The sequence below is a fragment of the Burkholderia sp. B21-005 genome, assembly GCF_020843965.1.
Taxonomy (GTDB): Bacteria; Pseudomonadota; Gammaproteobacteria; order Burkholderiales; family Burkholderiaceae; genus Burkholderia; species Burkholderia ambifaria.
The window spans coordinates 1,587,518-1,701,701 of the sequence record NZ_CP086301.1; the positions used below are offsets into that span (position 1 = coordinate 1,587,518).

The 114,184-nt window shown below is 65.8% G+C and carries 105 protein-coding genes, 5 tRNA genes and 1 pseudogene (2 of these 111 cut by a window edge); 70 read left to right on the forward strand and 41 right to left on the reverse strand.

Going from position 1 to position 114,184, the window contains the following annotated elements; translation table 11 throughout:
• Positions 1-232, reverse strand: the 5' end (the start) of a protein-coding gene (locus LMA02_RS07530) for a MarR family winged helix-turn-helix transcriptional regulator (RefSeq protein ID WP_228907485.1). The gene continues 263 nt to the left of window position 1, outside the view; 232 of the gene's 495 nt are visible here — the first part of the coding sequence; it begins with the start codon at positions 230-232; its stop codon lies off the left edge, out of view.
• A 322-nt stretch (positions 233-554) separates the two neighbouring features.
• Between LMA02_RS07530 and typA the strand changes: the two genes are divergently transcribed.
• The 6 genes from typA (at position 555) to LMA02_RS07560 (ending at position 10,240) form a co-directional block, all read left to right on the forward strand.
• Positions 555-2,381 carry a translational GTPase TypA gene (gene typA / locus LMA02_RS07535; protein WP_228907486.1) on the forward strand — a complete coding sequence of 609 codons (1,827 nt, stop codon included), beginning with the start codon at positions 555-557 and terminating at the stop codon, positions 2,379-2,381.
• Between the two features lie 317 nt (positions 2,382-2,698).
• The gene (locus LMA02_RS07540) at positions 2,699-5,563 is read left to right on the forward strand and encodes a 2-oxoglutarate dehydrogenase E1 component (RefSeq protein WP_228907487.1); all 2,865 of its coding nucleotides are present in this window, start codon (positions 2,699-2,701) and stop codon (positions 5,561-5,563) included.
• Positions 5,564-5,698: 135 nt separating this feature from the next.
• The gene (gene odhB / locus LMA02_RS07545; protein WP_228907488.1) at positions 5,699-6,976 is read left to right on the forward strand and encodes a 2-oxoglutarate dehydrogenase complex dihydrolipoyllysine-residue succinyltransferase; all 1,278 of its coding nucleotides are present in this window, start codon (positions 5,699-5,701) and stop codon (positions 6,974-6,976) included.
• Positions 6,977-7,057: 81 nt separating this feature from the next.
• Entirely contained in the window at positions 7,058-8,488 is a 1,431-nt protein-coding gene (lpdA, locus tag LMA02_RS07550) for a dihydrolipoyl dehydrogenase (protein WP_166721503.1), read from the forward strand.
• Between the two features lie 99 nt (positions 8,489-8,587).
• Positions 8,588-9,685, forward strand: coding sequence for a cell division protein ZapE (zapE, locus tag LMA02_RS07555; RefSeq protein WP_166721504.1), 1,098 nt, complete (start codon positions 8,588-8,590; stop codon positions 9,683-9,685).
• A 114-nt stretch (positions 9,686-9,799) separates the two neighbouring features.
• Positions 9,800-10,240: a transposase gene (locus LMA02_RS07560; protein ID WP_228907489.1), complete on the forward strand. Its 441-nt coding sequence runs from the start codon at positions 9,800-9,802 to the stop codon at positions 10,238-10,240.
• A gap of 103 nt (positions 10,241-10,343) precedes the next feature.
• Here the strand turns inward: LMA02_RS07560 and LMA02_RS07565 are convergent, their stop codons facing one another.
• The 4 genes from LMA02_RS07565 to LMA02_RS07580 form a co-directional block, all read right to left on the reverse strand.
• Positions 10,344-10,805 (reverse strand): DUF2147 domain-containing protein, encoded by a 462-nt coding sequence (locus LMA02_RS07565; protein WP_228907490.1) that lies wholly within the window; start codon positions 10,803-10,805, stop codon positions 10,344-10,346.
• Positions 10,806-10,970: 165 nt separating this feature from the next.
• Entirely contained in the window at positions 10,971-12,656 is a 1,686-nt protein-coding gene (locus LMA02_RS07570; protein ID WP_228907491.1) for a ShlB/FhaC/HecB family hemolysin secretion/activation protein, read from the reverse strand.
• A 144-nt stretch (positions 12,657-12,800) separates the two neighbouring features.
• Complete coding sequence (locus LMA02_RS07575; protein ID WP_228907492.1) at positions 12,801-14,150, reverse strand: collagen-like triple helix repeat-containing protein; 1,350 nt, start codon at positions 14,148-14,150, stop codon at positions 12,801-12,803.
• 40 nt (positions 14,151-14,190) lie between these two features.
• Positions 14,191-15,774, reverse strand: a complete 1,584-nt coding sequence (locus LMA02_RS07580; protein ID WP_228907493.1) for a collagen-like triple helix repeat-containing protein — start codon at positions 15,772-15,774, stop codon at positions 14,191-14,193.
• A 665-nt stretch (positions 15,775-16,439) separates the two neighbouring features.
• Here LMA02_RS07580 and LMA02_RS07585 point away from each other — a divergent pair.
• The 14 genes from LMA02_RS07585 (at position 16,440) to LMA02_RS07650 (ending at position 30,037) form a co-directional block, all read left to right on the forward strand.
• Positions 16,440-16,604 (forward strand): Flp family type IVb pilin, encoded by a 165-nt coding sequence (locus tag LMA02_RS07585; RefSeq protein WP_011656702.1) that lies wholly within the window; start codon positions 16,440-16,442, stop codon positions 16,602-16,604.
• 80 nt (positions 16,605-16,684) lie between these two features.
• Positions 16,685-17,185 carry an A24 family peptidase gene (locus LMA02_RS07590; protein WP_043174773.1) on the forward strand — a complete coding sequence of 167 codons (501 nt, stop codon included), beginning with the start codon at positions 16,685-16,687 and terminating at the stop codon, positions 17,183-17,185.
• A complete protein-coding gene (locus tag LMA02_RS07595; RefSeq protein ID WP_228907494.1) occupies positions 17,182-17,652 on the forward strand; it encodes a TadE/TadG family type IV pilus assembly protein in 471 nt (156 codons plus the stop codon). The genes LMA02_RS07590 and LMA02_RS07595 overlap by 4 nt, the downstream gene beginning before the upstream one ends.
• A gap of 88 nt (positions 17,653-17,740) precedes the next feature.
• On the forward strand, positions 17,741-18,646 hold the full coding sequence (gene cpaB / locus LMA02_RS07600; protein WP_228907495.1) for a Flp pilus assembly protein CpaB: 906 nt from the start codon (positions 17,741-17,743) through the stop codon (positions 18,644-18,646).
• 64 nt (positions 18,647-18,710) lie between these two features.
• Positions 18,711-20,045 carry a type II and III secretion system protein family protein gene (locus LMA02_RS07605; protein ID WP_228907496.1) on the forward strand — a complete coding sequence of 445 codons (1,335 nt, stop codon included), beginning with the start codon at positions 18,711-18,713 and terminating at the stop codon, positions 20,043-20,045.
• A gap of 45 nt (positions 20,046-20,090) precedes the next feature.
• Entirely contained in the window at positions 20,091-21,371 is a 1,281-nt protein-coding gene (locus LMA02_RS07610; protein WP_228907497.1) for a fimbrial protein, read from the forward strand.
• A gap of 3 nt (positions 21,372-21,374) precedes the next feature.
• Positions 21,375-22,727, forward strand: a complete 1,353-nt coding sequence (locus tag LMA02_RS07615) for a CpaF family protein (protein ID WP_228907498.1) — start codon at positions 21,375-21,377, stop codon at positions 22,725-22,727.
• Positions 22,720-23,703 carry a type II secretion system F family protein gene (locus LMA02_RS07620; RefSeq protein ID WP_228907499.1) on the forward strand — a complete coding sequence of 328 codons (984 nt, stop codon included), beginning with the start codon at positions 22,720-22,722 and terminating at the stop codon, positions 23,701-23,703. The genes LMA02_RS07615 and LMA02_RS07620 overlap by 8 nt, the downstream gene beginning before the upstream one ends.
• Positions 23,704-23,707: 4 nt before the next feature.
• Positions 23,708-24,721 carry a type II secretion system F family protein gene (locus LMA02_RS07625; protein WP_228907500.1) on the forward strand — a complete coding sequence of 338 codons (1,014 nt, stop codon included), beginning with the start codon at positions 23,708-23,710 and terminating at the stop codon, positions 24,719-24,721.
• 24 nt (positions 24,722-24,745) lie between these two features.
• Entirely contained in the window at positions 24,746-25,633 is an 888-nt protein-coding gene (locus tag LMA02_RS07630; RefSeq protein ID WP_228907501.1) for a pilus assembly protein, read from the forward strand.
• Between the two features lie 23 nt (positions 25,634-25,656).
• Positions 25,657-25,989, forward strand: a complete 333-nt coding sequence (locus LMA02_RS07635; RefSeq protein WP_228907502.1) for a DUF3613 domain-containing protein — start codon at positions 25,657-25,659, stop codon at positions 25,987-25,989.
• Between the two features lie 95 nt (positions 25,990-26,084).
• The gene (locus tag LMA02_RS07640) at positions 26,085-27,866 is read left to right on the forward strand and encodes a TadG family pilus assembly protein (RefSeq protein WP_228907503.1); all 1,782 of its coding nucleotides are present in this window, start codon (positions 26,085-26,087) and stop codon (positions 27,864-27,866) included.
• A 17-nt stretch (positions 27,867-27,883) separates the two neighbouring features.
• Positions 27,884-29,275 carry a sigma 54-interacting transcriptional regulator gene (locus LMA02_RS07645; protein ID WP_166721519.1) on the forward strand — a complete coding sequence of 464 codons (1,392 nt, stop codon included), beginning with the start codon at positions 27,884-27,886 and terminating at the stop codon, positions 29,273-29,275.
• Between the two features lie 54 nt (positions 29,276-29,329).
• Complete coding sequence (locus LMA02_RS07650) at positions 29,330-30,037, forward strand: DUF2968 domain-containing protein (RefSeq protein WP_228907504.1); 708 nt, start codon at positions 29,330-29,332, stop codon at positions 30,035-30,037.
• 83 nt (positions 30,038-30,120) lie between these two features.
• Here LMA02_RS07650 and hfq read toward each other — a convergent pair whose 3' ends face one another.
• Positions 30,121-30,711, reverse strand: a complete 591-nt coding sequence (gene hfq / locus LMA02_RS07655) for an RNA chaperone Hfq (protein ID WP_166721569.1) — start codon at positions 30,709-30,711, stop codon at positions 30,121-30,123.
• 295 nt (positions 30,712-31,006) lie between these two features.
• Here hfq and LMA02_RS07660 point away from each other — a divergent pair, with 295 nt between their 5' ends.
• Entirely contained in the window at positions 31,007-31,288 is a 282-nt protein-coding gene (locus LMA02_RS07660; protein ID WP_228907505.1) for a hypothetical protein, read from the forward strand.
• A gap of 27 nt (positions 31,289-31,315) precedes the next feature.
• On the opposite strand, the gene LMA02_RS07665 is transcribed toward LMA02_RS07660, so the two are convergent.
• The 4 genes from LMA02_RS07665 to LMA02_RS07680 all read right to left on the reverse strand — a co-directional run bounded on the left by LMA02_RS07665 (position 31,316) and on the right by LMA02_RS07680 (position 36,552).
• Positions 31,316-32,230, reverse strand: a complete 915-nt coding sequence (locus LMA02_RS07665) for a DUF1571 domain-containing protein (protein ID WP_228907506.1) — start codon at positions 32,228-32,230, stop codon at positions 31,316-31,318.
• A 29-nt stretch (positions 32,231-32,259) separates the two neighbouring features.
• A complete protein-coding gene (locus tag LMA02_RS07670; RefSeq protein WP_228907507.1) occupies positions 32,260-34,014 on the reverse strand; it encodes an AMP-binding protein in 1,755 nt (584 codons plus the stop codon).
• A gap of 282 nt (positions 34,015-34,296) precedes the next feature.
• A complete protein-coding gene (locus LMA02_RS07675) occupies positions 34,297-35,115 on the reverse strand; it encodes a TetR/AcrR family transcriptional regulator (protein ID WP_228907508.1) in 819 nt (272 codons plus the stop codon).
• Positions 35,116-35,331: 216 nt separating this feature from the next.
• Positions 35,332-36,552 carry an MFS transporter gene (locus LMA02_RS07680; RefSeq protein ID WP_228907509.1) on the reverse strand — a complete coding sequence of 407 codons (1,221 nt, stop codon included), beginning with the start codon at positions 36,550-36,552 and terminating at the stop codon, positions 35,332-35,334.
• A gap of 286 nt (positions 36,553-36,838) precedes the next feature.
• Between LMA02_RS07680 and LMA02_RS07685 the strand changes: the two genes are divergently transcribed.
• From LMA02_RS07685 to LMA02_RS07695, 3 genes are all read left to right on the forward strand, one after another.
• Positions 36,839-37,381 carry a GNAT family N-acetyltransferase gene (locus LMA02_RS07685; RefSeq protein WP_228907510.1) on the forward strand — a complete coding sequence of 181 codons (543 nt, stop codon included), beginning with the start codon at positions 36,839-36,841 and terminating at the stop codon, positions 37,379-37,381.
• Between the two features lie 148 nt (positions 37,382-37,529).
• Positions 37,530-38,156 carry a ParB-like protein gene (locus tag LMA02_RS07690; RefSeq protein ID WP_228907511.1) on the forward strand — a complete coding sequence of 209 codons (627 nt, stop codon included), beginning with the start codon at positions 37,530-37,532 and terminating at the stop codon, positions 38,154-38,156.
• A 24-nt stretch (positions 38,157-38,180) separates the two neighbouring features.
• Entirely contained in the window at positions 38,181-39,899 is a 1,719-nt protein-coding gene (locus LMA02_RS07695; RefSeq protein ID WP_228907512.1) for a SulP family inorganic anion transporter, read from the forward strand.
• 38 nt (positions 39,900-39,937) lie between these two features.
• Here the strand turns inward: LMA02_RS07695 and LMA02_RS07700 are convergent, their stop codons facing one another.
• From LMA02_RS07700 to LMA02_RS07740, 9 genes and pseudogenes are all read right to left on the reverse strand, one after another.
• Positions 39,938-40,888, reverse strand: coding sequence for a carbohydrate kinase family protein (locus LMA02_RS07700; protein WP_228907513.1), 951 nt, complete (start codon positions 40,886-40,888; stop codon positions 39,938-39,940).
• 127 nt (positions 40,889-41,015) lie between these two features.
• Positions 41,016-41,960, reverse strand: a complete 945-nt coding sequence (locus LMA02_RS07705; protein WP_166721530.1) for an ABC transporter substrate-binding protein — start codon at positions 41,958-41,960, stop codon at positions 41,016-41,018.
• Positions 41,961-42,046: 86 nt separating this feature from the next.
• Complete coding sequence (locus LMA02_RS07710; RefSeq protein WP_166721531.1) at positions 42,047-43,084, reverse strand: ABC transporter permease subunit; 1,038 nt, start codon at positions 43,082-43,084, stop codon at positions 42,047-42,049.
• Positions 43,085-43,124: 40 nt separating this feature from the next.
• Positions 43,125-44,678: a sugar ABC transporter ATP-binding protein gene (locus tag LMA02_RS07715; RefSeq protein WP_228907514.1), complete on the reverse strand. Its 1,554-nt coding sequence runs from the start codon at positions 44,676-44,678 to the stop codon at positions 43,125-43,127.
• Positions 44,665-45,912: an ROK family protein gene (locus LMA02_RS07720; RefSeq protein WP_228907515.1), complete on the reverse strand. Its 1,248-nt coding sequence runs from the start codon at positions 45,910-45,912 to the stop codon at positions 44,665-44,667. Before LMA02_RS07720 ends, LMA02_RS07715 begins: the two co-directional genes overlap by 14 nt.
• 459 nt (positions 45,913-46,371) lie before the next feature.
• Positions 46,372-46,458 (reverse strand) — tRNA-Leu (locus LMA02_RS07725).
• 246 nt (positions 46,459-46,704) lie between these two features.
• Positions 46,705-46,791, reverse strand: a tRNA-Leu gene (locus LMA02_RS07730).
• 110 nt (positions 46,792-46,901) lie between these two features.
• A pseudogene (locus LMA02_RS07735) lies at positions 46,902-47,890 on the reverse strand (aliphatic sulfonate ABC transporter substrate-binding protein).
• 183 nt (positions 47,891-48,073) lie between these two features.
• A tRNA-Leu gene (locus tag LMA02_RS07740) sits at positions 48,074-48,160 on the reverse strand.
• A 250-nt stretch (positions 48,161-48,410) separates the two neighbouring features.
• On the opposite strand from LMA02_RS07740, the gene rnr reads away from it, so the two are divergent.
• The 6 genes from rnr to LMA02_RS07770 all read left to right on the forward strand — a co-directional run bounded on the left by rnr (position 48,411) and on the right by LMA02_RS07770 (position 55,641).
• Entirely contained in the window at positions 48,411-50,864 is a 2,454-nt protein-coding gene (rnr, locus tag LMA02_RS07745; RefSeq protein WP_228907516.1) for a ribonuclease R, read from the forward strand.
• A 151-nt stretch (positions 50,865-51,015) separates the two neighbouring features.
• Positions 51,016-51,759 (forward strand): 23S rRNA (guanosine(2251)-2'-O)-methyltransferase RlmB, encoded by a 744-nt coding sequence (rlmB, locus tag LMA02_RS07750; protein WP_011656749.1) that lies wholly within the window; start codon positions 51,016-51,018, stop codon positions 51,757-51,759.
• A 128-nt stretch (positions 51,760-51,887) separates the two neighbouring features.
• Positions 51,888-52,757: an N-acetylmuramoyl-L-alanine amidase gene (locus tag LMA02_RS07755; protein ID WP_228907517.1), complete on the forward strand. Its 870-nt coding sequence runs from the start codon at positions 51,888-51,890 to the stop codon at positions 52,755-52,757.
• Between the two features lie 103 nt (positions 52,758-52,860).
• Positions 52,861-53,553: a ribose-5-phosphate isomerase RpiA gene (gene rpiA, locus LMA02_RS07760; protein WP_166721537.1), complete on the forward strand. Its 693-nt coding sequence runs from the start codon at positions 52,861-52,863 to the stop codon at positions 53,551-53,553.
• 283 nt (positions 53,554-53,836) lie between these two features.
• Positions 53,837-54,553 carry a FadR/GntR family transcriptional regulator gene (locus tag LMA02_RS07765; protein WP_166721538.1) on the forward strand — a complete coding sequence of 239 codons (717 nt, stop codon included), beginning with the start codon at positions 53,837-53,839 and terminating at the stop codon, positions 54,551-54,553.
• A 101-nt stretch (positions 54,554-54,654) separates the two neighbouring features.
• Positions 54,655-55,641, forward strand: coding sequence for a Gfo/Idh/MocA family protein (locus tag LMA02_RS07770; protein ID WP_228907518.1), 987 nt, complete (start codon positions 54,655-54,657; stop codon positions 55,639-55,641).
• Positions 55,642-55,708: 67 nt separating this feature from the next.
• On the opposite strand, the gene LMA02_RS07775 is transcribed toward LMA02_RS07770, so the two are convergent.
• The 7 genes from LMA02_RS07775 to LMA02_RS07805 form a co-directional block, all read right to left on the reverse strand.
• Positions 55,709-56,401 (reverse strand): amino acid ABC transporter permease, encoded by a 693-nt coding sequence (locus LMA02_RS07775; RefSeq protein WP_006758016.1) that lies wholly within the window; start codon positions 56,399-56,401, stop codon positions 55,709-55,711.
• Positions 56,402-56,523: 122 nt separating this feature from the next.
• Complete coding sequence (locus tag LMA02_RS07780; RefSeq protein ID WP_228907519.1) at positions 56,524-57,318, reverse strand: cystine ABC transporter substrate-binding protein; 795 nt, start codon at positions 57,316-57,318, stop codon at positions 56,524-56,526.
• 102 nt (positions 57,319-57,420) lie between these two features.
• Positions 57,421-58,458, reverse strand: a complete 1,038-nt coding sequence (locus LMA02_RS07785; RefSeq protein WP_006751029.1) for a quinone-dependent dihydroorotate dehydrogenase — start codon at positions 58,456-58,458, stop codon at positions 57,421-57,423.
• Positions 58,459-58,637: 179 nt separating this feature from the next.
• Positions 58,638-59,468, reverse strand: coding sequence for an arginyltransferase (locus LMA02_RS07790; protein WP_166721541.1), 831 nt, complete (start codon positions 59,466-59,468; stop codon positions 58,638-58,640).
• A gap of 33 nt (positions 59,469-59,501) precedes the next feature.
• Complete coding sequence (gene aat, locus LMA02_RS07795; RefSeq protein ID WP_166721542.1) at positions 59,502-60,266, reverse strand: leucyl/phenylalanyl-tRNA--protein transferase; 765 nt, start codon at positions 60,264-60,266, stop codon at positions 59,502-59,504.
• A gap of 9 nt (positions 60,267-60,275) precedes the next feature.
• Positions 60,276-60,821, reverse strand: a complete 546-nt coding sequence (locus LMA02_RS07800; RefSeq protein ID WP_166721543.1) for an NUDIX hydrolase — start codon at positions 60,819-60,821, stop codon at positions 60,276-60,278.
• Positions 60,822-60,993: 172 nt separating this feature from the next.
• Positions 60,994-61,070 (reverse strand) — tRNA-Met (locus LMA02_RS07805).
• A gap of 221 nt (positions 61,071-61,291) precedes the next feature.
• Between LMA02_RS07805 and LMA02_RS07810 the strand changes: the two genes are divergently transcribed.
• The 3 genes from LMA02_RS07810 to LMA02_RS07820 are packed head-to-tail and all read left to right on the forward strand — an operon-like array spanning position 61,292 to position 63,323.
• Positions 61,292-61,789: a heme-degrading domain-containing protein gene (locus LMA02_RS07810; RefSeq protein ID WP_228907520.1), complete on the forward strand. Its 498-nt coding sequence runs from the start codon at positions 61,292-61,294 to the stop codon at positions 61,787-61,789.
• 3 nt (positions 61,790-61,792) lie between these two features.
• Entirely contained in the window at positions 61,793-62,131 is a 339-nt protein-coding gene (locus LMA02_RS07815; RefSeq protein WP_228907521.1) for a DMT family transporter, read from the forward strand.
• A 31-nt stretch (positions 62,132-62,162) separates the two neighbouring features.
• Positions 62,163-63,323: an enoyl-CoA hydratase/isomerase family protein gene (locus LMA02_RS07820; RefSeq protein WP_228907522.1), complete on the forward strand. Its 1,161-nt coding sequence runs from the start codon at positions 62,163-62,165 to the stop codon at positions 63,321-63,323.
• 121 nt (positions 63,324-63,444) lie between these two features.
• Here the strand turns inward: LMA02_RS07820 and LMA02_RS07825 are convergent, their stop codons facing one another.
• A complete protein-coding gene (locus LMA02_RS07825; RefSeq protein WP_228907523.1) occupies positions 63,445-63,873 on the reverse strand; it encodes a hypothetical protein in 429 nt (142 codons plus the stop codon).
• A gap of 341 nt (positions 63,874-64,214) precedes the next feature.
• Between LMA02_RS07825 and ssuD the strand changes: the two genes are divergently transcribed.
• The 8 genes from ssuD (at position 64,215) to LMA02_RS07865 (ending at position 69,333) form a co-directional block, all read left to right on the forward strand.
• A complete protein-coding gene (gene ssuD, locus LMA02_RS07830; protein WP_228907524.1) occupies positions 64,215-65,372 on the forward strand; it encodes an FMNH2-dependent alkanesulfonate monooxygenase in 1,158 nt (385 codons plus the stop codon).
• A gap of 16 nt (positions 65,373-65,388) precedes the next feature.
• Positions 65,389-66,201, forward strand: a complete 813-nt coding sequence (gene ssuC / locus LMA02_RS07835; RefSeq protein ID WP_228907525.1) for an aliphatic sulfonate ABC transporter permease SsuC — start codon at positions 65,389-65,391, stop codon at positions 66,199-66,201.
• Entirely contained in the window at positions 66,198-67,157 is a 960-nt protein-coding gene (locus LMA02_RS07840; protein ID WP_228907526.1) for an ATP-binding cassette domain-containing protein, read from the forward strand. The genes ssuC and LMA02_RS07840 overlap by 4 nt, the downstream gene beginning before the upstream one ends.
• Before the next feature lie 57 nt (positions 67,158-67,214).
• Positions 67,215-67,430 carry a TOBE domain-containing protein gene (locus tag LMA02_RS07845; protein WP_006400187.1) on the forward strand — a complete coding sequence of 72 codons (216 nt, stop codon included), beginning with the start codon at positions 67,215-67,217 and terminating at the stop codon, positions 67,428-67,430.
• Between the two features lie 138 nt (positions 67,431-67,568).
• Positions 67,569-67,766 carry a hypothetical protein gene (locus tag LMA02_RS07850; RefSeq protein WP_006751018.1) on the forward strand — a complete coding sequence of 66 codons (198 nt, stop codon included), beginning with the start codon at positions 67,569-67,571 and terminating at the stop codon, positions 67,764-67,766.
• Between the two features lie 55 nt (positions 67,767-67,821).
• A complete protein-coding gene (locus LMA02_RS07855) occupies positions 67,822-68,076 on the forward strand; it encodes a hypothetical protein (RefSeq protein WP_124610691.1) in 255 nt (84 codons plus the stop codon).
• A 131-nt stretch (positions 68,077-68,207) separates the two neighbouring features.
• Complete coding sequence (dusA, locus tag LMA02_RS07860; protein ID WP_228907527.1) at positions 68,208-69,194, forward strand: tRNA dihydrouridine(20/20a) synthase DusA; 987 nt, start codon at positions 68,208-68,210, stop codon at positions 69,192-69,194.
• Between the two features lie 63 nt (positions 69,195-69,257).
• A tRNA-His gene (locus tag LMA02_RS07865) sits at positions 69,258-69,333 on the forward strand.
• A 218-nt stretch (positions 69,334-69,551) separates the two neighbouring features.
• On the opposite strand, the gene LMA02_RS07870 is transcribed toward LMA02_RS07865, so the two are convergent.
• Positions 69,552-70,586 (reverse strand): SAM-dependent methyltransferase, encoded by a 1,035-nt coding sequence (locus tag LMA02_RS07870; protein ID WP_228907528.1) that lies wholly within the window; start codon positions 70,584-70,586, stop codon positions 69,552-69,554.
• 675 nt (positions 70,587-71,261) lie between these two features.
• On the opposite strand from LMA02_RS07870, the gene LMA02_RS07875 reads away from it, so the two are divergent.
• A complete protein-coding gene (locus tag LMA02_RS07875; protein ID WP_284892796.1) occupies positions 71,262-71,780 on the forward strand; it encodes a GNAT family N-acetyltransferase in 519 nt (172 codons plus the stop codon).
• Positions 71,781-71,852: 72 nt separating this feature from the next.
• Here the strand turns inward: LMA02_RS07875 and LMA02_RS07880 are convergent, their stop codons facing one another.
• Together LMA02_RS07880 and LMA02_RS07885 are read right to left on the reverse strand one after the other, a co-directional pair.
• Complete coding sequence (locus LMA02_RS07880) at positions 71,853-72,317, reverse strand: plasmid fertility inhibition factor family protein (protein ID WP_228907530.1); 465 nt, start codon at positions 72,315-72,317, stop codon at positions 71,853-71,855.
• A gap of 686 nt (positions 72,318-73,003) precedes the next feature.
• A complete protein-coding gene (locus LMA02_RS07885; protein ID WP_166721552.1) occupies positions 73,004-73,747 on the reverse strand; it encodes a DUF695 domain-containing protein in 744 nt (247 codons plus the stop codon).
• Positions 73,748-73,946: 199 nt separating this feature from the next.
• Between LMA02_RS07885 and LMA02_RS07890 the strand changes: the two genes are divergently transcribed.
• From LMA02_RS07890 to LMA02_RS07905, 5 genes are all read left to right on the forward strand, one after another.
• Positions 73,947-74,255 carry a phosphatidylserine/phosphatidylglycerophosphate/cardiolipin synthase gene (locus LMA02_RS07890; RefSeq protein WP_228907531.1) on the forward strand — a complete coding sequence of 103 codons (309 nt, stop codon included), beginning with the start codon at positions 73,947-73,949 and terminating at the stop codon, positions 74,253-74,255.
• A 64-nt stretch (positions 74,256-74,319) separates the two neighbouring features.
• The gene (locus LMA02_RS35385; protein WP_324251289.1) at positions 74,320-74,547 is read left to right on the forward strand and encodes a hypothetical protein; all 228 of its coding nucleotides are present in this window, start codon (positions 74,320-74,322) and stop codon (positions 74,545-74,547) included.
• Complete coding sequence (locus tag LMA02_RS07895; RefSeq protein WP_228907624.1) at positions 74,511-75,104, forward strand: aspartyl-tRNA synthetase; 594 nt, start codon at positions 74,511-74,513, stop codon at positions 75,102-75,104. The genes LMA02_RS35385 and LMA02_RS07895 overlap by 37 nt, the downstream gene beginning before the upstream one ends.
• A gap of 163 nt (positions 75,105-75,267) precedes the next feature.
• A complete protein-coding gene (locus LMA02_RS07900) occupies positions 75,268-75,741 on the forward strand; it encodes a VOC family protein (RefSeq protein WP_228907532.1) in 474 nt (157 codons plus the stop codon).
• A 612-nt stretch (positions 75,742-76,353) separates the two neighbouring features.
• Positions 76,354-76,572 (forward strand): hypothetical protein, encoded by a 219-nt coding sequence (locus LMA02_RS07905; protein ID WP_228907533.1) that lies wholly within the window; start codon positions 76,354-76,356, stop codon positions 76,570-76,572.
• 171 nt (positions 76,573-76,743) lie between these two features.
• Here the strand turns inward: LMA02_RS07905 and LMA02_RS07910 are convergent, their stop codons facing one another.
• Positions 76,744-77,367 carry a phospholipase D family protein gene (locus tag LMA02_RS07910; protein ID WP_350227427.1) on the reverse strand — a complete coding sequence of 208 codons (624 nt, stop codon included), beginning with the start codon at positions 77,365-77,367 and terminating at the stop codon, positions 76,744-76,746.
• 428 nt (positions 77,368-77,795) lie between these two features.
• Entirely contained in the window at positions 77,796-78,278 is a 483-nt protein-coding gene (locus tag LMA02_RS07915; protein WP_228907535.1) for a winged helix-turn-helix transcriptional regulator, read from the reverse strand.
• Between the two features lie 168 nt (positions 78,279-78,446).
• Between LMA02_RS07915 and LMA02_RS07920 the strand changes: the two genes are divergently transcribed.
• Entirely contained in the window at positions 78,447-78,884 is a 438-nt protein-coding gene (locus tag LMA02_RS07920; protein WP_006751003.1) for a PaaI family thioesterase, read from the forward strand.
• Between the two features lie 194 nt (positions 78,885-79,078).
• On the forward strand, positions 79,079-80,131 hold the full coding sequence (locus LMA02_RS07925) for an NADP(H)-dependent aldo-keto reductase (RefSeq protein ID WP_228907536.1): 1,053 nt from the start codon (positions 79,079-79,081) through the stop codon (positions 80,129-80,131).
• Between the two features lie 84 nt (positions 80,132-80,215).
• On the opposite strand, the gene LMA02_RS07930 is transcribed toward LMA02_RS07925, so the two are convergent.
• Positions 80,216-81,502: an MFS transporter gene (locus tag LMA02_RS07930; protein ID WP_011656781.1), complete on the reverse strand. Its 1,287-nt coding sequence runs from the start codon at positions 81,500-81,502 to the stop codon at positions 80,216-80,218.
• Positions 81,503-81,536: 34 nt separating this feature from the next.
• Positions 81,537-82,958, reverse strand: a complete 1,422-nt coding sequence (locus tag LMA02_RS07935; protein WP_228907537.1) for a M20 family metallopeptidase — start codon at positions 82,956-82,958, stop codon at positions 81,537-81,539.
• A gap of 164 nt (positions 82,959-83,122) precedes the next feature.
• Here LMA02_RS07935 and LMA02_RS07940 point away from each other — a divergent pair, with 164 nt between their 5' ends.
• From LMA02_RS07940 to LMA02_RS07955, 4 genes are all read left to right on the forward strand, one after another.
• A complete protein-coding gene (locus LMA02_RS07940) occupies positions 83,123-84,076 on the forward strand; it encodes a LysR family transcriptional regulator (RefSeq protein WP_228907538.1) in 954 nt (317 codons plus the stop codon).
• Positions 84,077-84,140: 64 nt separating this feature from the next.
• Positions 84,141-85,268, forward strand: coding sequence for a tRNA 2-selenouridine(34) synthase MnmH (gene mnmH, locus LMA02_RS07945; RefSeq protein WP_228907539.1), 1,128 nt, complete (start codon positions 84,141-84,143; stop codon positions 85,266-85,268).
• Positions 85,265-86,323, forward strand: a complete 1,059-nt coding sequence (locus LMA02_RS07950) for a permease (protein WP_228907540.1) — start codon at positions 85,265-85,267, stop codon at positions 86,321-86,323. The genes mnmH and LMA02_RS07950 overlap by 4 nt, the downstream gene beginning before the upstream one ends.
• 172 nt (positions 86,324-86,495) lie before the next feature.
• Positions 86,496-86,918 carry a hypothetical protein gene (locus tag LMA02_RS07955; protein WP_006759454.1) on the forward strand — a complete coding sequence of 141 codons (423 nt, stop codon included), beginning with the start codon at positions 86,496-86,498 and terminating at the stop codon, positions 86,916-86,918.
• Positions 86,919-86,966: 48 nt separating this feature from the next.
• Here the strand turns inward: LMA02_RS07955 and LMA02_RS07960 are convergent, their stop codons facing one another.
• The 3 genes from LMA02_RS07960 to LMA02_RS07970 all read right to left on the reverse strand — a co-directional run bounded on the left by LMA02_RS07960 (position 86,967) and on the right by LMA02_RS07970 (position 89,050).
• Positions 86,967-87,800 carry an ABC transporter permease gene (locus LMA02_RS07960; protein ID WP_228907541.1) on the reverse strand — a complete coding sequence of 278 codons (834 nt, stop codon included), beginning with the start codon at positions 87,798-87,800 and terminating at the stop codon, positions 86,967-86,969.
• A 6-nt stretch (positions 87,801-87,806) separates the two neighbouring features.
• Entirely contained in the window at positions 87,807-88,721 is a 915-nt protein-coding gene (gene nodI, locus LMA02_RS07965) for a nodulation factor ABC transporter ATP-binding protein NodI (RefSeq protein WP_006759456.1), read from the reverse strand.
• A 164-nt stretch (positions 88,722-88,885) separates the two neighbouring features.
• Positions 88,886-89,050, reverse strand: coding sequence for a hypothetical protein (locus LMA02_RS07970; RefSeq protein WP_228907542.1), 165 nt, complete (start codon positions 89,048-89,050; stop codon positions 88,886-88,888).
• Here LMA02_RS07970 and LMA02_RS07975 point away from each other — a divergent pair.
• The gene (locus tag LMA02_RS07975) at positions 89,049-89,546 is read left to right on the forward strand and encodes a universal stress protein (protein WP_006754652.1); all 498 of its coding nucleotides are present in this window, start codon (positions 89,049-89,051) and stop codon (positions 89,544-89,546) included. The genes LMA02_RS07970 and LMA02_RS07975 overlap by 2 nt on opposite strands.
• A gap of 98 nt (positions 89,547-89,644) precedes the next feature.
• Here the strand turns inward: LMA02_RS07975 and LMA02_RS07980 are convergent, their stop codons facing one another.
• Genes LMA02_RS07980 through lexA form a run of 3 tightly spaced genes read right to left on the reverse strand, consistent with a single transcriptional unit; the run spans position 89,645 to position 91,403 of the window.
• A complete protein-coding gene (locus tag LMA02_RS07980; RefSeq protein WP_228907543.1) occupies positions 89,645-90,361 on the reverse strand; it encodes a DUF2939 domain-containing protein in 717 nt (238 codons plus the stop codon).
• Positions 90,362-90,390: 29 nt separating this feature from the next.
• A complete protein-coding gene (locus LMA02_RS07985) occupies positions 90,391-90,729 on the reverse strand; it encodes a hypothetical protein (RefSeq protein ID WP_228907544.1) in 339 nt (112 codons plus the stop codon).
• 26 nt (positions 90,730-90,755) lie between these two features.
• On the reverse strand, positions 90,756-91,403 hold the full coding sequence (gene lexA, locus LMA02_RS07990; protein WP_006754655.1) for a transcriptional repressor LexA: 648 nt from the start codon (positions 91,401-91,403) through the stop codon (positions 90,756-90,758).
• A gap of 264 nt (positions 91,404-91,667) precedes the next feature.
• Here lexA and LMA02_RS07995 point away from each other — a divergent pair, with 264 nt between their 5' ends.
• The 5 genes from LMA02_RS07995 to LMA02_RS08015 all read left to right on the forward strand — a co-directional run bounded on the left by LMA02_RS07995 (position 91,668) and on the right by LMA02_RS08015 (position 96,774).
• Positions 91,668-92,705, forward strand: coding sequence for a sulfate ABC transporter substrate-binding protein (locus tag LMA02_RS07995; RefSeq protein WP_006754656.1), 1,038 nt, complete (start codon positions 91,668-91,670; stop codon positions 92,703-92,705).
• 146 nt (positions 92,706-92,851) lie between these two features.
• The gene (cysT, locus tag LMA02_RS08000; RefSeq protein WP_228907545.1) at positions 92,852-93,751 is read left to right on the forward strand and encodes a sulfate ABC transporter permease subunit CysT; all 900 of its coding nucleotides are present in this window, start codon (positions 92,852-92,854) and stop codon (positions 93,749-93,751) included.
• A complete protein-coding gene (gene cysW / locus LMA02_RS08005) occupies positions 93,748-94,695 on the forward strand; it encodes a sulfate ABC transporter permease subunit CysW (protein ID WP_228907546.1) in 948 nt (315 codons plus the stop codon). Before cysT ends, cysW begins: the two co-directional genes overlap by 4 nt.
• Before the next feature lie 13 nt (positions 94,696-94,708).
• On the forward strand, positions 94,709-95,767 hold the full coding sequence (locus LMA02_RS08010; protein ID WP_228907547.1) for a sulfate/molybdate ABC transporter ATP-binding protein: 1,059 nt from the start codon (positions 94,709-94,711) through the stop codon (positions 95,765-95,767).
• 80 nt (positions 95,768-95,847) lie between these two features.
• Complete coding sequence (locus LMA02_RS08015; protein WP_006755334.1) at positions 95,848-96,774, forward strand: CysB family HTH-type transcriptional regulator; 927 nt, start codon at positions 95,848-95,850, stop codon at positions 96,772-96,774.
• Between the two features lie 81 nt (positions 96,775-96,855).
• On the opposite strand, the gene LMA02_RS08020 is transcribed toward LMA02_RS08015, so the two are convergent.
• Positions 96,856-97,368, reverse strand: a complete 513-nt coding sequence (locus LMA02_RS08020; RefSeq protein ID WP_228907548.1) for a hypothetical protein — start codon at positions 97,366-97,368, stop codon at positions 96,856-96,858.
• Positions 97,369-97,576: 208 nt separating this feature from the next.
• On the opposite strand from LMA02_RS08020, the gene LMA02_RS08025 reads away from it, so the two are divergent.
• The 11 genes from LMA02_RS08025 to LMA02_RS08075 form a co-directional block, all read left to right on the forward strand.
• Positions 97,577-98,527 carry a sugar ABC transporter substrate-binding protein gene (locus LMA02_RS08025; RefSeq protein WP_105788973.1) on the forward strand — a complete coding sequence of 317 codons (951 nt, stop codon included), beginning with the start codon at positions 97,577-97,579 and terminating at the stop codon, positions 98,525-98,527.
• 145 nt (positions 98,528-98,672) lie between these two features.
• On the forward strand, positions 98,673-100,286 hold the full coding sequence (locus LMA02_RS08030; protein WP_228907549.1) for a sugar ABC transporter ATP-binding protein: 1,614 nt from the start codon (positions 98,673-98,675) through the stop codon (positions 100,284-100,286).
• On the forward strand, positions 100,283-101,302 hold the full coding sequence (locus LMA02_RS08035; protein ID WP_166725348.1) for an ABC transporter permease: 1,020 nt from the start codon (positions 100,283-100,285) through the stop codon (positions 101,300-101,302). The genes LMA02_RS08030 and LMA02_RS08035 overlap by 4 nt, the downstream gene beginning before the upstream one ends.
• 36 nt (positions 101,303-101,338) lie before the next feature.
• Positions 101,339-102,370, forward strand: a complete 1,032-nt coding sequence (locus tag LMA02_RS08040) for a LacI family DNA-binding transcriptional regulator (RefSeq protein WP_105834349.1) — start codon at positions 101,339-101,341, stop codon at positions 102,368-102,370.
• Positions 102,367-103,296, forward strand: coding sequence for a ribokinase (gene rbsK, locus LMA02_RS08045; protein ID WP_228907550.1), 930 nt, complete (start codon positions 102,367-102,369; stop codon positions 103,294-103,296). Before LMA02_RS08040 ends, rbsK begins: the two co-directional genes overlap by 4 nt.
• Positions 103,297-103,574: 278 nt before the next feature.
• Positions 103,575-105,338: a methyl-accepting chemotaxis protein gene (locus LMA02_RS08050; RefSeq protein WP_228907625.1), complete on the forward strand. Its 1,764-nt coding sequence runs from the start codon at positions 103,575-103,577 to the stop codon at positions 105,336-105,338.
• Between the two features lie 519 nt (positions 105,339-105,857).
• Positions 105,858-107,780 carry a PrkA family serine protein kinase gene (locus LMA02_RS08055; RefSeq protein WP_006754311.1) on the forward strand — a complete coding sequence of 641 codons (1,923 nt, stop codon included), beginning with the start codon at positions 105,858-105,860 and terminating at the stop codon, positions 107,778-107,780.
• A gap of 125 nt (positions 107,781-107,905) precedes the next feature.
• Complete coding sequence (locus LMA02_RS08060; protein ID WP_228907551.1) at positions 107,906-109,174, forward strand: YeaH/YhbH family protein; 1,269 nt, start codon at positions 107,906-107,908, stop codon at positions 109,172-109,174.
• Positions 109,171-110,850 (forward strand): SpoVR family protein, encoded by a 1,680-nt coding sequence (locus tag LMA02_RS08065; RefSeq protein WP_228907552.1) that lies wholly within the window; start codon positions 109,171-109,173, stop codon positions 110,848-110,850. The genes LMA02_RS08060 and LMA02_RS08065 overlap by 4 nt, the downstream gene beginning before the upstream one ends.
• Positions 110,851-111,080: 230 nt before the next feature.
• The gene (locus LMA02_RS08070) at positions 111,081-112,385 is read left to right on the forward strand and encodes an MFS family transporter (RefSeq protein WP_228907553.1); all 1,305 of its coding nucleotides are present in this window, start codon (positions 111,081-111,083) and stop codon (positions 112,383-112,385) included.
• 359 nt (positions 112,386-112,744) lie between these two features.
• On the forward strand, positions 112,745-114,184 hold the 5' portion of the coding sequence (locus LMA02_RS08075) for a rhomboid family intramembrane serine protease (RefSeq protein ID WP_228907554.1). It continues 483 nt past the right edge of the window; 1,440 of the gene's 1,923 nt are visible here — the first part of the coding sequence; the start codon lies at positions 112,745-112,747; its stop codon lies off the right edge, out of view.

Here is a 114,184-nt window from a genome sequence, read left to right on the forward strand (position 1 = left end):
TCGCGTCGATCCCGTATTCCCGCGCAAGCTCGGCGGCCGTCGAGCATTTGCCGACCGCGATCATGAACAGCATGCTCGCCTGCGTGCCCGTGATGCCGAGCTCCTCCTGCGTGCGCTGGGTGACGAGGTTGGTCATCACTGATTTCACGCGCGACATCAGATAACCGACGCTGTCGTTCATCTGATACGAGGACAGCGGCGAAACAGGCGATTGGGAAGGAGAATCCGACATAAAACCCTGAGGCTGCAATAGTTGACTAGGCAGCAGTATAGGCACAATTGTTTGCCGCGGCAAATGTTAATCGAACGGGCGAGGGCGCGCTCCGTGCCCCAAAATCCCCTTGTCGACGTCAGGGTCTTCGGCGTGCTGGCAGGCGCGATGGCCGGGTTTAGACGACGCAGGGCGGGGCCGTTTGTTGCGCTGCAACGAACAGTCCGGCTCCCGCCACGCTCACGTGCTATAATTTGTGGTTTCCAAGCTGCAACGCGCGCGCACGTGTCCCGGTGACTGACGAGCGTGCGCGTTTGCGCGTTCAACGAATTTCCAGGTTTCTATGACCCGCGCCCTTCGCAATATCGCCATCATCGCCCACGTCGACCACGGCAAGACCACGCTCGTCGACCAACTGCTCCGCCAGTCCGGCACCTTCCGCGAGAACCAGCAGATTGCCGAGCGGGTGATGGACTCGAACGACATCGAAAAAGAGCGCGGGATCACGATTCTCGCGAAGAACTGTGCGGTCGAATATGAAGGCACGCACATCAACATCGTCGACACGCCGGGGCACGCGGACTTCGGCGGCGAAGTGGAGCGCGTGCTGTCGATGGTCGACTCGGTGCTGCTGCTCGTCGACGCGGTCGAAGGCCCGATGCCGCAGACCCGCTTCGTCACGAAGAAGGCGCTCGCGCTCGGCCTGAAGCCGATCGTCATCGTCAACAAGATCGATCGTCCGGGTGCGCGGATCGACTGGGTCATCAACCAGACCTTCGACCTGTTCGACAAGCTGGGCGCGACCGAGGAGCAACTCGACTTCCCGATCGTCTACGCATCGGGCCTGAACGGCTATGCGTCGCTCGACCCGGCGGCGCGCGAAGGCGACATGCGCCCGCTGTTCGAGGCGGTCCTCCAGCACGTGCCGGTCCGTCCGGCCGATCCGGACGCGCCGCTGCAGCTGCAGATCACGTCGCTCGACTATTCGACGTACGTTGGCCGGATCGGCGTCGGCCGCATCACGCGCGGCCGCATCAAGCCGGGTCAGCCGGTCGTGATGCGCTTCGGCCCGGAAGGCGATGTGCTGAACCGCAAGATCAACCAGGTGCTGTCGTTCACGGGCCTCGAGCGCGTGCAGGTCGACTCGGCCGAAGCAGGCGACATCGTGCTGATCAACGGTATTGAAGATGTCGGCATCGGCGCAACGATCTGCGCGGTGGATACGCCGGAAGCACTGCCGATGATCACCGTCGACGAGCCGACGCTGACGATGAACTTCCTCGTCAACTCGTCGCCGCTGGCCGGCCGCGAAGGCAAGTTCGTGACGAGCCGCCAGATCCGCGATCGCCTGATGAAGGAACTGAACCACAACGTCGCGCTGCGCGTGAAGGACACGGGCGACGAAACGGTGTTCGAAGTCTCGGGCCGCGGCGAACTGCACCTGACGATTCTCGTCGAAAACATGCGCCGTGAAGGCTATGAGCTGGCCGTGTCGCGTCCGCGCGTCGTGATGCAGGAAATCGACGGCGTGCGGCACGAGCCGTACGAGCTGCTGACCGTCGACGTCGAGGACGAGCACCAGGGCGGCGTGATGGAAGAGCTCGGCCGCCGCAAGGGCGAAATGCTCGACATGGCGTCGGACGGCCGCGGCCGCACGCGTCTGGAATACAAGATCTCGGCGCGTGGCCTGATCGGCTTCCAGAGCGAATTCCTGACGCTTACGCGCGGCACGGGCCTGATGAGCCACATCTTCGACTCGTACGCACCGGTCAAGGACGGCTCGGTCTTCGAGCGTCGCAACGGCGTGCTGATCTCGCAGGACGACGGCGCGGCAGTGGCGTACGCGCTGTGGAAGCTGCAGGATCGCGGCCGCATGTTCGTGAAGCCGGGCGACGCGCTGTATGAGGGCATGATCATCGGCATCCACAGCCGCGACAACGACCTCGTCGTGAACCCGATCAAGGGCAAGCAGCTGACCAACGTGCGCGCGTCGGGTACCGACGAAGCCGTGCGTCTCGTACCGCCGGTCCAGATGTCGCTCGAATACGCGGTCGAATTCATCGACGACGACGAGCTCGTCGAAGTGACGCCGCAGTCGATCCGCCTGCGCAAGCGCTTCCTGAAGGAGCACGAGCGTCGCCGCGCGAGCCGTGAAGGCGCAGTCGACTAAGCATCGACCGTTCCCATGCATGATGGAAAAGGCTGCCTTCGGGCGGCCTTTTTTGCATCCGCGCGATGCGCAACCGGGGTGGTTGCAAAACACTGTTCCCAAGGGCCGTGGCAATCCGGCAAAACCCCGTCGTGCGGTGCTTTCGGGCACCTGTCGTCGTGAACTTCGGTATCGGTTCTGTGATATGCTGCGCGCACGCAAGTTTTAGGTCCTTCCAAGCAAGACTTGATTCGCAATCCGCTAAACGGTCAGGCCGTGTCGCGGAAGGTTGAGTAACCCGCTATTTCTCGAGAAGCTCGAAGAAAGGTGAGCGTAAAATGTCAGATGTAATGAAGCAGTTTCAGCTGAACTCCTATCTGTTCGGCGGCAATGCTTCGTACGTTGAAGAACTGTACGATGCATACCTCAACAATCCGGCATCGGTGCCGGAGAACTGGCGAGAGTATTTCGACGCGCTGCAGAACGTGCCTGCAACCGACGGCTCGACTGCCAATGACGTCGCTCATTTTCCGATCGTCGAATCCTTTGCCGAGCGTGCGAAGGCCAATGCCTTCATCCCGCGCGAAAGCACCAGCAATCTGGCGACCGCGCGCAAGCAGGTCCACGTCCAGTCCCTCATCAGCGCCTATCGCTTCCTCGGCTCGCAATGGGCCAATCTGGATCCGCTGAAGCGTCGCGAACGTCCCGCCATTCCCGAACTCGAACCCGCTTTCTACGACTTCTCCGAAGGCGACCTCGACCAGACGTACAGCGCAAGCAACCTGTATTTCGGTTTCGACCAGGCTTCGCTGCGCGACATCGTCAAGGGCTTGCGTGACACGTACTGCGGCACGATCGGCGCCGAGTACATGTACATCAGCGATCCGGAGCAGAAGCGCTGGTGGCAGGAGCGCCTGGAATCGACCCGCGCGACGCCTGCCTTCTCGGTAGAGAAGAAGAAGCACATCCTGAATCGCCTGACGGCAGCGGAAGGCCTCGAGCGCTATCTGCACACCAAGTACGTCGGCCAGAAGCGCTTCTCGCTCGAAGGTGGCGAAAGCTTCATCGCGGCGATGGACGAAGTCGTCCAGCACGCAGGCAAGACCGGCGTGCAGGAAATCATCATCGGCATGGCGCACCGCGGCCGCCTGAACGTGCTGGTCAACACGCTGGGCAAGATGCCGGCCGACCTGTTCGCCGAATTCGAAGGCAAGCACGTCGATGACCTGCCGGCCGGCGACGTGAAGTATCACAAGGGCTTCTCGTCGGATGTGTCGACCGAAGGCGGCCCGGTCCACCTGTCGCTCGCGTTCAACCCGTCGCACCTCGAAATCGTGAACCCGGTGGTCGAAGGTTCCGCGAAGGCGCGGATGGACCGTCGCGGCGACGAAGACGGCCTGCAGGTGCTGCCGGTGCAGATCCACGGCGACGCGGCCTTCGCCGGCCAGGGCGTCGTGATGGAAACGCTGAACCTCGCGCAGACGCGCGGTTACGGCACGCACGGCACGCTGCACATCGTCATCAACAACCAGATCGGCTTCACGACGTCCGACCCGCGCGACGCGCGCTCGACGCTGTACTGTACCGACGTGGTCAAGATGATCGAGGCGCCGGTGCTGCACGTGAACGGCGATGATCCGGAAGCCGTCGTGCTCGCGATCCAGATCGCGATCGACTATCGGATGCAGTTCCACAAGGATGTCGTGATCGACATCGTCTGCTTCCGCAAGCTGGGTCACAACGAGCAGGACACGCCGGCGGTCACGCAGCCGCTGATGTACAAGAAGATCGCGCAGCACCCGGGCACCCGTGCGCTGTACGCCGAGAAGCTCGTGCAGCAGGGCGTGATCACCGCGGAAGACGCCGACAACTACGTGAAGGCGTACCGCAAGGCGATGGACGACGGCCACCACACCGTTGATCCGGTCCTGTCGAACTACAAGAGCAAGTACGCGGTCGACTGGGTTCCGTTCCTGAACCGCAAGTGGACGGACGCAGCCGATACGGCCGTGCCGCTCGCCGAACTGAAGCGCCTCGGCGAACGCATCACGACGGTCCCGGAAAACTTCAAGGTTCACCCGCTCGTCGAGCGCGTGATCAACGACCGCCGCAACATGGCGCGCGGCGACCAGCCGCTCGACTGGGGCATGGGCGAACACCTCGCATTCGCGTCGCTCGTCGCATCGGGCTACTCGGTGCGCCTGACGGGCCAGGACTCGGGCCGCGGTACGTTCACGCACCGTCACGCGGTGCTGCACGACCAGAACCGCGAGCGCTGGAACGACGGCACGTACGTGCCGCTGCAGAACATCGCCGAAGGTCAGGCGAAGTTCACGGTGATCGACTCGGTGCTGTCGGAAGAAGCGGTGCTGGGCTTCGAATACGGTTACTCGACCGCCGAGCCGAACACGCTCGTGCTGTGGGAAGCCCAGTTCGGCGACTTCGTCAACGGCGCGCAGGTCGTGATCGACCAGTTCATTTCGTCGGGTGAAGTGAAGTGGGGCCGCGTGTCGGGTCTGACGATGCTGCTGCCGCACGGCTACGAAGGCCAGGGTCCGGAACACTCGTCGACCCGTATCGAGCGTTTCCTGCAACTGTGTGCCGATCACAACATGCAGGTCGTTCAGCCGACGACGCCGGCGCAGATTTTCCACCTGCTGCGTCGCCAGATGATCCGTCTGTTCCGCAAGCCGCTGATCGTCGCAACGCCGAAGTCGCTGCTGCGCCACAAGGAAGCGGTGTCGGATCTGTCGGAACTCGCGAAGGGTTCGTTCCAGCCGGTGCTGGGCGAAACCGACGGCGGCATCGACGCGAAGAAGGTCAAGCGCGTGCTGGCATGCTCGGGTCGCGTGTATTACGACCTCGTCGCACATCGCCGTGAAGCGAAGGCGAACGACGTCGCGATCATCCGTATCGAGCAGCTGTATCCGTTCGCGCACAAGCAGTTCGAAACCGAAATGAAGAAGTACGAGAACGCGACTGAAGTGGTCTGGGTGCAGGACGAGCCGCAGAACCAGGGCCCCTGGTTCTACGTCGAGCACCACCTGAAGGAAGGCATGAAGGAAGGGCAGAAGCTGGCATACAGCGGCCGTCCGGCTTCGGCCTCGCCGGCGGTTGGCTACTACGCGAAGCACTACGAGCAGCAGAAGGCACTGATCGAAGGTGCGTTCGGCCGCCTGAAGAGCGCATCGATCGCGAAATAACCGACGGAAGCGAAACGGGAAGGCGCGCTGCGCTTTCCCGTCTCTTTTGGCCCGCCGGGCGCGTCGCGCGCCGCGCCGGCCGAAGGAATCGCACGAACCTCGTCATTACCCAGATTAAGCATCCAGGAAAATCACATGGCTATCGTAGAAGTCAAAGTCCCCCAGCTTTCGGAGTCGGTTTCGGAAGCCACCATGCTGCAGTGGAAGAAGAAGCCGGGCGAAGCAGTCGCGCAAGACGAAATCCTGATCGAACTCGAGACCGACAAGGTCGTGCTCGAAGTGCCGGCACCGGCCGCGGGCGTGCTCGCGCAAGTGCTGCAGAACGACGGTGACACCGTGGTCGCCGAACAGATCATCGCGACGATCGACACCGAGGCGAAGGCAGGTGCTGCCGAAGCCGCGGCAGGCGCCGCCGAAGTGCAGCCGGCGGCAGCACCGGCCGCAGCCGCACCGGCAGCCCAGCCGGCTGCCGCCGTTGCATCGAGTTCGGCCGCCGCATCGCCGGCCGCGTCGAAGCTGCTGGCCGAGAAGGGCCTGTCGGCAGGCGACGTCGCAGGTTCGGGCCGCGACGGCCGCGTCACGAAGGGCGACGCGCTGGCCGCAGGCAGCGCACCGAAGGCTGCTCCGGCCGCTGCACCGGCGAAGACCGCCGCTGCGAAGCCGGCACTGCCGGAAGTGAAGGTGCCGGCGTCGGCAGCGACGTGGCTGAACGACCGTCCGGAACAGCGTGTGCCGATGTCGCGCCTGCGTGCGCGTATCGCCGAGCGCCTGCTCGAGTCGCAGCAGACCAACGCGATCCTGACGACGTTCAACGAAGTGAACATGGCTCCGGTCATGGAACTGCGTAACAAGTACAAGGACAAGTTCGAGAAGGAACATGGCGTGAAGCTCGGCTTCATGTCGTTCTTCGTGAAGGCGGCCGTGCACGCGCTGAAGAAGTTCCCGCTGGTGAACGCGTCGATCGACGGTAACGACATCGTCTATCACGGCTACTTCGACATCGGTATCGCGGTCGGTTCGCCGCGTGGCCTGGTCGTGCCGATCCTGCGCAATGCGGATCAACTGAGCCTCGCCGAGATCGAGAAGAAGATTGCCGAATTCGGTCAGAAGGCGAAGGACGGCAAGCTGTCGATCGAGGAAATGACGGGCGGTACGTTCTCGATCTCGAACGGCGGCGTGTTCGGCTCGATGCTGTCGACCCCGATCATCAACCCGCCGCAGTCGGCCATCCTCGGCGTGCATGCGACGAAGGAGCGCCCGGTTGTCGAAAACGGCCAGATCGTGATCCGTCCGATCAACTACCTGGCACTGTCGTACGACCACCGGATCATCGACGGCCGCGAAGCCGTGCTGTCGCTCGTCGCGATGAAGGATGCGCTGGAAGATCCGGCACGCCTGCTGCTCGATCTGTAAGCCGAGTCTCACTGCATTGACCCGCTCCGCACGCTCGCGCCACCGCGCGAGCGCGCGGACGTACAAGTAGAAAGGATTGTCATGTCCAAGGAATTTGACGTCGTCGTGATCGGCGCCGGCCCCGGTGGCTACATCGCCGCGATTCGCGCCGCGCAGCTCGGCAAGACCGTTGCCTGTATCGAGAAGTGGAAGAACCCGGCCGGCGCGCTGAAGCTCGGCGGCACCTGCCTGAACGTCGGCTGCATTCCGTCGAAAGCGCTGCTCGCGTCGTCGGAAGAGTTCGAGAACACGTCGCATCACCTGGCCGACCACGGCATCACGGTCGACGGCGTGAAGATCGACGTCGCGAAGATGCTCGGCCGCAAGGACGCGATCGTCGAGAAGATGACGAGCGGGATCGAGTTCCTGTTCAAGAAGAACAAGATCACCTGGCTGAAGGGCCATGGCAAGTTCACCGGCAAGACCGACGCCGGCGTGCAGATCGAAGTGAGCGGCGAAGGTGAAACCGAAGTCGTCACCGCGAAGAACGTGATCATCGCGACGGGCTCGAAGGCGCGTCACCTGCCGAACGTCCCGGTCGACAACAAGATCGTGTCGGACAACGAAGGTGCACTGACGTTCGAGTCGGTACCGAAGAAGCTCGCCGTGATCGGCGCAGGCGTGATCGGCCTCGAGCTCGGCTCGGTGTGGCGTCGCCTGGGTTCCGAAGTGACGGTGCTCGAAGCGCTGCCGGCGTTCCTCGGCGCGGCCGACGAAGCGCTCGCGAAGGAAGCGGCCAAGCTGTTCAAGAAGCAGGGCCTCGACATCCATCTCGGCGTGAAGATCGGTGACGTGAAGACGACCGCAGATGGCGTGTCGATCGCTTACACGGACAAGGACGGCAACGCGCAGACGCTCGACGCCGACCGCCTGATCGTGTCGGTCGGCCGCGTGCCGAACACCGACAACCTCGGCCTCGAGGCAATCGGCCTGAAGGCGAACGAGCGCGGCTTCATCGACGTGGACGACCATTGCCGTACGGCCGTGCCGAACGTCTACGCGATCGGCGACGTGGTGCGCGGCCCGATGCTCGCGCACAAGGCGGAAGACGAAGGCGTGCTGGTCGCGGAAGTGATCGACGGCCAGAAGCCGCACATCGACTACAACTGCATTCCGTGGGTGATCTACACGTACCCGGAAATCGCATGGGTCGGCAAGACCGAGCAGCAGCTGAAGGCCGAAGGCCGCGAGATCAAGTCGGGCAAGTTCCCGTTCTCGATCAACGGTCGCGCGCTCGGCATGAACGCGCCGGACGGTTTCGTGAAGATGATCGCGGACGCGAAGACCGACGAACTGCTCGGCGTGCACGTGATCGCGGCGAACGCGTCGGACCTGATCGCCGAAGCCGTGGTGGCGATGGAGTTCAAGGCGGCGTCGGAAGACATCGCCCGCATCTGCCATCCGCACCCGTCGATGTCGGAAGTGATGCGCGAAGCGGCGCTCGCCGTCGACAAGCGCTCGCTGAACAGCTGAGTGCGGTATAGCGGCGGCCGGCCTTTGGCCGGCGCAGCCGCCTCATGACGAAGGCGGGCGGGAGTTTCCCGCTCGCCTTTGTTTTTTCCGGTTTGCCCGATGAACGTCACCGAATACTACACGCGCGAATTGACCACGCGCGGCTATCAGTCCGATCCCGCGCAGCGCGCGGCCGTCGATCGCTTGCAGCACTGCTTCGACGAGTGGGTCGACTACAAGGCGCGCCGCTCGAACGCGTTCAAGAAGCTCATCAATCATCCGGACCTGCCGCGTGGTGTCTACATGTGGGGCGGCGTCGGCCGCGGCAAGAGCTTCCTGATGGACAGCTTCTACGCGGTGGTGCCCGTGCAGCGCAAGACGCGCCTGCACTTCCACGAATTCATGCGCGAAGTGCACCGCGAACTCGAGGAGCTGAAAGGGCAGGCCGATCCGCTCGACGAACTCGCGCGACGCATCGCGAAGCGCTACCGGTTGATCTGCTTCGACGAATTCCACGTATCGGACATCGCGGACGCGATGATCCTGTACCGGCTGCTCGATCGCCTGTTCAACAACGGCGTGCAGTTCGTGATGACGTCCAACTACGATCCCGACGACCTGTATCCCGATGGCCTGCATCGCGACCGCATGCTGCCGGCGATCGAGCTGATCAAGCAAAAGCTCGACGTGCTGAACGTCGACGCGGGCGTCGACTATCGCCAGCGCACGCTCGCGCAGGTGCGGATGTATCACACGCCGCTCGGCGCGGATGCCGATCGCGAACTGCGTCATGCATTCGCGAAGCTCGCCGCGGTGCCGGACGAAAGCCCGATCCTGCATATCGAGAAGCGCGAACTGAAGGCGTTGCGCAAGGCCGATGGGGTCGTCTGGTTCGATTTCGCGACGCTCTGCGGCGGCCCGCGTTCGCAGAACGACTATCTCGAGCTGGCCAGCCGTTTTCACGCGATCGTGCTGTCCGAAGTGCCGCAGATGTCGCCACGCATGGCATCGGAGGCGCGGCGCTTCACCTGGCTCATCGACGTACTGTACGACCACAAGGTCAAGCTGCTGATGTCCGCGGCGGTGCCTGCGGAGCAACTGTACATCGAGGGGCCGATGGCGAACGAGTTCGCGCGCACGGTATCGCGGATCGTCGAGATGCAGTCGAAGGAATACCTCGAAACGCCGCGCCGCATTGTCGATACGTCGCTGACGTGATCGTAGTTTTCGACAAATGACAGGCTTCAAACGTCAATTCCGGTCAAATTATCGCGATCCCCGGGTATTTTCGGACTTGTCTTATATTCTTCATTGAAGGCGGCCGATATCGTTGTGTCATGGTTCTTAAGGCTGGAGATATCCATGACACCGTATCGCGATTTGACCGACCACGAGTGGCACTGCGTCGTGCCGCTTCTGCCTGAAATGCAGCCCCGCACCGAGTTGCGCGGCCGACCGTTGGCCAATACGCGCGCCGTCCTGAACGGCGTTCTATGGGTCATCTATAGCGGCGCGACCTGGTCAGCGATGCCGCGTCGTTACCCTTCGTACCAGACATGTCATCGCCGCTTCAAGGTCTGGCACGAGACCGGCACGTTGATGCAGGTGATGCGCGAGCTGTATGGCGACGCAGGCGTGAATCTGTGCAACGAACTGTCCACGCGGATGCGCAAGCACCCGCAATCGAAGGCGGCGGAGGTGCGGGGTGCCGCGGCGCCGGTGTATCGTGCACCGGGCAGCTATGCGTCGGATACGCTGAAGCACGCAGCGTGAAGTCGTTCGATTTCATTCACGCCTGCACCAAAACAAAATCGGCCTGACTACATCGCAGGCCGATTTTTCATTGCGTCGCGCGTATCGACGCGCGTCGCGTTAGTTATTGTGCGCGAACCCAGGTCTGCGATCGGCCAAGCAGCGAGACGCCGATGTAGCCGCGCACGACGAGCTTCTGGCCGCCGTCTTCCAGCGACATCTTGCACTTGTAGATCTTGCCGTTTTCCGGGTCGAGAATGTTGCCGCCGTCCCAGTGGTCGCCGTCCTTCTTCATCGCCTTGATGATCGTCATGCCTTTGATGAGCTGATCCTTGCGCTCGTCCGTGCACGCGGTGCAGCGACGATCGGGCGTGTCGTTGGCGCCGAGACCCTTGACGACCTTGCCGGACAGCGAACCGTCGCCGTCGTCGGCGATCTGCACGAGTGCCTTCGGCTGATGCGTGTTGTCGTCGATCGTCTGCCACATGCCGATGGGGTTGTCGGTCTGGGCGTAGGTGGGGGCGGCGCAAGCGAGCAATGCACTTGCGACGGCCAGTGCGCGCAACGGGCGGGTCAGTTGAATCATTGTCTTCCTCCTTGTTTCACGTCGTGTTCGATTCGCCCGCACGACCGCCTGCATGGGGCGTGGCATGTTGCGAGCTTTGTCAGAATACGTGAAACCGCGCGCGGCGTTTGATAGAGGGGACTCTATTCCAAACAGCTCGCGAGACGCGGGCTGTTTGGTGACTGATCAGTTGAGCTGATATGAGAACGCGGCATTCACGCGCGGGCTGCGCGATGCGCTTTCAACCGGTGCATCGCCGACCGGCTTCGCGATATTCAGGTCGAGACTGTAGTAGCGGCTGTCCGTAAACCGTACGCCGATAGCGACCGACGACAAGCGGCTCGGCGACGGCGTGCCCGTATGCAGGTAGACGCGTGCCATGTCATACGCGATATACGGCGTGATCGACTTCATGTACGTCCAGCCCGGCGTGAAGCCGCGATTGACCTCCAGCGACATCCCCCAACCCGAGTCGCCCGACGTTTCGCCGGGCTGGTAGCCGAGCGCATAGCGCGTCGAACCGAACGAGACCTGTTCCGACGTCGGCAGTGAATCGGGGCTGTACTGGCCGGTCAGCGAGACCGATGTGCCGATCTTGAATGGCCATTCGTTGGTCTGCGTGAAGGTCGCGCCGGTGCGCACGAACGTCAGCGAAATCGGGCTGTCCACCGACGTCGTGTCCGAGCCGATCGTGATGTCCTGCGATTTCGACGCGCCGAGAATGTTGAAGCCCTTCGCGACGTTGACGCTGAGTTTCTGGACTTGCTTGGCCGACACGCTCGTATAGTCGAGCTGCATTTGCAGCACGCGGACCTGCGAGCGCGTGTCGATGCTGTTGCCGGTGATCTTGTTCTGGTAGCGGTCTTCATTGTGCGACGCATACCCCGACACGGTGCCGAGCAGACTGCGCTGGTTATTCAGCAGCAATGGATAGGATGCCGAAAGACCGAGCTTCTCGTTCTTGACCGTGCGCTCGACGGTCGACGGCAGGCCCGGGTTGTCGGTCGGCTTGCCGCGATACGTGCTGGCGTCGAGGCGCGTGACCAGGCCGCTGCTGCCGACCGGCACCGCGCCGCTGAATGCGACGTAGGTCTGCTTGTCGCGTCCGGGCGGCACCAGCGCGGAAATGCTCAATTGCTCGCCAAACGACGTGAGGCCATTCTCCGTTGCGGTGATGAGCCCCTGGACGCCCGGGTGATTGAAATCGATGCCGGTGCTGATGTTGAATGCCTTGCGGTCGACGGCGAGTTCGAGCGTCGTCGCACCGTCGGTCGTTTGCGGCGGCGGCACGTTGGCCTTCACCGTGAGGCCGGGCAGGAGGCCGAAGGTGTTCACGTAGCGTTCGAACGTCGCGCGGCGCAGCGGGCGATCGGCCGTGATGTGCGCGGCGATCGCGCGGATCTTCGATTCCATCGCGCCGGGCTTGCCGGTGACCTTGACGTCCGCCACGTAGCCTTCGACGACCGTGACGCGCACGACGCCGTTCTCGAACGTCTGCGCAGGAATGAACGCGAACGACAGCGCATAGCCGCGATCCTGGTACAGCTTGGTCACGCCGTTGGCGGTTTCGATCAGCTCGCCGATCGTGATGTCCTTGCCGACGAGGGGCGTGAAGCGACGCGAGATTTCGTCGAACGGCACCGACTTCACGCCTTCGACCTGGAACGTTGTCGGTGTCACGTGCCGCGACAGCAGCTCCTGCAACTGCGGTGCCTGCGGCGCGACCTGCACGGTGACGGTCGGCCCTTTCTTCGGCGCGTTGATCTGGGGGAGGGAATCGAGCGGGTTGCCTGCTGCGCGCGTCTGTGCCTGTGCCGTGCCTGCTGCCGCGATGGCGAGCAGCATCATCCATGTGTCGAATCTGGATTTCATTGTTCTTCCTCGTAGGCCTTTCTTTTCGTCTTCGTTCTAATGCGGGCGCGCGACATCGAGTGTCGCGCGCCGCGTGCCGCATTGCCGGTTGTGTTTTGTACGGCCGCGCCTCCCGCTCCGGCTGCAAAGGCGCGACTGTCCTCCTTACTTGCCGACGCTACCCAGCGTGCCCAGCAGCCCCGTGACCGGCGCCAGGAGGCCCGTCGAGTTGCCCGACGATGCCGTCCCCGACACGCCGCCGACGAGCGACGTGACCGGCGCGAGCGGATTCGACGAAGCCCCGGATCCCGCCGCACCGCCCACTGCTCCGGTGACAGTATTCAGCAAACCGGTGACGGGCGCGAGAGGGTTTGCCCCGCCTGCGCCACCCGTCGCGCCGCCGAGCGTGCCCGTGACCGTCGACACGAGGCCCGTGACCGGCGCGAGCGGATTGCTGCCCGAGCTGCCCGTTGCGCCGCCGACCGCGCCCGTGAGCGAACCGAGCGGCGTCGAGCCGAGGCCGGACAGCAGGCCGCCGAGCGGGTTCGTCGAGCTGGAACCCGACGACGAGCCGTTCTGGACGGTCGTGGTCGAGCCGCCGACGAGGCTCGTGATCAGGCCGGGGATCGGCGCCGCGCCGTTCGGGCCGTTCGGGTTCACGAGGCCGCCCGCGTTGGTCACGGTGTTGCCGACCGTGGTGACGAGCTGTCCGACATCGCCGACGAGCGGCTGATTCGACGTGCTGGCCACCTGCTTGCCCGCCGAGCTGATTGCGCCGCCCACCTGGCCGAGCAGGCCCGATACCGGTTGCCCAAGGCCCGTGGTCGTGCCGACCTGTTGCGTGACCTGACCCGCGGTGATCACCAGCGGCGTGATTGCCGAGCTGAGCGGTTGCGTCACTTGCTGCACGGCACCCGACGACAGCGTCGAGCCGATCGTCGTGCCGGCGGCCGTCAGACCGTTGGCGACGGTGTCGAGCACGGTGCCGACCGGCGTCGTCACCGGGGCGAGCGGCGAGAGCTGCCCCGTGCCGAGCGCCTTGACCGTCGAGCTCAGCCCGGACACGGTGTTGCTCGTCGCGCCGACGACGTTTCCGAGGCCGGCGACCGTCGTGCCGACGGGGTCCTTGATCGTGCCGGTCTGTCCGAGCCCGTTGCTCAACGCATCGGCAGCCGCGCCGACGATCGTGCCGGTGCTCGAGATGGTGCTGCCGACGCCCTTCGTCACGCCGTCGCCGAGGCCAGGCACGCTGATGTTGCCGACCGTGCTGCCGAGATCGGTCGCGGTCTGGCCGACCGTGCTGACGACGCCCTTGGTGCCGTTCGTCGTACCGCTGGTGCCACTCGTGCCGCTGGTACCGCTCGTGCCGCTGGAGCCGCCGCCGTTGCTGCTGGTCGGCGGCGTGCTGACGCTGTTGCCGCCGCAGGCGGCCAGCAGGCACGCAGCGGCGAGTGCGGTGAGGGGCATGCGCCACTGGCGCAGGGCGACCGTCGTGATGGAACGTTGCTGGGACATGATGGACTCCTCGCTGTCTTGTCGATGAATGGATGTCTGATTACTTGCCGTGCGTGCCGCCGAGCAGGCCGCCGATCAGCGACGTGACAGGTGCGAGCAGATTCGAACCCGAGCCCGAGTTCGTGACGGCGCCCGTGGTGCCGCTCAGTGACGGTGCGCCGGCCGTGCTGGTGACCGCGGGGACCGGAGCGGCGATTGGATTGCCACCGCCCGTTACGCCGCCGAGCGCGCCGGTGACCGTGGAGACGAGGCCCGTGACCGGGCCGAGCGGGCCGCCGCTCGTGCCGCCAGTTGCGCCACCGAGTGCACCGGTGACGGTCGAGACGAGGCCGGTGACCGGAGCGAGCGGGCCGCCGCTCGCGCCGCCGGCTGCGCCGCCGAGTGCGCCGGTGACGGTGGAGACCAGACCCGTGACCGGAGCGAGCGGGCCACCGCTGGTGCCGCCGGCTGCGCCGCCGAGTGTGCCGGTGACGGTGGAGACGAGGCCGGTGATCGGAGCGAGCGGGCCGCCGCTCGTGCCGCCCGTTGCGCCGCCGAGCGGGCCGGCGACAGTCGAGAGGAGGCCCGTGAGCGGTGCGAGCGGGTTGGTCGCGCCGCCGGTGCTGCCCGTGAGCAGGCCGCCGACAGCCTTCACGGTATTGCCGGTCGACGAGACGGTGTTGCCGAGGCCGGTCGTGACGGGGTTGCCGCCCGTCGATGCGATCAGCGCGCCGCCCTGGTTCAGGCCGTTGCCGATCGTGCCGAGCAGCGTGTTGACCGGGGCGCCGAGGCCGGTGGCCGTCCCGATCGTCTGCGTCGTCTGGCCGACCATCGTCGTGATCGGCGTGATGGCCGAGCTGACCGTCTGCGTGACCTGCTGGATCGGGCCGGTCGACAGCGCGTTGGACAGCGTGGTGCCACCGTTCGATACCGCGTTGCCGACTTGCGTCACGAGGCCGCCGACGGCGCCGGTGACAGGGGCGAGCGGCGACAGCGGGCCGCTGCCGAGGCTGGTGACCAGGTTGCCGGTCTGCGTGACCGCGCCGCCGAGCTGGTTGACGACGCCGCCCGTGCTGGCGACCGTGACGCCGACCGGGTCTTTCGCCGCACCGAGCTGGCCGAGGCCGTCGCCCACGCCAGTGCCGAGCGCCGTGACCGCACCGCCGACGTGCTGGATGATGCCGCCTGCGGCCTGCGTCGTGCCCGGATCGACGCCGGGCAGCGACTGGCTCGCGACGGTGCTGCCGAGGTTCGACACGGTTCCGCCGAGACTCGTGATGACGTTGCCGCCCTTTGCGAGGACGCTCCCCACCGGGTTCGCCGACACACCGGAGGTGCCGCTCGTACCGCCGGACGTTCCACTCGTCGTTCCGCTGGTGCTGCCGCTCGTCGAACCGCTCGTGCTGCCGCTGGTCGAGCCGCTGGTGCTACCCGAGGTGCCGCCGCTCGTCGAACCTGACGTGCCGCCCGAAGTGCCGCCGCCGGACGTGGAGATGGAGTCGGCGCCCCCGGAGCTGGAGCCGCCGCTGAGGCCCTTGCTGATGGAACCGGAGCCGCCGCACGCGGAGAGGGAAAGCATGGCTGCCACGGTGGCCGCGATCATAGTCGTCCGGAGCGTGCCATGAGGGATAACCTGAATGTCCATTTCGTCCTCGCATTGCAATTGATGTTGTGTTGAGTGATGCGGGGATTACTCTGCAACTGTCGTGCCATTTCGAGAGCCGTCGGTTCGACGATTGGTTTTAAACGATGCAATTCCTTGTCGGAAAAGGGATTTTGGGAAATTGAAAGATTGTTGAAACTGTTTAAAAGCAGTCAGATGAGAACGGTTTCGGCCGTTTCGTAACGTAACGTCACAACATTGGCGTTACGCGTGCGGCGTAACGTGGGGCCGGTGCAGGGCCCGCGGGCGGTCTGGTGTTTTACTGGTGGATTAGGTGTGCACATCTAACCTATCGTAAATCCTATGTGTAAGTCGTACCGAAACGCCGTACAAATGCGTTGTGCTCCCGGAAAGTTTTTTCGACCCGGTCTTGAAAGAGGTTGGAACTTAAATAGGATCGGATATAGAATCCGGAGCAGATGTAAGGAAATGTACGGGTCGGTACACGACGTTCGAGGAGGGTCACTATCGCGAATGTTAACTTCCATCAAATTGTGATACTTACCCCTCGGGGTGACATATAAAGAAAGCGCACCCGGTTGTCGTTACACAGATAACGAACGGCGCGGGGCAAGGGCCAGATATACGGGGGATGTACAACGTATAAAAGGCCAAAAAACGTACATACAGGCACGAGGAATTTAAAAATGAAAGCACTTATCAAGCGCTTCCTCAAGGAAGAAGACGGGGTTACCGCAATCGAGTATGGGCTGATTGCGGGTCTGATTGCGGCCTTGATCATTACCAGCGTGACGACCATCGGCACGAAGATCGCGGCTCTGTTCTCCACGATTGCCAGTTCGCTGCCCTAACCGTTGCAGTTCGTTGGGGGCGAGCGAGTCGCGGTCGCGGCTCGCTCGCCGTTACATCGGCATGCGCAGTCGTTCGCGATATGGCACATCTCCTCAGCACCAGCATTTTTTTTGCCTGGGCCGCTCTCGTTGCTGCCGGTGATATTCGATTTCGGCTCGTTCGGAATTCGCTTGTCATCTGCGGAGGCACTGCTGCGCTCGTCAGCTCACTGATACACGCAAATCCATTTGGTATTTCAACCGGGCAGGCATTGATCGGCATGCTGGTCGGTTTGGTCAGTTTCTTCCCGCTCTTTGCGATGCGCGTCATGGGTGCGGCGGACGTCAAGGTATTTGCGGTGCTCGGTGCGTGGTGCGGTTTGCCGATATTGCTTTGGCTGTGGGTTATTGCCAGCCTTGCCGCCGGAGTGCACGTCCTTGGATTGATGCTGCTCACTCGCACGCCGCTCGGCGCGTTATGGGTGCGCGGATTGCCGGCAATGGCGCTCGGCGGACGGCGCTCGACACCGTACGCGGCGTGTCTCGTCGTTCCTGCGGCAATTTGGCTGGGCTATCTGGTCGTTACCTGGAGCGGGCGATGAAACGACAGTATCGACCGGCCGCGCGCTCGAGGGAGCGAGGAGCGACTGCCGTCGAATTCGCGCTGGTATTTCCGCTGTTTTTCCTGATTCTGTACGCGATCGTGACGTTCGGGCTGATTTTCGCGGTTCAGCAGGGCCTCACGCTTGCCGCGACCGAGGGGGCGCGTTCGGCACTGAACTATGTGTATGAGGCCAACGGTTCGGGCACGCAGGCGCTGACGGACCGGGCGAGCGCAGCAAAGACGACGGCGGTCGGCCTCACTACATGGCTGGCCCATGTCCAGATCCCGACGCCGGTATCAGGAACCTGCAGCTACGACCCGACGATGTATTGCGTGACAGTCACGGTGACCTATCCGTACCAGGCGCATCCGCTGGTTCCGTCTCTGCCGTTGCTGGGTCTCGTTACGCCGAAGCAGCTTACCGGCACGGCCACCGTCCAGATCAATCCGGCAACCATCCTATGAGCCGGGCAGCATACACGGCGGGTCACATGCACACAGCGGTGTCCACGCTCGAACATAACTACATCAATTTACGGCACCGACATTCACCATGGCCAACAACTTGACGAAGATCATCGCCGGGCTGCTGATCGCAATCGCAGTTCTGCTCGGGATCTATGCATGGACGCTTGGTCGCGCGCCGGCTCATCCGCCGGTTGTGGCAATGCAGACTGTCGCGGCGCAATCGGTGCCGATCGTCGTGGCGGCGCGCGTGCTGCCGGCCGGCCAGCCGATTCCCGCCGATGCGTTGAAGCTCGCACAGGTTCCCATGTTGCCGACTGGCGGGTTCAGCGATCCGACGGCCCTTGTCGGTCGCGTGCCGGCGAACGACATTCTTGCCGCCGCCCCGGTGCTCGAAGGCGGGTTGACCTCCGGACTGGCCGACCAGGTGGCGCTTGGTGAGCGTGCCATCGCCGTGAAGGTCGACGAATCGAACGCGGTCGGCAACCGGTTGCGGCCCGGTAACTTCGTCGACGTGTTCCTGAATCTGCGGCGTGACGGATCCGGCGGCGCCCAGGCGACTTCGGAGATTCCCGGTACGCAGGCGCGTCTGCTGCTGTCGAAGGTCCGGGTGCTGTCGTTTGGCGATGCGACCTCCGATCGGGACGGCGGTGGCGGACCGAGCGGCGCGGTACGGACCGCGGTGCTTGCCGTGCCGACGGCACAGGTCGATGCGCTCACGCTCGCCGAGGCAAGCGGTCGTCTGACGCTCGCGCTGCGCAATCCGCGCGACACCGAAATCGCGACACAGACGGTCGCGGTTCGTACGGGGGGCGGGGACGCGACGCCGTCCGCGCAGGCCGCGAGCGGCGTATGGCTGGACGACCTGTCGGGCGGACGTGCACGCGGTACGCCCCGCGCGCCGGTTGCCCCGCGCGCGCCCATCATCGCCCGGGGGGGCGGCAGCAGCATCGAAGTCATTCGTGGCGGGCGTGCCGAAACGGTTGCCTATTGACATCAACGTACGATCATCGACAGCAGCTACGGAAGAGAGAAGGCCGCGCGACGGCCCCGACACAATGACAAACAAACTGATTGCATACGCGATTGCTATCTGGGCCATGACCTTTGGTGTCCTGACGGAGGCTGCCGGCACGAACGCGTCGATTGACCTTGCGGTCGGCTCGCAACGACAGGTCGCTGCGGGTCGCACGCTGCAACGGATTGCGGTTGGCGATCCCGCAGTAGTCGACGTGCTGGTCATGAAAGGGAGCCATGCCGGATCGGTGCTGCTGGTTGCGAAGGCACCGGGTTCGACGAACGTGTTGTTGTGGGAGCGGGGCCGCGACGAGCCGACGGTGTGGAACGTCAATGTCGTCGATGCGGCCGCTCAGGCGGCACTGGATGGTTCGGGGCCGAAGGTCAAGGCCTACGGTGGAGCCGCGGTCCTGTCCGGCTCCTCGGCGTCACTCGATGCGCATGAACGGGCCGTGGCCGTCGGCAAGCGGATGGGCGGCAAGGACGGCACGGTGATCGATGCGTCGACGGTCGGCAACCGGAGCGTCGTGCAGGTCGACGTGCGCGTCGTCGAATTCAGCCGCTCGGTGCTGAAGGAAGCGGGGCTGAACTTCTTCAAGCAGAGCAACGGATTCGCGTTCGGTGCGTTTTCGCCGGGCGGCCTTCAGTCCGTGACGGGCGGCGCGACGCCGGGCTTCGCGGCGACGGCCGGCATTCCGATCGCGTCGGCGTTCAACCTGGTCGTGAATTCCGCCGGTCGCGGAATTTTCGGCAATATTTCGATTCTCGAAGCGAACAACCTGGCCCGCGTACTTGCGCAGCCGACGCTGGTTGCGCTGTCGGGGCAGAGCGCGAGTTTTCTCGCGGGCGGCGAAATTCCGGTGCCGGTGCCGCAGGCACTGGGCTCGACAGCGATCGACTGGAAGCAGTACGGCGTCGGTCTGACGCTGACGCCGACCGTGCTGAGCCAGCGCCGGATTGCGCTCAAGGTCGCGCCCGAATCGAGCCAGCTCGACTTTCAGCACGGCGTAACGATCAACAGCGTGTCGGTGCCGGCCATCACGACCCGGCGCGCGGATACGACGGTCGAACTGGGCGATGGCGAGAGCTTCGTGATCGGCGGCCTGATCGACCGCGAAACGATGTCGAACATCAGCAAGGTGCCGGTCCTGGGCGATCTGCCGATCATCGGTGCGTTCTTCAAATCGTTGAATTACCAGCAGAACGACAAGGAGCTGGTGATCATCGTGACGCCGCATCTGGTGGCGCCGATCGCGAAGGGCGCACCGCTGCCGGCGACGCCCGGCGAGTTGTCCGAGCAGCGCGACGGGCCTGTCTGGCGCTCGTATCTTGGCGGTATCGCGTCGCCGGATGCCGCACCGGGATTTTCGAAATGACCGCACGGCGCGGCATCGCGCGATATGGATTCGGGGGTATTCAACATGAACGCGAGAACCCATTCATTGGCTGAGCCCGCCGTGACTGATTATTTTGTATGCGCATCCCACCAGGACGAGCATCTCCGCTGGCTGCGGGATACGCTCGTCTCGGCCGGCATGGTGGAAGCGGTGTCGCTGGAGCCCGGCCCGCTGGCCCAGCGCATCGTCGGCCTCAACCCCGCGATCGTCTTCATCGATTTTTCCCGTGCCCAGGCCGAAGCGAGTGCTGCCGCGGCGGCGGTGCGTGTTGCACACCCGAGCCTGCCGGTCGTCGCGCTCGGTACGCTGGCGGAGCCGGAAAGTGCGCTCGCGGCGCTCCGGGCCGGCGTGCGCGATTTCATCGACGTTTCCGGCAGTGCGGAAGACGCATTGCGTATCACGCGCGGACTGCTCGAGCACGCCGGCGCCGAACCGGCCAATCGCCACGGCAAGCTGGTCGCGCTGCTCGGTGCGCGCGCCGGGATGGGCGTGAGTACGCTCGCATCGAATCTGGCCGTATGGCTGCACAAGCGCGGGGCCGCCGGTATCGTCGCCGGCGACGCACCTGCCTTCGGTGTTGCCACGCCGCATGCCCGGCAAACGGCGCTCGTCGATCTGGGTCTGCCGGCGGGCGATAGCGCACTCTTTCTCAACACGCGTTGCGAATTCCATTTCGTCGAGGCCGTGCGCAACCTGCGCCGCATCGACCGGACCTTCGTCAACACGGCCCTCACGCGACACGCGAGCGGCGTCGCGTTGACGACGCTGCCGCCGAACCTCGCCGATTTGCGCGACGTGTCGTATGCGGCCTGCGTCGGCCTGCTGAACCGGCTGCGCGCATTCTTCGATCAACAGATTGTCGATCTCGGCGGCTTTACAAACCTGGAGTTCGTCGCGCAGATCGCGGCGGTTGCCGACGAGGCGTGGCTGGTCTGCGATCAGGGCGTCGCGTCGATCGTCTCCGCGGTCGATCTGCTCGAGGGGCTGCGCGATGCGGGGATGGACCTCGGCAAGATGCGTCTCGTTGTCAATCAGTACGACGCGGCGCTGAGCCTGACGCCGGCCCAGATCGCAGACCGCCTCGGCATCGCGTTGCTGACGACGCTGCCTGCGCGGCGCGTGTCGATCGGGCAGGCGGCCAACCAGGGGCGACTCATCGTCGACATGGCCGAGCGCGATCCGTATGTACGTGCGCTCGAGCCGCTCGCGGAGCGACTGGCAGGCACGGTGGCGCCAGCAAGGAGCGCCGCTTCGGGCCTGTCCGTGCTCAAGCGTTTCATTCAACCTTCGTCCAAGCGTTCGTAAGCGATGGCACACGACATTCAATTTGCCGACGGCGCCGCGCCGTTCTCCCAGTCGCAGCAGTTCCATGACATCAAGAACGCCGCGCACGAACACTTGCTGACGCGCATTGAGGAACTGGGGGCCGAATTCGGTCGTTGGTCGCGCCAGGCAATCAATCAGTTCGTCGACCTGGAAATCGACAGCTTCGTGCGTTTGCGACGCATCCCGCTCAACGAGAACGAGGTCAGGGCGATTGCCGAGGCGCTGACCAAGGAGCTTGCCGGGTTCGGGCCGATCGAGGACTTGCTCGCCGATCCGCATGTCGAGGACATCCTGATCAACGGCTACAACGACATCTACGTGTCGCGCCACGGGATCCTGGTCAAGCTGCCGATTCGCTTTACCGATAACGCGCACCTGCTGCGTATCGTGCGACGCATTCTTGCGCCGATCGGCCGGCGCCTGGACGAATCGAATCCGATGGTCGATGCGCGCCTGCCGGACGGCGGGCGTGTCAATGTGGTGATCGAGCCGCTGTCGATCGACGGGCCGGTCGTGTCGATCCGGAAATTCCGCAAGGATCCGCTCAAGCCGGCCGATCTGCTCGGCAACGGCACGTTCAATGCGGAGATCGGCGCGCTGCTCGAGGCGGCGGTCGAGGCACGCTGCAACATCCTCGTGTCGGGTGGCACGAGCTCAGGCAAGACTTCGCTGCTCAATGCGCTCGCGTTCCACATTCCCGAGCCGGAGCGCGTCGTGACGATCGAGGATACGGCCGAACTGTCGCTCAATCACCCGCATGTCGTGCGCCTCGAAAGCCGGCCCGGCGGCTTCGACGGGACCGGCGTCGTGTCGATTCGCGATTTGCTGCGCAATACGCTGCGGATGCGCCCGGACCGGATCATCGTGGGCGAAGTGCGCGGCGGCGAGGTGCTCGAGATGCTGCAGGCAATGAACACGGGTCACGACGGCTCGATGGGGACCGTGCATGCGAGTTCACCGCGCGAGTGCCTCTATCGTCTCGAGATGCTGGCCGGCTTCGCCGGGTTCCAGGGCACCGAGTCGAGCCTGCGACGGCAAATCGCGAACGCGATCGACTTCATCGTGCAGATTGGCCGTCTGTCTAACGGACGGCGCCGGATCCTGTCGATCACCGAGGTAACCGGCCTGTCGGACAACATCATCGCGACGCAGGAACTGTATCGCTACGAGGCGCGCGTGACGCCCGAAGGCGAAGAAGTCGACAACTGGGAATCGCTCGGCATTCATCCGCACTCGCCGAAGCTCGCCCGCTTCCGTCAGACGCTGCAGGGCGGCTTCGGCGGTAGTGGCGGCGGTGGCGGGTTCGGCCGCGGCGGCGGGGGTTTCAATGTATAGCGTGCTGGCAATGGCGCTTCTGCTCGTGGCCGCCGCGCTGATGCTGTGGCGGCACGGCGAGATGAAGCGCGATCGCGCCGACGTGCAGCGCTTCATCGACAGCCGGATCGAACCCGGCGCGCGAGCGGGCGGTGTGCCTCAGCGGCAAGCGCGGCCGGCGTCTGCCGGGCCGGCAGTGCCCGCCGCGGCACGCGCGTCAGCCGGCGTACCTGCTTCGCAATGGGGACGCTGGCGCGCAGTCGCGGCCGAGTATTTCGCCAACGTAGCAAGTCGCGCGGGAATCGAGGACGCGCGCGGCAAAGCGCTGCTTGCGCTCCTGGCGCTGATCGGGGCGGCGTTTGCTGCCGGCGATCGGGGCGGCTGGCTCGGCGGCATCGCAGCGCTCGTCTGCGGTGCCGCGCTGCTCGTGTTCTGGCTGGTGTCGCGCATCCATCGGCGGCGCCAGATGATCGTTCGTCAGTTGCCGTCGTTTCTGGACGGCATCGTGCGGCTGGTGACGCTGGGCAACAGCGTGCCGGCCGCGTTCCAGGCCGCGCTGCAGACGACCGAGGCGCCGTTGCGCGGATGCCTGGACCATGTGTCGAGGATGCTGCGGACGGGCGTCGAGATCGACCGCGCGATGATGCATATCGCGAACGTGTACCACACGAAGGAGTTCGAACTGGTCGGGTCGGTGCTGCGGCTGTCGGTGCGGTACGGCGGGCGCGCGGACATCATGCTCGACCGGATGTCGACGTTCATGCGCGACCTCGAACAGGCCGAGCGGGAACTGGAGGCGATGTCGTCGGAAACGCGTTTGTCTGCATGGGTGCTCGTCATGCTGCCGATCGCGATCGGCAGCTTCGTCATCGCGACCAATCCGCTCTATCTCCAGTCGATGTGGAACGATTACACCGGTCGCCAGTTGCTGGTCCTCGCTTTCATGCTGCAGGCAGCGGGCGGGATCTGGCTTTATCACATGGCCAAACTCAGGTGACGGCATGACAGCCAATCAACTTGGTTCGCTCGCACTGGTGCTTGGCGCGCTGGGCATCCTGTTGCTGGCGCTGCTCGCGATCCGCAGCGCACACGCGCAATCGCGCAGCGGCCGGACACTGACCGATGCACTCGAGCGGCGGCTTGCAGCGCTGGCGGCCGCCAGCGGGCGGGCAGCCCAGGATGCGGATGAATCGTTGAGGAAGGAGCCGGACGTCCGGCAGGCACCCGGTCAGCCGTCGCGATTCGCGCAAATGCAGGCGCGTCTGTCGGTGTTCGGGATGCGATGGCTGGATACCGGTATCGGTCGGCTGGTCGTGGCCGAAGAGGATCGGCTGCTGCTCGAGCAATGCGGTTTTGTCGATACGCGCACGCGCGGTTTGTTCCTGAGTGCGCGGATCGCCTGCTCGATCGTCATTCCGCTCGCATACATCGGCGTGGTCGGGCCGCATGTGAGTGGCACGCAGTGGTGGCTAGGCGTGGGTATTTCGTTCATCGTCGGATTCATGGTGCCGAAGCTCTACCTGAGGCGCCGTGCCGCGAAGCGTCGACAAGCGGTGATCGACGAGTTGCCGCTGCTGGTCGACATGCTGCGTCTGCTTCAAGGGGTTGGCTTGTCGCTCGATCAGAGTATTCAGGTCGTCACGAACGACTTCAAGGGCATGATGCCCGTGCTCTCGTCGGAAATGGAAATCGCCCAACGGCAGTTCGCGGCGGGGCGAACACGTGAGCAGTCGTTGCAGCGGTTGTCTTCGGGCTTTGAAAACGAGGATCTGCGCGCCATCGTGCGATTGCTGATACAGGTCGACAAGCACGGCGGCGCGGTCCAGGAGCCGCTCAAGCAGTTCGGCGAACGCTTGCGCGAGGCTCGTCGTGCGATGCTGCGCGAGCGCATCGGTCGGTTGACGGTGAAGATGACGGGCGTGATGATCGTGACGCTTCTGCCTGCGCTGCTGATCGTGACGGCCGGGCCGGGGATGATCTCGGTGTTGCGTGCGCTGAGCCAGGCGCAGCGCTGACGCAGGGAAGGGAAAGGACGGAAAATGAAACGCATCGATGAAGTCGCGAAAGTGGCCGGCATGGTGGCGATGGCGAGCCTGCTCTGCGCGTGTTCGGCGTTCAAGGAAAGCGGGTACGGGGTCGGTCCGCAGGCCGAGCGTGCGGCATTGATGGACGCCGCGGCGCAGAAACAGGCGGCACCCGATACGCCCGGCATGTATCTGGGCCTGATCGAGCGGATGCAGTCGCAAGGACTGTATTACGCGTCGCTCGCGCATATCGATGCATACGAGAAGCAGTACGGTGCGTCACCGCAGACCATCCTTCTGCGCGCCGATGCGTTGCGCATGACCGACCAGCCGGCGGCGAGCGCGGCTGTTTATACGCAACTGCTCAACACGCCGCTGGCGTCGCGCGGGTATCGCGGGCTGGGGCTGATCGCCGGTGCTGCGGGCGATTTCCCGCGCGCCGCGCAGGCATTGTCGCAGGCGACGGTGCTGGCACCGACCGATGCCGCGACGCTGTCGGATCTCGCCTACGCAAAATTGCGCGGCGGCGATATCGACGGTGCGCGCATCCCGCTGATGAAGGCGGCTGAACTCGACCAGAACAATCCAAAGATCATCAGCAACCTGGTGCTGTACCTGCTCGCGTCCGGCCGTACGCACGACGCGCAGCGGCTCATGGCACAGCAGAAGCTGTCGGCCGACGTGCGCAACGACATCCGCGGCGACGCGACGAAAATCACGGCGGCAGCGCGCGCGTGGCGCCGCGCGGCACCGCCACCGGCCTCGGTCGCGACGGTGACGCCGGTCGGCTCGGGCAGCGTGGTCGACGTGTCGGGCGCCGATGTCTCACGGCGGCCATCGCCAGTCGCAAACATTCAGGGATTTGATCCCACCGCGCCGCTGCTGCAACGGTTCGCACAATGACAAAGCATTCGGGGGGAAGTGACATGACGAACGACAAACATTTCAATCGCCGCCTTGCAGGGCTGCATCGCGGCATCACAGTGGTTGCATTGTTGGGGGCCGCGACTGCGGCACATTGCGCGGAATCGATGCCGTCGGCGGCGGAAGTCGGCCATTCGACCGACGCGCTGCTCGCGCTGCAGCGGGACAACCGTGCGGCCGGACCGGCGTTGCCGATGTTGGGTGATACCGCGTCGCTCAGCTACCAGCGCTATCTCGATTCGTTCAAGCACAAGATTCCGGAGTCGATGGGGTCGCCGGTCAACGAGAACGGCAGCGGCGGGTCCGGCGGACAGCATTCCATGCAAACGTATTGAGCGAGACGGTAATGATCGCGGCTCGCCATTCATCGAATCGAGTGTCCGGACGGGGGCGCGCCGCGCCGCGGCGACAGCGCGGCGCGGTCGTCGTCATGGCGTCCGTATGGATACTGCTGGCGATGGTCATTCTCGGTTCGGTCGACATCGGCAACGTGTTTCTGGCGCGCCGCGACATGCAGCGCGTCGCCGATCTCGCGGCGCTGGCCGCGGTCCAGCGGCTGGACGATGCGTGTGCGAACGTGACGAGCGTGGCCACGAAAAACGCGTCGACGAACGGCTTTTCCGTCGGCGGCACCACGACCCTGTCGGCCGATTGCGGTTATTGGGCACCGACGGCCACCGGGACGTCGAGCAGTTTCTATTCGTCGAAGACATCGGTTCCCAAGCTCACCCAGCTGAATGCGGTCCGGGTCACGATTTCCAAGTCGATGCCGTATTTCTTCTTCGGACCGACACGCACCGTGACCGCCACGTCGACCGCGAAGGCGACCAACATCGACACGTTTTCGATCGGCGCGACGCTGGCCGCCGTCGGTGGAGTCGGCTGCTCGGGTGTGCCGACCGGCAATCCCGGTCTGGTGAATGCGCTGCTGGGCGCGCTGCTGCAAGGCCAGGGCGGTACGCCGTTGACGCTCAATCTTGCGTCCTATCAGGGGCTTGCCTGCGCGAACGTCAAGCTGGGCGATATCGCCGTCGCGCTGCAGTCGCTGTCGGTGGGCAACGGGACGATGGGCGGGCTGGTCAATGCGCAGGCATCGGTCGGCACGCTGCTCAAGGCGACGGTGGCGGCCGTCGGGAAGACCACCACCCTCGGCACCGCTCTGCAGTCGAGTGCGACCGGCGCACTGAACAACATCATCAACCTGAGCCTGCTCAGCAATACCAGCATCAACGTCGCGCGCCTGACCGGACAGGGTGCCACGTCGCTGCTCACGCTCGGCCTCGCGAATGCGCAGGCGGCGGCCGACGCGACCGTGAACGTGCTCGATCTCGTGATGGCGATGGCGCAGATCTCACAGAGCGGCAAGCCGGGCGTCGTAATCGGCGCCAATGTGCCGCTTGCGCTGCCGAACGGCACTTCCGTATCGATCGCGCAGTTGCAGGTGCAGATCATCAGCCCGCCGACCATCGCGGTGGGCGAAGGCGGGAAGGACGCGACCGGCGCGTGGCGCACGGTCGCGACGAATGCGCAGATCGGCCTCTATCTCCTCGTCAACCTCGGTGTGAATCCGCTGCCGGTCGTGGCGTCCGCGAACGTGTATCTGCCGCTTTACGTGCAGCTCGGCGCGGGCAGCGCAACGCTGTTGTCGACCAATTGCCAGACCTCGCCGAATTCGGCCACGATCAGCGCGCAACCGAGCGTCGCGAATCTATGTATCGGCCAGCCGCCGCTCAGCGGCAACCTGCTCAACCTGCCGGCGACCTACAGCTGCTCGACGCCCGCCAAGGTGCTCGACGTGCTTGTGCTGGCTGGCGCGGTCGAGGTTTCCGCGACCGTTTCCAACGTGTCGGTGAATCTGGCCGGCAACACGGCGACCAATACGTTTTACGGACGGGGCGGAAGCGATCCGTCCTACTACTGGACCACCAACACGAATGCGCTGGGTTCGGCCGTGAGCAATGCATTGGCGGGTCTGAGCTCGGCCACGATCACGCCGAAAGCGGAGCTGCTGTTCGGAATCGTCACCGTCCCGATCACACCGGATTTCATTCCGAAACTGCTGGGGCTCCTGACCGGCGTTTTGAGCCCGCTGTTGAGCGCGCTGGACGGTATCATCAATCCGCTGCTGGATCTGCTTGGCGTCCAGCTCGGTGCCGCCACGGTACATCAGATGTCGCTGACCTGCGGCGCTGCGCAAACTGTCAGTAATTAGAGAAGCAAGACCACCCGATGAGAAACACGCCCGCAATCGCAGAACTCGATCTGTACGTCTGGGAAGGCAAGGCGGACATTGTCGACCGCGTTGCCCGCTGCATGGCGAGCTTCGACGTCGAAGTGATCCGCGCCGACAATGCGGAAATCTCGCCGGAGCGCGCCGCATTGCGGCCATCGCTCGCGATCATCAGCGTGACGATGATTGAAACCGGCGCGGCGTTCCTGCGCGACTGGCAAGCCAACATCGGCATGCCGGTCGTCTGGGTCGGCGCGGCGCGCGACCACGACGCATCGCAGTATCCGCCCGACTATTCGCACATTCTGCCGCTCGACTTCACCTGCGCCGAACTGCGCGGGATGATCGGCAAGCTCGTCACGCAGCTGCGCGCGCACGCGGCCGAAACGCTGCAGCCGTCCGAACTCGTCGCGCACTCGGAGTCGATGCAGGCGCTGCTGCACGAAGTCGACACGTTCGCGGACTGCGACACCAACGTACTGCTGCACGGCGAAACCGGCGTCGGCAAGGAACGGATCGCGCAATTGCTCCACGAAAAGCATTCGCGCTATCGCAACGGCGAATTCGTGCCGGTCAACTGCGGTGCGATCCCTGACGGCCTGTTCGAATCGCTGTTCTTCGGGCATGCGAAAGGTTCGTTCACCGGCGCGGTTGTTGCGCATAAAGGCTATTTCGAACAGGCGGCGGGCGGCACGCTGTTCCTCGACGAAGTCGGTGACCTGCCGTTGTACCAGCAGGTCAAGCTGTTGCGCGTGCTCGAGGACGGCGCCGTGCTGCGGGTCGGCGCGACGACGCCGCTCAAGGTCGATTTTCGTCTCGTCGCGGCCAGCAACAAGAAGCTGCCGCAGCTCGTGAAGGACGGCCTGTTCCGCGCGGATCTTTACTATCGGCTCGCGGTGATCGAGCTGAGCATTCCGTCGCTGGAGGAGCGGGGCGCGGTCGACAAGATCGCGCTGTTCAAGTCGTTCGTCGCGGAAGTGGTGGGCGACGAGCGGCTCGCGCAGCTGTCCGATCTGCCGTACTGGCTCGCGGATGCGGTCGCGGACAGCTATTTCCCCGGCAACGTGCGCGAACTGCGCAACCTCGCGGAGCGCGTCGGCGTGACGGTGCGGCAGACGGGCGGCTGGGATGCGGCGCGGCTGCAGCGGCTGGTCGCGCATGCGCGCAACTCGGCGCAGCCGGTGCCGGCGGAAAGCGCGGCGGAAGTCTTCGTCGACCGAAGCAAGTGGGACATGAACGAGCGCAGCCGCGTGATCGCGGCGCTCGACGCAAACGGTTGGCGGCGCCAGGATACGGCGCTGCAGCTCGGCATCAGCCGTAAGGTGTTGTGGGAAAAGATGCGTAAATATCAGATATTCGACGAAGAGCCCGAGACCCGCGAAAGCGAGTAATTAATGAGATAAAATCGCGCTGAATTACAACGACACGGGCGGGAATAAAAATTCATGAGCCATATGACGGGGTTGGGGCGGGCGTGCGTGTTGCTCGCCATGATGGGAGGCGTGCAGGGCGCGTACGCGCAGGGGTTGGCAGGCAATGGGGCGCCGGCGGTACAGCAGGCGTCGGCCCCGGTGGCGGCGATTCCGGTGCTTGATCAGCAGGTTCAAACGTCAGTGCAGCCGCAGGCGGGTGAGACGACCGGGCCGAGCACGGTTGACGAGCTGCAGCGCCAGATCCAGGCGCATTCGCTGACGGAAATGCGCACCAGCTATAACGGCAGCTACGGCGCGAGCCTGCTGTTCAGCGTGAAGGACGGTGCCTATTTCGTCGCGCTGTTCCAGCAGAAGGCGTTCTGGCGCGTGATCAAGACTTACGACGAAACGCGGGCGGAAGCGGTCTATCGCGATTTCTCGCATCAGGCGGAACGGCTGGCCGTCAACGAATTGCGTGCGACGAAGCTGGAATCGCAGAAGGCACAGACGGACCGGCAGATCGCGCTCACGCAGGAGCGGGCGCGGCGTCTGCAGGCCGACATCTCCATCGCACGCGAGCAGCAGGCTGCGGTCGTGGATCGCCAGAAGAGCGTCCGCAATGAAACGGCGGCGTTGCAGGCGCAGCAGGCGGAGCTTCAGTCGCAACTGCGCGCATTGCAGCAGCAGGTGCGTTCGCTGCAGCGTGAGGCCAATGCAGGCTTGCCGGCGACGGCACACTGAGCGATCACGGTACGGCCGGTGCGGCGACATGCCGCGCCGACCCACCAGGAAAAAGGGCAAGCCGATTGGCTTGCCCTTTTGTTTTACTGGCCGTCCGGCACGATTCGCCGGCGGCGCGTGACGATCACTGGCCCGTTGCCGCCGCGTGTATCGGACTGCGACGTGTTGCCCGATGCATCACCGGCATCGCGCGGCGCGCCGTAGCCTTCACGCGGTTCGCGCGGCGCGCTGTAACCTTCGCGGGGCGCGCCATAACCCTCGCGCGGTTCGCGGGAGCCATAGCCTTCGCGCGGTTCACGGGAGCCGTAACCTTCACGCGGCTCGCGCGAGCCGTAGCCGCCGTCGCCGCGCGATTCGCGGGAGCCGCCGTGCGAGCCGTACGGGCTGTGACCGCCGCCTTCGCGGCCGCCCGGCCGACCGCCGGTACGCGGGCCGCGGGGGCCGCCGCCGCCCGGGCGCGAGCCGCCCGTATCGAGCTGGATCGTGGAAATCGCACGCTTGTAGATGCCTTGCAGACCCACGGGGGTGCGCAGCATCACCAGGTACTGGTCGAACGACTCGATACACCCCGTCAGACGAATGCCGTTGACGAGATAGATTTCAACACGCTTACGTTCCTTGCGCGCCGAATTGATGAAGTCGTTTTGCGGATGGGATTCTGCGGGATTGGCCATTGAGGTGCGGCAGGAGCCTGCGTCAGAGAATATGTTGTGCGTGTGGATGGCGTGGTCGCCCACCAGGTGTTTGGCGGGATTTTACCCTGTTCGTTCCACCCGCGCGCGGTCGTGATTGTGTCGAACCGTAACCCACTATAGACGTTCCAGCGCGTTTTCGCGATTCGGCCAAATGGCTAGCGCCGTTTCGTTACGTCGCGTTACGACTCTCGCAACGGCGTAGCACCTGGCCTGGCGCGGCCGGATTATCTTCATCGCGCGTGCCGGGCAGGCCGGCGGATCAGGGAAGGGAAACATGAGCAAGAGGGGATTGGCGGTATCGATCGGGAGTGTGGCGTTGCTCGCTTCCGCCAGTGCAATGGCGCACGTCGACCTGTCGGTCGGCATTGGCGTGCCGGTCGCACCGGTCTATGTCGAGCCGGCACCGGTCTATGTGGCGCCGCAGCCGGCGGTCGTCGCGTATCCGGGTTACGGATACGGCTACTACGGCGACGAGGACGACGACCGTTACCGGAAATGGCGCAGGCACTATTACAAGCATTGGCACAAGCACCACCACGACGATGACGACGACTGAGCGCGACATGCGGCGCGCCGTTGACGCTCAGAACGCGTAGTCCGGGTTTTTCGGGTCGAACGCGGATTCGTCGAGCGTTGCCGGCGCGATCTTCTCGATGATGATCCGCTCGAAGATCTTGCCGTCGTTGTCATAGGATTCGACGGTCCGGAAGTAGGGCGCGTGCAGGTCGAGCCCGAGCGTTTCCTTCTTCGCGTAAAACTGCGGCCGGCCGGTCGGCGTCTCGTAGGTGAGTGCGACGACGCGTACGCCGCCGATCGTCTTCGCTTCCACCTGCGTTGGCCGCTGCACGCCAGCTTCCTGGTATTTCTTCCCTTCGGTCAGGTACAGGTTCGTGATGAACTCGGTGCCGAGATCCTTCACCTGGTGATTCGACTGCGCGCGTGCGAGTGCGCCGTCGAGCGCCGTCCACAACGGAATCTTGCCAAGCAGGCCGCCAAGATGGCCGTACATCTCGTCCTTGCGCTGGGTCGTGTCGTAGATCGTCTCCTGTCCCGCATGCGCGCCGCCCGGCAGCCATTTCGCATAGACCCGCAGCGGCTCGCGGGTGGTCTTGACGAGCATGCGATCGGGCGTGTCGGACCATTTCCCGCTGATGCGTTCCTGCCGCACCATCGTGAACTGGTACGACGGATAGCCGTTGGGACCATTGCGGATATAGAGCGGCACGGCGAGCGGATCGAGCGCCTTGAACAGCGTCGTCAGCGTCGCATCGTCGAGTTGCGCGAGCGTGCCGCGCTGGGCGGCCGTGCGCAGCCAGCGCGCCTGCTGCGCGAGCGGCTCGTGCGTGACCTTCGCCAGCTCCGCCGGCAGGGCGGCCGCCTGGGTCGCGCTCGCGGCATCGGCCGTTTCCTGCGCATGCAGGCCCGGCTGCGCGAGCAACAGCATGCAGGCGACTGCGGCGGCGGTATGCGTCGCGCGGCGTTTGTTTCCCTCGTTCATCGACAGTGTCTCCCGGAGCGATGCGTCGTTCAGCCTTGTTTCGCGGCCTTGATCCTGGCGAGTTCCTCGTCGCGCAGCGCGCGGCGCAGGATCTTGCCGACGTTGGTCTGCGGCAGCGCGTCGCGGAACTCGACGAACTTCGGCATCTTGTAGCCGGTCAGGTTCTTGCGGCAGTGCGCGAGCACGTCGTCGACCGTCAGCGCCGGGTCGCGGCGCACGACGAAGACCTTGATCCGTTCGCCCTGGACTTCGTCCGGGATACCGATTGCTGCGGCTTCGCTGATGCCCGGATGCATCACCAGCACTTCCTCGATCTCGTTCGGATATACGTTGAAGCCCGAGACGAGGATCATGTCCTTCTTGCGGTCGATGAGGCGGATGAAGCCGCGCTCGTCCATCACGCCGATGTCGCCGGTGGCGAGCCAGCCGTCGGCGTCGATCACCTTCGCGGTCTCGTCGGGCCGCTGCCAGTAGCCGCGCATCACCTGCGGACCGTGCACGCACAGCTCGCCCGGCTCGCCGACGGCGGCCCAAGTGCCGTCCTCGCGGCGAAAGCGCACGAGCGTCGACGGAGCGGGCAGGCCGATGGAGCCGCTGAATTCGGCCATGTCGTTCAGGTTCACCGGATTCATCGTGACGATCGGCGAGCATTCGGTGAGCCCGTAGCCTTCGACGACCGGCCGGCCCGTGACCTCCTGAAAGCGCTCCGCGACTGCGCGCTGCATCGCCATCCCGCCCGCCATCGCGAGCTTGAGCTGCGAGAAGTCGCGCTTGCGGAATTCCTCGTTGTCGAGGAACGCGTTGTACAGCGTGTTGATGCCGGTGATCCCGGTAAACGTTTCGTTGCGGATGATCTTCATCACCATCGTCATGTCGCGCGGGTTAGCGATCAGGATGTTGCGCCCGCCGAGCCCCATGAAGATGAACGCGTTCACCGTCAGCGAATAGATGTGATAGAGCGGCAGCGGCGTCAGCACGGTCTCGACGTCGCCCGACACCTGATCGGCGATCCACGCCTTGGCCTGCAGCAGGTTCGCGATCAGGTTGCCGTGCGTGAGCATCGCGCCTTTCGCGACGCCGGTCGTGCCGCCGGTGTATTGCAGGAACGCGAGATCGTCGCGCGTCGTCGGCACCGGCTGCGGTTTGCCGCGCGCGCCGAGCGCGAGGGCGGAGCGCAGCCGGATCGCCTGCGGCAGGCTGTAGTCAGGCACCAGCTTCTTCACGTGCTTCAGCACGAAGTTGATCAGGCGTCCCTTCGCATTGAAACCGTCGGCGAGCAGGTCGCCGAGCGCGGTGACGACGATGTTCTTCACTTGCGTTTCCGGCAGCGCTTCCTGCAGCGTGCGCGCGAAGTTCTCGAACACGACGATCGTCTGCGCGCCGCTGTCCTTCAGCTGGTGCGCGAGTTCGCGCGCGGTATAGAGCGGGTTGACGTTGACGACGATCGCGCCGGCCTTCAGCGTGCCGAACAGGGCGACCGGGTACTGGAACGTGTTCGGCAGCATGATCGCGACGCGGTCGCCCGGCTTCACGCCGGTGCTTTGCAGATACGACGCGAACGCTTCGACTTTCTGCGCGAGCGTGCGGTAGGTCATCGATGCGCCTGCGCTCACGTAGGCGACCCGCTCGGCGAAGCGCGTCGTGCATTCGTCGAAGAACTGCACGAGCGATGCGTATTGCGTGACGTCGATCTCGTGCGGCACGCCGGGTGGATACGACGCGTACCAGATGCCGTCGCTGTTCGGCGGGAGCTGGGCCGTTGCGGTTGCTGCGGATGAGGACATGATGTGTCTCCAATGTCGACGAGAGTTGGCGCTTTAGCGCCTTACTCTCGTCCCATGCTTCGCGGTCGACGAGAGTTGGCGCTTTAGCGCTTGCTCTCGCCCCATGCTTCGCGGTCGACGAGAGTTGGCGCTTTAGCGCTTACTCTCACCCCATGCTTTTCGTCGACGAAAGCCGGCCAGCCTTGGCTCCCGCCGCATGACATTCGTACGGCCCGGGCCGGCGCATCAACGCCGGTCCGGGCCGCCCAAATCGTGAATCGCCGCCTGCGCGGCGTGACGCAATCAGCTCGCCGAATGTGCGGTCGCCGTATCGGCCGCGGCCGTACCCGGCGGCAGCCCGAAGGCTTCGCTCGCGCCCGCATCGTCGAGCACGGCCGCGAAGATCGACAACTGCGTGCTGTCGGGCATCGGCGCCTTCAGCGCGGCGACGATCAGCGAGGACAGCCGCGCGATCATCTGCACGTCGTTCATCGTGCGGCGTTGCGAGAATTCGTCGATCAGGCTTTCGGTTTCGGCACCGGCCAGCGCGCCGGACAGCGCGCCGATCGCGAAGTGCAGCCGCCAGCCGAGTTCCGTGCGCGGCAGATGCGGCAGCGCGCGCTGGAACGCATCGAAGAAGCGGCCCGCGACGCTCGCATAGTGCGCGGTCAGGAAGTTGCGCACGAACGGCGACGGGTCGGTGTACGCGCGGCCGATCAAGCGAAGGAACGCGGGGCCGCCGCGATCGGGGTCGCGCGACGCCTTCAGCGCCGGAATGAACATCGCGCCGAGCACGTGCTCGCAGGTGATGTGCGCACCGAGTTGCGCATCGAAGCGGTCGAGGATGCCGAGGCGCTCCTGGTTGAGCTGATCGAGCCGACGCGACAGCATCGCGTGGATCAACGCTTCCTTGCTGCCGAAGTGGTAGTTGACCGCGGCGAGGTTTACCGCCGCGCGCGACGTGATCTGCCGCATCGACATCGCTTCGAAGCCATGCTCGATGAACAGGTCCTCGGCCGCATCGAGAATGCGCGCCTTCGTTCCGCCAGCCTGCCGACTGCCGGGTGCCCGCGTCCCGGACGACCGTCCCGCGGACGATCGCCCCTCCTGACTTACTGCCATGTCCCGCCTCCCAATGCCGGTCGCGCGGCCGCGAACAGGTGATTTGATTATGTAATTCAAACAGCCGTTTTTATTAAGATAAAAAAACGCAGGCGGCGCGGGCAAGCAGGGAATCTGGACAAATTCCTCTAGTTCGATGTGCAGATGCGGAATACATCGCGTGCGGCCCCGGCGGGACGGGGCACACGCGATGATGCAATGCGGCAACGCGCGGGTTCAGCCGACGGTGGTACGCGTATTGACCGATTGCGTCATGTCGATGCCGCGCCGTTCGCGGCTGAACACGATCAGCACGGCGATCACGACGGCGACGATGCCGGCGACGAGCGCGAGGGCAAAACTGTAGTTGTTGCCTTGCGAAACCGCGAGCGACGCCTGCATCGTCGCGTTACCCGACGCCAGCAGATTGCCGAGCTGGTAGACGACGCCGGGGAAGGTCGCGCGGATCTCGTCGGGCGAGATCTCGTTCAGGTGGACGGGGATCACGCCCCACGCACCCTGTACCGAGATCTGCATCAGGAACGCGCCGGCGGCGAGCGCGACCGGGCCGCTCGAGAACGCCCACAGCGGCAGCACCGGCAGCGCGATCAGCGCGGCGATGAAGATCGCGCGCCGGCGGCCGATCCGCTCCGAGATCGCGCCGAACGACAGGCCGCCGACGATCGCACCGAGGTTCAGCACGATCGTGATCCACGACACGGTGTGCGGATCGAAGTGATGCTGTTCGCGCAGGAAGGTCGGGTAGAGATCCTGCGTGCCGTGCGAGAAGAAGTTGAACGCGGTCATCAGCACGATCGCGTAGATCGTGAGCTTCCAGTTCTGCTGCAGCGTGGCGCCGAGGCTCGGCCGCGAACGCTTTTCCATCTGCTTCCAGGCCGGCGACTCGGGCACGTGCGCCCGCACGTACAGCACGAGCAGCGCGGGCAGCACGCCGACCATGAACATCCCGCGCCAGCCGATGTATTGGTAGAGCAGGCCGAACACGACGGACGCGAGCAGATAGCCGCTCGGATAACCGGCCTGCAGCAAGCCCGACACGAAGCCGCGCGCATGGGTCGGCACGGTTTCCATCGTCAGCGCGGAGCCGACGCCCCATTCGCCGCCCATCGCGATGCCGAACAGCGCGCGCAGCACCAGCAGCGCGGTCAGGCTCGGCGCGAAGCCCGATGCGAGTTCGAACAGCGAATAGCACGCGATGTTGACCATCAGCGTCGGGCGGCGGCCGAAGCGATCGGCGAGCCGGCCGAAGATCAGCGCACCGATCGGGCGCATCGCGAGCGTCAGCGTGAGCGCGAACGCGACGGCGGGGATCGTCGACGCGAATTCGGCGGCGATGTCCTTCAGCACGAAGACCATCAGGAAAAAGTCGAATGCGTCGAGCGTCCACCCGAGGTAGGCGGCGATCGTGACGTTGCGTTGTTCGCGGGTCCAGCTCATGTCCGAGGTCTCCTCGTTGGCTTGCGCTCACGATCTGAAGGCGGATGCCGGCCCGGCTGGCGCGCGGCGCGGGGGCATGGACCGAGTGTAGGCCGCGACGCCGTCCGATGTGGGGCGCGATAACCGTGAATCGGGAATAATCCCTACGAAATGATCTGTTGAGCAAGCGGAAACAACGGCGTGCGAGACAAGCGTCAGGCGTCTGTATCCTTCCGGAAGGCTTTTTGTAGCAGTTATGTAATGCGTGATGCGCACGATGCGCATCGCCCCCGAATCAGGAGTCCCGATGACCGAACCTTCCGTAGCCGCATTGCCCGTCCTGGAGACCGAGCGGTTGTGGCTGCGCCCGCGCGTGCTGGCCGATCTCGACGCGAGCATCGAGATGGATCGCGATCCGGAGGTCACGCGCTACATCGCGGGCCCGTGGCACGACCCGGACGAACATCGCCGCTTCGTCACGCACCGGATCGCGCGCGACTATCCGCCGGGCCTCGGCTACTGGTCGATCTTCGAGAAGGCCGCGCCCGGCACGTTCATCGGCTGGATCCTGCTGATTCCCGACTATGCGGACGGCGCGCGCGACGTCGAGATCGGCTGGCGGCTGGTGCGCGCGGCGTGGGGGCGCGGCATCGCGTGCGAAGCCGCCGCGGCCGTCGTGCGTCATGCGTTCGACACCGTGCGGCTGCCGCGCGTGATCGCCGATATCGCCGAGGCGAACACGGGCTCGCTGAACGTCGCCCGCAAGCTCGGGATGCGGCGCGTGAGCGTCGTGCACGACGGGATTCCCTACGTGCGTCATCGTCTCGAGCGCGACGACCTGCGAGCCTGACGCGGTGACGTGACGTGACGTGACGTGACGCGGCAGCGACGCCGGTTGTCAGAGAAGGTCAAGCGCATGCCGATCCTGATCGCGAGGTATTAGCAGTTCGCACGATCAGGAGTATCGTTGCCGGAAATTCCCAACATGGGGTACGACCATGGCACTCGGCAACGACGTTCATCTCATTCCCGTCCGGCTCGACGCATTACGTCCGACACAAATGACGGTCGGCTATCGCGAAGTGAAAGCGAAGCGCAGGCACTGGAAAGCGCTCGACAAGCGTGCGCGCAAGGCCGCGATCGACTCTCACTGGTTTCCGGCCGTCCTCGGCCCGGGCGGCCTTTACTACATCACCGATCATCACCATCTCGGCCTCGCGCTGATCGAGGAAGGGCAGACGCGCGTGAACGCGATGCTGCTGAAGGATCTGTCCTGGCTCGAGGACACGATCTTCTGGCGGATGATGGAGCACAACCAGTGGGTGCATCCGTTCGGTTCGGACGGCTCGCGTCGCGACTACGCGAATCTGCCGAAGGTACTGACGGGGCTCGAGGACGATCCGTACCGCAGCCTCGCGGGCGAACTGCGCACGGCGGGCGGCTATGCGAAGGATGCGACGCCGTTCAGCGAATTCCTGTGGGCCGACTACCTGCGCCAGCACGTGACGCTCGACCAGATCCGCAAGAACTTCTCGAAGGCGCTGGACGTCTCGCTGCGCCGCGCACACGACCAGGACGCGCGCTATCTGCCCGGCTGGTCGGGTGTCATCGCTGCCAAACCCTGACATGCGCACGGCGCCTACCGCCTCATGACGACCGCCTCGCCCCGTCCGGATGCCGGCCCGCAGCATCCCGAGCATTTCGCCGCACTCGATGCGGCAACGCCGCCGCCCACGCGGCGCATCGGCCTTGACGCGCTCGCCGGTCTGTCGATCGCCGGGCTGCTGATTCCCGAGGCGGTCGCATATGCGGGGCTCGCCAACCTGCCGCCGCAGGCCGGTCTGATCGCACTGCTGTCGGGGCTCGTGGTGTATGCGCTGACCGGCAGCAGCCGCTTTGCAATTGTGTCGTCGACCTCGTCGTCGGCGGCCGTGCTCGCGGCGACCGTGCTGGCCGAATCGGGGATGGCGCTCGCCGCGCAACTCGCGCTGGCGGCCGCACTCGTCGCGATGACCGGCGTGCTGTTCATCCTGGCGGGCGCGGCACGGCTCGGCGGCATGTCGGATTTCGTCGCGCGGCCAGTGCTGCGCGGGTTCACATTCGGGCTCGCGCTGACGATCGTCCTCAAGCAACTGCCGAAGATCCTCGCGATTTCCGTGCAGCACAGCGATGCGCCGCATGTCGCGCTCGACCTCGTCGCCGGTGCGCCGCATGCGAACCTCGCGAGCGTCGCGCTCGGCGGGAGCGCGCTCGCGCTGCTGTTCCTGCTCGGGCGCAGCAAGCGGGTACCGGCCACGCTCGTCGTGATCGTGCTGTCGATCGCGGCCGGCTATATGGTCGAATGGCAGCGCTACGGGATCGCGATCGTGGGCCACATCGATTTCCAGCACCTCGAATTCGGCCTGCCGCAACTCGACCGCAACGCATGGATGCAGACGGTCGAGCTTGCTTTCGCGCTGATGCTGATCCTGTATGCGGAGTCGTACGGATCGATCCGCAACTTCGCGCTGAAGCACGGCGACAGCGTGTCACCAAACCGCGACCTCGTCGCGATCGGCTGCGCGAACCTCGTGTCGGGGCTGCTGCACGGGATGCCGGTCGGCGCCGGCTATTCGGCGACGTCGGCGAATGAGGCGGCCGGCGCGCAATCGCGTTTCTCGAGCCTGTGGGCGGCCGGCGTGGTCGCGCTGATCGTGTGGCTGCTGCTGCCGCAACTCGCGCGCACGCCGGAGCCCGTGCTCGCGGCGATCGTGATCTTCGCGGTCAGCCATTCGCTGCATCCGTCGGTGTTCCGGCCGTACTGGGTCTGGCATCGCGACCGGCTCGTCGTGGTCGCCGCGATGCTCGCCGTGCTCGTGCTCGGCGTGCTGCACGGGCTGCTCGCGGCCATCGGCGTGAGCCTGCTGCTGACGCTGCGCAAGTTGTCGGAGCCGAACGTCAGCGTGCTCGGCCGGCTGCGCGACGGGCACGACTTCGTCGCCGTCGCGAATCACGCCGATGCGAAGCCGATACCCGGTGTGCTGATCGTGCGGCCCGAGGCGCAGCTGTTCTTCGCGAACGCCGACCGGATGCTCAATCGCGTGCGCGCGCTGATGAAGGCCGCGCCCGATACGCATACCGTGATGCTGAGTCTCGAGGAAACGCCGGACGTCGATGGCACGACGATCGAGTCGTTGCGCACGTTCGCGGCCGAATGCGCGGCACGCGGGCTGCAGTTCGCGATCGTGCGGCTCAAGGAGCACGCGCTGCATGCGCTGAGTCGCGCGACCGACGATACGCTGCGTGACGAAGCGATGTCGGAGCTGAGCGTCGACGAGAGCCTGCAACTGCTGCAGGCGCACGGCAATGCCGGGAAGGCAGGCGCGTGAGCCTGCGGGGCACACGCGCGGGCTAGCTCCGGAGCCGCCTAGTGCGATAGTGCGGTGTCGGCCGGTTCGGCGCTCGCGCGGCTGGCCACGACGTCGGCGACTTCGGCAGCCGTCGGCGCATACGCGCCCGCATGCGCGCAGGCGACCGCCGCGCAGGCTGCCGCGTAGCGCAGATGGTCGGCGGCCGATGCGCCGGGATGCATGAGTTGGCTGGCGAGCCAGCCGCCGATGCTGGCGTCGCCGCAGCCGACGGTGTCGGCGACCTCGGTCGCGAACGCCGGCTGGAACAGCGCGGTGTCGCGGTGCAGGAGCTGCATGCCCGCGGCGCCGCGCGTGACGAGCACGGTCGCATCGGGCGCCCAGGCGCGCAATTGCGCGAGTGCGGCGGCTTCGTCGAGTTCGGGAAACAGGCCGCGCAGATCTTCATCGGATACCTTGATCCAGTCGGCGAGACCGGCCAGCGTGCGCAGCGTGTCGCGATACGACGGCGCGGCCATCGGCGCGCGATAGTTCGGGTCGAACGAGATCCGCTTGCCGGCCGCGCGGGCAGCCCGCACGAGCTCGATCAAGCGCGGCGCGAGCGGCTCGCGCACGACGCCGAGCGAGCCCACGTGCACGATCTCGGCCGCGTCGAGCGTGCCATCGGGCAGGTCGACCGGATCGAACGCGAGGTCGGCGCTGTTCTCGCCGATGAAGAAATAGTCGGGCGGCTGTTTCGACACGACCATCGCGAGCAGCGGCGGGCGATCGACCTGTTGCATGAAGCGCAGGTCGAGCCCGGCATCGGCGCTCCGGCGCATCAGTTCGTCGCCGAAGATATCGCGGCTGACCGTGCCGGCGAATGCGGTCGGCACGCCGAGCCGCGCACCGACGCGCGCGACGTTCCAGCACGAGCCGCCGGCGACGCTGCGCCAGTGCTGCGCATCGTCGCGGATGAAATCGGTCAGCGCTTCGCCGAATACGATCAGGCGGGGGAGCGTCGTCGTCATGTCGAAATCTCGTGCCGCGGCGTGTCGCGCGGCGGTGCGGCGGTTGAGGTGGACGGACGGGCAGGGCGCGCGTCGCACGCGGCGACGCGGCCCGGCGCCGCCCGGGGTCGCGGGTCGCGCAACGCGATCAGCGCGGGCTGCTCCAGCCCTTGTAGCCCTTCACGTTGTCGCGCGTGACGAGCGTCGGCTCGATCAGGATCATCGGATTGGCCGGCTTCTGCCCGTTCATGATTCCGTAGCCAACGTTGACGGCCTGCTGCGCCATCGCCCACGGATCCTGGCTCGACGACGCTTGCACGAGCGTGTTGGACTTGAGCGCCACCTCGATGTCGGGCGCGCCGTCGACCGACGTGATCACGATGTTCGGGCGGTTCAGCTGCTTCGCCGCGAGATCGCTGCCGATCGCCTGCGGGTCGTTGATCGTGAACACGCCGTCGAGCTTCGGAAAGCGCGTCAGGTAGCCCTGCATCGAGTTCATCCCGCCTTCGCGCGAGCCCTTGCCGTCCTGATCGCTCGACAGCAGCTTGATGCCCGGATTCTTCGCGAGCACCGCCTTGCAGCCGTTCACGCGATCGATCACGGCCGACACCTGCGGGCCGTTCTCGATGATCACGTTACCCTTGCCGTTGAGCTTCTTCGCGAGATAGTCGCAGGCCAGCTCGCCGGCCTTCACGTTGTTGGTCTGGACGGTCGCGTTCGCACCAGCCGCCGCGACGTCCACCGCGACGACCGTGATGCCGGCCGCCTGCGCCTTCTTCACCGCCGGCTCGATCGCCTTCGGATCGGTCGCGTTGAGCAGGATGATGTCGACGTGCGCGGAGATGAAGTTGTCGATCTGCGTGAACTGCTTGTTCAGGTCGTAGTCGGCCGACACGGCGGTCACTTTCGCGTTCGGGTTGAGCTGTTTCGCGCGCGCTTCGGCGCCTTTCACGATCGTGACGAAGTACGGGTTGCCGAGCGATCCGACCGTGACGCCGATCGATTTCAGCGGCTTGTCGGCTGCATGGGCGGCGGCAGCGCCGAATGCGAGCGTGCATGCGACGGCGGTCAGGGCGGCTTTGTGCTTGAACATGTCGTTGTGTCTCCGGATGGTCCGTTGGCGGACGGGCGCAGGAGGACCTGCCTGCGCCCTGATGGTTGAACGGTGAGGAAAGCGTGTCAGGTACGGGCCGAGTCGCGCTGGCGATATCGGTCGAGCGCGACCGCGCCGATGATCACGAGCCCCTTGATGATGTACTGCCAGATGTCCGACACGCCGAGCAGCACGAGGCCGTTGGTCAGTACCGCGATGATCAGCGCGCCGATCAGCGTGCCGACGATCGAGCCGACGCCGCCGACGAAGCTCGTGCCGCCGAGGATCACCGCGGCAATCGCATCGAGTTCGTACGACTGGCCGAGCTGCAGGCCGTTGGCCGCATAGAGCCGCGCGGACGACATCACCGCGCCGAGACCCGCGAGCAGGCCCGACGCCGCATAGACGAACATCTGGATTGCCCGCACGTTGATGCCCGACAGCCGCGCGGCTTCGGGATTGCCGCCGACCGAATAGATCCGCATGCCGAGCACCGTGCGGCGCAGGATGAACCACGACAGCGCGATCACCGCGCAGGCGATCACGACGAGCCACGGCACACCGAGGATCGTGCCGTTGCCGATGAACGCGAACGGCAGTTGCGGGTTGAAGATGGTCGTGTCGTTGCCGATCAGGCGGGCGACCCCGCGCACGGCCGTCATCGCGCCGAGCGTGACGATGAACGGCGGCAGGCGCAGGAACGAGATCAGGCCGCCGTTGATCGCGCCGAACACGAGGCCGACGGCGAGCGCGATCGGCACGCCGAGCCAGCCCCAGCCGGGGATGGTCGACGCGAGCAGTGCGGCGACGGCCGACGCGGCGAGTACCGAGCCAACCGACAGGTCGATGCCGCCCGTCAGGATCACGAAGGTCATGCCGGCCGCGAGCACGATGTTGATCGATGCCTGCTGCGTGACGATCGACAGGTTCTGCAGCGTGAAGAAGCCGTCGGTCAGGAATCCGAAGCCGATGCAGAGAACCAGCAGCACCGGCAGCATGCCGGCGGTGCGCATCAGCGACTGCATGCGTGCGCGATGATCGGCGCCGCGCATCAGCGGCGTACGGGTGGCCACCGGATGGGCCGTCGCGGAAGCGAGGTTCCGCTGCTTGGTCGGGTTGATCATTTCGGTACCTTGAATGAAGAAGGAAATGAAGGGGCCGTGGTCAGTGCGCGTCGGCGAGTTCGGCCTGCGAGCCGGTCGCGAGCGCGATGATCGCTTCCTGCGTGATGGGCGTATGCGTGTGGCCGCCGAGTTCGCCGGCGATCTCGCCTTCGCGCATCACGAGCACGCGGTCGGCGACACCGATGATTTCCGGCAGTTCGCTCGAGATCACGATCACGCCGACGCCCGCGCGGGCCAGTTCGTTGATGATCCGGTAGATCTCGGATTTCGCGCCGATGTCGACGCCGCGCGTCGGTTCGTCGAGAATCAGCACGCGCGGCTTCGTCTCGAGCAGGCGCGACAGCAGCACTTTCTGCTGGTTGCCGCCCGACAGCGCGCCGACGTTGACGTGGGCGTTCGGCACGCGGATCGACAGCGATGCGATCGCGTCGCGTGCGCGTTGCGCGCCGCGTGCGAGATCGAGCGCACCGAGCCGCGCATCGCGGTTGCACACCGAGATATTGATGTTGTCGCGTACGCTCATGTCGAGGAACAGGCCCTGGCGCTTGCGGTCTTCCGTCAGGTAGACGAGGCCGGCGTCGATCGCGTCGCGCGGCGAATGCGCGCCGAATGCGCGGTCGCCGAGCTTCACGTCGCCGCGCGTGCGCGGCTCGGCGCCGAAGATCAGCCGCGCCAGTTCGGTGCGGCCCGCGCCGACGAGCCCGGCGATGCCGAGCACCTCGCCGGCATGCAGGTCGAGGCTGCAGCCGCGCACGCGCTCGGCGTCGGCGATGTCGCGCACCGACAGCAGCAGGTGACCGGGGTCGTACGGCGCATGTTCCTTCTTGTAGAAGCCGGAGATATCGCGGCCCACCATCATCGCGACGAGCCGCTCGGCCGACAGCGATTCGCGCTCGAGCGTGCCGACGTACGATCCGTCGCGCAGCACCGACACGCGGTCGGACAATTCATAGATTTCCGCCATCCGGTGGCTGATGTAGATGATCGCGAGGCCTTCCTCGCGTAGCTGGCGGATCAGGCCGAACAGGTGCTCGGTCTCGCGCGACGACAGCGGCGTCGTCGGTTCGTCCATCACGAGGATGCGCGCGCGGGTGTGCACGGCGCGCGCGATCTCGACGAGCTGCTGCTCGGCGATCGACAGCGTGCCGACGAGCGTGTCCGGACCGAACGGCGCACCGAGGCGGGCGAGCACGTCCTGGCAGCCGCGCGCCATCGCCGCGCGGTCGATGGTGCCCCAGCGCCGGTTGCCGCGCCGCAGTTCGCGGCCGACGTAGATGTTTTCCGCGACGGTCAGGTTCGGCGCGAGGCACAGCTCCTGGTAGATCACCGCGACACCTGCATCGCGCGCGGCGAGCGGGCCGTCGACGTCGATGCGCTCGCCGTCGATCAGGATCTCGCCGCCGGCGTCGGCGCGGTACGCACCGGACAGAATCTTCATCAGCGTCGATTTGCCTGCGCCGTTCTCGCCCATCAGCGAATGGATCTCGCCCGGATAGACGGTCAGGCTGACGTTGTCGAGCGCGCGCACGGCCGGGAACGTCTTGCTGATCCGGCGCATCTCGAGCAGCGGCCGGGACGACTCAGATCGCGACATGGTTGACCTCCTGCGATTCGGTGCGGGCGCCCTTGAGGATGCCGGCCCGCGGGGAGAAATTGAAGAACATCGGCAGCGTCGCGGCGCCGATCGCACCGGCGTCGGCGCCGAACGTGCCGCGCACGAGCGTCGGCGTGCCGCGCGCTTCCGGCGCGGTGGCGACGAGGGCCGCGCGCAGGCGGGTCGTCACCGCGTCGAGCAGGCCGGCGTCGGTATCGGCGTCGAGCACCACCACCGGCGCATCGACGACGCACAGCACCGCGCGCAATGCCGGTGCGAGCGCGTCGACGCAGTCGTCGATCCACTCGTCGACCGCCGGCAGGCCACGCGCGATGCAGGCCTCGAGGTCGGCGCGATTCTCGACCGTCTCGCCGTGATGGCGGAGGTGACGCACGAGCGCATGCAGCGACGCGCGGGCGAGCAGGATGTCCCACGGGCCGCGCGGCGGCGGTGCGGACGCCAGCCGGCTCGGCGGCACGGGAATCACGGCGATGTCGCCGGCATTGCCGGTCACGCCGCGCAGGCAGTCTCCGTCGACCGCGATGCCGCCGCCGATCGCGGGGCCGATGAACAGGTAGACGAAGTCGTCGCACTGTCGGCCGTACCCGTAGAACAGTTCGGCGATCGCGGCCGCGTTGCCGTCGTTTTCGCCGAACACGGGCAGCGACAGCATGCGCCCGAGGTCGCTCGCGAAATCGACGTCTTCCCATGCGCGGAACGTATCGGGCGCGAGGCCGAGTTCGCGCATCCACGCGCCGAGGTTGTACGGCTGGGCGACGCCGACGCCCGTGAGTCGTGCGCGCTCATGCGGGGGGAGCAGATCCTGCATCGCATCGATGTCGCGCCGCACGATGTCGAGCACGTCGGCAGGCGGGGGAAGCAGTGTGTCGTGCGAGCGGCGGCCGAGCACGTCGCCCGCGAAATTGACGAGCGCCGTCTCGATGCGCATCCGGTCGAGATGGACGCCGATGCCGAACGCACCGCGCGGATCGAGACGGACCAGCGATGCCGGCTGGCCGCGCTGGCCCTCGGTGCGGCCGGCGAATTCGATCAGCTTCGCGTCGGCGAGCGACGCGATGATGCTGCCGACTGCCGTGCCCGTCATGCTCGCGAGACGCGCAAGGTCGGCCTTCGACGCGCTGCCCGCACGGCGCAGCGTCTTCAACAGCAGGCGCTCGTTGTAACGGCGCACGTTGGCCGAGTTGCTTCCCTGGCCGATGTGCGGGCTTCTCATGGCGTCTCCTTCCATGGCGCGTCGTCTGTCGACGCATTAAATAAATCACGTTGATTTATTTAACCGCGTGAGCGACGGCATGTCAGCCTAGGGAAATCCCGGCTTCGGCCGGAGAAGCAGGCGGGGCGTGGGTTTGCGGGCGTGGCAGGTTTTCATCGTGCGTCGTTGCGGGTGCGATGAGGCGCAGGATTCGGCTGCCGGCCGACCTCGCGGTCGTGGTCGGCGCAACGTTTCGGCGCGATCCGGCGGGTCGTTTGTTTGGTGTCGACGACGCACGTGAGCTCGTCGCGAAGGCCGAGGTGATTTGTCCTTGCGCAAAGATGACGAGGGAGGAGATGCGGTACGCGTGGCGCGCGTAATGGGGAGGGGCGGTGTGACTCGCGATATGAACGCGATATCGCGCTTCCGGAAGCGGAAATGAAAAAAGGCCGGCATAAGCCGACCTTTTCAAAAAACAGATGGTGCCCAGGAGAGGACTCGAACCTCCACGATGTTGCCACCGCTAGGACCTGAACCTAGTGCGTCTACCAATTCCGCCACCTGGGCACGTTTTGCAGTAGCTGCTTGCTGCAAAGAAGAGAAATTATAGCGCGTCTGAAGGATCTGTCAACGGGTTGCGAACGAAAATTATTTGATGGCTTGCTCGCGACGTTGGGCGAGGGCATGGGCCGCAACGCATCGCCGATGCGTCGTGACGTCGGGTACGCGGACAGACGCCGCCGCGAGCGCGCGTATCAATCCGGCGCCGGAAATGAAAAAAGGCCGGCATAAGCCGACCTTTTTAAAAACAGATGGTGCCCAGGAGAGGACTCGAACCTCCACGATGTTGCCACCGCTAGGACCTGAACCTAGTGCGTCTACCAATTCCGCCACCTGGGCACGTTTCGCTTGCTGCGATGCGAAGACCGCTATTGTAGCGTGTTCGAAGAAGCTGTCAACACAATTTGAGCGACGGCGATAAAAATATCGTGCGTTGCATGGGCGGGGCATCAGACGCCGATCGGCTCCGCACGCTTAGCCGTGAAATTCCAGCGCAGTGCATCGTCCGTGTCGACGCGGGCGGGCAGCAAGCCGGCTGCGAGGAACGTATCGGCGATCTTCTGCTGCTCACCGAAATTCTGCGTGACCACGGCGCGCACGAGATAGCTGCGTCGCGCGTTGGCGCGCTCGATCGTCTTCGCGTCGAGTCCCCAGATCGGCGCAAGGGTATCGGCGGCTTCCCGCTGATGCTCGCGCAGCCACGCGCCGGCCTGTGACAGACGGTCGAAGACGATCTGGATGACGTCGGGGCGCGCGGCGGCAAAGCTGCTCGACGCGAGGTAATAGCGCTGGTACGAAGCAAGCCCGTTGCCGTCGGCCAGAATCCGCACGTCGGGGTTCGAGTCGACGGCGCGACATACGGATCCCACGTGATCCACGCATCGACGCTGCCGCGCTCGAACGCCGCGCGGCCGTCCGCCGGTGTCAGGTAGTGGATCGCGGCGTCGGTTGGGGCGAGCTTGGCGCGCGCGAGTGCGGCAAGCAGCAGATAGTGGCTCCCGGCAGCCTTCGTGACGGCGATGCGCTTGGCCCTGAGATCGGCGAGCGTGCGCAGCGTGCTGTCGTTCTTGACGATGATGGCCTGCGCTTTGGGCGACGGTGCTTCCTGTGCGACGTACACGAACCGCGCATGCGCGGCCTGTGCGAAGACGGGAACCGTGTCGGCCACGTCGGCGCTGAAATCGATCGCGCCGACGTTGAGCGCTTCGGTCAGCGGCAAGCCGCTCGCGAATTCATGCCACGACACGCGCAGGCCCAGCGGCGCGAGCGACTGCTCGAGCGTGCCGCGCGTCTTGAGCAGCGTGATGAGCGTCGACGATTTCTGATAACCGATGCGCAGCGTGGATGGCGTGTTCTCGGCGTGCGTCCGGATGCCGGCGGCGCTCAGGCCGGCGGCCAGCATCGCCTGCGCGAATGCGCGGCGGTTCATCGACGTCATGGAGCGGGTTCCCCGTTGGGTTCGTTGAAAGCAACGCGGCTAACGTACCAACGGGAAGGGCAATCGATAACCGATTAATTCTGCTATCGATCGGAGTGACGGGCATATGGCGCGGCCAGTGCGCGTAAGGCAAGGCCGGAAATGAAAAAAGGCCGGCATAAGCCGACCTTTTCAAAAAACAGATGGTGCCCAGGAGAGGACTCGAACCTCCACGATGTTGCCACCGCTAGGACCTGAACCTAGTGCGTCTACCAATTCCGCCACCTGGGCACGTTTTGCAGTAGCTGCCTGCTGCAAAGAAGCGAAATTATAGCGCCCCAATTATCCGTGTCAACACATTTTTGCGATGCGCCGCGAACCGGCCGCCGCGGCGCCTGCACGCGGCATTCGCGGTTATTTGGCGACACTGTCGGATGATAGAATGATCCGCCGCCGTCACTATAGAACTGTCTGACGGACACTTCTATGTTGATGCCGTGCACCATCAGTCAACGCAACGAGAACAATCATCGACAAACCCTTGAGCAAATATCCGTACCCCATTCCGAGCCGTGAAGAAATTCTCGGCGTGCTGCGTACGAGCGACGCGCCGCTGGCCGCCAACGACATCGCCGAAGCGCTGTCGATCAAGCGCCAGGAACGCGAGGGGTTCTTCCGGCGTGTCGCCGCAATGGAACGCGACGGCCAGATCCGCCTCGACAAGCGCGGCCACTACCAGCTCACTCATCCGTCGAACTTCGTTGCCGGTCGCGTGCAAGGGCATCGCGACGGCTACGGCTTCGTGATCCGCGACGACGGCCAGGACGACCTGTTTTTGCCGAACGGCGAAATGCAGAAGGTGATGCACAACGACCGCGTGCTCGCGCGGATCGTCGGCTACGATCGCCGCGGTCGGCCGGAAGGCCATGTCGTCGAGGTCACCGAGCGCGCGAACAAGCGCGTGATCGGCCGCTTGCTCAACGAGAACGGCGCGCTGATCGTCGCTCCCGAAGACAAGCGCATCGGCCACGACATCCTGATCACGCAGAACGTGAAGAAGGCGAAGGTCGGTCAGGTCGTCGTCGTCGAACTGACCGACTTCCCGAGCCGCCATTCGCAACCGCTCGGCCGCGTCGTCGAAGTGCTCGGCGATATCGACGATCCGGGCATGGAAATCGAGATCGCCGTGCGCAAGTACGGCGTGCCGCACGAATTCGGCCAGCGGGCGCTCAATGATGCCGCCGCACTGCCGGACGCGGTACGTCCGACCGACCTGCGCTTCCGCGTCGATTTGCGCGACGTGCCGCTCGTGACGATCGACGGCGAGGACGCCCGCGACTTCGACGATGCCGTCTACTGCGAGCCGACCAAGGTCGGTCGCGGCGACGGCTACCGACTGATCGTCGCGATCGCCGACGTGTCGCACTACGTGCAACCGGGTAGCGGCCTCGATGCCGACGCGCTGGAGCGCAGCACGTCGGTCTATTTCCCGCGCCGCGTGATTCCGATGCTGCCGGAGAAGCTGTCGAACGGGCTGTGCTCGCTGAATCCGCAGGTCGACCGCTGCGTGCTCGTGTGCGACATGGTGATTACCGCGCGCGGCGAGATCAAAGCGTACCAGTTCTATCCGGCGGTCATCCATTCGGCCGCGCGCCTGACGTACACGGAAGTCGCGGCCGTGCTGTCGAACACGAAAGGGCCGGAGGCCGCGCGCCGCGCGGACCTGCTGCCGCACCTGCAGGACCTGTACGGCGTCTACAAGGCGCTGTTCGCCGCACGCCAGAAGCGCGGCGCGATCGACTTCGACACGACCGAGACGTACATCGTCTGCAACTCGCAAGGCAAGATCGAACAGATCGTGCCGCGTCAGCGCAACGATGCGCACAAGCTGATCGAGGAATGCATGCTGGCCGCGAACGTCTGCGCGGCCGACTTCCTGAAGCGCAACAAGCACGCGGGCCTGTACCGCGTGCACGCGGGGCCGACGCCGGAAAAGCTCGAGAACCTGCGCGCGTTCCTGCGCGGCATGGGCCTGTCGCTCGGCGGCGGCGAGAAGCCGCATGCGAGCGACTATGCGGCGCTGATGGCGCAGATTCGCGACCGGCCCGACGCGCAGATGCTGCAGCCGATGCTGCTGCGCTCGATGCAGCAGGCCGTCTACAGCCCGGACAACATCGGCCACTTCGGTCTCGCGTATGAGGCGTACGCGCACTTCACGAGCCCGATCCGCCGCTATCCCGACCTGCTCACGCACCGCGCGATCTACGCGATCCTGTCGGGCAAGAAGTACACGCCGAAGGCACCGGACGGCTTCGAGCTGAACACCGCGCTGTCGCCGCGCGCCCGCGCGATGCAGCAGGCCGACGACGAAGCGCGCGGCCGTTCGCGCGTGAATACCGCGATCTGGGAAGAACTCGGCCTGCACTGCTCGGCGAACGAGCGGCGTGCCGACGAAGCGTCGCGCGACGTCGAGGCCTGGCTCAAGTGCTACTTCATGCGCGACAAGCTCGGCGAGGAATACGGCGGGATGGTGAACGGCGTCACGTCGTTCGGCATCTTCGTGCAGCTCGATACGCTGTTCATCGAAGGGCTCGTGCACGTCACGGAACTCGGCTCGGACTACTTCCAGTACGACGAGATCAAGAACGAGCTGCGCGGCGAGCGCACGGGCATCCGTTATCGCCTGTCGGATCGCGTGCGCGTGCAGGTGAGCCGCGTCGATCTCGATGCGCGCAAGATCGACTTCCGCCTCGTGCGCGACACGCCGGTGAAGGTGCCGCGTCCGGCACCGGCGCCGGCCGTCGTCGGCAACGGTAACGATCGCGGCGGCCCGCGTGTGCGCTCGTTGCCGCCGGTGGAGGAAGCCGCGCCGCGTCGCAAGCGGACGGCCAGCGCACCGACCGCCGCGGTGAACGACGCGCGTGCGGCGAAGAAGAAGGGCGGCGCGCCGGCGAAGACGGCCGCGAAGAAGACACACGCCCGCAAGAAGTATTGAGCGTTCGGGGCGGCGCACGCGCGCGCCCTTGCAGTATCGAGAGACGCCGCGTTCTACCGGTCACCGGCCGGCAACGCGGCGCTTTCCTTTTCCATGGATCGCGGCTGCGCACGTCGCGCGGCCGCACGTTTGATCGAAGGTTGTTCCAGTCATGTCACGTCTGAAGGTTCTTTACGGTTTTCATGCGGTGACCGCACGTTTGCGGCACGATGCATCGACGGTTGCGGAGGTGCTGTACGACCAGACGCGCCGCGACCGCCGCATGCAGGACTTCCTGCACACCGCGAAGGAAGCGGGCGTGCGGCTGATCGCGGCCGACGAAACCCGCCTGTGGGGCCTCGCGCATACCGAGCGCCACCAGGGCGTCGTCGCGCGCGTCGAGGACGTTCCGCTCGCGCAGAACCTGTCCGAATTGCTCGACGGCATCCAGGGCCCGGCGCTTCTGCTGGTGCTCGACGGTGTCACCGATCCGCACAACCTGGGCGCATGCCTGCGTGTCGCCGATTCGGCAGGCGCGCATGCGGTGATCGCGCCGCGTGACCGCGCGGTCGGCCTGAACGCGACCGCGGCGAAGGTCGCGAGCGGCGCGGCCGACACGGTGCCGTACATCACGGTCACGAACCTCGCCCGCGCGCTGCGCGAACTGAAGGAAGCGGGCGTATGGATCATCGGCACGTCGGACGACGCGTCGGCGACGCTGTACGACACGAAGCTCGACGGCCCCGTCGCCATCGTGATGGGCGCGGAAGGCGAAGGCATGCGCCGGCTTACGCGCGACACCTGCGACGACGTGATGAGCATCCCGATGGCCGGCAGCGTGGAAAGCCTGAACGTGTCGGTTGCAAGCGGCGTGTGCCTGTACGAAGCGGTGCGGCAGCGGCGCGTGAAGGGCTGATTCGCCGGCTGACTGACGGGCCGACTGACGGGCTGACGCACGCGGTCTCGCGCGATGCGCGGGCCGCCATGACCCGAACGACGCGTGCCGCGATTGTGCGCGGCACGCGGCCCCGGAACTCGCGAACCATGACCCTGATTCGCCTCGGCGCATCGTGCGCCATCCTTGGCCTGCTGGCCGCCTGCACGTCGCCGTCGCTGATCGAGCGCGGCAGCTACTACGCCGACACGAGCCTGCACGCGCGCGGCGCCGATGCGCGGATCCGCTTTCTCGTGATGCATTACACCGAAAGCGACGAAGCGAAATCGCTACGCACGCTGACGGGCGATTCGGTCAGCGTGCACTACGTCGTGCCGCCGCAACCGCGCATCGAACACGGGATGCCGGTCGTCTATCAGCTCGTTCCTGAATCGAAGCGCGCATGGCATGCGGGCATCAGCGAATGGCAGGGCACGACCGAGCTCAATGCGGCGTCGATCGGCATCGAGAACGTGAATCGCGGCCCGCTCGATCCGCAAAACCTCACCTGGCAGCCGTATTCGCCCGCGCAGGTCGATGCGCTGATTCACCTGTCGAAGGATATCGTCGCGCGCTACGGGATTGCGCCGACGCGCGTGGTCGGACACAGCGATATCGCACCGCAACGCAAGATCGATCCCGGTCCGCTGTTCCCGTGGCATGCGCTCGCGCAAGCCGGCGTCGGCGCATGGCCGGACGATGCGACCGTGGCCGCGCGGCTCGACGGTCGCGATCCGCACGCGCTCGTCGACGTGCGCGAATTGCAGCTGAAGCTCGCGCGCTACGGTTACGACGTGCCGACCGACGGCGTGCTCGACGCGCGCACACGACGCGTATTCGCCGCATTCCAGATGCACTTCCGGCCATCCGACTACGCGGGCAATCCGGACGCCGAGACCGACGCGATCGCACAGGCGCTGCTCGACAAGTATTTCCCCGCTGCGCCCGCCGGCAACGCGTCGGCCAACGGCACGCCGTGACCGTCGGCGTGGCCGGGGCCGACATCCGCGCGGAAAAAGCCCGGGGCGTCTCGCGAGTCCGGTAAACTGGCGGTTTTCCGCAATCCCGCTGTATTCCCACCTCATGACTCAAGACGAACTCAAACGCCTGGTCGGCCAGGCGGCCGCCGATTATGTGATCCAGAACGTGCCGGAAGGCGCCGTGATCGGCGTCGGCACCGGCTCGACCGCCAACTGCTTCATCGACGCGCTCGCGGCCGTCAAATCGCGCTATCGCGGCGCCGTGTCGAGCTCGCTCGCGACGACCGAACGCCTGAAATCGCACGGCATCAAGGTGTTCGACCTGAACGAGGTCGAGTCGCTGCAGGTGTACGTCGACGGGGCCGACGAGATTGACGCAAGCGGTGCAATGATCAAGGGCGGCGGCGGTGCGTTGACGCGCGAGAAGATCGTTGCGTCGGTGGCCGATACGTTCGTCTGCATCGCGGATGGCAGCAAGCGCGTGCCGGTGCTCGGCGCATTCCCGCTGCCGATCGAGGTCGTGCCGATGGCGCGCACGGCGATCGGCCGGCGCGTGACCGCGCTCGGCGGCGTGCCGGTGCTGCGCGTGACGCAGGACGGCGCGCCGTACATCACCGACAACGGCAACGAGATCATCGACGTGAAGGGGCTGCAGATCGCCGATCCGCGCGGTTTCGAAGCGCAGGTCAACGCGTGGCCGGGCGTCGTGACGGTCGGCCTGTTCGCCGAGCGCGGCGCGAATCTGTGCCTGCTCGGCACGGCAAACGGCGTCGAGACGATCGTTTATCCCGGTTAATCAAAACTGAATGAGAAGCAGTCCGTAATGGCGTCAAGAAGCCGTAATGGATTGCATGTTTAAATCTTGTTGAAGTCCCGGCCCGGCAAGCGCAGCGCGCTTTCCGGGCTTTTTTTGAAGCCTTATAAATCACCTCTTCCAAAAGAGGGATAACCCTGTCAGGTGTTTACCAGATAGCGGAATATCCCCGAAATCATCAACTTATAGATCATAAGAACAGTCGTAACCAGGGCCGGCGGAACTGCGGAGCAGGTGTTCGCAAATCGACGCACGGGGAGGTGTCATGGAGCAGGGCAAAGACCGGTCACTGGTCGCCAAAGTGATGGATGGGCTTGTCGCGGGTATCGTCGAGGACAAGTACGGCGGCATTCTGCCGCCGCAGGACGTGCTGTCGAAAGAGTTCGACGTGAGCCGCACGGTGATGCGCGAAGCATTATCGATGTTGCTTGCGCGCGACATGCTCGACGTGCGTCCGAAAGTCGGTACGCGCGTTCGACCGATGCGCGACTGGCGCATGATCGATGAAGACGTCGTGAGTTGGCGGTTTCGTGCGAAACCGGATCCGCAATTCATGCGCGACGTCATCGAATTCCGGATGCTGATCGAACCGCGCGCGACCGCGCAGGCGGCGGTCCGTGCAACGGCCGTCGACATCGCGGGTATCCGTGAGGCGTTCGACGCGTTCAAGGTGCTGCAACCGGGCGACCCCGGCTACGACACGGCGGACGAACTGCTGCACACGCGGATCGTTCAAGCGAGCGGCAATCAGTTCTTCCAGCAGATGGCGGCGATCGTGCGCGGCGCAGTGCGGCTCGTGAATCCGCGCGTCGTGCAGAAGGATGGCGCGCACGACATCGCGGTCAAGGCGCATGCACGCGTCGTCGATGCGATCGAACGCCGCGATCCGCGCGAAGCCGAAGCGGCATCGCTCGCCCTGATCGATTTCAGCGCCGACGAGATCTCGCGCGATTTCTCCGTCGACGTGCCCATGCGCGCCTGAATCCACCCGCGTCGCTCAACCGTGAGCCGGCGAGCCGTTTATCATGACGGCCGGCCGGCAGCGTGTCGGCCACCGTCATACGAACGACACGGAAGATCCGGATGAACGACTTCGACAACCGCCCGGTGCGCTTCGGCATCGTCGGCGCAGGCAGCATCGCACGCCGTTTCGCGCAAAGCCTCGCTCACGTGCCGGGTGCCGTGCTCGCCGGCGTGTGGGCACGCCGCGCCGACGCGGCAGCCGCCTTCTGCGACAGCTGCGGCGGCACGCCCGCGGCCAGCCTCGACGCGCTCCTCGCGAGCGACATCGACGCGATCTACATCGCGACCCTCCACGACAGTCATGCGCAATACGCGCAGGCGGCGCTCGCCGCCGGCAAGGCCGTGCTGTGCGAAAAGCCGGCGACGCTGAACGCAGGGCAACTCGACGCGGTGCTGGACGCGGCGCGCGCTGCCGGACGCCTCTTCATGGAAGCGATGAAGCCGCCGTTCTTTCCGCTGTACCGGCAGTTGCGTGCGCACTTGCGTGACGATCCGATCGGCGAGATCCGGCTCGTGCGCGCGGGCTGCGCGTCGTCGTCGGTGCCGGACGATCATTCCGTCTATCGTCTCGATCGAGCCGGCGGCGCGCTGCTCGACATCGGGATCTACGAAGCGTTTCTCGCGGTCGACTGGCTCGGCGCCGCACGCGACGTGCAGACGCTCGGCCGTGTCGGCGCGACGGGCGTCGACGTCTTCGCGAGCCTGAACAGCCGCCACGCGAATGGCGGCATCGCGCAGCTCTTTTGCGGGCTCGACGTGATGGGACGCGGCGACGCGCTGATCGCCGCGGCGGGCGGGCACGTGACGATTCACGAGAAGTGGTGGAACCCCACGCGGGCGACGATCCGCTATGCCGACGGGCGTACCGTCGAACTCGATGTACCGTTCGACGGCGGCGGCCTGAACTACGAGACCGCGCATTTCTGCGACCTGCTGCGCGCGGGTGAACTGGAGAGCCCGATCATGACGCACGACCATTCACGACAGATGATCGCGATGACCGACGCGGCACGCGCGGCGCTCGGCGTGCGCTATTCGGGCGAGTAGGCGGGAAGGAAGGGGCCGGGCGCGCATCCGCGGCCCGGCGGGCGATGCAACGTGCTCAGTGCCGTGCTCAGTGCCGCGCGGGCAGCGACAGGCGCTTTTCGTACCAGCGCTGGACCCATTCGAGGATCTGGCACAGCACCCAGTAGACAGCGGCGGCGGCAAGGTACAGCGGCAACGGCTGATAGGTCGCCGCGATCACTTCCTGCGCGCTGCGCAGCAACTCGGTCACGGTGATCACGGACACGAGCGACGTGTCCTTGATCAGGCTGATCAGGCTGTTCGACAGGCTCGGCACCGCGATGCGCAGCGCCTGCGGGCCGATCACGTAGCGCAGCGTCTGCCCCCACGACAGCCCGAGGCTGTAGGCGGCCAGCCATTGGCCGCGCGCGATCCCGTTGATCGCGCCGCGCATGCTTTCGGACATGTAAGCGGCGACGTTCGCGGACAGCGCGATGACGCCGGCCGGCGTCGGATCGAGCGAGATGCCGAGGCTCGGCAATCCGTAATAAATCACGAAGATCTGCACGAGCAGCGGCGTGCCGCGCATCAGGCTCACATACGCGCGCGCGAGCCACGCGAGCGCGTTGACCCAGATACGTTCGAAGCCTTCGAGCGGTTCGCTTTGCCGGATGCCCATCATCGCGAGCATGACGGCGCCGAGCAGGCCGAACACCATCGACAGCACGGCGAACTTGACAGTCAGTACGGCACCCTGGGCGAGCACCGGCAGCGATTGGACGAGCAGGGACGTTGTCGACATGGAATACGAAGCGAGTGCGTGCGCGAAAGCGCAATCATAAACCGGACCGATAAAACAAAGGGCGGCATCGTTTCGGATGCCGCCCATTCCGGCCCGCCGTCAGGCGGGAAACAGAGGCGTGCTTACTTGATCGGCTTCGTCACGTCGATGCCGAACCACTTGTCCGAGATCTTCGTGAACGTGCCGTCGGCCGCGAGTTGTGCCATGGCGTCGTCGATCGCCTTCTGGAACTTCGGGTTGCCCTTCTTGAACGGGATGCCCGACGGATTCGCCGAGCCGACGTTCGCGCCCGGGCGCAGCGGCAGTTGCGAGTTCTTCGTCAGGTACGCGAGCATCAGGCGGTCGTTCAGTGCCGCGTCGAGACGGCCCGCCGCGAGGTCGCGCAGGTACTCGGGCGCGCCCGGGTACGTCTTCACGTCGATGCCGGGCACCGACTTCGCCATGTCCATGTAGTTCGTGCCGAGCGCGACGCCGAGCTTCTTGCCCTTCAGGTCGTCGAGCGACTTGAACTGGCGCGTATCGTCCTTGCGCTGGATCAGCTGCGCGGACGAGTACGTGTACGCCGGCGAGAAGTCGAGCGTTTCCTTGCGCTTGTCGGTGATGCCGACCTGGTTGGCGATCACGTCGAACTTGCCGGCCTGCAGGCCCGCGATGATGCCGCTCCATTCGGTCGTGACGAACTCGGCCTTCACGCCGAGCTTCGCGGCGACGGCCTTCGCGATGTCGACGTCGAAGCCGACGAGCTCGCCTTGCGGGTTCTTCGAGTTGAACGGCGGGAACGTGCCTTCGAGGCCGACGCGCAGCGTGCCGCGTTGCTTCACCTCATCGAGGAGGTCGGCCGCATGCGCGGTGGCGGCGGCGAACGACGTGCCGATCAGGCCGGCAACGAGCAGCTTCTTCAGCAGCGAAATTTTCATCGTGTGAGCTTCCTTGCCCCGGCGGGGCGCTTGAGTCTGACAATGGGGTCGATCATAGCAAAAATGCAATCGACCACTAAATATCGTTTGTTTATGACTATATTACGCGGTGCGTTCGCGCGCGATGGCCTTCACGCATTCGGCCACGAGCGCGGGGCCGCGATAGATGAAGCCCGTATACAGCTGGACCAGCGATGCGCCGGCCGCGAGCTTCACGCGTGCGTCCTCGCCCGAGAAGATGCCGCCGACGCCGATGATCGGCACCGCGCTGCCGACTTCGGCATGCAGCTTGCGGATCACTTCGTTCGAGGCGTCGAACACCGGGCGGCCCGACAGGCCGCCGGCTTCGTCCGCATGCGGCAGGCCCTGCACGGCCGCGCGCGACAGCGTCGTGTTGGTGGCGATGACGGCTTCGATCTTGTGGCGCAGCAGCGTGTCGCCGATTTCCTTCACCTGTTCGTCGTCGAGATCGGGAGCGATCTTCAGCGCGAGCGGCACGAGCTTGCCGTGCAGGTCGGCGAGGCGCTGCTGCTTGTCCTTCAGCGCGGCGAGTAGCGCGTCGAGTTCGCCCGCGCCCTGCAACTGGCGCAGGTTCTTCGTATTCGGCGACGAAATGTTGATCGTCACGTAGCTCGCGAACGGGTACACGCGCTCGAGGCAGTAGAGATAGTCTTCCGCGGCGCGCTCGATCGGCGTGTCGGCGTTCTTGCCGATGTTCAGGCCGAGGATGCCGCGATAGCGGGCCGCCTGGACGTTCTTCACGAACTGGTCGACGCCGTGGTTGTTGAAGCCCATCCGGTTGATCAGCGCGTCGGCCTGCGGCAGGCGGAACATCCGCGGGCGCGGATTGCCCGGCTGCGGGCGTGGCGTGACGGTGCCGACCTCGATGAAGCCGAAGCCGAGCGACGCGAGGCCGTCGATGGCCGCGCCGTCCTTGTCGAGGCCGGCGGCGAGGCCGACCGGGTTGCGGAACGTGAGCCCCATCACGGTGCGGGGCGCATCGGGCACGCGCGCCGACAGCGCGCAGGCGAGGCCCGTGCGGCCGGCCGCGCCGAGCGCGCGCAGCGTGAGGTGGTGAGCGTCTTCCGCATCCATCTTGAACAGGGATGCGCGGGCCAGCGGATAGAGGGAACTGAACACGGGAATTGGGCGGACGGCCGGAATGAATGACAACCCGCTATTTTACCGGGAGTTGCGCGGCAAGGGCGGGCTTCGCTTCGCGCGCGCCGGCGGGGGCGCTTCTCGTGCGGTGCGGCGGCGCATGCACGGGCGGAAAGGGTGCCCGTTGCAGGCGCGAAGCCGCGCCGCGGGAGGGCCCGTCAACCCGACCCGGAATGTCCGCCCGGCAGCGGCGCGCGCGCCAGTGCCGCGTCGACCGGTGGCAGCTCGACACGATCGGGATCGAGTATTTTCCAGCGGCCGTCGAGCAACCCTTCGAGTGGATGGAAGTTCGCCTTGTAGGCCATCTTCGGGCTCTCGCGGATCCAGTAGCCGAGATACACGTACGGCAGGCCGAGGCTCTTCGCCTGTTCGATCTGCCACAGGATGTTGTAGGTGCCGTAGCTCGTGTGCTGGTCGTCGGGTTCGAAGAACGTGTAGACCGACGACAGTCCGTCGCCGAGGATGTCGATCATGCTGACCATGCGCAGCTTGCCCGGCTCGCCGCCCGGCGCGTCGAGGTCGCGGAATTCGACGAGGCGCGAATTGATCCGGCTCTGCAGCAGGAACTGCTCGTACTGGTCGCGGCTGTCGCGGTCCATGCCGCCGCCCGCGTGGCGCGCGGACTGGTAGCGCATGTAGAGCGCGTAGTGCTCCTCGTCGTAGTGCAGCGGCGAGACTGTCGCGACGAGCGCGCGGTGCCGCTTCCACATTCGGCGCTGCGTGCGCGACGGTGTGAACGCGCCGACCGGCACGCGCACCGGAACGCAGGCGCGGCAGCCGTCGCAGTACGGGCGATAGGTGAAGACGCCCGAGCGCCGGAAGCCGGCCTTCACGAGCTCGGTATAGATGTCGGAGTTGATCAGGTGGCTCGGCGTCGCGACTTGCGAGCGCGCGATGCGGCCGTCCAGATAGCTGCACGGATAGGGCGCCGTTGCATAGAATTGCAGCGCCGAAAGCGGTGAAAGCGGCAGCTCAGTCGGGTGAGTCATGGGCAGCTCTCGATGCAGGGAAGGAGTGCCGCGCTAGCGCTCGATCCCGGAGGGCGCCGCCGGTTCGGCGGGGCCCGTCAGCGCGGCGAGCACGCGCTTGTCGAACTGCCACGGAATCGGCGGTTCGGCCACCGCGCGGCGCACGTGAGCAACAAAGGCCTTGCGTGCGATCTCGCGGCCACCGAGCGACGCTAGATGCGACGTATTCTGCTGGCAGTCTATCATTTCCAGCCCCTGCTCGCGAAGGTGGGCGACCAGCGTCGCCAGCGCGATCTTCGACGCATCGGTGGCATCCGCGTACATCGACTCGCCGAAGAACATCCGTCCGAACGTAACGCCGTACAGACCGCCGATGCGGCGCCCGTCGTGCCACGTCTCGATGCTGTGCGCGTTGCCGGAGCGGTAGAGCGACGTATAGGCGTCGATGATCTCGGCGGTGATCCAGGTGCCGCGCTGCCCGCGGCGCGGCGCTTGCGCGCACGCGCGCATCACGCCCGCAAAGTCATGGTCGACGCGCACTTCCCACGCGGGTTCGCGCAGCACGCGCCTGAGCGTCTTGCGCAGCGACGGTGACACCTTGAATTCGGCCGGTGCGAGGATCATCCGCGGGTCGGGGCTCCACCACAGCACGGGCTGGCCGTCCGAATACCACGGGAAGATGCCGCGCAGGTAGGCCTCGATCAGGCGCGACGGCAGCAGGTCGGCACTCGCGGCGAGCAGTCCCGGCGCGCCGGTCGCGGGACCCAGTGCGCGTTCGACGGGCGGAAACGGATCGTCCGGGCCGAGCCAGGGGACCATGGGGCGCGCTCAGCCGTTGCGCAGCGAGCGGAAGATATCGCCGGTATGCACGCCGTAGTCGCCGGCGGCGCGATCGGCGAAGAAGAAGCGCAGGGTCTGGCTGACGGTCGGGAACGCGATTTCGTCCCACGGAATGTCGGCTTCGTCGAACAGTTTGACTTCGAGGCTTTCCTCGCCGGCCTCGTAAGCCGGATCGACGAGCCGCGCCAGGTAGAACAGGTGGACCTGATGCACGTGCGGCACGTTGAGCAGCGTGAACAGGTTCTGAATCTCGACACGCGCGCCGGCTTCCTCGAGCGTCTCGCGCGCGGCGGCCTCGGCCGTCGTCTCGCCCATTTCCATGAAGCCCGCCGGCAGCGTCCAAAACCCATAGCGCGGTTCGATCGCGCGGCGGCACAGCAGCACCTGATCGCCCCAGACCGGCACCGTGCCGACCACGTTACGCGGATTCTGGTAATGGATCGTGCCGCAGTGATCGCAAATGAAGCGCTCACGATTGTCGCCCGGTGGAATGCGCGCGATGACGTCGTGACCGCAGACGGAGCAGAATTTCATGTCGAGTGGAAGGGACGAGGTGAATGCGAGTGTATCACCGGGGCGGGGCATTCTCGAACGCGAGCGCATGGGCGCGGCGTGCCGCGCGAAGCGCAACCGCGATGCGCCGGATCGGGCGTGGAAAAACAAAAAGCCCGGCGTAGAGCCGGGCTTTTTGCATGAATCGGGACGTTGGTTGCGGGGGTAGGATTTGAACCTACGACCTTCGGGTTATGAGCCCGACGAGCTGCCAGACTGCTCCACCCCGCGTCCGTCGAAGAAATGAATTATATGGAGTATCCCGAACGCATGCAAGCACTTTTTGACAATCGCGTTGCAGGCGCTCGTTGGCAGCTTGTGGGGCCGGTACGGCGGGCGCGTGCGCTAGAATCGAACGGTTTGCTCGTGTCGTTCATTCCTGCAGCGAAGCCGTGCGATTGCATCGGTGCCGTTGCAACGCTCACTACTGTTACTACTGCATCGACGGATTCATGGATATCGCTCACGATCTGCAATCGATCGGCGCGCAGGAACAGGCGCTCGTATTTCCCCATTTCGACCCGGCCCGCGCCTGGGCGCTCGGCAACCGGATGCATGCGCTCGCCACGGCGCGCGGTCACGCGATCGCGATCGACATCGTCACGTTCGGCCAGCCGCTGTTCTACGCGGCGCTCGCCGGCGCGACGCCCGACAACGCCGACTGGGTGCGCCGCAAGCGCAACGTCGTCGCGCATTTCCGCCGCAGTTCGTATGCGATCGGCCTGCGCATGCAGCAGGCCGGCGCGTCGCTCGCGGACAAGCACGGGCTGCCTATCTCCGACTATTCGCCGCATGGCGGTGCGTTTCCGCTGACCGTCGCGGGGGCCGGCGTGATCGGCTCGATCACCGCATCGGGGCTGCCGCAGCGCGCGGATCACGAGTTCGTCGTCGAAGCGCTGTGCGCCGAGCTCGGGCAGGACTACGCCGCGCTGGCGCTTTCGAGGAGCTGAGCGATGCAGCTTCCGGGTTACGCATGGCTCGCGATCGCGATCGTCGCGGAAGTGATCGGCACGTCCGCGCTGCGCGCGGCGGACGGCTTCACGCGCTTCTGGCCGTCGGCGCTCGTCGTGGTCGGTTACGGCATCGCGTTCTACTGTCTGTCGCTCACGCTGCGCACGATGCCGGTCGGCATCATCTATGCGGTGTGGTCGGGCGCCGGCATCGTGCTGATCACGCTCGTCGCGATGCTGCTCTATCGTCAGGTGCCGGACGTGCCGGCGGTGATCGGTCTCGGCCTGATCGTCGCGGGCGTCATGGTGCTGAACCTGTTCTCGAAGATGCAGGCGCACTGAGCGTGCGCCCGCGATACGCCGGATGGCTCACATGACCGATTCCGCTTCCGTTTCCGATTCGGCTTCCGCCGAAGCCGCCCAGCCCGACGTGCGCGCGTATGTCGCGAACCGCATCGGCTATCTCGAACTGAACCGGCCGAAGGCGCTGAATGCGCTGTCGGTCGGGATGATCCGCCTGATGCAGCAGGCGCTCGATGCGTGGCGCGACGACGCCGACGTGGTGGCCGTCGTCGTGCACAGCCCGCATCCGCGCGCGTTCTGCGCGGGCGGCGACGTGCGCTTCTTCCACGACGCGTGGCAGCGCGGCGACCGCGATGCGATCGACATGTTCTTCATCGAGGAATACACGCTCAACCACACGATCTTCACCTATCCGAAACCGTACATCGCGCTGATGCACGGCGTCGTGATGGGCGGCGGCATGGGCATTTCGCAGGCCGCGCGGCATACGGGCGGGCTGCGCGTCGTCACCGATTCGACGAAGATGGCGATGCCCGAAACGCGCATCGGCCTGTTCCCGGACGTCGGGATGAGCTGGTTCCTCGCACGCACGCCGGGCGCGATCGGCCGCTACCTTGCCGTGACAGGTGCGTCGCTCGACGCGGCCGGCGCCCTGTATGCGCAGCTCGCCGACGTCTATCTGCCCGATGCCGCGCTGCCGGCGCTGCTCGATACGTTGCGCAGCACGCGCATCGACAGCGGCGCGCAGGCAGTCGCGTGCGTGGCCGACGCGGCTGCCGCGCACAAGATCGTGCCGACGCCCGACACGTCGGCGCTGGCCGACGCACGCGCCGGGATCGATCGGCATTTCGCGCAACCCGATATCGTCGCGATCCTCGCGTCGCTCGACGCCGAGCAGGATTGCGCGGCCGTCGACGGATGGGTCGAGAAGGCGACCCACGCGATGCGCAGCCAGTTGTCGCCGCTGTCGATGGCCGCGTCGCTCGAAGTCGTCGAACGGGCGCGTGGCGCGACGATGGGCGATTGCCTGCGGCGCGATCTCGACCTCACGCGCTCGACGTTCGCGCACGGCGACGTGATCGAAGGCGTGCGGGCGCTGATCGTCGACAAGGACCACCAGCCGGTCTGGCGCTTCAAGTCGGCCGCCGATATCGACCGGGCCGACGTGCTCGCGATGTTCGACAGTCCGTGGACGCCCGACACGCATCCGCTGCGCAACCTGAAGGACTGACGCGCGCGCTATCGACGTGAAAAGCAAAAAGGCCGCCTGCGCATGTGCAGGCGGCCTTTTCACTGGCGGATGCCGGTCGGGCTCGGCGGCGGCGGGCCGGGGTCTCGCCGCGAGACGTGCGTCAGTCGTCGCCGGCGTCATCCGACATGAACGCGCGCATGAACACGAGCGCGCCGAAGCCCCAGACCGCGTTCGCGGCGAAGCCAGACGCGAGCACCGGCATCATGTTCCCCGACGGCCAGATTCCGCGCAGCGGATCGATCGCGAACACGCGGGCGGCCGTCAGCACGATGCCGCCGAACACCAGCGCGCCGATCCACGGCGCCTCGCGGTCCGGCGACACGCGCAGCAGCCACGCCATCGGGATGGCACAGCACGCGCTGATCAGCGCGTTCGCAACAAATTCAGGAATGCCGAGCGGTGCGAATGGTTGCGTGGAGAATCCGGCTGCGGCGATCAGGTCGGCCGTGTGCAGCAGCGCGAGCGTCGCTTCGCGAAAGAAGAGGGCGGCCAGGAAGCCGGACAGGAACGGCAGGATGACTTTCTGCATCGGTAAGTGCATTGCAGGCGCGGTTGGCCGGGGCCGTCCGCGCGAAGTTGTTCGGATTGGTGCGCCATTATAGGGCCCGGCCGCCGCGATATTCGCTGGAGCGTCGTGCTAATCACGAAAGCGGAAAACTTAAGCTCAAAAAAATCGTTCCAAAGCCCCGCCCCGATCCATAGACTGATTTCCCAGAAACAGCCGTGCAATCGCGTACTCGCCCGCTGCACGGCCTGACCGGCGAGCCATCCCGATTCGAACGCACATCATGCATGCGTCGCTCATCCGCGACGCGAGCAGGGCCTCGTTTTATCCAGATTCCGGCAAGGACAGTCAAGCAGGAGCAGCAGATGAATGTTTTCTGGTTTATTCCCACGCACGGCGACAGCCGTTACCTCGGTACTGCCGAAGGCGCGCGCGCCGCGGATTACGATTACTTCAAGCAGATCGCCGTCGCGGCCGACACGCTCGGCTATGAAGGCGTGCTGCTGCCGACCGGCCGCTCCTGCGAGGATGCGTGGGTCGTCGCGTCGAGCCTGATTCCAGCGACGCAGCGCCTGAAGTTCCTGGTTGCCGTGCGCCCGGGCATCGCATCGCCCGGCTTGGCGGCGCGGATGGCCGCGACGTTCGACCGTCTGTCGGGCGGGCGCCTGCTGATCAACGTCGTGACGGGGGGCGACGCCGCCGAGCTCGAAGGCGACGGACTGTTCGCCGATCACGACACGCGCTACGAGATCACCGACGATTTCCTGCACATCTGGCGCGGGCTGCTCGCCGCATCGCACGACAACGGCGGGTTCGACTACATCGGCAAGCACCTTCAGTCGAAGGGCGGCAAGGCGCTTTATCCGCCCGTGCAGCGCCCGCATCCGCCGTTGTGGTTCGGCGGGTCGTCGCCAGCCGCGCACACGATCGCCGCGGATCACATCGACACCTACCTGACCTGGGGCGAGCCGCCCGAGGCCGTCGCGAAGAAGATCGCCGACATCCGCGCGCGCGCCGAATCGCGCGGCCGCAAGATCCGCTTCGGCATCCGCATGCACGTGATCGTGCGCGAGACCGAGGACGAAGCATGGCGCGATGCCGAGCGGCTCATCAGCCGTCTCGACGACGAGACGATCGCCCGCGCGCAGAAGGCATTCTCGAACATGGATTCGGAAGGCCAGCGCCGGATGGCCGCGCTGCACGGCGGCAAGCGTGGCGGCCGCGACGCGCTCGAGGTGTATCCGAACCTGTGGGCCGGTGTCGGGCTTGTCCGTGGCGGCGCCGGTACCGCGCTCGTCGGCAATCCCGAGCAGGTCGCGGAACGCATGCGCGAATACGCGGATCTCGGCATCGAAACGTTCATCCTGTCCGGCTATCCGCACCTCGAGGAGTCGTACCGTTTTGCCGAGCTCGTGTTCCCGCTGATCAAGGGCGAGGGCGCAAAGCGGCCGTCCGGCCCGCTGTCGGGCCCGTTCGGCGAGATCGTCGGCAACAACTACCTGCCCAAGGCGAGCCAGAGCTGAGCGAAGGAGGCCTGCAATGACAACGAAAACGTCGACGACGGGCGCCGTCGTGGCCGCACGCGCGTGGCGCGCAATCGCGCCGTGGCTCGTGCCGCTCGCGCTGCTGGTCGTGTGGGAGGTCGGCGCGCGCGTCGGCTGGCTGTCGACCCGCGTGCTGCCTGAGCCGGTGGCGGTCGTGCGCGCCGCATGGTCGCTCGTGACGTCGGGCGAAATGTGGGCGAATGTGAAGGTCAGTACCTGGCGCGCGCTGTTCGGTTTCGCGATCGGCAGCGGTGTCGGCCTGGCGCTGGGGCTTGCGACCGGCCTGTCGAAAGCGGCGGAGGTCGCGCTCGATTCGACGATCCAGATGATCCGCAACATCCCCGCGCTCGCGATGATTCCGCTCGTGATCCTGTGGTTCGGCATCGACGAGAAGGCGAAGCTGTTCCTCGTCGCGCTCGGCGTGTTCTTCCCTGTCTACATCAACACGTATCACGGGATCCGCTCGGTCGACGCAAACCTGATCGAGATGGCGAAGAGCTACGGCGTGCGTGGCTTCGCGCTGTACCGCGACGTGATCCTGCCCGGCGCGTTGCCGTCGATTCTTGTCGGCGTGCGCTTCGCGCTCGGGCTGATGTGGGTGATGCTGATCGTCGCGGAAACGATTTCCGCGCAGTCGGGCATCGGCTACATGACGATGAACGCGCGCGAATTCCTGCAAACCGATGTGGTGGTGGTCGGCATCCTGTTGTATGCGGTGCTCGGCAAGCTGGCCGACGTGCTGGCGAAATGGATCGAGCGCGTGACGCTGCGCTGGCACCCCGCTTATCAATCAGGAGCAAAGGCATGAATGCGACCACTTCGGCGGCCGCCTACGGCCCGCTCGCCGGCGCGGACCTCGAGGCCGAACTGGCGCAGGCGCGCGTGACGGACGCCGCCGCACGGGATGCGGCGATCGTCGATCGGGACGGCGGCGCATCCGTCGTTCCGCTCGCGCGGCGGCGCACCGGCAGCCCTGCGCCCGACGATGCGGTGACGCTGTCGGGCGTCAGCAAGCGCTTCGGCACGCGTACCGTGCTCGACAACGTCGAACTCGGCATCGCGCGCGGCAGCTTCGTCGCCATCATCGGCCGTAGCGGCTGCGGGAAATCCACGCTGCTGCGCCTCGTCGCCGGGCTCGAGGTGCCGAGCAGCGGTGCGCTCGTGACGCGCGGCGAGGGCGGCGGCACGCTCGACACGCGGATCATGTACCAGGATGCGCGGTTGCTGCCGTGGAAGACCGTGCTGCAGAACGTGATGCTGGGCCTTGGGCGCGGCGCGCGCGATCAGGCCCGCGCGGTGCTCGACGAAGTCGGGCTGCTCGAGCGTGCGAACGACTGGCCCGCGCAGTTGTCGGGCGGCCAGCGGCAGCGCGTCGCGCTTGCCCGCGCGTTGGTGCACCGGCCGCAATTGCTGCTGCTCGACGAGCCGCTCGGCGCGCTCGACGCGCTGACCCGCATCGAGATGCATGCGCTGATCGAGCGGTTGTGGCGCGAACATCGGTTCACCGCGCTGCTCGTCACGCACGACGTGCAGGAAGCCGTCGCGCTGGGTGACCGCATCCTGCTGATCGAGCAGGGACGCGTCGCCCTCGATCAGCAGGTACCGCTCGATCGACCGCGTGCGCGCGCATCGGCCGCGTTCGCCGCGCTGGAAGACCGTGTGCTGCAACGCGTGCTCGCGGGCGGACCGGGTGGCGCCGATCAGGAGGCGGCGCTTGAAGTCGATCACGTACGACCGGTCGGGCAGATTCGCTGGGCCGTTTAAATCCGGGCGGCGCAGGCCGCCCGTTCTCAGACTTTTTTGTTCGGAGCGATCAACCCGATGAGCATCACTGCAATCAACGTGCGTAACCAGTTCAAGGGCAAGGTGAAGGAGATCATTCGCGGGCCGGTGGTGTCCGAGGTCGACGTCGAGACGCCGTTCGGCATCGTCACGTCGGTGATCACGACGCGTTCGGTCGATGAACTCGAGCTGAAGGTCGGCGCCGAAGTCGTCGCGCTCGTGAAGTCCACCGAAGTGTCGATCGCGCGCCTCTGAGCGCGGTTTGTACGCCGGCGCGGCGCGGGCGGTCTGACCGTGCGCGACGCACCGGCTTTCGCGTCGCGCGTTTGCCTCGGTATTCGGCGTCCGGACGAAGTGCTAGGATGGAACGACACCGACGCCGGAGGCCAACGCATGACCCCCATCCTTTCTCCCGAAGCCATCGAGGCGCTGAAGTGGATCGACCAGTTCGGCGACACCCGGGCGGTCCCCGCCGCGTTCGACGATGTCGTCTATGCGTTGCTGAACGAAGGGCTGATCTACCAGGCGGCTGCCGACCGCGTCGATCTGACCGCCGACGGCAAATCAGTTTTGTCTAACGAATACGATTGAGCGCACGGCGCCGGCCGCCGAGGCGGCTTGGCGCTGCGTCGCCACGGAGCGAGCGATGGAACCGAGAGGCAGCGATCTCGGCGATTTCAGCGAGCCGTACCGCGGCTACGAGATCGAGGTGAAGACCGAGCAGGTGTGGGACGGCGAGCATGCGCACTACCGCGTGCTGCAAGGCGCGGCCGTGCGGATCGACTGGCGGCTCGTGAAGGTCGACGGGATACTGCTCACCGAACGGCGCGTGATCGAGCGCGTACTCGACGAGGCGCGGCGAGCCGTGGACGCCGAACTCGGCGAGGGCGGGCCGGTCTAGTCAACCTGCCGGGCTGGGCTGGGCTGGTCACGTTGCGGTAAAATGCCGGGTTGTTTCCCGCGCCGCTTGCTGCCCCGAATTCCATGTCCGCACCGTCCTCGCTTCCTCCCCGCCGCGTCTCAGTGGCGCCCATGCTCGACTGGACCGACCGTCATTGCCGGTCGTTCCATCGCACGCTGACGCGCGATACGTGGCTGTATACGGAAATGATCACCACGGGCGCGCTGCTGTTCGGCGACGCGCAGCGGCATCTCGCGTTCACGCCGAACGAATCGCCGGTCGCGCTGCAGTTGGGCGGCAGCGAACGGGACGATCTTGCGCGCGCCGCGAAACTCGGTGAGCAATGGGGCTACGACGAGATCAATCTGAATTGCGGCTGTCCGTCCGAGCGTGTGCAGCGGGGAGCGTTCGGCGCGTGCCTGATGAACGAGCCGCAGCTCGTCGCCGACTGCGTGAAGGCGATGCGCGATGCGGTCTCGGTGCCGGTCACGGTCAAGCACCGGATCGGCGTCGACGCGGTCGAGGATTATGCGTTCGTACGAGACTTCGTCGGCAAGGTGGCGGAAGCGGGCTGCGAGACGTTCGTCGTGCACGCGCGCAACGCGATCCTGAAGGGGCTGTCGCCGAAGGAGAACCGCGAGATCCCGCCGCTCAAGTACGACTATGCGTATCAACTGAAGCGCGATTTTCCATCGCTGGAGATCGTGATCAACGGCGGGATCAAGACGCTCGACGAAGTCGCGCAGCATCTCGAGCATGTCGACGGCGTGATGCTCGGCCGCGAGGCTTATCACAACCCGTATGTGCTCGCGGGCGTCGACGCGCGCTTCTATGGTTCGACCGCGGCGGTGCCGACGCGCGAAGAGGCCGAGGCGAAACTGATCGAATACTGCGCGGCGGAATTGAAGCGCGGCGCGTATCTCGGCGCGATTGTCCGGCACGCACTCGGGCTGTATCGCGGCGTCGCGGGTGCACGCGGCTGGCGTCGCGTGCTGTCGGACAACAAGAAGCTCGCGCGCGGCGATCTGGCCGTGTTCGACGAGGCGCGCACGCATCTGAACGACGCCATCGAAAATTTTGAAAAAAATGCTTTGCAAGACGGAAAAGTGTTCGTATAATCTTGTTCTTCGCTGCTGAACACGAACGAAACGAAACGGCGAAGAAACAAAGCAGTATCAGTGGTGGCTGTAGCTCAGTTGGTAGAGTCCAGGATTGTGATTCCTGTCGTCGTGGGTTCGAGTCCCATCAGCCACCCCAAAATTCTTGAACAAAACAGGCGCTTCGGCGCCTGTTTTGCTTTCCGCGGTATGAATTTCAGAATTCACGCCGTCGCGTCCGCTGATTCAATCTTCCATCGATCGTAATGCCGATACGTCGTTTCCGGATTCGCATGTGCCGCGAATTCGTGCACGTCGGCGTTTCGATTCCTGATCTTCGTCGTGATCGGCCATTTCCCGTCGCTGCGATGCGACGTTCTATTGAATGCTTCCTGGCGGGACAAAACGCGGATTGCGCCAAGCCTGCACGCCATCCACGATCAACTCCGGTATCCAGTTCTTGACCTGATAGAAAGCCGGCCTCTCCATTTCGATCAGCCAGCCGGCGGGCGCCAGAATGTCGTAGAGTCGCCCTTCGATGTGCTTCGAGTGAGTGCCGATCAGAACGTAGGCGACCTTCTCATTGAGGAGCGAGAGACACGATTCGATCAAGGCAGCCTCACCGCCCTGGATGTCGATATGCAAGAGATCGATGCGATCTCGATCGCCGATTGCGGACTCTAACGAGATCATCGGCAAGATGTCGTGACTGCCGTTTGCCACGGCCTCGTCTTGCTGCTCTTTGGTCGCGCCGAAAACCGGCTCAAGCCCCCAGCTGTGGCCGGCATGCTCCTGACGAGGGAAGAGGGCGCTTCCCGCGCTCGCGGCTGCAACGCCGCGATGCAGCGTATATTCGCGCTGCGCGAACCCGTTGCGGGCGAGTGCTTCTCGGGCGAATTCAAGATGGCCTTCGTCGCCCTCGATGCCTACGACATGCACCTTTCGGCCGGTACGTTTGGCGGCCATACCAGTGTTATTCATCCAGCAACCCCACCCGCAACCCAGCTCGATCATAGTGAATGTATCGGGGCGCGCCAATTCCACGGCGTGCAATGCGGAGGCCCATTCTGCAATATCGGCATGCCAGTTGGCCGGCAGCGGAAAATGATCCAGTTTGCCGCCCTGATCTGCAAGAAAAGGCAGAATTTTCGGGTCCACCAGCACACCAAGCCAGTTCGTCTGGAATCCAGGCGTTGGCTTTCTGTCGTGTACTTCATGACGACGCATACATTCAAGCGCGTCAAAATTGGCGTAATAGGCAAAGAAGGGCGTGCCGCGAGTCGCCTCCACTTGATTTTCCAGATCGCGAATCCTCTGTTCGGCGACCAGAAGCGCTTCGGCCAGTGCGTTACGGTTATCGTGGAGCTTGCGAATTGGACCGATCGAGCGGCCAAGACTTTTCATCAAGGTCATTCCTTCCACTCCTGCGTCTCGTGCTAGGGCGACTGTTATCGTGGGATGCCGGCACGAGCACTTCTCGCCCGGCGGAAGTACGCAACAAGCTTTCAGTGGGATCAAGATGATGCGCCATAGCATAGCGATCGAAGGCTTCGGGCGCTAGTCGAGCCACCACGGATATTGGATGGCCAGCCTTCGGAAGTTGCCTCTAGCCGGTCCGGTGTGATGTGCGCGGTACTGCTGCGTCGATTCGAGTGGCGTTATTCCCCGGAGCGTTCGGCCCATTCGCTATTCGTTTCGGGTAATTCGCACGCAGCGTTTCGATACCGCGGCCGGTGCCGTCGCGTCATTCGAACGATGTCACCCACGCAACGCTGCGTCATTTGCGAACTCGCCAGGCCAAACGATCGTCCTGGCACGCCCGTCACACGCAAATTGGCGGAATAAGCCAGTGACTTGGCGCAAGCCGCCAATGCTTAACATGCTTACATTCGTGTAATGTATCGATTCCTCGTGCCCTCGACTTTCCAGGGCCGTTCTGTCCTGGCGCCCCGGAAGGCGCCGGGGCATTTTTTTGCCAACTGCGGCGCCGTGCAACATCTAATGCATTTCGCGATGCAATCCGCCGTTGAAAACATCGCGACTGCTACACTTTTCCGGCCTCGATTACGCAACGGAAGCGACCCCAGCATGCCGGAACCCCGAACCATCACGCTGCGCAGTGCGACGTCACATGACGCAGCGCACATCGCGCGCTTGCACACGCTGAGCTGGCAGAACGCATATAGCCATATCCTGCCCGCGGCCTATCTGTCCGATGAGGTGCCGACGGAACACGCGACGCGGTGGCGACACTATTTCGACCGCAACGAAGCGGAATGGGGCCTCGTGCTGATCGCGGAATCGGATGGTGCGCCCATCGGTTTCGTGAGCGCCGAAAGATCGGTCGATCCGGCACTCGGCGTCCTGCTCGATTGCCTTCACGTCCTTCCCGCACATCACGGAAGCGGTATCGGCAAGCGCATGATCGAAGCCGTCCGCGCATGGACGCGAAATATCGGCGTGGACAAGGTTCATCTTTTGGTGCTCGAGGGCAACGTCCGCGCGATTGGCTTCTACGAGCACAACGGCTGGCGATTGGCGGCCGTCGAAACCAGCGTCATCGGCCGGACGGAAGTCGCCGACCGGATCTACGTGATCGAGGCCTGACGGCCTGTCGGCATCGCATCGAACGGCTGCCCGCTGCACAACCCATTCCGCAATCGACCAAGCGTCCGTGCGTCACTCGCCGCAATACCGCACGAGCAGATCCGCCTCCGTCTCATGCACCTCGACCGGCAGGCTCTTCGCTCCCGCATACGCCAGATAGCGTGCGCGATGCTGACCGTTCCGGAACGACGCGACGCCGACTTTCGACAGGCCCGGGATGCCGAGCAGCGTCCGCGTTCTCATCTCGCGAAACGTGATGAAGGGCATATCGGGAATCCGCGGCTCGGCCGGGTCGAGGAATTCACGGATGCCGGCGGCCTTGCCGGGCGCCCAGTACTGAACCGCCGGCAGCACGTAGTCGGTCGTGTCGCGATCGGCGCAGGCGAGCAGCTTCGTCAGGTCGACTGTCACGACGCGATGCCGCGAGTCGTCGGATGCGAATACCCGCTTGAGATGCGTATAGGCATAGGCGGCGTGTCCCGGAAGCTGGATGATCCAGACATCCACGCCGTCATGTTGTGCCCGAGCGAGTGTCATTGTTTCCTTGGGTGGCGAAGCGATTTTTGTGGCGGGACGGTAGCAGCGCGGTCGCGGCTGCGGAGCCGGCAGATACTAATCGCGAAACATGATTTCACGAAAATCCGAAAAGAAAAATCGCTGATTCAAGGAAAAATGGAATCATGCGGTTTTGGCCATGCACGCGACATGCCAGAGGCCGCAGCGCGATATAAGAAATCGCCCGCATAAATCAAAAATCCGCACTCGAAATCATGAACAGAAGAACGCTGCTGACTGCAGGCGTGATCGTCGCTGCCCGGCACGCCTGTGTGCATGGCTCGGGGCATTCCGGTTGAAAGGGTGAGTTGCCGCACAGATGGTTGCACGGGCCACGATCACAATCTGATCGGTTGACCGTTCTACCCCGGCCCGGTCAACCGTTTCCCCGCTCGCTCGTGCAGGAGCGGGGCTTTTTGCCCGCCCGGCGCGTGCAAGCCGCGTCGGCGAAACCGGACAGGCGTTCGGCAGGCGGCGTTTCGCGCCCCCGGCATCCGTTCGCCTGATCCGCATGAATCGCTTTCCTCGTGCCTGAGCGGTCGCTTGGGCCCATCGCCGGTTACGGCCGGCGATGCCTCGGTCCCGGCGGCGCGCGTTCGCGCCGCCGGGATGCTTTTTGTCCCGAACCCGTCAAGGCCCGGTCGCGCGAAACGTGCGTGTCGGCCGGATTAGCCCGCCTGCTCGACGCTGGTTTCCCAGCCGTCGTATTCGCCGCCGAGCGAGCGTACCTCGCGATTGATCTCGAGCGTATGGTGCGTGATGTCGGCCAGCACCATCGTGCCTTCGTGCGCAAACCGCACGGCCGATTTGCCGTCCTCGGTCGGTGCGACCGATTCGACCAGATAGCCTTTCGACTCGGCCCAATCGGCGAACTGGTGTGCGTCGCTGGGCTCCGGGAAGTAGGCCCAGTGCATCACGCGCCGGCTCATGTCGCTCACGTCGCCTTTCTGCCGCAGCGCATCGAGCAGACGCATGTCGCGCATCAGTTGCCAGTCGTCGTCGGTCGGGTAGAGCGTGCGCCAGTACGTTTCCTTGTCCGGGTCGTCCTGGTAGGCGTACTGAAGTGCGTAGGTCGTCTGTTCGGCCAGCGAGTCGACGATGCCGGCTGCGGTTTCTTCGTCGAACGGCACGTAGAACAGGAAATCCTGGTTGCCATCGACCGTGACGCGGCCGACCTGCACGCCGTTTTTCGCGGTCACGGCTGCGTCCAGCAGATCCTCGATCTTCGTGAGCTCGGCGAACTCGTCACCGCTCGGCAGGCCCTCGGGCGTCGGATGCGCAAGCGTGACGCGTACGCTGAGCAGCGACGTGCGCGGATCGCTTTCGGCGATTTCCGCAAAGCTCTGATTGAAGCTGATGAAAGCCTGATGGTCGCCCATTCTGGCAGGGAAGGTTCCCCAGGCGTCGGTCATGTGTTTCTCCCGTGCACGATTGTCTGTTGACGGTTGCAAAGCGTCCCAATGTATCATCGAAAATCGCGCTGGCCGACGCCGCGCCGATGATTGCTGGCCCGGCTGGCCCGATGGCAGTCGAATTCGCCTGCTATCGCGCGATCGTCGGCTTCCAGCGTCAGGCGTTCGCCCGGCCGCAACCGTTTCGAAGGAGATTCCGATGTCGATGTTCGCTGTGAATGGTGTCCGAATCGACGTGCTCAGTGCGCGTGTGACGCACGTGCGCTGGGCGGCCGTCAACCCGACGGATCGGTCGTGGGCGGCGACGCCGAGCGAGGCGTCGGTGGAGGAAGTGGCACACGCGCTTGCGGCGGGCAACGACGTTCATGCCGTGTTTGACGAAGCGGACGGAACGGCGGTGGGGCCGAAACTGAAGCGCGTGCTGTATCGCGACGCGTCGGCAGGGATCGAGCTCGACATCGATGCGACGAACGAGTCGCGCACGTTGCGTGATCTTCCGCAGATCTGAACGGCGATCGGCCCGTGTTCCCGCGAGCCGCCCACAAATAAATCACGCTACGGAACACGAAGCCATGCCCAGATACGCCATTGCCCCGTTGGGAGCCGCACTTTGTCTGATGCTCGCGGCCTGTCAGACCGAATCCATACAGCCGTCGCCCGAGACCGCATCGGCCGCGGTTCCGGCGTCGTCGCCGGCGACGCCGATTCGCGGAATCGGCGTTGCGCCGCACCTCGCGGCGCAGAGTCACTGGGCGGTCAGTCAATGCACGTCCAACGGCACGGTCAACGTGTGCAATTGACGGGAGCGGCCGAAACGGTGAGCGAAGCAAGCGAAATGAACGATTCCGGCTGGCATGTCGATCCGGTTGCGGGAACCGTGATCGGCGCGTTGCCGGTGGTTCTGCCGGTCGACGGCCGCAGTTTCAGGCGCAAGGCGATCATCTGCGCGGTGCTGGCCGGGTTGGCCGCGTGCGGGTACGCGGCCGACCGGACGCTCTGGCCGGTGGCGGCGCTGGCCGCGGTGCTGGCCCTCGCGAGCGGCGCCTTCTTCTTCGTGTCGCGCCGCAAGATGGCGCTGCATATCGACGAAACCGGCTTCAGGCTGGTCGGTTCCGTGCGTGAAAAGCCGGTGACGCGGTGGCGCGATGTGACCGAGTTCGGGATGATCAGCGTCGCAGGCAACCGTTACATCGGCTACCAGTTCTCGGCGCACTCGCCGCGCACCAAGGTGCCCGGCGGCGTGATGCTGCCGATCAACCGGTTCGCTGACCTTCCGCTCGATGCGGTTGCCGCGCTGCTCGAAGCGTGCCGCCGGCAGTTCGGCATGCCGGATGATCCCGCCGGCCGAACGGACTGATTCCGTGCGTCGTGCGTGATCTGGCCGGCCTGTCGCGCGCGATAAAAAAATCCCGGCATGCGTGTCGATTTCCGTCGAGCCCGTCCGTCGTAGCGTTGGAGACGTGCGCATCGTGCGTCCGTCCCGATTTCCGATACGACAACCGACTGAAGGAGCGACACCCATGGCCACGTCCGTCAACCCGATCCCGGAAGGAATGCGCACGCTGACGCCGCATCTGATCTGCGCCGGCGCAGCCGCAGCCATCGATTTCTACAAGCGTGCGTTCAACGCGACCGAACGGTTTCGCCTGCCGACGCCGGACGGCCGGCTCGCGCACGCGTGCCTCGCAATCGGCGATTCGACACTGATGCTCGTGGATGAAATGCCGGAGCATGGCGCACTCGGACCGAAGGCGCTGAAAGGCACGTCGGTCTGCCTGCATCTGTACGTGCGGGATACCGACGCGGCGATCGCGCAGGCCGTCGCGGCCGGCGCAACGGTCACGATGCCGGCCGCCGACATGTTCTGGGGCGATCGCTATGGGCAAGTGGAGGACCCGTTCGGCCATCGCTGGTCGATCGCGACCCATCAGCGCGATCTGACGCCCGAGCAGATCGCGGAAGCGATGGCGAGCGCGCCGCCGTGCGGAAGCTGAGCGAGTTGGGCTGAGCGCGGCTCGCGGTTGCGGTTGCAGCGGCGCGGATCGTCGCGTATCGGCGCGCGGTTCGTCTTCGCTCACGCGCCGGCGGCCTTGTCGCGCTGGTTGTCCTCGGACCTGTGACGATCGGCTGAGTCGAGCAGGGCGGCCACCGTATGATGCCGCGCAGGTTCGTAAGCGGCGTGACCGACACTGAACCGGATCGCGTAGCGCGAGCGTCTGCGTGACGCGCACGACCGGCTCGCCGACGTCTGCCGGATCGGCGGCGCTCAACAGCACGACGATCCCTCGCTGCCGAGCCGGGCGAGTTCGCCGGCGCAGCGTTCGCGCGGCCGCGTGCGCCGACGGGTAGGCCGTTCGGCGCAGCGAGCGGCCTGCCTGCGTGGAAGCGGATGCCCGGCTGGCCCGTGACGAGCGGGTTGTCGTGGAAGCGATCGTCATTGCGCGCATCCTGGATCACCGTCGTGTCGTTCGCGAGCCGCGCATGCGCCATGCGCGGAGAACGATGCAGGCGCTTCACGCGTGCACGAGATGAATTCGTGTCGGGTGCCTCAAGCTGTTCGGTGCGATGCCGTAAACAGGGCGAGTCAATCGTTCATCTATCGCACCATGGTCCGAATTCTGTACGCGGGTTATCTCGCGCTGGCGCTGTACCTGCTTTATCCGATGGTCCAGAACACGCTGACCTTCAGCACGGACTGCGTACTGCGCGCGCTGCCGGGCGGCAATCGCGATCTGCCGAAGTTTTCGTCAAGCGATGCGCATGCGCGGGCGAGCCGGTGTGTCGCGACCGCGCAAGTCGCGGAGCGATCGCCCGACATTCACTGATTTCATCGATGCCGCTGATCGCGGCGCTGTCATGCACGGTGTGCCGGCCATTCGGCCAGGTTGATCGGCGCGTCGTGCGCACCGATCATTGACGACATCACGAAGCGAATGCATGCAACGACATGCGTCGGCCGTGCCGCACGCGAATCGCGATCGCGTGCGTGCGATGTGTCAGTAAGACGAGCGGTACGGCGCGCCCTGGTCGAAGCGGCTTTGCCAATGCGCGAGGTAGCGCGACGCGAGCTGCGGATTGTTCCAGACCACGACGACGTTTTCGGAATTGCGGCTGGCTGCCGAAGCGCTGTAGTTGAACGAGCCGGTCTCGACATGTTCGGCATCGATCACGAGGTACTTGTCGTGATGGATGGCATAGGCATCGATCGTGCGCGTCGGAATGCCCGCGTTGACGAGCAGGTTCAGCGCCTGCTTGCTGCTCTTGGCGCGATTGCCCTTGTCGTCCACGACGACCGCGACATTCACGCCGCGCCGCTTCGCGGCGAGCAGCGCGCGCGTGACGGGTGGCGACGTGAACGAGTAGGCGGCCACGCGAATCGAGGTGCGCGCGGTGCCGATCGCCTTCAGCACGAGCGCCTCGGCGCCGCCATCGGGCGAGAACGCCGATTCGACGGCCTGCGTGGCGGGTGCTTCATGGGTCGGCGTCGGCAGCAACTGCGCGATGAAGTCGATTGCCTGTTGCAGCAGCGATTCATTGTGCGTCTTGCCGAAGGCGGCGAAGGGTGTGGCAAGCAGGGAAGCGGCGAGGCAGGTGGCGGCGAGGCGTTTGCGCGACAACATCTTGGACAGCGAATGATTTTGAGACAGCGGGCCGTGAGTGTAACGCAGACACGGCGGCGCGGTCACGCCCGGATGCGAATGGAAGCGATGGCGTGACGGCCTGCAGCGGTCGATGGGGCGGTGCTCATCATTCCGTGGGGTTTCCGCAGCGGCCGGATGGTCGCGCTGGTTGACGGAGGTCGATTGATCAGCGCGTGCGTGCGCAGGTGGAACGACAAGGTCCCGAATGAAGAAATACACGTGCGCGCTGGTGCAGGTTCAATGCGCTATACGATTGATTAGATGGGAACAGCCCATCGAGCGCGGCAACGCGAATTCTCGGTAGGCTGAAACGCATGCAACTCGCATCCGCATGAGGACGCGCTGCGATGCGCGTGGCACGCGCGCTGCATCAGGCATCAGGCATCAGGCATCACGGCATCACGGCATCACGGCTCGATCGGCCCGGTCGCCGCAGGTGTGACCCATCCGGGGCCGGGCTCCGGCTGCACGTCGTGCGCATCGAGCGGCTCGCCGCATGCCGAGCACACCGCGACTGCATGCATCAGTTGACCACAGGTGTGATGGCGCAATTGCAGGGGCGGCCCCTGGCCGTCGTCCTTCCAGCGGTCGCCCCATGTCATCAGCGCGAGCAGGGCCGGATAAAGATCGAGGCCTTTTTTGGTCAACCGGTATTCGAAGCGCGGCGGGCGTTCCTGATACGCGCGCTTGACCAGCACGCCTTCGTCGACGAGGCGCGCGAGCCGCTCGGCCAGCACGTGGCGCGTGAGGCCCAGTTGCGTCTGGAACGCATCGAAGCGGCGGCAGCCGAGAAAGGCGTTGCGCAGGATCAGCATGGTCCAGCGATCGCCGAGCACGGCGAGCGTGCGCGCGACCGAACAGTTCAGCGTACCGATGTCATCCCATTTCATCGTCGAGTCTCACGCGGCGGTTCATCAAAGAAGTGGGTTCGATTATAGAACTTACCTTCGACTGCAACGGGCGTCGGCGCGTTGACAAGCCCGGGGCGGTTGTCAATAATGGGTTCCAATTTAGAACTTACTCGCGCGGCGACGCGCCATCAACCCGGAGACAACCCGATGAATCCGCTTTCCCTGTCCGGTCTCGATCTGCTGCGTGCCGCGGCCGCCGGAGACGTGCCGCTTGCGTCGATTTCCGAAACGATCCCAATGCGTCCGCTGGGCGTCGAGTTCGGCTATGTGAAGTTTTCGGCGCGGGCGGACGGCCGGCACCTGAATCCGCTCGGTGGCGTCCATGGCGGGTTCGCCGCGACGGTGCTCGACTCCGTCACGGGCTGCGCGGTGCATTCGATGCTCGACGCGGGCGTCGGCTACGGCACGGTCGACCTGCATGTGAAGATGCTGCGTCCCGTGCCGCGCGACGTCGACCTGATCGCCGAAGGGCGCGTGATTCACCTGTCGCGTTCGCTCGGCGTCGCGGAAGGCACGCTGAAGACGCCGGACGACAAGATCGTCGCGCACGCATCGGCGACCTGCTTCATTCAGCGGCCGCAGTGACGCACCGGGCGGCGGCGTGCCACCTCGGCCGTCCGACGTCACCCGAACGACGCACACGCGGAGGCGGCCACAATCCGCATGAGCGAGGGCGGCGCACATGCCGAAGGCCGCCTGTAAGCACGCGGCTCGGCTGTCTGAAGCGTTCCGTTCAATGTGATAGCGTTTCTGCTTTCCACTGACGTGACAGGAACAGCATGGAATACCGCACACTCGGCGATTCGGGCATCGAGGTCAGCCTGATCGGTCTCGGCACGATGACGTGGGGCGAGCAGAATTCGGAGCGCGACGCCCACGAGCAGATCGATTACGCGCTCGGGCAGGGCGTCACGCTGATCGACGCTGCGGAGATGTACCCGGTGCCGCCGAAGCCCGAAACCCAGGGCCGCACGGAGCAGTACATCGGCACCTGGCTCGCGCAGCATCGTGCGCAACGCGACCGGATCGTGCTCGCGACGAAGATCGCGGGCCCGGCGCGGCAGCCGCACAATCCGCGCCACATTCGCGGCGAAGGCAACCAGTTCGACCGCAAGAACCTGACCCAGGCGCTCGACGGCAGCCTCAAGCGCCTGCAGACCGACTATGTCGACCTGTACCAGCTGCACTGGCCCGATCGCAGCACGACGACGTTCGGCCGCTCCGCGTATCCGTGGGTCGACGATGCGTATACGGTGCCGATCGAGGAAACGCTGGGCGTGCTCGCGGAATTCGTGAAGGCCGGCAAGGTCCGCGCGATCGGCGTGTCGAACGAAACGCCGTGGGGCGTCGCGCAATTCCTGCGCGCGGCCGAGAAGCTCGGGCTGCCGCGCATCGCGAGCATCCAGAATCCGTACAGCCTGCTGAACCGCACGTTCGAGAACGGCCTGTCCGAGTTCACGCATCGCGATGGCGTCGGCCTGCTCGCCTATTCGCCGCTCGCATTCGGCTGGCTGTCCGGCAAGTACGAGAACGGCGCGCGTCCGGCCGGCGCGCGCATCACGCTGTTCGAGCGCTTCCAGCGCTACAGCAAGCCTCACGCGGTCGAAGCGACGTCGCGCTATGTCGCGCTCGCGAAGCGCCACGGGCTGTCGCCCGCGCAGCTTGCGCTCGCGTTCGTCAACAGCCGGCCGTTCGTACGCAGCAACCTGGTCGGCGCGACGTCGCTCGACCAGCTGAAGGAGAACATCGGCAGCATCGACGTGAAGCTGTCCGACGAGATCGTGGCCGAGATCGACGCGCTGCACGAACTGCAGCCGAACCCGGCGCCGTAAACGGCGAGCGGCCCGCGCGGCAGGCTTGCCGCGACGGGCCGCGTCCGACGCGCATCGCTGCGCGGTCGTTTCCTTTGCGCGCGGTTAGCGCATCCCGAGCCGCGTGCGCGCGACCAACAAGGCGACGAGACTCAGCACCGCGCAGCCCATCAGATACAGTGCGGGCGACAGCCGGTTGCCGGTCGCGCTGATCAGCCACGTGATCATGAACGGTGCGAAGCCGCCGAACAGCGTGACGCCCGTGTTGTAGCTGACCGCGAGACCGGTCGCGCGGGTCTGCGCCGGGAACAGCTCGGCCATCAGCGCCGGCAGCGCGCCGCAGTACGTCGCCTTCAGCAGGCCGATCCAGATCAGCGCGGCGAGCATCGTCGAGAACGACGCGTGATGCGTGAGCCACACGAACGTCGGCCAGACGGTCGCGAGCATCAGCACGGCGGCCGCGGCCATCACGCGGATCCGTCCGGTGCGATCGGACAGGTGGCCGACGAGCGGCGTGACGAGCGTCAGCACGAAGCCGGTCGCGAGCGTCGCCGCGAAGCCCGTCGATGCCGGCAGCCCGAGCTGCTTGATCGCATACGTCGGCATGTACAGCACCATGTAGTTGATCGCGGTCGAGATCACGAGCACGCCGATCGACAGCAGCACGCGCATCTTCTGGTCCGCGAACAGCTCGCGCACGGGCGCTTCGGAGCGCGCCTGCGTCTTGAACTCGACCCCTTCGTCGACGTAGCGGCGGATGTAGAGGCCGATCGGACCGATCGCGAGCCCGAACAGAAACGGTACGCGCCAGCCCCAGCTTTCGAGTTGCGCGGTGCTCAGCGTCGATGTCAGCAGCGCGCCGAAGCCCGACGCGAGCAGCGTCGCGAGCCCCTGGCTCGCGAACTGCCAGCTCGACATGAAGCCGCGCCGCTGCGGCGCATGTTCGACGAGGAACGCGGTCGAGCTCGCGAATTCGCCGCCGGCCGAAAAGCCCTGCATCAGCCTCGACAGCATGATCCCGAGTGGTGCGAGGACGCCGATCGACGCGTAGGTCGGCATCAGTGCGATCAGCAGCGTGCCGACCATCATCATCCCGATCGACAGCAGCAGCGACGCCTTGCGGCCCGCGCGGTCCGCGTAGGCGCCGAGCACGAAGCCGCCGATCGGCCGGATCAGGTAGGACAGCCCGAACGTGCCGAGCGTGAGCAGCAGCGACGTCGCCTCGCTGGTCGCGGGGAAGAACAGCTTGGCGATCGTCACCGCGAAAAAGCCGTAGACGATCAGGTCGAACCATTCGAGCGCATTGCCGATCGAGGCGGCGAAGATGATGCGCCGGATCTTCGCGGCGCTGGGGAGCGCGGCGTCCTGCGAGGTCAGGGTGGTCGTATTCATCGTGTGAGCAGTCCCGAGAAAGGGGCGAAGCGCGTTACAGGGCGGCGCCGGCCGCGGCGGGTGCCGCGCGGCTAACGGGCGGCGCGGCGTCGCCGAGATCCCAGAAGAGGCCGGCCATCATCTGCAGTCCCTCCCGCACGACGCTCGCGAGCAGGTGCTCGTCGGGCGCGTGTTGCGAGCAGGCCGGATACGAGTGCGGCACCCACAGCGTCGGCAGCCCGAGCGTATCGGCGAACACTTCGTTCGGCAGCGTGCCGCCGAGATTCGGCAGGATCGCGGGCTTCTTGCCGGTCGTGCGCGCGAGCGACGCGACGGCCCAGCGGACCCACGGATCGTCCGGCGGCAGGCGCGTTGCCGGCGCGCCGCGTTCGACGTCGATCTCGACGTCGGCGAAGCCATGCGCATCGAGATGCGCACGCAGGTGCGCATGCAGCGCTTGCCAGTCGGTGCCGACTACGAAACGCAGTTGGCAGTGCGCATACGCGACGGGCGGAATCGCATTGACCGGATGGTCGGGATTGCCGGCCTTGAACGCGAGGATCTCGAACGCGTTCCAGCCGAACACGCGCTCGGCGGCGGACAGGCCGGGCTCGCCCCAGTCGGCGTCGAGCGCCGGATCGCCGGGGCCGCCGCCGACGGACAGGTCGGCGAGTGCGGCGCGCACGGCGGCCGGGATCGGCGGCGGGCGCAGGCCCGCCACGCGGATCGCGCCGCGCGCGTCGACGAGGCTCGCGAGCGCGTTGGCGAGCACGGTCGCCGGGTTGCGCAGCAGGCCGCCCCAGTTGCCGGAGTGATGGCCGCCGTCGCGGGCGCGCAGGCTCAGCTTGAAGTTGACCGCGCCACGCGAGCCGAGGAACACGGTCGGGCGTTCGGCGGTGACGCGCGGCCCGTCGGACGCGATCAGCACGTCCGCCGCGAGCGCGTCGCGCTCCTGGCGGCACAGCGCGTCGAGGCCCGGCGAACCCGCTTCCTCGCCCATCTCGATCAGCAGTTTCGCGTTGAAGCCGAGCCGGCCGCCGCGCGCGTCGAGCACGCTCGCCAGCGCGGCCAGGTTGATCGTGTGCTGGCCCTTGTTGTCGGCGCTGCCGCGGCCGTACCAGCGATCGCCGTCGACGGTCAGCGTCCACGGCGACAGCGGCGCGCGCCATTGTGCGTCGTAGCCGCGCACGACGTCGCCGTGGCCGTAGATCAGGACGGTCGGCAGCGCGTCGTCCTCGTGGCGCGACGCGAGCAGAAACGGGCCGCCGCCGACGACGGGGTTCTCGACGATCCGCGACGTGAAGCCGAGGCGCGCGGCTTCCGGCGCGATCTCGTCGGTCAGGTAGGCGCGCAAGGCGGCACCCGCGCCGCTGTCCTGGCTTTCGGTGCGCAGGCCGACGCGGCGGCTCAGGGTTGTGAAGAAGGCGCCCGATTCGAACTGGTTCAGCGCGTGCTGGATGGCGGTGGTACGGCTCAAGACGTGTCTCCTTTGTCGGTTCTCCTGCGGGCGCGGCGCGCACGGCGGGGAGTGCGATCGATTCTAGGAAGCCGTTTTTTTTGTCACAATGATCGAATTTCGAACATTTCGTTGCCGAAAAGGCAAAGCAAAGCGGCCCGGACGAGGGGCCCGGAGACAGAACGATGGCGGCTTTCCTGCATGGTCTTGCGCTGCGGTACTTCGTCGAAGTGGCGCGCACCGGGTCGATCAGCGACGCATCGGCGCGGCTGCACGTGGCCGTCTCGGCGATCAGCCGGCAGATCGCGAAGCTCGAGAGCGAGCTCGGCGCGCCGCTGTTCGAGCGCCGGCCGCGCGGGATGGCGCTGTCGGAGGCCGGCGAACGGCTGCTGGGCTTCGCGCAGCGCAGCCTGCTGGAGGCCGAGCACGTGATGAAGGAAATCGGCGGGCTGGAGGCGCTGCACGGCAGCCTGCTGAAGATCGCCTGCTCGGAAGGGTTCGCGATCGATTTCCTGCCGGGCGCGCTCGCGGGCTTCAAGGCGCGCCACCCGGGCGTCGACTTCTCGGTGTGGGTCGTGTCGCCGGCGGAGGCGACGCGGCGCGTGCGCGACGGCGACGCCGACATCGGGCTGACGTTCAGCCTGGCGCCGGAGCACGGCGTGCGCGTGGAACACACGGAGCGTGCGCCGGTCTTCGCGCTCGTGCGGCGCGACCATCCGCTCGCGGCGCGCGACTCGGTGTCGCTCGCCGACGTCGCGCGGCACCCGCATGTGCTGCCGGAGCCCGGCACGACGGTGCGCCAGCTGATCGACATCGCGTGCGTGCTCGACGGGCTCATGCTCGAGCCGGAACTGACCAGCAACAACACCGCCGTGATGTACCGCTATGCGCAGCGTACCGGCGCGGTGATGTTCACGGGGCTGCTGTCGGTACGCGACCGCTTCGACTCGGACGGCTTCGTCGTCGTGCCCGTCACGAACCCGCAACTGCGCGAGCGCAGCATCCAGGTGCAGACCATGGCGGGGCGCGACCTGCCCGCGTCGGTACGTGCGTTTCGCGACCATCTGGTCGACGTGATGAGCGCCGCGTCGCCCCCGCCCGTTGCCGCGCGCGGCCCGGGACGCCCGGGCATGAGATAATCGCGAATCCGCCTTCCGTGCCCGTGCGGCTCACCGAGCCGCATCGCCCCTGTTCGACGCCAAATTGAAGAACCTGATTGTCACCCTCGATCGCGCCGGCGAGTTCGACGAGATCATCGACGTGCGCACGCCGCTCGAGTTCGCCGAGGACCATATTCCCGGCGCGCTGAACGCGCCCGTGCTCAGCAACGAGGAGCGCGTGATCGTCGGCACGATGTACCGTCAGGTGTCGCCGTACGAAGCGACGCGCGTCGGCGCGGCGATGGTCGCACGCAACATCGCGCGCCATCTCGACACCACGTTCGCCGACCGTCCGCGCAACTGGCGGCCGCTGATCTACTGCTGGCGCGGCGGCAAGCGCTCGGGCTCGATGACGGCCTGGTTCAACCTGATCGGCTGGCAGGCGCGGCAGCTCGACGGCGGCTACAAGGCATACCGCCGCTCGGTGTGCGCGACGCTCGACACGCTGCCCACGCGGTTCCGCTACATCGCGCTCGTCGGCCATACGGGCTGCGGCAAGACGCGGCTCTTGAACGCGCTGCGCGACGAAGGGGCGCAGACGCTCGATCTCGAGGCGCTCGCGTGCCACCGCGGCTCGCTGCTCGGCGCATTGCCGGGCGTGCCGCAGCCCGCGCAGAAGTCGTTCGATTCGGGCCTTGTCGGAACGCTGGAGCGTTTCGACCCCGCATGGCCCGTCTTCGTCGAATCGGAAAGCCGCAAGATCGGGCTCGTGCAGTTGCCGCTCGCGCTGATGGACGCGTTTCGCGCGGGGCCATGGGTGCAGGTCGAAGCCGAGCATGACGAACGCATCGCGTTTCTGCTCGAGGACTATGCGCATCTGTTCGACGAACCGGCCGCGTTCAAGGCGCAGCTGGATCGACTGATCGGGCTGCACAGCCGGGAGGAGGTCGCGCGCTGGAACGCACTGATCGACGCGAACGCGCGCGCCGAACTGTTCCGCACGCTGATCGACAAGCATTACGATCCTGCGTATGCACGCACCTATCGTTCGTCGTACGACAAATCGAACCGCGTGCTGACGTTCACATTCCGGCCGAATGCGGCCGACGTGCGCCAGCAGGCGCGCGCGCTGCTCGACGCACTCGCGCGCTCCGGGCTCCCGGCGTCGCCCGTCGCCGGCGACGCAGCAGGATCCGACACCGACACAAACCAATCGACCACCACACGATGACGACCACACGCACCCAACCCAATCCGGCGCTCGGCTGGATGACCTTCCTGCTGATCGCAGTCGCGGGACTGTTCTACGTGAAATGGTTCCCGTACTACAACAAGGCATTCGTCGCCGCCGAGCATCATTCGATCGGCCAGTCGATCCTGATGGGCACGTCGGCGACCGCGCCCGAGCCGTCGCTGAAGGCGGCGCTCGACTACGCATGGGCATACGGCAAGGCGATCTGGCAGGCGATGGTGCTCGGCTTGCTGCTCGGTTCGGCCGTGCAGGCGCTGCTGCCCGCGCACTGGGTTGCACGCGTGCTCGGTCGCACGGGCTTCGGCAGTGTCGCCGCGGGCGGCCTGCTGTCGCTGCCCGGCATGATGTGCACGTGCTGCGCGGCACCGGTCGTCGCCGGCCTGCGCGCGCGGCATGCGTCGCCGGGCGGCGCGGTCGCGTTCTGGCTCGGCAACACGGTGCTGAATCCGGCCGCGCTGGTGTTCATGGGCTTCGTGCTCGGCTGGCACTGGAGCGCGCTGCGGCTCGTGCTCGGCATTGCGATGGTGTTCGGGATCGGCTATCTGCTGAACCGCATCGCGCGTCCCGAGGACCGCGGCATCGACGACGCGCAACTCGCTGCGCTGGTGGCCGGGCAGGCCGCGGCCGGCAATCCGTTCGTCCGCTGGATCAAGCTGCTCGCGCGCATGGCCGTGCGGCTCGTGCCCGAATACATCGTGCTCGTGCTGCTGCTCGGCGCGGCGCGCGCATGGCTGTTCCCGCATATCGGCCCGGACATCGGCAACCATCTCGGCTGGATCATCGCGTTCGCGGTCGCGGGCACGTTGTTCGTGATCCCGACGGCCGGTGAGGTGCCGATCATCCAGGCGATGCTGTCGCTCGGCATGGGCGTCGGCCCGGCCGCCGCGCTGCTGATGACGCTGCCGCCGATCAGCGTGCCGTCGCTCGCGATGCTCGCGCGTTCGTTCAAGCCGTACATGCTGGCGATCGTCACGGCCCTCGTCGTCGTGTTCGGGATCGCGAGCGGGCTGCTCGCGATCGCGTTCGGGTTCTGACGGCGACGCACGGGACGGCCAGCCGGCGCGCATGCCCGGCAGCCGGCGACCGGGCCTGCGGGATGGCCGCTGCGCCGCGCGCAGACCGATCCCGTCGCTTGATCGTCGTATTCATCCGGCGCCGCCGCTTCACGCGTGCGGCGCCCTTTACAAGAAGCAAACAGGAAAACGCATGACCCAACCGAAGATTCATCCTCGACTCGAAAAGGCGCTGACGCGCGGCGATCTCGCGATCCGCCAGGCCAATTCCGCGCGGGCGACTGCCGTGCTGAACGCGCTCGGCACGATGATCATCGAGGCCTCCGCCACGATCGGCGTCGAGGCCAGCATCGAGATTCCGCAGGGCGACCGCATTTACGATCCGGTGAACGGCCTGTGGCCGCAGAAGATGCTGGTGTCGTTCGACGGCCCGGTCGACGAAGCCGACGCGGAAGAGCTGCGTGCGGTCTATCTGATCGCTGACGATCCGGGTACGCAATTCCGCGTCGAATGGCATCGTGCGGACGGCAAGCTCGGTCGCCAGGAAGGCGGCCCGCTGGCGACCGTCGCATTCCTGACCGACGTCGAGATTCCGTGGAGCGATGACGACGAGTAACGTCGTCTCAAAGTCTTCGCATCGGGCCGGCGCCGCGCGCGCCGGCCGTCAGCGCATCATCCGCCGCCGGAACAGCCACGCGCAGACCACGAATCCGCCCACCGCATAGCCGGCGAGCACCGCGAGATGCAGGCCGACGTCCGTCGCCGGCCGGCCGAGCATCGCGGGCCGGATCAGTTCGACCGCGTTCGCGAGCGGCAGCACGTGCGCCGCGCGCTGCGCGATCGGCGGCAGCTGCGTGATCGGGAAGAACACGCCCGACAGCAGCAGCATCGGCGTCAGCACGAGCGTCTGATAGAACATGAAGAAGTCGTAGGACGGCGCGAGCGCCGTGACGATCATCGCGGTGCTCGCGAACGCGAGGCCGGCGAGCGCGATCACGGGCAGCGCCGCGAGCATCGACGGAAAGTGCGCATAGCCGAGCAGGCCCGCGACGAGCATGATCGCGACGCCCGACAACAGCGCCTTGCTCGCACCCCAGACAATCTCGCCGAGCACGATGTCGCCCAGCGAGAGCGGCGTGTGCATGATCGCTTCCCAGGTGCGCTGCACGTGCATCCGCGAGAAGCCCGAATACATCGACTCGAAGCTCGCGGACATCATCACGCTCGAACCGACCGTGCCGGCGGCGAGGAACGCGATATACGACACGCCGTCGACGTGGCCGAGCATCAGGCCGAGCCCGAACCCCAGCCCGAACAGGTAGATCATCGGATCGGCGAGATTGCCGAACAGTGAGGCGAGCGCGAGCTTGCGCCACACGAGGTAGTTGCGCCGCCATACGGCGATCCAGTTGGTCGCGTTCGCGGGCAGTGCGATCGCGAAGCGTGACTCGCGTGGCGGCGCGGACGGCGCGGCGGCGGAATAGTTGCGTGCGTCCATGATCGATCAGTCCTGCATTTCGCGGCCCGTGAGCCGCAGGAACACGTCTTCCAGATTGGCCGGACGATGCAGATAGCGCAACCCCGTGCGCCCCTTGAGTCGCGCACTGAGCGGCTCGGGATCGGTCACGTAGCAGAACAGCGTTTCGCCGCTGATCTCGGTGTGCTTCGCGAACGGCGCCAGCTCGTCGCGCAATGCGACCGGGTCGGGCCCGTAGATCTCGATCACGTCGCAGCCGATCTCGGACTCGATCAGCGCATGCGGCGCGCCTTCGGTGATCTTGCGGCCTTCCTCGATCACGCACAGCCGGTCGCACAGGCGTTCGGCTTCCTCCATGAAATGCGTGGTGATCAGGATCGTCTTGCCGCGCGCGAGCAGCGAGCGCAACCGCTCCCACATCAGGTGCCGCGCCTGCGGATCGAGGCCCGTCGTCGGCTCGTCGAGCACCAGCACGTCGGGATCGTTGACGAGCGCACGGGCGAGCGTCAGACGCCGCTTCATCCCGCCCGACAGCTCGCCCACCTTTGCATCGGCCTTGTTTTCCAGCTTCGCGAATTCGAGCAGCGGCTGCACGAGCGCGCGCGCAGCCTGCGCCGACATCCCGAAATAGCGGCTGAACACGAGCAGGTTTTCGCGGACCGTGAAGTCCGGATCGAGGTTGTCGAACTGCGGGACGACACCGACGCGCCGGCGCGCATGCCGCGCGCGTGTCGGAACCGGTTCGCCGCACAGTGAAATGGCGCCCGCATCGGGATAGACGAGGCCGAGCAGCATCTTCAGCGTCGTGGTCTTGCCGGCGCCGTTCGGCCCGAGCAGGCCGTAGCATTCGCCGGCCTGCACGTGGAAGGAGAGGTCGTTGACGACGAGCTTGTCGCCATAGCGCTTTTCAACGTTCCGGAAATCGATCGGTGCAACGGACATGGGCAGGTTGTCGTTGTAAGCGGGCGCGGACGCGTTTCGCGGCCAGCCCGCGGGGCGTGCCGGCCGGCGAACGGATCGGGCGAATGCGTGTCACATGAGCATGACCGGGGCGAACGCACGTCGAGGGCACGAACGGGCCATTCTAGTGCATCGGCTGCGTCTCTTCAGCGCATGCCGGCGCGGCACGGTGCATGGGCGCACGGATCGTGCACCGCATCATCGCCGACGCTCCCCGCGTGGCGAATCAGCGTTTTCCATCCCTTGCGTCCTGAATTGCGGCGCACCATGATGAGTGCATAGGGCACGTAGTCGCGATAGGGAGGTTTCATGGCTAGCTACAACAAGATTCTGCTGTGCTACGACGGCACGCTCGAGGGACGCAAGGCATTGCGGTGCGGTGCCAATCTTGCGCTGGACCTGAAGGCGGAAACGCATTTGCTGTCGGTTGTCGACATGCGCTCGAGCATCGCGCAAAGCGCGGGGTTGCTGACCGACGTCGCGTGCGGCCGCTTCGAGGAAACCGCGCGCGAGATCCTGCAGGAAGGCGTGAACTGGCTGCGCGAGCGCGGCGTTCAGGCGGAAGGCCATTTCGCGTTCGGCTATCCGATCGACGAAATCGCGAATCTCGCGACGGAGTTGAAGGCCGACCTCGTCGTCGTCGGCCATCGGTGCCGCAGCGGGTTGTCGAGATGGTGGATGGGGTCGGGCAACACACAGCTGCTCGATCGCGTGAACTGCAGCATTCTGGTCGCGTGTTCGTCGGCCGAAGAGCAAAAGGCCGAGATGGCGCGCGAACGCGAAGCGGCCACCGCGAACGGCAAGTAACGCAGTGATCGCGTGAACGGCCGGATTGCCGGCGGTTCACGCGCGGTCGCGCGCAGTGCTGCAACAGCGGCATCGACCGCGACCGCCACTGCGATTGCTCAGGCGTGCAGGTCGATCGCGGACAGCTTCCACGAGAACAGGCCGAAGCGGCGGAAGACCGCCGCATAGCGCGTGCCGTCGGCGCTGCGCTGGTAGGTCACGACGAATTCATCGATATTCCGGTAGCCGGCACTCGTTTGCTGCGGATGACCCGTATCGCTCGGGCTCGCTGGTGCGGGCGCGGGCGCCGGTGCCGGCGCAGACGCAGACGCAGCCGCAGCCGAGGCGGTGGCATTGCTGCCCGGCACGGGTGCGCTAGCCGGATTGGCCGGTGGCGCGGCCGGTGCGTTGCCGGGCGCACCGCCTGACGGCGGGCCCGACCATTCGGGGGGCCGCTCGCCCGGATTACCACGCGGCGGGATGCCGTTCATCAACGCCGCCACACCTTCCGGTGTCGCATAGGCATCGACCAGCGGGCCGATCAACGCAGATCCGATCAGCGCGCCAATCACCGCGAACGGATTGTCCTTCTTCACCGCGTCGATCCGGCGCATCAACTCTTCCGTGACCTGCTGCTTCAGGCTGATGCGCAGCGACGGAAAGTCGACATATTCGCTGACCGCTTGCGCATCGCGCGCGTCGATCGCCGATTTCAGGCGACCTAGCGCGACGTACGGCGACGCGTAGGCATAGCCGACCGCCGCCAGGACGGCGACGGCCAGCACGACAATCAGCAAGGGCTTGAGCCGCCACGCGCGGCCCGACGATCCAGTCACGATGCCTCCGGTGCGGACAGGTTCCGCAATCAGAGACCGCCGTGCGTGGACGATCGTTCCTCGTCGATGCAGCGATCGATCATCCGGCACACGGCATCGATCGTCCCGACCATGATCAGGCGCGACCGACCGTGATAGACGCGCACCGGCGCGCGGCGCGCCGGTTCCGCGTGATTCAGGCCGGCGTTCAGCGAGACCCGCGCGAATGCGGGAAGCGCCGACGGCAGCAGCGACGCCTGCCGTTCAACTGCGACTTCTTGGCTCACCACGGGCGCGGCCGCGGACAGCGGCGCACAGGGCGTGCGGCCGCGCAGGTGACGCAGGCGACCGAATTGACGGAAAGGCAGCAAACGGGAAAGGCGTTCCATGGTGTTCTCCTCAGCGAGACCGATTGTCAGAGTTCGCCCGAGCGGATCAGCCCGACGGCGATGCCTTCCAGCGCGAATTCCGCGCTGCCGGCCTTGACGAAGATGTTTTCGTAATCCGGGTTCTCCGCGATCAACTCGAGGCCGCCGGGCCGGCGCATCAGGCGCTTGACCGTGACGTCGTCGCCCAGACGCGCGACGATGATCTGGCCGTCCTTCGCTTCCGTGCGCTTCTGCACGGCGAGGAGGTCGCCGTCGAGAATGCCGGCGTCGCGCATCGACAGGCCGCGCACCTTCAGCAGGTAGTCGGGCTTGCTCGTGAACAGCGCGGGATCGCACGCGTAATGCTGCGAGATGTGCTCCTGCGCGAGGATCGGGCTACCGGCCGCCACCCGGCCGACGAGCGGCAGCGACAGCTGCATCAGGCCGGCGTGCGGCAGCGTGAACTGGTGCGGCGCATCGTCGATGCCGAGCAGGCGAATGCCGCGCGACGCGCCGGCGGCCAGCTCGATCACGCCCTTGCGCGCCAGCGCACGGAGGTGTTCCTCGGCCGCGTTCGGCGAGCTGAAACCCAGCTCGGCCGCGATCTCGGCGCGCGTGGGCGGGAAACCGGAGCGCTCGATCGCCCGGCGAATCAAGTCGAACACTTGCTGCTGACGTGCGGTGAGTTTGGTCATGGCTTAACTGTATGGATAGACAGTGAGCTGTATTTTTATACAGTACTTCGCGAATTTCAAGTGTTACTTGAGGTTCGACGCGATCGCGCCGGTTCCGCTGCGATTTCGCGACGTCCGGACGCCGGTTTGTCTGCCGCAACCGTCCACCCAGTCTGCGTTAGCACTTTTGAGTATTAAAAAATGAAGAACGATTATTTTTAATCATGTAACCCGTTCGCTAGACTGGCCCGACATCGCAACATCGACAACACTGGAGAACCAAGGATGGCGAAGCGCAACACGGGGCTGGTGGGCGGAGCGGGCCGCCTGATCGCAACACTCGCGCTGGGCGCGGCGGCGGCGCTGGGCGTCGTGACGCATGCCCAGGCCGATACGACGTTCCTGAACGTGTCGTACGACCCGACGCGCGAGCTGTATCAGGACTTCAACCAGGCGTTCGGCAAGGAGTGGAAGGCGAAGACGGGCGAGACGGTCAACTTCAAGCAGTCGCACGGCGGCTCGGGCGCGCAGGCGCGCTCGGTGCTCGACGGCCTGCAGGCCGACGTCGTCACGCTGGCGCTCGCCTACGACATCGACGCGCTCGCCAACAAGGGGCTGGTGAACAAGGACTGGCAGAAGCGCCTGCCGGACAACGCATCGCCGTACACGTCGACGATCGTGTTCCTCGTGCGCAAGGGCAACCCGAAAGGGATCAAGGACTGGGACGACCTCACCAAGCCGGGCATCTCGATCGTCACGCCGAACCCGAAGACCTCGGGCGGCGCGCGCTGGAACTACCTGGCCGCATGGTCGTATGCCGTGCACAAGCCGGGCGGTAACGAGCAGGGCGCGAAGGAATTCGTGACGAAGCTCTACAAGAATGCAGGCGTGCTCGATTCGGGCGCGCGTGGCGCGACGACGAGCTTCGTGCAGCGCGGGATCGGCGACGTGCTGATCGCGTGGGAGAACGAGGCGTTCCTGTCGATCAAGGAATTCGGCACCGACAAGTTCGAGATCGTCGTGCCGTCGGTGAGCATCCTGGCCGAGCCGCCCGTCGCGGTGGTCGACAAGGTGGTCGACAAGAAGGGCACGCGCAAGCTGGCGGAGGCCTACCTGAATTTCCTGTATAGCCCGCAGGGCCAGGAGATCGCGGCGCGCAACTACTACCGTCCGCGTTCGAAGAACGTGCCGGCGGAGCTGACGAAGCAGTTCCCGAAGCTGAAGCTGTACACGGTCGACGACACGTTCGGCGGCTGGACGAATGCGCAGAAGACGCATTTCGCGGACGGCGGCGTGTTCGACTCGATCTACAAGCCGCAGTAACGCGAACAGTCACGCCACGCAGCAAACCCATAACGACAGCGGCGCGCCACGACAGCGCGCCGCATCCCCGACGGCCGCCGGCGCGATTCCTCGTGCCGGCGTTTGCGTCGGACCCATGAGCAGCATCGACCCAGCAAGAGCATCCGATGACGACGTACACCTTTCGCAAGCCGAGCGCGCTGCCCGGCTTCGGCGTGACGCTCGGCATCACGGTGGCCTATTTGAGCCTCGTGGTGCTGATCCCGCTCGCCGCCACGTTCCTGAAGACCGCGACGCTGTCGTGGGACCAGTTCGTCACCGCCGTCACGTCGCCGCGCGTACTCGCGTCGTATCGGCTGACGTTTTCCGCCGCCCTGGGCGGCGCCTTGATCAACGCCGTGTTCGGCTTTCTCGTCGCGTGGGTGCTGGTGCGCTACCGGTTCCCGTTCAAGCGCCTCGTCGACGCGATCGTCGATCTGCCGTTCGCATTGCCGACCTCGGTCGCGGGCATTTCGCTTGCAGCGGTCTATGCGACCAACGGCTGGGTCGGCCAGTATCTCGCGCCGTTCGGCATCAAGATCGCGTTCACGCCGGTCGGCGTGCTGGTGGCGCTGACCTTCATCGGGCTGCCGTTCGTCGTGCGCACCGTGCAGCCGGTGCTCGAGGATTTCGAGCGCGAGCAGGAGGAGGCCGCCGCGTGCCTCGGCGCATCGCGCTGGCTGACGTTCCGCCGCGTCGTGCTGCCGGCCGTGCTGCCGGCGCTGCTCACCGGCTTCGCGCTGGCGTTCGCGCGCGCGCTCGGCGAATACGGGTCGGTGATCTTCATCGCCGGCAACGTGCCGATGAAATCCGAGATCACGTCGCTGCTGATCATCACGAAGCTCGAGCAGTACGACTATGCGGGCGCGACCGCACTAGCGGTCGTGATGCTGGTCGTGTCGTTCCTGATGCTGCTCCTGATCAACACGCTGCAGTGGTATCTGCAGCGTCGTACGAGCAAGGGGGCGAGCGGCCCCGCGCCGTCGACCGCAACCATTGCCGCGACCGCCGCAGGAGGCCAGCAATGAGCCAGGAGTCCAGTGCCGTGCTGAACAACCCGTCCGCCGCGCGCGCGCGCGCCGCGAAACAGCCCGACCCCGTCAGCGAGTCGCGCGTCGTGCGCTGGCTGCTCACGGGCACCGCGCTGGCGTTCCTCGCGTTCTTCCTCGTCGTGCCGCTCGCCGCGGTGTTCTTCGAGGCGCTGCGCAAGGGCGTCGGCTTCTATCTCGAATCGCTCGCCGATCCGGACGCATGGTCGGCGATCAAGCTGACGCTGACGGTCGCCGTGATCGCGGTGCCGCTGAATCTCGTGTTCGGCGTGTGCGCGTCGTGGGCGATCGCGAAGTTCGAATTCCGCGGCAAGGCGTTGCTGACCACGCTGATCGACCTGCCGTTCTCCGTGTCGCCGGTGATCTCGGGCCTCGTCTACGTGCTGCTGTTCGGCGCGCAGGGCTGGCTCGGGCCGTGGCTGCAGGACCACGACGTGCAGATCATCTTCGCGGTGCCGGGCATCGTGCTCGCGACGATCTTCGTCACGTTCCCGTTCGTCGCGCGCGAGCTGATCCCGCTGATGCAGGCGCAGGGCACCGACGAGGAAGAGGCCGCGCGCGTGCTCGGCGCGTCGGGCTGGCAGATCTTCCGGCGCGTGACGCTGCCGAACGTGAAGTGGGGCCTGCTGTATGGCGTGATCCTGTGCAATGCGCGCGCGATGGGCGAGTTCGGTGCGGTGTCGGTCGTGTCCGGCCACATTCGCGGCGTAACCGACACGATGCCGCTGCACGTCGAGATCCTGTACAACGAATACAACTTCGCGGCGGCGTTCGCCGTGGCGTCGGTGCTGGCGCTGCTCGCGCTCGTCACGCTCGCGCTGAAGCTGCTCGCCGAGCGTCATCTCGCCGCCGAACTGGCCGGCGCACGCGATGACGTTCCCGCTCATGCCGGCCCCGTCGCCGCCATTTCGTCGAAATCGTAAAGAGGCAACCAGAATGGGTATCACTGTCCGTCACCTTCAGAAGCGCTTCGGCGATTTCACCGCCCTCGACAACGTGTCGCTCGACTTCCCCGCGGGCGAGCTCGTCGCGCTGCTCGGGCCGTCCGGCTGCGGCAAGACCACGCTGCTGCGCGTGATCGCGGGCCTCGAGCACGCGGACGCCGGCCAGGTCGTGCTGCAGGGGCTCGACGTCGCGTCGGTCGGCGCGCGCGATCGCCAGGTCGGCTTCGTGTTCCAGCATTACGCGCTGTTTCGCCACATGACCGTATTCGAGAACGTCGCGTTCGGGCTGCGCGTGAAGCCGCGCCGCGAGCGGCCGTCGGAAGCCGTGATCCGCGAGAAGGTGCACGAGCTGCTGAAGCTCGTGCAGCTCGACTGGCTCGCGCAGCGCTATCCGTCCGAGCTGTCGGGCGGCCAGCGCCAGCGGATCGCGCTCGCCCGCGCGCTCGCGGTCGAGCCGAAGGTGCTGCTGCTCGACGAGCCGTTCGGCGCGCTCGACGCGAAGGTGCGCAAGGAACTGCGCGGCTGGCTGCGGCGCCTGCACGACGATCTGCACATCTCGACGATCTTCGTCACGCACGACCAGGAAGAGGCGCTGGAAGTGGCCGACCGGATCGTCGTGCTGAACCGCGGGCACGTGGAGCAGGTCGGCAGCCCGCAGGACGTCTATGATCATCCGCAAAGCGCGTTCGTCTACGAATTCCTCGGCGCGGCGAACCGCCTGCCGGGCACGGTCGCCGGCCGTGGCTTCGTCGCCGAGGGCGCGGCGGCGCCGATCGCGGTCGATGCCGATTTCGCGGGCCCCGCGAACGCGTATGTGCGGCCGCACGACCTGCAGCTGTGGCCGGCCGGCGACGGTCATCGCGACGGCATCGCGGTGGACGTGCGCCGCGTGATCCCGCTCGGCGGCTCGGTGCGGGTCGAACTCGAGGCGCGCACGGGCGGCGCGCTCGAAGCGGAACTCGATCGCGACGCGTGGCGTGCGCTCGCGCTGCAGGTCGGCGACGGCGCGACGGCCGTGCCGCGCGCGGTCCGGGTATTTCCCGCACACTGACGTCCGAACCCGGTAAAGAGAAGAGGGCGGATACCGCTCCGGAGTGACATTCAAACAACGACAGCCTAAGAGGCATACCCATGAATTTTCAGCAATTGCGTTTCGTGCGCGAAGCCGTGCGTCAGAACATGAACCTGACGGAAGTCGCGAACGTGCTGTACACGTCGCAGTCGGGCGTGTCGAAGCAGATCAAGGATCTCGAGGACGAACTGGGCGTCGACATCTTCATCCGGCGCGGCAAGCGGCTCACGGGGCTCACGGAGCCCGGCAAGGCCGTGCACCAGCTGATCGAGCGGATGCTGCTCGACGCAGAGAACCTGCGCCGCGTTGCGCGCCAGTTCGCGGACCAGGACAGCGGCCACCTCGTCGTCGCGACCACGCACACGCAGGCGCGCTACGCACTGCCGAAGGTGATCCGGCAGTTCACCGACGTGTTCCCGAAGGTGCATCTCGCGCTGCGCCAGGGCAGCCCGCAGCAGATCGCGCAGATGATCCTGAACGGCGAAGCCGATCTCGGTATCTCGACCGAGGCGCTCGACCGCTATCCGGACATCGTGACGTTCCCGTGCTATTCGTGGCACCACACGGTCGTCGTGCCGAAGGGGCATCCGCTCGTCGGCCGCGAGAACCTGACGCTCGACGAAATCGCCGAGTACCCGATCATCACGTATGACCAGGACTTCACGGGCCGCTCGCACATCGACCAGGCGTTCACGCAGGCCGGCGCGGTGCCCGATGTCGTGCTGACCGCGATCGACGCGGACGTGATCAAGACCTACGTCGAGCTCGGAATGGGGATCGGCGTCGTCGCGGCGATGGCCTTCGATCCGCAGCGCGACACCGGGCTCGTCGCGCTCGACACGCAGCACCTGTTCGAGGCGAGCACGACGCGTGTCGGGCTGCGCAAGGGCGCGTTCCTGCGCGCGTATGCGTACCGGCTGATCGAGATGTTCGCGCCGCAGCTGAACGAAGCGGAAATCGCCGCGCAGCTGCGCGAAACGGTCTAACGGTGGGGCGATGTCCGGGGGCGCGGCAAGCGCCCGCCGGACGTGCTGCGCGATGGCTGTCATGACGGCGGTTTCGCGTCGTCATGGCACCGTGTGCCCACGCATCGAACCTGCGATCGACGTCTTCGCTGACAATCCGGCTTGCCGCGAGCGGCGACCGTCACATATGCGCCGATTAAACAGAACAACAAGACGGCACATTCGAATGCCTTGCTCGACCCTCTCGAGCGGGCCACTTTCACAAAGATATGATTTAATCCGCCGGAGCGCGGGTCGGCAAACCGCGTCGGCGCTGCTGCGCGGGCCGTTGCCGCTGGCGGCTCGGGCCTGCAGCGGCCAGCGCAACGCATCGCATCGCGCTGAATGAAATCGGAACAGCGCACACGTGGAAAACGCAAAGCGAATTCGATGGTCAAGCCGGATTCGACGAAGGCCGATCATTGAACCGAAAGCGGTTTCCTTCGCGATCGCGACGAAGCGGCGCCGCGGCCCCCGCTGTAACGCGCCGCAATCGGCACGCGTAATCGCGTGCTCCGAATAAACCCTTAAATATTGATCAGACGGGTTGCGCGTCGAACCGAAACGGTACAGCATAGCTTTCACTCCGCCGGCGTCCCGCCGGCGGTGGCGCGTCGACGACAGCGCGCGCCAGGCAGTCGGCCGTCTGCCCCGCTTCCATTCCTTGGTACCGACAAGCAGCATCGATGGCCAGTGTTCGGGTAGTGTGGCGCAAACGTTTGCTCGCATTAAAACAACACCAGACAACAATCCGGCCCAGCGGGCCAGTCGCCAGGAGATGTGTATGAATGTCCTCTTTCGCCGTCGCTTCCTGACCGCCGCGCTTGCCGCCGTTGCGGTCGCCGCCGCACCGGCCGTCCATGCGCAAGCGCCGGGCAAGCCGAAGGTCGCGCTCGTGATGAAGTCGCTCGCCAACGAGTTCTTCCTGACGATGGAAACCGGCGCGAAGGAATACCAGAAGCACAACGCCAGCCAGTTCGACCTGATCACGAACGGCATCAAGGACGAGACCGACACCGCGAACCAGATCCGCATCGTCGAGCAGATGATCGTGTCGAAGGTCGACGCGATCGTGCTCGCGCCGGCTGATTCGAAGGCGCTCGTGCCGGTCGTGAAGAAGGCGGTCGATGCGGGCATCATCGTCGTGAACATCGACAACCGGCTCGATCCGGACGTGCTGAAGTCGAAGAACCTCAACGTGCCGTTCGTCGGCCCCGACAACCGCAAGGGCGCGCGCAAGATCGGCGACTACCTCGCGAAGCGGCTGAAGGCGGGCGACCAGGTCGGCATCCTCGAAGGCGTGTCGACGACGACCAACGCGCAGCAGCGCACGGCCGGCTTCCAGGATGCGATGAAGGCGGGCGGGATGAAGGTCGTGTCGGTGCAATCAGGCGAATGGGAGATCGACAAGGGCAATGCGGTTGCGTCCGCGATGCTCAACGAATACCCGAACCTGCGGGCGCTGCTGTGCGGCAACGACAACATGGCGATCGGCGCGGTGTCGGCCGTGCGGGCCGCGGGCAAGCAGGGCAAGGTGTTCGTGGTCGGCTACGACAACATCAACGCGATCAAGCCGATGCTGAAGGACGGCCGCGTGCTCGCGACCGCCGACCAGTACGCGGCGAAGCAGGCCGTGTTCGGCATCGACACGGCGCTCAAGGCGATTGCCGAGCATCGCAAGCAGGCCGACATGACCGGTGTGGTCGAGACGCCGGTGGATCTCGTGACGAAGTAACGCTGCCCCGACGCGGCCGCCACGCTCAAGAATCCGGGCCGGCGGCCGTTATATGGAGTGAGCGCGATCACGGCCACTGCATGCACATGCACTTGTGAGCGTCATACCCGCGCGTCGCGTGCGCGCGGCCGCAATCAGGATCGCGATGGAACCGACCTTCCAACCCTCCCGTTCAGCCGTTCCCGTGCTGTCCGTCTCCGGCGTGGGCAAGACCTACGCCGAACCGGTGCTCGCCGACGTCACGCTGACGCTCGCGTCGGGCGAGGCGCTCGCGCTGACGGGTGAGAACGGCGCAGGAAAGAGCACACTGTCGAAGATCATCGGCGGGCTCGTCGACCCGACGACCGGCACGATGCAGCTCGGCGGCCAGGCCTATGCGCCGGCGAGCCGCACGCAGGCCGAGGCACTCGGCGTGCGCATGGTGATGCAGGAGCTGAACCTGCTGCCGACGCTGACGATCGCCGAAAACCTGTTTCTGAACCGTCTGCCGCGACGCTTCGGCATCATCGACCGCGCGCGGCTGCATGACGACGCGCAGGCGGCGATGGCGCGTGTCGGGCTCGACGCGGTCGACCCCGACACGCCGGTTGGTGCGCTCGGCATCGGCCACCAGCAGATGGTCGAGATCGCGCGCAACCTGATCGGCGACTGCCGCGTGCTGATCCTCGACGAGCCGACCGCGATGCTGACCGCGCGCGAGGTCGAGCTGCTGTTCGAGCAGATCGACCGGTTGAAGGCGCACGGCGTGGCGATCGTCTACATCTCGCACCGGCTCGAGGAGCTCGCGCGCGTCGCCGAGCGCGTCGCGGTGCTGCGCGACGGCCGTCTCGTGCACGTCGGCGACATGGCCGCGACGACGTCCGACGGGCTCGTCACGCTGATGGTCGGACGCGAGATCGGCGAGCACATCGATCTCGGCCCGCGCCGGATCGGCGCGCCGCGACTCGCCGTGTCGGGCATGACGCGCGGCACGGCCGTGCAGGACGTGTCGCTCGAAGTGCGCTCGGGCGAAATCTTCGGCATCTCGGGGCTGATCGGCGCGGGGCGCACTGAATTGCTGCGGCTGATCTACGGCGCGGATACGCCGGATGCCGGGATGATCGCGGTGGGTGATCCGCTGAAGCCGGCGCGCATCGGATCGCCCGTCGATGCGGTGCGGCACGGCATCGCGCTGATCACCGAGGACCGCAAGGGCGAAGGGCTGCTGCTGTCGCAGTCGGTCACGTCGAACGTGTCGCTCGGCCAGCTCGAGCGGCTCGCGCGCGGCGGCATCGTCGATACGGCGCGCGAAACGGCGCTGGCCGAGCAACAGATCGACGCGTTGCGGATTCGCACACACGGCGCCGCGCAGGCGGTTGGTGAGCTGTCGGGCGGCAACCAGCAGAAGGTCGTGATCGGCCGCTGGCTCGCGCGCGACATGGGCGTGCTGCTGTTCGACGAGCCGACCCGCGGGATCGACGTCGGCGCCAAGTTCGAGATCTACACGCTGATGGGCGCGCTTGCGCGCGAGGGCCGCGCGCTGGTGGTCGTCTCGAGCGACCTGCGCGAGCTGATGCTGATCTGCGACCGGATCGGCGTGATGTCGGCCGGCCGCATGACCGCCGTGTTCGAACGCGGCAACTGGACCCAGGATGCGCTGCTGGCCGCGGCGTTCGCCGGCTTCGGCCGCGAAGCGCTGCCGGAAGGCACGCGCCCTCAGGATGCGCAAGCGGCGCCGCGTGCGGCGTCCGGCACTTCGACGACAGGACGACAGCAATGACCCAGCCTCCCGTATCCCCGAGCGACGCAGGCGCGCAGCAGGACGTGACGGGGCGCCGCGCGCGCACGCTGTCCGGCACGCGGCTCGGCCTGTCGAACTATCTCGGGCTCGCCGGTGCGCTCGCCGCGATGATCGCGCTGTTTTCGGTGCTGAGCTCGCATTTCCTGACCTACGATACGTTCAGTACGATCGCGAACCAGATCCCCGATCTCGTCGTGATGTCGGTCGGGATGACCTTCGTGCTGATCATCGCCGGCATCGACCTGTCGGTCGGCTCGGTGCTCGCGTTGGCCGCGTCGATGGTCAGCGTGGCCGCGCTGAAATGGCAGTGGGGGCCGCTGCCGGCCGCGCTGATCGGGATCGCGGTCGCGACCGTGACCGGCTCGCTGACCGGCGCGATCACGGTGGGCTGGCGGATTCCGTCGTTCATCGTGTCGCTGGGCGTGCTCGAGGCCGCGCGCGGCGTCGCCTACCAACTGACGAATTCGCGCACGGCGTACATCGGCGACGCGTTCGATTTCCTGTCGAACCCGATCGCGCTCGGCATCTCGCCGGCGTTCCTGATCGCGGTCGCGGTGATGATCGCGGCACAGTTCGTGCTCACGCGTACCGTGTTCGGGCGCTATCTCGTCGGGATCGGCACGAACGAGGAGGCCGTGCGGCTCGCCGGGGTTAACCCGCGGCCGTATAAAATCCTCGTATTCGCATTGATGGGCGCGCTCGCGGGGCTCGCGTCGCTGTTCCAGATCTCGCGGCTCGAGGCCGCCGACCCGAACGCGGGCGCGGGCCTCGAACTGCAGGTGATCGCGGCCGTCGTGATCGGCGGCACGAGCCTGATGGGCGGGCGCGGCTCGGTGATCAGCACGTTCTTCGGCGTGTTGATCATCTCCGTGCTGGCCGCGGGCCTGGCGCAGATCGGCGCGAACGAGCCGACCAAACGGATCATCACCGGGGCGGTGATCGTGGTGGCGGTCGTGCTCGATACGTATCGCAGCCGGCGCGCGCGCGCCCGGTAAGAACTACACAGAAAGCAGACCAGAGAGAAACGGGAAATGGCGACGATCAAGGATGTGGCGGCCATGGCGGGCGTGTCGTTTACGACCGTCTCGCACGTGGTGAACAATTCGCGGCCGGTGTCCGCGGACGTGCGTGCGAAGGTCGAGGGCGCAATCCGTGAGCTGAATTACGTGCCGTCGGCCGTGGCGCGCTCGCTCAAGGCGCGTTCGACGGCGACCATCGGACTCGTCGTGCCGAACAGTACGAATCCGTACTTCGCGGAGCTTGCGCGCGGCATCGAGGATCAGTGCGCGGCCAACGGCTATTGCGTGTTCTTCTGCAACTCGGACGACGATCCCGTGAAGCAGCGCAACTACTTGCGCGTGCTGCAGGAAAAGCGCATCGACGGGCTGATCGTCGCATCGGCCGGCGAGGACGCGGTGCTCGCGCAGACGCTCGCGCACGCGCATGCGCCGCTCGTCGTCGTCGACCGCAACATCGAGGGGCTCGCGGCCGACCTCGTGCAGATCGATCACGAACGCGGCGCGTACCTGGCGACGCGTCACCTGCTCGAACTCGGGCACGCGAAGATCGGCTGCATCACCGGGCCGACCGACACGGCCGTCAGCGCGATGCGCGTGCACGGCTTCATCCGCGCGATGGCCGAGCGCGGGATCGACATCGTGCCGGGCGCGATCGCGGAAAGCGATTTCTCGTGCCTCGGCGGCTATCACGCGGCGTCGCGGCTGTTCGAGTCGGTGCATCCGAGCGCGATTTTCGCGGGCAACGACCTGATGGGCGTCGGTGCGCTGCGCGCGGCGGCCGAGCGCGGGTTGCGCGTGCCGGACGACTGCTCGATCATCGGTTTCGACGACATCGAATTTTCCCGCTACACGTATCCGGCGCTGTCGACGGTCGGCCAGTCGGTGCGCGCGCTCGGCGAAATGGCCGCGCAGACGCTGATCGAGCGGATCGGCGGCGGATCGACGGCTGCGCCGAGCCGTCGTCGCGTCGTGTCGCCGCGCCTCGTGCTGCGCGAATCGACGGCGATCTACCGCGAGCCGGCCACGCCCGGCGCTCGCGCATGACGGCGCGCACCGCGGGCGCCGGCCGCGTGACGGTGGTCGGCAGCCTCAACATGGATCTCGTCGTGCGGGCGCCACGGCTGCCGCTGCCGGGCGAAACGCTCGCCGGCCATGCGTACGCGCAGGCGGCGGGCGGCAAGGGCGGCAACCAGGCCGTCGCGGCCGCGCGGCTCGGCGCGCAGGTCACGATGATCGGCTGTGTCGGCGCGGACGCGCACGGCGCCGCGCTGCGGACGGGCCTCGAGGCCGAAGGCATCGATTGCGCGCGGCTCGCGACGAGCGCGGCGGCGTCGACCGGTGTCGCGCTGATCGTCGTCGACGACGCGAGCCAGAACACGATCGTGATCGTCGCGGGCGGCAACGGCGAAGTCACGCCCGAGACGGTGGCGCGGCACGAGGCCGCGCTGGCCGCGACCGACGTGCTGATCTGCCAGCTCGAGACGCCGCCGGACGCCGTGTTCGCGGCGCTGTCGGCCGGACGACGGCTCGGCCGCATCGTGGTGCTCAATCCGGCACCGGCTGTCGCGCCGCTGCCGGACGGCTGGCTGCCGCTGGTCGATTACCTGATCCCGAACGAAGTCGAGGCCGCCGCGCTGACCGGGCTGCCGGTGCGCGACCCGGCCGAGGCGGAAGCCGCGGCGCGTACGCTGCAGGCGGGCGGCGCGCGCAACGTGCTGATCACGCTCGGCGCGCGCGGTGTGTTCGCGCTGACGGCCGACGGCGCGGCGCGCCACTATCCGGCGCCCGTCGTGCAGGCGATCGACACGACCGCGGCCGGCGATACCTTCATCGGCGGTTTCGCCGCGCGGCTCGCCGCGGGCGAGGACGTCGACACCGCGATCCGCTTCGCGCAACGCGCGGCGGCGCTGTCGGTCACGCGTGCGGGCGCGCAGCCGTCGATTCCCACCCTCGCCGAACTGGCCGAATAGGGCCAGGGCGCGCATCGTGGCCGGCGCCTGCGACAGCAGGCGGCCGGCCCTCTCTTCCTGGTCGGCCGGAACCCGACGTTCGCTCCGTCATTTCACGGCACGGGCCAGCGTGTTTCGCACCTATTATTCAGCTATATGTAATAAACCGATCAATTGCGGAGAAAATTGACGTCAATACCATCAAGTTGTGCGGCGAACGGTCGTAAATGCATCGGGGCGAAACACTGTTTCGAAAAACGGGCCCGGCCCGTTCATGACGACGCAACACAGGAAGAATGATGGTGATCGGAAACCTGACGATACGTGCGCGCATCGGTCTGACGATGGCGTTTCTCGCGGTGCTGCTGGGGTTGATCGGCGTGCTCGGCGTGTACGGGATGACGCGCTCGAACGACGCGACGCGTGAAATCTTCACGAACCAGATGCCGAGCGCGGTCAATGTGGCCGTGTCGGAAATGTACGCGGCGCGCGAGCGCCTGGCGCTCGATCGCGCCGCGCTGCTGGCGGGCTCGGCCGACTCCGCCGCCGCGGTGGAGCGCAGCCGCGCGATGCGCGCGCAGTCCGACGCGTGGTGGCAAAAGTACCTCGCGCTGCCGCGCGGTGCGCAGGAAGACCGACTTGCGCAGGACGTCGCCGCGAAGCGGCAGGCGTTGCAGCGCGGCTGCGACGCGTTCGGAAGCGCGATCGCGACGGGCGACCACGACCGGATCGGCGAGGGCGCCAAGCAGCTCCAGATGCTGTACAACGAGCTTTCGGTCGCGGGCGAAGCGCTGCGCAATTTCCAGTTCACCGACGCGCAGGCGGGCTTCGACCACGCGGAATCGGTGTACGACACGCTGCGCGTGCTGTCGATCGTCGTGCTGGCGGCCGGCCTGGTCGCCGCGGTGCTGTCGTGGCTGACGCTCAGCCGTGCGATCGGCCGCCCGCTCGCGGACGCGCTCGCCCATTTCGACGCGATGGCCGCGGGTGACCTGCGCCGCTCGATCGTCGTGCATCGGCGCGACGAAATGGGCCAGCTCCTCGACGGCCTCGCGCGGATGCAGCGCGGCTTTGTCGACACGGTGCGCACCGTGCGCGGCGGCAGCGAGTCGATCGCGACCGCGGCCCGGCAGATCGCCGCCGGCAACATCGACCTGTCGTCGCGCACGGAAGAACAGGCCGCGGCGCTGCAGGAAACCGCGTCGAGCATGGAGCAACTGACCGGCACGGTGAAACAGAACGCGGACAATGCACGACAGGCAAGCTCGCTGGCCGCGAACGCGTCGGAGATTGCAAACAAGGGCAATACGGTGGTCGGCCAGGTGGTCGGCACGATGGGCGAGATCAACGACAGCTCCGCGAAGATCGCGGACATCATCGCGATCATCGAGGGAATCGCGTTCCAGACCAACATCCTGGCGCTGAACGCGGCCGTCGAAGCTGCGCGTGCCGGCGAGGAAGGGCGCGGCTTCGCGGTCGTCGCGGGCGAGGTGCGCAGCCTCGCGCAGCGTTCGTCGAGCGCGGCCAAGGAGATCAAGGCGCTGATCGACGCGTCGGTGGACCGCATCCGCACCGGGTCGACGCTGGTCGACGAGGCCGGTCGCACGATGAGCGACGTGATCGCCGCCGTGCAGCGCGTGACGGACATCATGGGCGAGATCGCGGCGGCGTCGGAGGAGCAGAGCGGCGGCATCGACCAGGTCGCGCGCGCGGTCGCACAGATGGATGAAGTCACGCAGCAGAACGCCGCGCTCGTCGAGGAAGCGGCGGCCGCCGCGCAGTCGCTTGACGAACAGGCCGCGCGCCTGCGCGACACGGCGTCGGTATTCCGGATCGACGACGAAGCGGCGCGGCCGGCAGCCGCTCCCGCTGCACGTCAGGCGCCGCGCGCGATGCCCGCGCCGGCTGCCGTGCCGGTGAGCTCGTCCGCACCGGCCGTGGCGCGCGACGATCGCGAGGCAGCGCCCAAGCGTGCGGCGCCGGTGCGCAAGCCGGCGAGCGCGTCCGCGGCGCCCGCGCCGGCCGCCGCGACTGCCGGCGGGGACGACTGGGAGACGTTCTGATTCGGGCGCGCCGGGCCTCTTTCCCCCGCATCTATCCCCATTTGGCAGCACACGACGCCCGCGACCTGCGGGCGTTGTCGTTTCGGCAACCGATGGAATGTGACAGCGCACATGAACGTTCGCATATCACCGCGCGTTGCATGTGCACATCCGCGCTACGGGTATCTCCGGACGATGCGAAAAAAATTTGTAACGGTGCGCGCGGCGTGTCGTCGTAAACGTGCGCTCGAACGTCTAGTGATGAAGGGGGAGTGAAGGGCGCAGCGACGACGGAGGTGTCCAACGCGTGAGACGTTCCGATGCTGGACGAGACGTGGCGGATGCAGTTTCTGCGGCTCGGGAGATCAATTGTAAAGCGTCAAAATGCGTTGTCCAAGCGGTGTTGTGGAGAATGACGCACTTCATACGAAGAGTTCGTGAAAAAAAATAAGAAAGGGTTTAGGATGAATTCGAACGCGCTTGCTTCTGCGCAGTCATACGAAGGCAAGCACGTCTTCAGACTCAGGCGAGGGAGGTAGCATGGATATTTACAGCAGCTTCGCGAACCGCTTCGAAAAAACGCGAGAGGAAGAGCTCTCGCTGGAGGAGTACCTCGCGCTCTGCAAGAACGATCCGTCAGCGTATGCCACGGCAGGCGAACGCATGCTGGCTGCAATCGGGGAACCCGAACAAGTCGACACCCGCAACGAACCGCGCCTGTCGCGGATCTTTGCGAACAAGGTGATCAAGGTCTATCCCGCATTCCGTGAGTTCTACGGAATGGAGGAGGTGATCGAGCAGGTGGTCGCGTATTTCCGCCACGCTGCGCAAGGGCTTGAAGAGAAGAAGCAGATTCTCTACCTGCTTGGCCCGGTGGGCGGCGGCAAGTCGTCGATCGCCGAGCGTCTGAAGCAACTGATGGAGCGCGTGCCGTTCTATGCGCTGAAGGGCTCGCCCGTCAACGAATCGCCGCTCGGGCTGTTCGATTACGACGAGGACGGCCCGATCCTCGAGGAGCAATACGGCATTCCTCGCCGCTACCTGAAGAGCATCCTGAGTCCGTGGGCCGTCAAGCGCCTGCACGAATACAACGGTGACATCCGCCAGTTCCGCGTGGTGCGCCGTTACCCGTCGATCCTGCGTCAGGTCGGCATCGCGAAGACGGAGCCGGGCGACGAGAACAACCAGGATATTTCGTCGCTCGTCGGCAAGGTCGACATCCGCAAGCTCGAGCAGTACGCGCAGGACGATGCCGATGCGTACAGCTATTCGGGCGGCCTGTGCCTCGCGAACCAGGGGCTGCTCGAGTTCGTCGAAATGTTCAAGGCGCCGATCAAGGTGCTGCACCCGTTGCTCACCGCGACGCAGGAAGGCAACTTCAAGGGCACCGAAGGATTCGGCGCGATTCCGTTCGACGGGGTGATCCTCGCGCACTCGAACGAGTCGGAGTGGAAGGCGTTCCGCAACAACCGCAACAACGAGGCACTGCTCGACCGGATCTTCGTCGTGAAGGTGCCGTACTGCCTGCGTGTGTCGGAAGAGACGAAGATCTACGAGAAGCTGATCCGCAATTCGTCGCTGGCCGAAGCCGTGTGCGCGCCGGGCACGCTGAAGATGATGTCGCAGTTCTCGGTGCTGTCGCGCCTGCACGAGCCGGAGAACTCGAGCTTGTTCTCGAAGATGCAGGTCTATGACGGCGAAAACCTGAAGGACACCGATCCAAAGGCGAAGTCGTATCAGGAGTATCGCGATTACGCGGGGGTGGACGAAGGGATGACGGGCGTGTCGACACGCTTCGCGTTCAAGATCCTGTCGCGCGTGTTCAACTTCGATTCGAGCGAGGTCGCGGCGAACCCCGTGCACCTGATGTACGTGCTCGAACAGCAGATCGAACGCGAGCAGTTCCCGCCGGAAACCGAGCAGAAGTACCTGTCCTTCGTGAAGGACGTGCTCGCGTCGCGCTACGCGGACTTCATCGGCAAGGAGATCCAGACGGCCTACCTCGAATCGTATTCGGAGTACGGGCAGAACATCTTCGACCGCTACGTCACCTATGCGGACTTCTGGATCCAGGACCAGGAATTCCGCGATCACGACACGGGCGAGAGCTTCGACCGCGCCGCGCTGAACGCGGAACTGGAGAAGATCGAGAAGCCGGCCGGGATCAGCAATCCGAAGGATTACCGCAACGAGATCGTGAACTTCGTGCTGCGCGCGCGGGCGGCGAACGCCGGGAAGAACCCCGTGTGGACGAGCTACGAGAAGTTGCGCGTCGTGATCGAGAAGAAGATGTTCTCGAATACCGAGGAACTGTTGCCGGTCATTTCGTTCAACGCGAAGGGCTCGGCGGAGGAGCAACGCAAGCATGAGGACTTTGTGAACCGGATGGTCGCGAAGGGCTATACGCCGAAGCAGGTGAGGCTGCTTTGCGACTGGTATCTGCGCGTGCGCAAGTCGTCATGACGCGCGCGGTACCGCGCCCGTGCGGTTCGTCCGTACGGGCGCCCTCAGAGGCGCCGCCCGCATGACGGCAGACGGCATGTGCGGCGAGCGTCCCGGCATATCGACTTTCGAGCGGGAGACCGGGAGTGCTTCATCAAATCATCGACCGCAGGCTGGCCGGCAAGAACAAGAGCATCGCCAACCGCGAACGCTTTCTGCGTCGCGTCAAGAACTACATTCGCCGTGCCGTCTCCGACGCGGTGCGCGACCGTAGCATCAAGGATATCCAGAGCACGCAAAGCATCACGATCCCGCGCAAGGACATCGCGGAGCCGAATTTCCGGCACGCGCCGGGCGGGCGTCGTGAATACGTGCACCCGGGCAACGAGGACTACGTCCGCGGCGACAAGATTCCGCGTCCGCAGGGCGGCTCGGGCGGCGGCGGCAGTCAGGCGAGCAACGAGGGCGAAGGGCAGGACGACTTCGTGTTCGAGCTGTCGCGCGACGAATTCATGCAGTACTTCTTCGACGATCTCGAACTGCCGCGCCTCGTAAAGACGCACCTGCTGACGGTGCCGAGCTGGAAGAACGTGCGCGCGGGCTGGTCGGCGGAAGGCACGCCGAACAACATCGACGTCGTGCGCTCGCTGCGGAGCGCGCTCGGCCGGCGCATCGCGCTCGGCTCGCCGCTCGTCAACGAGTTGCGCGAGCTCGAAGCCCAGCTCGAGGCGATGAAGATCGACCCCGAAGACCGTCGCGCCGAAATCGCGACGCTCGAGGCCGAGATCCATCACCTGAAGGGGCGCATCTGGCGGATCCCGTTCATCGATCCGTTCGATCTGCGCTACATCAATCGCGTGAAGCAGCCGCAGCCGTCGAGCCAGGCCGTGATGTTCTGCCTGATGGACGTGTCGGGTTCGATGGACGAGCAACGCAAGGATCTCGCGAAGCGCTTCTTCATCCTGTTGTACCTGTTCCTGAAGCGCAACTACGAGCGCATCGAGGTCGTGTTCATCCGTCACCACACGCGCGCCGAGGAAGTCGACGAGGACACCTTCTTCCATTCGACCGAAAGCGGCGGCACCGTCGTGTCCAGCGCGCTCGAGCTGATGCGCAAGGTGATGAACGAGCGCTACTCGCCAACCGAGTGGAACATCTACGGCGCGCAGGCGTCCGACGGCGACAACTGGACCGACGATTCGCCGAAGTGTCGCAAAATCCTGGAAGAGGATATCCTCACGAAGACGCGCTATTTCGCGTATATCCAGGTTGCCCCGGAAGAGCAGAACCTGTGGCTGGAGTACGCGCAGCTGGCGCTGTCGCAACCGCACCTCGCGATGAAGAAAGCCGAATCGGCTGCCGACATTTACCCGGTGTTTCGCGAATTGTTCGAAAAGCAGGTGGAAATGTCATGACGACCCGCCATCTGCACAACGAGTCGCGCGGCTATGCGCCGCGCCCTTCCGGCGACGACACGGCCGGCCCTGCCGCATCGCAGCAAAGCGGCCGGGTCGAACCGGCGCCGCCGGCCGCCGACTTGCCCGGCTCCGGGCAGAAGGAAGCGCGTATGAACGTTGCCGAACGCAAGCCGCTGCCGTGCCCGTCCGATTGGACGTTCGAACTGCTCGAGGAATACGACACGCACATCTCGCAGGTGGCCGAGCAATACGAGCTCGACATCTATCCGATCCAGCTCGAACTGATCAGCGCCGAGCAGATGATGGACGCGTACGCGTCGGTCGGGATGCCGGTCAACTATCGCCACTGGTCGTTCGGCAAGCACTTCCTCGCGACCGAGAAGAGCTATCGCCGCGGCCAGATGGGCCTCGCGTATGAAATCGTCATCAACTCGAACCCGTGCATCGCGTATCTGATGGAAGAGAACACGATGACGATGCAGGCGCTCGTCATCGCGCACGCGGCGTACGGGCACAACTCCTTCTTCAAGGGCAACTACCTGTTCCGGCTGTGGACCGACGCGCACGCGATCATCGACTATCTCGTGTACGCGAAGAACTACGTCGCCGAATGCGAGGAGCGCTACGGCCTCGATCGCGTCGAGGAACTGCTCGATTCGTGCCATGCGCTGATGAACTATGGCGTCGACCGCTACAAGCGGCCGCAGAAACCGTCGCTGTCGAAGGAGGCCGCGCTGCGGCGCGAGCGCGAGGCGTATCTGCAGTCGCAGGTCAACGAGCTGTGGCGCACGCTGCCGGGCAAGAAGCCCGAGCAGATGGAGGAGCAGGAGGATCGCTATCCGCCGGAGCCGCAGGAGAACCTGCTGTATTTCGCGGAGAAGAACGCGCCGCTGCTCGAGCCGTGGGAGCGGGAAGTGATCCGCATCGTGCGCAAGATCGGCCAGTACTTCTATCCGCAGCGGCAGACGCAGGTGATGAACGAGGGTTGGGCGACGTTCTGGCACTACACGCTGCTGAACACGCTGTACAACCAGGGCAAGCTGGAAGACGGCTTCATGATGGAGTTCCTGCATTCGCACAGCAACGTGGTCTACCAGCCGCCCGTCACGAAGCCGTACTACAACGGGATCAACCCGTATGCGCTCGGTTTCTCGATGATGAGCGACATCCGCCGGATCTGCGAAGCGCCGACGGAAGAGGACTACAAGTGGTTTCCGGAGATCGCGGGCACCCCGTGGCTGCCGGCGATGCACTACGCGATGCGCAACTTCAAGGACGAGAGCTTCATCGCGCAGTACCTGTCGCCGAACTTGATCCGCGAGATGCGGCTGTTCTCGGTGCTCGACGACGACATGCGCGATTCGCTCGAGGTGTCGGCGATCCACGACGAGGCCGGTTATCAATACGTGCGGCAGGCGCTGTCGCGGCAGTACGACATCCATCATCGCGAGCCGAACATCCAGGTCTGGGCCGTGAACACGCGCGGCGACCGCAGCCTCACGCTGCGCCACTTCATGACCGACAACCGCCATCTGTCGAACGACAGCGAAGAAGTGCTCAAGCACATGGCGCGACTCTGGCAGTTCGACGTGTTCCTGGAAAGCGTCGACGAGGCCGGTACCGTGCGCAAGCGCTACGAGTGCCGCTACGTGCCGCCCGAGGTGCGTATCTGAATCGCGCGGGAAGAGCTTGCATCGGACGCCAGCCTGACGGCTGGCGTTTTCATATGACGAACAGGTGGCGCGAGAAAATTTTTCTACATCCGGACGAACCCGGAAAGCCTGTTACTTTACATTTCGCTAAAATCCCGTAGCGCCGTGCACCGGAACCGGTGCCACGTCGACCGCACGCGGCGGCCCCTGGTCGTCTCGCCTAGAAAGCACTAAAAGGAACAGACCAACCCATGGACGTCCAGACCGACCAAGCTGCGCTGTCCGCGCATGACACCCGGCGGCGCGTGTTCGCCATCGTCGGCGCCTCATCGGGCAACCTCGTCGAGTGGTTCGACTTCTACATCTACTCGTTCTGCGCGCTGTACTTCGCACCGGCGTTCTTCCCGAGCGGCAACACGACGACGCAGCTGCTGAACACGGCCGGCGTGTTCGCGGCCGGCTTCCTGATGCGTCCGATCGGCGGCTGGCTGTTCGGCCGCATCGCCGACCGTCACGGCCGCCGCGCGGCGATGATGATCTCGGTGCTGATGATGTGCGGCGGCTCGCTCGTGATCGCGGTCCTGCCGACCTATGCGCAGATCGGTGCGCTCGCGCCGGCGCTGCTGCTGGTCGCGCGCCTGTTCCAGGGGCTGTCGGTGGGCGGCGAATACGGCACGAGCGCGACCTACATGAGCGAGGTCGCGCTGAAGGGGCGGCGTGGCTTCTTCGCGTCGTTCCAGTACGTGACGCTGATCGGCGGCCAGCTGTGCGCGCTGCTCGTGCTCGTGATCCTGCAGCAGGCGCTGTCGACTGACGAACTGAAGGCGTGGGGCTGGCGCATTCCGTTCGTCTGCGGTGCGGCGGCCGCGCTGATCTCGCTGTACCTGCGCAAATCGCTCGACGAGACATCGACGAGCGCATCGCGCGACAAGAAGGACGCGGGCACGATCCGCGGCGTGTGGCAGCACAAGGGCGCATTCTTCACGGTGGTCGGCTTCACGGCCGGCGGCTCGCTGATCTTCTACACGTTCACGACGTACATGCAGAAGTACCTGGTGAACACGGCCGGCATGCATGCGAAGACGGCCAGCAACGTGATGACCGTCGCGCTGCTCGTCTACATGCTGATACAGCCGGTGTTCGGCGCGCTGTCCGACAAGATCGGCCGCCGCACGTCGATGATCCTGTTCGGCACGTTCGCGGTGATCGGTACGGTGCCGCTGATGCACACGCTGAAGACCGTGACGAGCCCGACGGCCGCGTTCGTGCTGATCACGATCGCGCTGGCGATCGTCAGCTTCTACACGTCGATCAGCGGCCTCATCAAGGCCGAGATGTTCCCGCCCGAAGTGCGCGCGATGGGCGTCGGCCTGTCGTATGCGGTCGCGAACGCGATCTTCGGCGGCTCCGCCGAGTACGTCGCGCTGTGGTTCAAGTCGATCGGCAGCGAGGAAACCTTCTACTGGTACGTGACGGCGCTGTGCGCGGTGTCGCTGATCGTGTCGTGGCGGATGCGCGACCCGAGCAAGGAAGGGTATCTGCGTCACGAGCCATGATCGACGGGGCAACCCGGCTGCCGCTTCGAGCGGCATGAAACAACGAACGGCGCTCCGCCATGCAGGCGGCGCGCCGTTTTTTCATGGGCGGCACGTTCGCATCGCCGCGTGCATGCTCATCGCGCGCCGCACGATATCGATATTGCAATCGCTTGGTTGTCCGCCGCCGGCGGTGCTCTTATTCTGAACCCGTAGTTCGTGTGACACCTCCTTGACTGGGATTCGCGCCCGCTGCGTGCAGCGGGCGTTTTTTTATTCCCGGTTCGCCGACCGGCCTCGTCACACGCTCGTTGCTTGCGGGACGCGAAATATAATGGCGCTCGCGCGGCTCACGCGCGATAACCCATACCAAGATCCCGATGAGAGAACAACACACTTCCAGGCCGTGGCTGACGATTCTGCTGGCCGTCGTCAATACCGTGATATTCGTGCTGATGTGGCGACAGGCGTCGTACGGTTCGCTATCGAACGCGCTGCTGCTCGACTGGGGCGCGAACTTCGCGCCGTACACGCTCACCGGGCAGCCGTGGCGGCTGCTGACCAGCGCATTCCTGCACGGCAGCTGGACACATCTCGCGCTGAACATGTACATGCTGGTCGTGCTCGGCACCGTGCTCGAACGCGCAGGTGGCACGCTCCGGTTCGGCGTCGCGTACCTTTTGTCCGCGCTCGGCGGCTCGCTGCTGAGCGCGCTCTGGCATGGCTATCACGAAGTCGGCAGCACCACCTTTGCGTTCGGCGTCGCGCTGGCGTCCAGCGGGATCCGGCCGGTCGTGAGTGTCGGTGCGTCCGGCGCGCTGATGGGACTGGCGGGCGCGGCCGCCGCATTCGTGCTGCGACACCGACGCGACAGCGGACGCGATGCGCCGGTTGCCATCAACCTCGGCGCGCTCGGCCAAGTGATCGCGATCAACCTGGTGTCGGGCTTCCTCATCTCCGGCATCGATCAGGCCGCGCATCTCGGCGGCGTAGTCATCGGATTCATCGCCGGCTGGCTGATGTACGGGGCCGGCCGCTCGATGCGCGTCGCCGTGCCGCTCGTGCTCGCGGTGCTCGGCAGCGCGGCGATGTTGTTCGCCGCGCAGCGGGCGGGCAGTGAGGAACTGCAAGGCTGGCGTGACGCGACCCACCGCGACATCGAGCGCGACGCCGCGAAGCGCAACGCGCAACAGCAGGCGGCCGCGATTGCCGAGCAGATCCGCGACGACGAGCAACATCGTCCGACGCCCGTGTCGGCCGAGCAGGCGGCAGGCACCGTCGTACCCGTCGGCAAGTGGCCGTACGCGATGGTGCTGGGCGCATCAGGCAAACGCCTGTACGTGACCGACAACGACCGGAACACGCTCGTCGTCGTCGACGTCGAGCGGCAGGCGGTCGTGCGCACGATCGCAGGCGAGCCGTTCGCGACGGGACTCGACGGCTGCCCGGGCAACATGTGCCGCGGCCGCGGCGCGAGCGGCGTGTACGTGAGCCCCGACGAGCGCTACGCGTATGTTGCGTCGATGCGCGAGAGCGGCCTCGCGCGCATCGACCTGAACAGCGGTGCGATCGTCGATGGCGTGACGCTCGGACGGTTCCCGCGCGCGATCGTCGCGTCCGCGTCCAACGACAGGCTGTACGTGCTGAACAGCGTCGACGACACGATTTCCGTCGTCAGTCTCGCGCACTGGCCGCAGGTTATCGCGACGCTGCCGCTCGGCGATCACGATGCATCGGGCGTCGAGTTCGGCCGTGCGCTGTCGATGTGGCTGTCGCCCGACGGCAGGCGGCTGTATGCGTACGCAATGCAGAAGGGCGCG

Coding starts and splice junctions, on each gene's coding strand:
- typA (WP_228907486.1), top strand. CDS start 555: ATGACCCGCGCCCTTCGCAATATCGCCATCATCGCCCACGTCGACCAC.
- LMA02_RS07540 (WP_228907487.1), top strand. CDS start 2,699: ATGTCAGATGTAATGAAGCAGTTTCAGCTGAACTCCTATCTGTTCGGC.
- odhB (WP_228907488.1), top strand. CDS start 5,699: ATGGCTATCGTAGAAGTCAAAGTCCCCCAGCTTTCGGAGTCGGTTTCG.
- lpdA (WP_166721503.1), top strand. CDS start 7,058: ATGTCCAAGGAATTTGACGTCGTCGTGATCGGCGCCGGCCCCGGTGGC.
- zapE (WP_166721504.1), top strand. CDS start 8,588: ATGAACGTCACCGAATACTACACGCGCGAATTGACCACGCGCGGCTAT.
- LMA02_RS07565 (WP_228907490.1), bottom strand. CDS start 10,805: ATGATTCAACTGACCCGCCCGTTGCGCGCACTGGCCGTCGCAAGTGCA.
- LMA02_RS07570 (WP_228907491.1), bottom strand. CDS start 12,656: ATGAAATCCAGATTCGACACATGGATGATGCTGCTCGCCATCGCGGCA.
- LMA02_RS07575 (WP_228907492.1), bottom strand. CDS start 14,150: ATGTCCCAGCAACGTTCCATCACGACGGTCGCCCTGCGCCAGTGGCGC.
- LMA02_RS07580 (WP_228907493.1), bottom strand. CDS start 15,774: ATGGACATTCAGGTTATCCCTCATGGCACGCTCCGGACGACTATGATC.
- LMA02_RS07585 (WP_011656702.1), top strand. CDS start 16,440: ATGAAAGCACTTATCAAGCGCTTCCTCAAGGAAGAAGACGGGGTTACC.
- LMA02_RS07590 (WP_043174773.1), top strand. CDS start 16,685: ATGGCACATCTCCTCAGCACCAGCATTTTTTTTGCCTGGGCCGCTCTC.
- LMA02_RS07595 (WP_228907494.1), top strand. CDS start 17,182: ATGAAACGACAGTATCGACCGGCCGCGCGCTCGAGGGAGCGAGGAGCG.
- cpaB (WP_228907495.1), top strand. CDS start 17,741: ATGGCCAACAACTTGACGAAGATCATCGCCGGGCTGCTGATCGCAATC.
- LMA02_RS07605 (WP_228907496.1), top strand. CDS start 18,711: ATGACAAACAAACTGATTGCATACGCGATTGCTATCTGGGCCATGACC.
- LMA02_RS07610 (WP_228907497.1), top strand. CDS start 20,091: ATGAACGCGAGAACCCATTCATTGGCTGAGCCCGCCGTGACTGATTAT.
- LMA02_RS07615 (WP_228907498.1), top strand. CDS start 21,375: ATGGCACACGACATTCAATTTGCCGACGGCGCCGCGCCGTTCTCCCAG.
- LMA02_RS07620 (WP_228907499.1), top strand. CDS start 22,720: ATGTATAGCGTGCTGGCAATGGCGCTTCTGCTCGTGGCCGCCGCGCTG.
- LMA02_RS07625 (WP_228907500.1), top strand. CDS start 23,708: ATGACAGCCAATCAACTTGGTTCGCTCGCACTGGTGCTTGGCGCGCTG.
- LMA02_RS07630 (WP_228907501.1), top strand. CDS start 24,746: ATGAAACGCATCGATGAAGTCGCGAAAGTGGCCGGCATGGTGGCGATG.
- LMA02_RS07635 (WP_228907502.1), top strand. CDS start 25,657: ATGACGAACGACAAACATTTCAATCGCCGCCTTGCAGGGCTGCATCGC.
- LMA02_RS07640 (WP_228907503.1), top strand. CDS start 26,085: ATGGCGTCCGTATGGATACTGCTGGCGATGGTCATTCTCGGTTCGGTC.
- LMA02_RS07645 (WP_166721519.1), top strand. CDS start 27,884: ATGAGAAACACGCCCGCAATCGCAGAACTCGATCTGTACGTCTGGGAA.
- LMA02_RS07650 (WP_228907504.1), top strand. CDS start 29,330: ATGAGCCATATGACGGGGTTGGGGCGGGCGTGCGTGTTGCTCGCCATG.
- hfq (WP_166721569.1), bottom strand. CDS start 30,711: ATGGCCAATCCCGCAGAATCCCATCCGCAAAACGACTTCATCAATTCG.
- LMA02_RS07660 (WP_228907505.1), top strand. CDS start 31,007: ATGAGCAAGAGGGGATTGGCGGTATCGATCGGGAGTGTGGCGTTGCTC.
- LMA02_RS07665 (WP_228907506.1), bottom strand. CDS start 32,230: ATGAACGAGGGAAACAAACGCCGCGCGACGCATACCGCCGCCGCAGTC.
- LMA02_RS07670 (WP_228907507.1), bottom strand. CDS start 34,014: ATGTCCTCATCCGCAGCAACCGCAACGGCCCAGCTCCCGCCGAACAGC.
- LMA02_RS07675 (WP_228907508.1), bottom strand. CDS start 35,115: ATGGCAGTAAGTCAGGAGGGGCGATCGTCCGCGGGACGGTCGTCCGGG.
- LMA02_RS07680 (WP_228907509.1), bottom strand. CDS start 36,552: ATGAGCTGGACCCGCGAACAACGCAACGTCACGATCGCCGCCTACCTC.
- LMA02_RS07685 (WP_228907510.1), top strand. CDS start 36,839: ATGACCGAACCTTCCGTAGCCGCATTGCCCGTCCTGGAGACCGAGCGG.
- LMA02_RS07690 (WP_228907511.1), top strand. CDS start 37,530: ATGGCACTCGGCAACGACGTTCATCTCATTCCCGTCCGGCTCGACGCA.
- LMA02_RS07695 (WP_228907512.1), top strand. CDS start 38,181: ATGACGACCGCCTCGCCCCGTCCGGATGCCGGCCCGCAGCATCCCGAG.
- LMA02_RS07700 (WP_228907513.1), bottom strand. CDS start 40,888: ATGACGACGACGCTCCCCCGCCTGATCGTATTCGGCGAAGCGCTGACC.
- LMA02_RS07705 (WP_166721530.1), bottom strand. CDS start 41,960: ATGTTCAAGCACAAAGCCGCCCTGACCGCCGTCGCATGCACGCTCGCA.
- LMA02_RS07710 (WP_166721531.1), bottom strand. CDS start 43,084: ATGATCAACCCGACCAAGCAGCGGAACCTCGCTTCCGCGACGGCCCAT.
- LMA02_RS07715 (WP_228907514.1), bottom strand. CDS start 44,678: ATGTCGCGATCTGAGTCGTCCCGGCCGCTGCTCGAGATGCGCCGGATC.
- LMA02_RS07720 (WP_228907515.1), bottom strand. CDS start 45,912: ATGAGAAGCCCGCACATCGGCCAGGGAAGCAACTCGGCCAACGTGCGC.
- rlmB (WP_011656749.1), top strand. CDS start 51,016: ATGTCACGTCTGAAGGTTCTTTACGGTTTTCATGCGGTGACCGCACGT.
- LMA02_RS07755 (WP_228907517.1), top strand. CDS start 51,888: ATGACCCTGATTCGCCTCGGCGCATCGTGCGCCATCCTTGGCCTGCTG.
- rpiA (WP_166721537.1), top strand. CDS start 52,861: ATGACTCAAGACGAACTCAAACGCCTGGTCGGCCAGGCGGCCGCCGAT.
- LMA02_RS07765 (WP_166721538.1), top strand. CDS start 53,837: ATGGAGCAGGGCAAAGACCGGTCACTGGTCGCCAAAGTGATGGATGGG.
- LMA02_RS07770 (WP_228907518.1), top strand. CDS start 54,655: ATGAACGACTTCGACAACCGCCCGGTGCGCTTCGGCATCGTCGGCGCA.
- LMA02_RS07775 (WP_006758016.1), bottom strand. CDS start 56,401: ATGTCGACAACGTCCCTGCTCGTCCAATCGCTGCCGGTGCTCGCCCAG.
- LMA02_RS07780 (WP_228907519.1), bottom strand. CDS start 57,318: ATGAAAATTTCGCTGCTGAAGAAGCTGCTCGTTGCCGGCCTGATCGGC.
- LMA02_RS07790 (WP_166721541.1), bottom strand. CDS start 59,468: ATGACTCACCCGACTGAGCTGCCGCTTTCACCGCTTTCGGCGCTGCAA.
- aat (WP_166721542.1), bottom strand. CDS start 60,266: ATGGTCCCCTGGCTCGGCCCGGACGATCCGTTTCCGCCCGTCGAACGC.
- LMA02_RS07800 (WP_166721543.1), bottom strand. CDS start 60,821: ATGAAATTCTGCTCCGTCTGCGGTCACGACGTCATCGCGCGCATTCCA.
- LMA02_RS07810 (WP_228907520.1), top strand. CDS start 61,292: ATGGATATCGCTCACGATCTGCAATCGATCGGCGCGCAGGAACAGGCG.
- LMA02_RS07815 (WP_228907521.1), top strand. CDS start 61,793: ATGCAGCTTCCGGGTTACGCATGGCTCGCGATCGCGATCGTCGCGGAA.
- LMA02_RS07820 (WP_228907522.1), top strand. CDS start 62,163: ATGACCGATTCCGCTTCCGTTTCCGATTCGGCTTCCGCCGAAGCCGCC.
- LMA02_RS07825 (WP_228907523.1), bottom strand. CDS start 63,873: ATGCAGAAAGTCATCCTGCCGTTCCTGTCCGGCTTCCTGGCCGCCCTC.
- ssuD (WP_228907524.1), top strand. CDS start 64,215: ATGAATGTTTTCTGGTTTATTCCCACGCACGGCGACAGCCGTTACCTC.
- ssuC (WP_228907525.1), top strand. CDS start 65,389: ATGACAACGAAAACGTCGACGACGGGCGCCGTCGTGGCCGCACGCGCG.
- LMA02_RS07840 (WP_228907526.1), top strand. CDS start 66,198: ATGAATGCGACCACTTCGGCGGCCGCCTACGGCCCGCTCGCCGGCGCG.
- LMA02_RS07845 (WP_006400187.1), top strand. CDS start 67,215: ATGAGCATCACTGCAATCAACGTGCGTAACCAGTTCAAGGGCAAGGTG.
- LMA02_RS07850 (WP_006751018.1), top strand. CDS start 67,569: ATGACCCCCATCCTTTCTCCCGAAGCCATCGAGGCGCTGAAGTGGATC.
- LMA02_RS07855 (WP_124610691.1), top strand. CDS start 67,822: ATGGAACCGAGAGGCAGCGATCTCGGCGATTTCAGCGAGCCGTACCGC.
- dusA (WP_228907527.1), top strand. CDS start 68,208: ATGCTCGACTGGACCGACCGTCATTGCCGGTCGTTCCATCGCACGCTG.
- LMA02_RS07870 (WP_228907528.1), bottom strand. CDS start 70,586: ATGACCTTGATGAAAAGTCTTGGCCGCTCGATCGGTCCAATTCGCAAG.
- LMA02_RS07875 (WP_284892796.1), top strand. CDS start 71,262: ATGCCGGAACCCCGAACCATCACGCTGCGCAGTGCGACGTCACATGAC.
- LMA02_RS07880 (WP_228907530.1), bottom strand. CDS start 72,317: ATGACACTCGCTCGGGCACAACATGACGGCGTGGATGTCTGGATCATC.
- LMA02_RS07885 (WP_166721552.1), bottom strand. CDS start 73,747: ATGACCGACGCCTGGGGAACCTTCCCTGCCAGAATGGGCGACCATCAG.
- LMA02_RS07890 (WP_228907531.1), top strand. CDS start 73,947: ATGTCGATGTTCGCTGTGAATGGTGTCCGAATCGACGTGCTCAGTGCG.
- LMA02_RS35385 (WP_324251289.1), top strand. CDS start 74,320: ATGCCCAGATACGCCATTGCCCCGTTGGGAGCCGCACTTTGTCTGATG.
- LMA02_RS07895 (WP_228907624.1), top strand. CDS start 74,511: ATGCACGTCCAACGGCACGGTCAACGTGTGCAATTGACGGGAGCGGCC.
- LMA02_RS07900 (WP_228907532.1), top strand. CDS start 75,268: ATGGCCACGTCCGTCAACCCGATCCCGGAAGGAATGCGCACGCTGACG.
- LMA02_RS07905 (WP_228907533.1), top strand. CDS start 76,354: ATGGTCCGAATTCTGTACGCGGGTTATCTCGCGCTGGCGCTGTACCTG.
- LMA02_RS07910 (WP_350227427.1), bottom strand. CDS start 77,367: ATGTTGTCGCGCAAACGCCTCGCCGCCACCTGCCTCGCCGCTTCCCTG.
- LMA02_RS07915 (WP_228907535.1), bottom strand. CDS start 78,278: ATGAAATGGGATGACATCGGTACGCTGAACTGTTCGGTCGCGCGCACG.
- LMA02_RS07920 (WP_006751003.1), top strand. CDS start 78,447: ATGAATCCGCTTTCCCTGTCCGGTCTCGATCTGCTGCGTGCCGCGGCC.
- LMA02_RS07925 (WP_228907536.1), top strand. CDS start 79,079: ATGGAATACCGCACACTCGGCGATTCGGGCATCGAGGTCAGCCTGATC.
- LMA02_RS07930 (WP_011656781.1), bottom strand. CDS start 81,502: ATGAATACGACCACCCTGACCTCGCAGGACGCCGCGCTCCCCAGCGCC.
- LMA02_RS07940 (WP_228907538.1), top strand. CDS start 83,123: ATGGCGGCTTTCCTGCATGGTCTTGCGCTGCGGTACTTCGTCGAAGTG.
- LMA02_RS07950 (WP_228907540.1), top strand. CDS start 85,265: ATGACGACCACACGCACCCAACCCAATCCGGCGCTCGGCTGGATGACC.
- LMA02_RS07955 (WP_006759454.1), top strand. CDS start 86,496: ATGACCCAACCGAAGATTCATCCTCGACTCGAAAAGGCGCTGACGCGC.
- LMA02_RS07960 (WP_228907541.1), bottom strand. CDS start 87,800: ATGGACGCACGCAACTATTCCGCCGCCGCGCCGTCCGCGCCGCCACGC.
- nodI (WP_006759456.1), bottom strand. CDS start 88,721: ATGTCCGTTGCACCGATCGATTTCCGGAACGTTGAAAAGCGCTATGGC.
- LMA02_RS07975 (WP_006754652.1), top strand. CDS start 89,049: ATGGCTAGCTACAACAAGATTCTGCTGTGCTACGACGGCACGCTCGAG.
- LMA02_RS07970 (WP_228907542.1), bottom strand. CDS start 89,050: ATGAAACCTCCCTATCGCGACTACGTGCCCTATGCACTCATCATGGTG.
- LMA02_RS07985 (WP_228907544.1), bottom strand. CDS start 90,729: ATGGAACGCCTTTCCCGTTTGCTGCCTTTCCGTCAATTCGGTCGCCTG.
- lexA (WP_006754655.1), bottom strand. CDS start 91,403: ATGACCAAACTCACCGCACGTCAGCAGCAAGTGTTCGACTTGATTCGC.
- LMA02_RS07995 (WP_006754656.1), top strand. CDS start 91,668: ATGGCGAAGCGCAACACGGGGCTGGTGGGCGGAGCGGGCCGCCTGATC.
- cysT (WP_228907545.1), top strand. CDS start 92,852: ATGACGACGTACACCTTTCGCAAGCCGAGCGCGCTGCCCGGCTTCGGC.
- cysW (WP_228907546.1), top strand. CDS start 93,748: ATGAGCCAGGAGTCCAGTGCCGTGCTGAACAACCCGTCCGCCGCGCGC.
- LMA02_RS08010 (WP_228907547.1), top strand. CDS start 94,709: ATGGGTATCACTGTCCGTCACCTTCAGAAGCGCTTCGGCGATTTCACC.
- LMA02_RS08015 (WP_006755334.1), top strand. CDS start 95,848: ATGAATTTTCAGCAATTGCGTTTCGTGCGCGAAGCCGTGCGTCAGAAC.
- LMA02_RS08020 (WP_228907548.1), bottom strand. CDS start 97,368: ATGCTGTACCGTTTCGGTTCGACGCGCAACCCGTCTGATCAATATTTA.
- LMA02_RS08025 (WP_105788973.1), top strand. CDS start 97,577: ATGAATGTCCTCTTTCGCCGTCGCTTCCTGACCGCCGCGCTTGCCGCC.
- LMA02_RS08030 (WP_228907549.1), top strand. CDS start 98,673: ATGGAACCGACCTTCCAACCCTCCCGTTCAGCCGTTCCCGTGCTGTCC.
- LMA02_RS08035 (WP_166725348.1), top strand. CDS start 100,283: ATGACCCAGCCTCCCGTATCCCCGAGCGACGCAGGCGCGCAGCAGGAC.
- LMA02_RS08040 (WP_105834349.1), top strand. CDS start 101,339: ATGGCGACGATCAAGGATGTGGCGGCCATGGCGGGCGTGTCGTTTACG.
- rbsK (WP_228907550.1), top strand. CDS start 102,367: ATGACGGCGCGCACCGCGGGCGCCGGCCGCGTGACGGTGGTCGGCAGC.
- LMA02_RS08050 (WP_228907625.1), top strand. CDS start 103,575: ATGGTGATCGGAAACCTGACGATACGTGCGCGCATCGGTCTGACGATG.
- LMA02_RS08055 (WP_006754311.1), top strand. CDS start 105,858: ATGGATATTTACAGCAGCTTCGCGAACCGCTTCGAAAAAACGCGAGAG.
- LMA02_RS08065 (WP_228907552.1), top strand. CDS start 109,171: ATGACGACCCGCCATCTGCACAACGAGTCGCGCGGCTATGCGCCGCGC.
- LMA02_RS08070 (WP_228907553.1), top strand. CDS start 111,081: ATGGACGTCCAGACCGACCAAGCTGCGCTGTCCGCGCATGACACCCGG.